Consider the following 112930-nt stretch of genomic DNA (forward strand, 5'->3'; position numbering starts at 1 on the left):
CCAGCGGATCGTCGGCCCACAGGTGGCCCCACGGTCCGCGCCGGATCAAGGCTGTACGAAGTCCTGCGGCCTTCGCGGGGACGATGTCGTTGTCTCGATGATCTCCGACGTACACGATCGAGGCCGCAGGCACTTGCGTCGCTCCGATGACGCGGTTGAAGAACTCCTTGGCGGGCTTGGCGACACCCCACTCTCCAGAGGTCGCCACGTAGTCAGCGGGCAATACGAGTCCTCGGAGAAGTTCAGCTGCCCGTGCAGTCTGGTTGCCGACGACTCCGACCCACAGTCCGAGATCGCGCAGCGCCTGAAGGCTCGACCGGACGTCTGGGTAGAGGTCGTTCTCTTCGATTCGCTCGCCGAGCCCAGCGTCCTCCCGTAGCTGCCGCTCGCGGGTCACGTCGAAGCCTGGACGGAAGTACTGAAAGGTCTCCGCGTTGTCCCGTCCGGCCGCGGTCACCGCGCCCAGCACGGTCGAGAATGTGTGACGCGAAATGCCGATCCAGTCGGCCCATGCACCCCACTCGCGCGAGTCGTCCAGCAGCGTCTCGCCGACATCGAACACGACAGCTTTGACCATGGTCCCACTCATACGCCATCGAGCTCGTCGGAGCGAGTGGATGCCAATGTGGCGTCGCCCAGCTCGGGTCGAGTTGTTCAACGCATCGATCAGTTGGCAAGTACCTTGAAGTCAGTCCGCCGTGTGCCCAAGGTGGCGACGTTCCTCGCTGCTCATGGGTGCTGGAGCGCGTGGAGCTGACGCAGAGGAAGGTCGAACTGCGACGTGGCCGGTCTGACTGACGGGAAAGATCAGTTCGCTTACTTCGCGGAAGGCAATGCCAAGCAGGCTCGGAAACGAGTCGCAGCCAAGGTGCTTCTCCGTGACGAGCAGGGCCGAGTTGTCCTGGTCAACCCGACGTACAAGGACTTCTGGGATCTGCCCGGTGGAATGGTGGAGGGCAACGAACCGCCGACGATCGCAGCCGTACGTGAGGTGCGGGAGGAACTCGGCGTCCAGGTGCAGATCGGCCGACTGCTGGTGCTCGACTGGGAGGCGCCGCACGGGCCTTGGGACGACCAGCTCGTGTTTGTGTTCGACGGCGGTGTGCTTGGGCCTGAACAGATTGAGGCGCTCGAGGTGAGTGACCCGGAGATCAGCGAGTTCGAGGTCGTCGAGATCGGTGATGCGCGGCGACGGTTGCGGCCGGACATGGCGAAGAAGCTCGAGCGAGCGGTGGCCGCGGCGGAGTCCGGAGCATTCGGCTACGCCGAGGGAGCGCGTTGAGCCCGTCAGATCGAGTGCATGTGACGTCTACACGACGGCACCGGTTCGGGCAGCAAAGGCGCGCAGGCCAGGAAGCTCGCGTGTGGTCGGGTTTCGCAGCAGGTTGATGGTGATCTGCTGGATCGGTTTGCGGTAGCGGACTTCGTCTGGCGACGCGTGTTCGGCGGCGAGCAGTGCTCGGTAACAGTGCTCGGGTTTGTTCCATTCGTGGAACGCGTGGGCGACGTCGGACCAGTAGCGGGCGCGGCGTTCGGCCAGCGGGATGGCGGCGGCGTTGATCTGCTTGGCCGCCTCGATGGCGGTGCCGTAGTCACCGAGGGCACGGGCGACGCTGACCCGGTAGAGGCCGACCCCGGTGGGACCGAAGGCGGTGAACCGGTGATTGCCATCGGTGCCGAGCCTGGCAGCAGCCTCGACCGCCTCAGCGGTCAAGGTCCGCGCGGTGTCCCGGTCCCCGTCCACGGCCGCGGTGTACGCGGAGGTGGAGAGCAGGGCTCCGTACACCGACAGGTGTTCCGGGCCGCGATGCAGTTCGGGCTGCAGGGTCGCGATGGTGCTGAAGATCAGACGCTGCGCGGCGTCGGCGTGCCCGGTGCGGCGCAGCACGATCGCCCATGCGCGGTGCGCGGAAGCCTGGGCGATAAGGTCGTCGGAGTCGTGCGCCGCCTGCATCGCCCGGTCTGCCGTGGTCCACGCGAGCTGTTCGCGGTCGAGTTTGACCATCAGCTCGGAGGCCAGCGTGTAGAGGTCGGCCAGCAGGCCGTTCGCGGCGGCGACGTCGTCGTTTTCCGCGCGGGTGGCCATCGTGGTGGACAACAGCGCGGGCAGCCGCGTGGCGGCCTCGGTGTAGCGGCCGAGCTGGAACACCGACCGCGCTGCCTCGACCTGGTGCCTCAACTGGGGGATCGTGACCGGATTAGCGCCGGTGACGGGTGGATCGAGCAGAGCGCGCTCGAGCGTGCTCACCGGATCGGCCACGGCAGGTGACCCCGCGCCGAGCACGGCGGTGCCGGCCAGACTGGTCAGTCCCGCGAGCAGCGTGCGACGACGCATGGGATCGGTCTCCTCGTCCGGCGCCAGGATGACGTTGACCCTAGCGACGGGACGCGGTGCGTGCACGGACCGTGATGTGGTGTCGGACAGACCAAGCAGGTGCGGTGGGATCTGCAGGGCTTTGGCCAGGCATCGGAGCACCTGCACGTCGCGCAACGGCTGCTTGCCGCGTTCCATCCGCGACAGCGTTGAGACGGAGTAGCCGCACCTCTCGGAGAGGTCGGCGAGGGTGAGAGGGATGGCACGGCGAACGGCGCGCACCACTGCGCCGAGGTCACCGGATTCGATAGCGACGCGAACCTCGTTGGTTTCCCAGATCGCGCGAGTCGGATCCATCGCCTGCGCTCCTCACTCAGAGCAGGACATGTCAGCGTATCCAAACGATCACTTTCCGTGCCAGCCGATTTGCAGACCCTGCAAACGGCCGGCCAACCTCGGCAACTCTGCTGTTCAGCGAGGTGGATGAGGTCGTGTTCTAGGTACTGCCGCGGCAGTAACCGTCCTGTCGCGGGAGGAGGGACACGATGACCGCCAACCCAGGAACTTCGCCGTCGATACCGAGCGTGTCGGCGGTTGGCCTCGAAATGACCGCCTCCGAGCTCGATCGGGCAGGCCTCCTGCAAGCCGACAGCAACGTGGTGATCAGCCGGTACGCGGTGTTCGTGCCGGCTGACGAACTCGGCACGCCTAGGCCGGTCGTGATCCGATCCGGCGCGGTGATCAGCCCGTTCGCTGTCGTGCATGGCGGCACCACGATCGGCGAGCAAGCCCGCGTCGAGGAGCACACCGTCCTCGGCAAGCCCGAACTCGGCTACGCGGTCGGAAAGATCCGCCCCGGTGTCGGTGGCCGCACGGTGATCGGCGCCGGTGCCACCGTCCGCTCCGGCGCGGTCGTGTACGCGGAGGCCAGCATCGGGGTGAATTCGCTGGTCGGGCACCACACGCTGCTGCGCACGGCCGTGCAGATCGGCGCCGACACCCAGCTCGGCCACCACCTGACCGTGGAACGTGACACCCGCATCGGCCGCGACGTGCGCTGCTCACCCGGCTCGCACATCACCAGCTCGACCGTGGTCGCCGACCGGGTGTTCCTCGGCGCCGGCGTCCGCACCATCAACGACAAGACGCTGACCTGGCGAGATCCGCACCGCGAACCCACCCTCGCGGCTCCGAGGTTCGAAACCGGAACCAAGATCGGTAGTGGCTGCGTCCTGCTGGCCGGCGTGACGATCGGCGAGCACGCCCTTGTCGGCGCTGGCTCCCTGGTCACCCACGACATTCCGCCGGGCGCGCTGGCTTACGGCCACCCGGCCCGTGTGCACGGGGAGGCCCGGTGAACCGCGGCGAGGCGATTACGACCTGGCTGAAGCCGCTTCGGCCTGTGCTCGACCCCGGTAGCCAGATCGATTGGACGCGGCTGACGACACTCGCCGAGGCGCTGGACCGAACCCTGGTGACGTACCCGGTCGGACCGGATCTGCCCGCTGGGGTCGAGCGCAGCGACCGCCTCCGGGCGATCCGGCAGGACTTGGCCGACCATGGCCATATCGACACCACAGATGCCCCCGCCCTGTTCCAGGTGTTGGCGCAGTTCGTGTGCGGCTACCGCGACATCGATCTTCGTGATGCGACCGGACTTGGCCACGGCTCGCTCATTGCTCGCCACGGCAGTCCACAGGCCCGGCAGCGGTGGATCGCGCGGTTGCTGGGAGGCGAGCTGGCGGGGATCGCCGTCACCGAACCTCACGGCGGTTCCCGTCTAGCGGAGACTCGCACTCGGGCGGTCGCCGGATCCGATGGAACGTGGCTGGTGACCGGGCGCAAGACCTGGATCAGCCGCCTGACCGAGGCAGCCGTCTTCGTGCTGTTCTTCCGAGCCCCGAACGGCCGCCTGACCGCCGCGGTGGTCGACGCCACCGAGCCGGGCCTTCACCGCCAGCCCATCCCGCCGACCGGGCTCGCCGGCTGGACCTGGGGCGTCCTCGATCTCGACGCCGTGCAGGTCCGGCAGGAGGACGTCCTGCATGGAGACGGGATGGTGTTGCTGCGCGAGCACTTCGCCCGCTATCGGCCGTTGGTCACGGCGACAGCACTCGGCGGCGCGGCCGCGGTCTTCGACACCGTGACCCGCAGGCTCTCCGGCCGACAGGCCGCCGGAGAGCTGTCCCGGCTCCGGGACTCCGCGCTGATCACCCTCGGCCGCACGCACACCCAGCTCGCGACGGCGCTGCTCGGCGCCGCACTGGCGTCCCACCTGGCTGAGGCTGGGGATGCCAACGCGGAGCTGTGGGGTGCGGCCACGAAAGCCCACGGAATCGACACCGCTAACGCCGCCGCCGCGGAACTAGCGCTACTGCTTGGCGCGTCCGGGTTTCGCGCCGACTGCCATACCGCCAAGACTCGCCGCGACCTGAGCGGCCTGCTCTACGCCGACGGCATCCACGACAGCCTGTACCGGGCGGCAGGCAAACATCACACCGCGCGCGAGGCCACCGCGCTTCCGGCGCCACGGAGTCGGCTGGAGTCGGTCCCGATGACCGCGTAGCCGTCGCGACAGGGACAACGCGGCCAGATCAGGCGATTCGCTGTCCCTGCTCGCACAGCGCGGTCACGCCCTGCTCAGCCGCCTGCAGCGCTGCAGCCAAGCGGTCGGCCAGCAGTGGCTTCACTTTCGTGCGGGCTTCGGTCAGAGTGTGGAACCCGGCGGAGAGGATCTCGCCGTCTGGGAACACCATGCCCACCAGGTCGGTCTCGTCCAGGACTCCACCGTCGAAGACGAACACCACGCCTTCTGGGCGGGAGTCCTGCGGGCGCACGTAGTCCACCACCAGTAGCCGGCCCAGCGGCCGTTCCCAGCCCAACTCTTCGGTTAGTTCGCGGGTCGCGGTCGCCCATGGGGACTCATCCGCGTCCACCGCGCCGCCGGGAATCTCCCAGTTCGGTTTGTACGACGGCTCGAGTAGCAGCACCCGGCCTGCCTTGTCGCGGAACAGCACCCCGGCGACCATGCGCTTGCGGGCCAACGTCGCCACGTACTGGTCCACCGGGAGCACCCCGGCAGTGGCAGGCACAGCAGAGTCCGATGTGGTCACCCGCCGCACCATAACCAGCCCCGCGACTGCGAGTTCCGCCGGGGACGGAGGTCGAGCGCAGCCACCCAATCGGGGTCACCGCGGACCTTCGGTGCATACCTGCAGCTCAAGCCGTGCGGGTGCGAGATTCCTGCTGGATTCCTGCGAGATTCGTGAGCTGGTGTAAGCCGGTGCGGGGGAGGTTGGCTCAGGTTCGTCCAGCACGAAGGATTTGCAGTCACCGCAAGGAAATGCTCAATGCCGAAACGATCTTCCACGGCGAGAGGCCGTGAGTTTGGCGATGGTCTCCGAAAGGCGATCGCTAAAGCAGGGTTCACGTCGCGCGCGCTCGCCGAGATCCTCGGCTGGGACGAGGCCAAGCTCTCGGACCTGATCAACGGCAAGGGCGGCACCAGCCTTGTCGAGCTGGGCGTGTTGCTGGGCATCTGCCGGGTGAGCCCCGCTGAGCGTGACCACCTGCTGTCGCTCTTCCCGGTCGCGCACATCAGGGACTGGTTGCAGCACCACGGACCTGACGGGTTCGATCCGCAGCGTACGTTCGTGGAGAACCTCACCACCGCCGAGACGCTGGTCAGCTGGGAGCTGCACAAACTGCCGATCCTCTTGCGGACTCAGGCCTACGTGCGTGCGGAGCTCGCGGCTTCGGGCAGGGTGCCCGCTGGCGAGTTGGAAGCAAGCGTGAAGGCGCGACTGGAGATGCAGCAGGAGCTTCGTCGGCGAAGCTTGAAGTGCGTGTTCTACATCCACGAGGTGGCATTGCGCTTGCCGGTCGGTGGACACGACGCTCATGTCGAGCAAGTGCATCACGTGCTGCGGATGGCGGTGCGGTTGAACATCGTCATCCGGGTAGTGCCCACGGCGCTCGGCGCGCACGTGGGCATGAGCGGGTCATTCACCCAACTGACTTCAGAGAAGTACGAGCCTCTGGTGTGCGTGAACCTCGAGAACTCCACCCTGTTCGTCGAGGACAAAGCTGCTGTCCAGGGCTACGAAACCGTTGTCCGTACGCTCGATCAGATCAGCTTGGGGGAGGAAGAGTCGAAGGCCCTGATCGTTGCGCTGGGTGAAGAGTTGTCAGGCGAAGGACCAGCACCGCAGATGGCCTCGTGACGTAGATGAAGGGCCATGCCGCCAGCGCGTAAGGGCAGACGGCATGGCGCCCTGACAGGAGAGGCGTGCGGACTAGGTCGTGCTGGTGCGCAGTGCGGCCCAGGCCTGCTTGCGGCTGGCCTCGGCGCCGATGGGGCTGTAGGGCCGGAAACGCACCCGGACTCCGTAGATCCAGACGGCGTTGAGGTCTCCGACCCGGCTGACGCCGGCGGCGAGTTCACCGGGCTCGATCGTTCCGCTCTCGGGGTCATCGCCGATGCGGACCAGCTTCTGCACGACCTCGTGTGCGTACGGGCCGCCGTGCCAGTCCATGTCGATGTGCCCGTCGATCGTGCGCCAGGTGTCGCGCGACGTGGCACCGGTGAGCACGTGGAAGTCCCGCAGCGCGAGCTCCACAGCGCCCAAGGCTGCTCGATGAGCGGCTACCGATGGAAGTGGAGACGCCCCAGATCGCGCGATGTCCCACATCACCGGCACCTTCGGGTGCGCCGACAACCACTCCAGTTGCTCTTGGATCTGCAGGCGAGCCCGCCTGTACGTGGTCCCCAGGACGTCGCTGCGGTTGTGCGCGGTCGCCTTGAAGTTCCTGTCGCTTGTCATGATCACGTCCGCAATCGCGGGAAGCCCACACCCTCCCGCTGGATAGTGATCCGACGAGACGGCGTACGCGATTCACTGAACCTTGACCTCATCGCACCGGTCGGTGTGGGCGACCACGTGCTCGGAGAGCGGCCTGCGTACCGGCCTGACCGGATGCTAGCGCAAGCACTGCCGTCCTCTGTCTTCCCCACGCCGAACCTGCTGGCGCACACTGGCTGTTGTGGACAAGCAGTCCGTTCACGACGACTTCGAGCGTGCGAGGGCGACATTTCGCACGCTGATCGACGGTGCTGGCGACGACGAGTTGCGACGTCGCTCGGACGGCACGCGGTGGACCAACCGGCAGCTGCTGTTCCACATGTTGCTCGGTTTCCTGATCATGCGAGCGCTGCTGGCACTGGCGAAGCTCGTTGCCCGGCTGCCGGCGTGGTTCGGTCGTTGCCTTGTCAACGGTTCCTGAATTCTGCCCACTGGAAGTCCGGGAAATGGACCCCCAGTGGGTTGATCAGCCGCGGCCCGCACGGTTCTCGTTGGCGACCAGGACCGGCAGGACCCGCTGCCGCCGGGTGCGACCTGGACCCTTGTCTCTGGAAACCACAGGTGGGACTGGGGGATCTGGCCGGGTTCGTAGGCCACCCGGTCGACGGGGTCGATGCCGACGTACTCCGGCCGGATCTCGGCCCGTTTCTTTGTCAGCGGAGACACCGAGTGTGGCTACCTGCCCCGTCACAGGTCGCCTGCTCGATGGGCGGCCACGGCTTCAGGATCGAACTGCCGCGGTCAGCTGCGGGAAGGTGACGCCGGTCAGCTCTTCGGAGATGGTCCACAGACGGCGGGCGGTGGCCGGGTCGCTGGCCGTTGCCGAACGGCCGGCCAGAGCGGGGGCGCCGCGCATCTCGAACATGCCGTCGGGGCCTACGTAACTCGCGCCGGGAAGGTCCTGGACGGCCGCGTACAAGGAGTTGAGTGCGCCGGCCTGGCCGTCCTGGGCGATGAGCTTGTTGCCGAGGCGGAAGAAGAGGCGTCGCAGGGTGCTGGCGTCGTTGCCCTGGAGGTTGGTGGCGGCCCAGCCGGGGTGGGCGGCCAGCGCGCGGACGGGTGAGCCGGCTGCGGTGAGCCGTCGCTGGAGTTCCAGGGTGAACAGCAGCATCGCCAGCTTGGACTGGCTGTAGGCGGTCATCGGGTCGTACTCGCCGGTCAGGTCGAGGTTGTCGAAGTGGATGCGGGGGCTGCCCGGGGACTTGTGCGCGGTGGACGACAGGGACACCACGCGGTCTGTGATGTGCGGCAGCAACAGGTTGGTCAGGGCGAAGTGGCCCAGGTAGTTGGTGCCGAACTGCGTCTCGAAACCGTCCTTGGTGCGGCCCTCGGGGACGTTCATGACGCCGGCGTTGTTAATGAGCACGTCCAGGTCACCGTGCCAGCCGGCGGCGAACTCGCGCACGGAGGCAAGGTCGGCCAGGTCGAGCCGACGGACCTCCACGCTGCCGTTCACCGTCGCGGCTGCGGCTTCACCGCGCTCGGTGTCCCGCACGGCGAGGACAACGTGGGCGCCCGCGGTGGCCAGTGCCGTGGCGGTGGCGAGTCCGAGGCCGCTGTTGGCGCCGGTCACGACGGCAGTGCGGCCGGTCTGGTCGGGGATGTCGGTGGTGTTCCAGGGCTGGGAATGCGTGTTCGTTGCCATGCCCCCAATGTAGACACTGATCACAATGTAGGCAACGTTAACAATGTAGGCGTCGCTCACACTCGGCTAGGCTGGGAGCATGACGGACCGCCCCTACCACCACGGAGATCTCCCCGCCGCACTGCTCGACCGGGCCGAGAAGACACTGCGCGAGAAGGGGGCGTCCGCGTTGTCCCTGCGTGAACTGGCCCGCGAGATCGGGGTGAGCCCCGCCGCGCCGAGTCGCCACTTCAAGTCCAAGCAGGCGCTGCTGGACGCCCTGGCGCTGACCGGGTTCGAACGGCTCGCCGAGGCCATCGCAGCCTCGCAGGAAGGCGCTGGTGTGGCGTTCGCCAACCGGCTGGATGCCGCGGCCCGCGCCTACGTGGGCTTCGCCGTGGACAACGCCGCACTGCTCGACCTGATGTTCTCGGTCAAGCACAGTCCGGAGGCGTCGCAGGCACTCGGGGCGACCGTCCACCGGTGGTCCGATCAACTCCTGGAGCTGATCGGCGACGGGCAGCGCCGGGGCGAAGTGCGCGAGGGGCCACTCGAACGAATTGCCTTGCCGGTCTTCGCGGCGCTGCACGGCTACACCGGCCTGACGGTGAGCGGCATGCTGCCGCCCGAGGCGGCCGAGTACGGCTTGGACGACCTGATCGCATCCATCCTGCGCGGCTGCGCGCCGCAGTAGACCCGCGCAGGATGATCGGATGAGTCAACTTTCAAGAGCTGGCTGAAGGCCACCTCTCAGAGATTGGCGACAAACCTGTGATTATGCCGACCGTGCCCAACGAAAACCGTTCTGCCACAACGGTTTAGCGACCGACCGGCATAACCGAAGAGTCTGCATAAGACGATTTATGCCGACTTCGACATAACTCGTCACCCTCCCAGACGGTGAATGGACTGCTAAGCACGCTGGTCGCCACCCGAAGTCGGTGCCGTTCGTGACTGGCGGAGGGCGAGTTCGAAGTAGAGCTCTTCGGACAGCTCGGCTCGATCGGGAGCGGGTGCCGTGGCCGACAACCGCCAGAAGTGATCAGCACCGTCGGTGGCGCATGCCAGGCAACTGATGCGAGCCTCTCCGTCGTGTACGACCGCATGGAACTGGGAGTGCCCAAGCGTGTGCCGGCCAAGCTTGCATCTCGCCGGCAAGAGAGCCACCTGTCGGCCGGCCGAGTCGTACCTGTACGTCAGCTTGCCGTCCATTTGGGACGGTTTGAGAGGCTGTCGATCCATGACGCGAGAACCTATCATCTAGATCGAACATATGTTCGAGTGAGCGCGTGCGGCGCTGACTGACCGAGCGGGTAGCTGATCTATTCGTCGCTCAATGGCTGTGCTTCATCGTCTGCGCCTCTTCGAAGGCGCCTGTGAAGGCCACCGCTGCGGAGAGCCGCGATGATCTTTGCACGCTCGCCGGGTCTTGTGCCGCGGAGGGCAATCATCAGGTCGAGCGTCGGCCGGACTGCCAGGCCGATCGCGACCACCGACGTGATCATCTCGATGCTCGGCACGATCACCTTCCTGGATGAGGGTGTTTGAGCAGCCCGGTGATGATCGCTGGACGTCGTCAAGGTGCTCCTCCTGGTTGATCGCCCTGAATCGCTGGACGAACAGGCCAAGTGCGCCACCGTCACAGTTCGGCGGTTCGTCGAAGTTCGGGGGGTTCCAAGTGGCTACGGTGATCTCATGCCACGGACCAAGGCGAGTTGCGCAGATGTGCAGCTGGCGACGTGGGCCGCGCAGGCCGGCGCTGACATCTCGACGAGGCAGATCGAGCGCTGGCGTGAACAAGGGTTGGTGCCGCGAAACCTCAAACGAAGTCTCGGGCGAGGGAAAGGGAGCACCTCCGAGCCCGCGCCAGGCGCTGCAGATCTGGTCATCTGGCTTGCCCGGCACGCAAGACCCGGTCGCAGGCCTACTGATCTCGCGTTGGCCGCATTCAGCGAAGGCTTGGCTGTGCCTGAGCTCACCGTCAGGAAGGCGTTCGCCGCGGTCATCGGCAACGTGAACGCCACTGTTGGAAGGTTCGCTACCGCTCATGAAGGGACGAACCCAAGGCGAGCTGTGGCCTCATCGACACTCGTCCCAGGGCGGATCCGGCGGATCGATAGAGCCATTGGTGCGATTGTCAACACCGCTGACCTAACCCTGGCGGCACTGGACTCGGGATTCGGTACAGGAGTTCTCACGTCTGCTGAAGTGGGCAGTATCGCTGCCCACGCCCTGCGGGAAGGCGCTGACTCGATCGACCTTGGAGCAATGGCTGCGATCGGTCGATCCCTGCTGCCGAAGGGAACGGCGGCACCGATGCTTGGACTGCTTGAGTTCAACACACCAACCCTGAGGCTGAGTGACGGATCCGTAGTGTCGAATGAGGAAGGCGGCCTGGGTTTTCTCCCGGAGGGAGACTTTCTTGATCACCTTCATGGCTTGGCAGCCGGGACTCCGCTCGACGAGCTGCTGAGTGCCTGGCATCTGGCCATGCAGCTGTCTGCCTGGGCAATCGACTTGTGCGAGCGCGTCGAACATGAGCTTGAGGTAGGAACGCCCGGTGCTGCGGTAGAGGAGTGGCTGTGGACATCGTGGGGGCTCGGTCGCTCTTGGTTGGTCTCGGCGATCCGCGACAAGAATCGGCCAGTCGACATTGCGACCACCACGCTCATGCTGATCTTTACGCGGGACATGGTGCGGTGGCTGAGGCAGAACGTTGCCGATGGTCGGTTTGATCTCTTGAGTCATCCCATCGGGCTGCCACGATTGCTCGCGCCTTTGCTCGCGCCACAGGCATAGCCGGGTGCGTGATCGTGCGCACGCAACACGCTCGATTCCTGAGGCTCGAAGTCTCGTGTGCCGGTGTCCGAGTAGCTCGGTGGACAGCGGCGAAGCGGCAGAGCAGCTGTCAGGCTGAGTGCAACTTGACCGTGGCGTGTGTGCACCTGAGCGAATCGCCGTTCGCGCACGTGTTCGACAGATGTGTGCGGTCCTGGCCTATGTGGGCCCCTAATGGGCGTAACGCAGCAGACACTGGGCCTGATCGTTAACACCCGACTGGTGGAGCACGATCTGATGGAAAGCGAGGTAGAACGGATGGACGTTGGCGCAGCTCGTTGGGGGTGGCTGGATGTCGGACACCGAGGTGCCGCCTGCGCCGTCCTCTCCGGACTGTGTCGCGCCTGCTGAAGATGCGGGGCCTGAGACACAGGTTCGTTACAGGTTCCAATATCAGGTTGCTGCCGCGCACTGTTTGTCCCTGGCCCAGGCGGGCGGCGTGCGGATCGTGTGTGAGTGGCACGCCGACTTCCTGATGGAGACAGACGGAGGAGCCTGGGAGATCGTCTCGGTCAAGCACCTGGACGAGGGGTCGTGGACGTTCGCCACATTGTTCGACGAAGGTGGTCTAGCTCGGCTGTTCGACACTTGGAATGGACTGGGGCGCACAGCGCGAGCGAGACTGTGTACGAACGCCGGCTTCTCGACCAGCAAGTCGCCGATCTCGGCGCGCTCTTTGGAAAAGCTCTGTGGCGACGCTATCCAGCTGGACTTACCCGTGTCGGACGACCGGATCTGCAGCGCTGTCGCCTGGGGAATCATCAAAGCTGCGACTAAGGGAAAGTATGCCAACATACCGGCTGCGGGCATACCGGCGACAAAGAAGTGGGTGAGTGGGGACGGCCTGCCTGCTGGGATGTTGGAGGCTGTGAAGGCGTTCCTCGCCGTACTGAGGATCCAGAACTTCCCACACAAGAGCTACATCCGTGATTACGTCATCCGGTCCTATGTGGAGCCTGTGCTGAAGAGCATGGAGCGCGACACGAGAACTGGGCCTGATTGCTACGAGAACCTATTGCACGCTGTTTACAACGCCAGCAGCGATAACGATCACCAACCTCTCGAACCACTCCGGCACCTTGTAGAACCTGATGCGCTGAGCCTGCCGAACAAGATCGACGAACGGGTTAGGCGACGGACGATCACACCCGCAGCAGTCCGGGAGTGTCTGCTCGCGGCCCGAGTTGAGACACCGTCGGTTCTGCCTGCCAGTCGTCGGCCGCCGCAAGCCCCAGGTGGCCAGAAGCTGGATGCGAAGCTGCTGGACGCGGGTGTGGGTGACGACGACCGCAAGTACGCCCAGCGCATGCGCAACCTATGGCACGACTCGTGGCAGCGGCTCAGCACCGGGTTCCCCCAAGACCTGGAGCTTGAATACGAGTTGGAGGAGGAGGTCCTCCACGTCGTCCGATCCTTGAGGCTGGAGCTCACCGGCACGCCTCACTTTGGCTCTCGGCTGATAGCAGCGCTTCATGAACGTCTGCAGGTCAAGGGTTTGCGTGACGAGCCGACTCTCGCCTTGCACGACGCACATCTGCGTGGGCTCGCCTACGAGTTGAGCGACCAATGTCTGTTTAACTTCAAGGACTTCGGGGCATCGTCGTGACGGCGGCCCAAGCGTCGGAACGCGGTCGCGCTGCTCGTCTGCAGCGGCGTCTGCTGACCGAATCTGACTATCACCAGGCAAGGATCTTGCTGTTGCTGGCGGGTTTTACCGACGGGGAGGAGCCGTTCATCGGCCTCACCAGGCTGGTGAAGCTGGACTTCCTGCTCCGTTATCCCGCTATGGCAACGCGTTTGTTCCCTGTCGATGCCGGATGGACAGAAGGCGCTGAGCCGGCTCGTGACGAGCTGCTCGCCGTCGAAAGTCGGATGATCCGATACCGATACGGGCCATGGGACGACCGCTACTACCCAATGCTCGGTGCCTTGGTCGGTCGCGGCATGCTGGTGTTCACCGGTGGGCGCAGCTTCGCGGTGCGGGTCACTGAACTCGGCAGGCGGGTTGCGTCGCAGATCGCTGAGCTTCCGGAATGGCAACGTACTGCTGCGAGGATTCCAGTCTTGCGAGAACACCTGAACCTCAGCGGTGAACAGTTGAAGAACATGATCTACGAGCACCTGGACGAAGTCGCCGCACTTCCGCACGGGGCGGAGATCTGACATGGCGACGAAACTTCGGTTGATTGCCCTGACGGTCACCACGGCCGACGACGAGCGGACGTATCGTTTCGCTCACGACCTCACGGTCATCAGCGGTCCTGTTGCCACCGGCAAGTCCACTCTGCTCATGCTGATCAAGTACGCACTCGGCGGCAATGCGGTGTTGACACCCGCGGTGCAGGAGCACGTTCGGTTCGTCACGCTGGAAGTTGACTTCGGGGACGAGCCACAGCATCTTCGACTACGCCGCAACGTCGCAGGGGACCGCAGCCGAGTCCAGCTCCTGGAGCACGGTTCGGACATTCCCGAACAGCACCTGACGGTGAAGCCGCGTCCTGGCGAGGAGACGGTTTCACGGCACCTGCTCGCCGCACTCGGCATCGATGCATACCGGGTTCCGAAGAGCCGGCGGAAAGGCGCCAAGGGCGAGTTCACCACCGTTGGCTTCGGAGATGTATTCGGCTACTGCTACCTGCAGGCAAAGACGATCGACAGCTCCGCCACCGGGCACCTGGACTCGGGAAGGGACTCCAAGCGCAAGACGGTGTTCGAACTTCTCTTCGGGATGATCGATCCCGAGGTGTTCGACTTGCGCGAACAGCGCGACAAGCTGACCTCGACGATCTCCGAACGAGAGACCCAGCTCAGGGCGATTCGGACCTTTGTCGAGGGCGAGAAGCAAAGCTCCTTCGACGAGCTCCGGGCTCTGCGATGGGACAAACAAGAAGTGCTCCGCCATGCCGAGCGAGCGCTGCAGGAGTTGCGTGCCGACGTGGATGCCCTGGTGCGCCAGGACCGAGACGCACGCGAAGAGCTACTGCAAACGCTGAACCTGGCTTCCTCCACGAGAGAAGCAGTGGTCTCGGCACACGAGGTTGTGCGGGCACGTGAAGCTGCGCTTGCTCAGAGCCGTCTAGATCTTGCCCGTCTCGACAAAGCAGCAGCGGCCACGAACTTGCTGGGGCCCTTCGAGTTCGTGACTTGTCCGCGCTGCCTTCAAGGGCTTGCGCATCGCGCTGTCCACAGTGGAGATTGCCTGCTCTGTTTGCAACCCGAACCACCAGCGGTCGCTGCAGTGGAAGACAGCTCGCGGATGCGCTTCGCCACACGCGTCGAAGAAATGGAACAGCTCCTGCGGGTTGAGCAGGATGCGGTGCGAACAGCTGAACTGCGTGCCGCGGAAGCTGACATGCTTGCCGCTGCGGCGCAACGTCGTTACGACGAACTCACCCGAGAAGCCGTATCTCCTCGGGTGCAGGCCGTCGCTGCAGCCAGCACCAATGTCGAGGGCTTGCGTCGAGAGCTGCTCGCCATCGATCAGCGAATCGCCACCTGGCGTCGCATGGAGGAGTTCGAGAAGGAGACCAACCGCTTCCGCGACACGAAGCGCGAACTGAACGCTGACATTAAACGATGGGAGCAAGAGCTCAAGGCGCGGCGCTCCGAGTTGGCTGAGATCTCGCGCCTCTTCGCTCTCGAGGTCGCCCACATTGGCGTACGGGTCAACGGCGAGCCAGCGATCGACGAGAAGACCTACCTGCCAATGATCGGCGGAACAAGCTTGGAGACACTCCAAGCAAGTGGTGGCGGCAGTACGACAGCGATCAACGTCGCCTTCTCGTTGGCGCTGCTGAACTACGCACTTCAGGTACCCGGCGTCCAGTTGCCGAATCTGCTGATCCTCGACTCGCCACGCAAAGGCATCGGCAGCGTCGAGCAGGAGGATGTCGAGCTCGGGCACAAGATCTACGAGCGGTTCAAGACGCTCGCCTACGCGCTGCAGGGACGCGGCCAGCTCATCATTGCTGACAACAACTCAGAACTTCGCGATGAACGTGGTGTTGCGCTGATCGCGCTTACACGCCAGGCGTCCGCAGTCCCGGGGGTCGAGAACACTGGCGTTGGCACCAGGGCGAGGGTCGAGGACTACGATGTCGAGGACGAGGACTACTAACTGCCTGACATAAATAATCAAATGCCTCGCTGTCGGCAACTCAGAACATCGTCGAGGCGCGCATCTCGGCGATCAGTCAGGGAGGCCGCGCCGAAGCCGTTCCGCTCTCTCGTCCACCTGGCGCGCGTAGTGCTCGTAGGACTCCGCAAGGCTGCGGAGAACTCCACGCGTTCGTGGCCAGTCCGCGGACTCAGCAGCAAGTCCTCGGTACCGCTGCGCCAGATCCCGTTCCTGTGTCCCGCCCTCGGTCGCTCCCCTGGAGGTGAAGCCGCGTTTGTTGAAGATGCCCATTTCGAGACCGCGATCGATCGCGTCGCTCTGAAGCTCTTCAAGCAGGTCGCGAACCGCGCGTGGAGGGAACAGGCCGTCCTGGTCCGGCGGCGCGTAGGCCAGTATCTGACCGATGTGGCTGTCTCCCGACTCCAATCGGGCCGCCTCGCTCAACCGGTCACGGGCTCCGTTCACCCAGGTTCGAAGCAGCTCAATCTCGACAGTCCCGGCAGAACCGATGCCTGGACAGCGGCGCCATGCGTAGAGAACTTCGTATGCGCGAGCTGCGATACGCCGCCTTTCCTCGGACAGTGCCTGTGAACCGTCCGGTTCCTCGTCCTCCCTCCGGTAGACGCGGCAGATGAGTTCTACGAAGAACGAAGGCTCCTCGCTGAGCGTTGCGTGCAGAGTGGGGGCACCGCCCCCGGCGTCGAGCAGAGGGAAGAGCTGCCACTCGAGGTTCGCCAGCTGCTGGGCTCCGATGAACTCTCGATGCCTGGCCAGGAACTCGAAGATCCGGTGGAAGTCATAGTTCGACAACTGTTGGAACTCGGGCGGAATCGCGGACTGTTCGAGCAGGCTGACCAGGACTCGCACGGTGAGTTCGGCGATCTCCGCGGCGTCGATTTCTTCGGCATGGTGAGACACCAGCTGTAGCGCGGCGACAAGCCGGCGGGCGGTGAGCAAGCCGTGGAGCGCGGTGATGATGTGTTCGGGAGAGTTGTCAACGTCGTAGTGGTTGAAGTTCGCCCAGTAGTGCTCAGCAGCTGCCGGCAGGTCCTCCAGTGCCTTCCATGCTGAGGGAGGGTCAGACGCGGCATTGAGGATGATCGCCTGTACCGATGGCTCGTTGGTCTCAGCAAGGAGTTCGTCGCGCAGCGAGACGCCACCGGCGAACAATCGAGTTTGCAGATACGCAACAGCGACCTGCCGATTGGGAGAGTCCGGTTCGGCGAGCCGGGTGAGCATCTCCGAGTCGAAGCCACTCGCCTGGTCGGCGAGAGCTCTGCCGATCAAGTACGGGTAGTCGGTAGTTCCGGCAAGAGCGTCGACGGCGGCCAGTCCACCGGACTCGAGGATCTCGCCCATCGCAGAGGCGCGCCGTCTCCGCGTTTCTTCTCCGAACGCGGCGAGGTCGGACGGTCGTTTCTGATCTGGCATCACGATGTGGGCGCTCTTGAACAGCCAAGCCAAGCGCAGAACTGGCGCCTGCGGCTCCAGGCTAGCCAGCACTTGGTCGAGCGTTTGCAGCTCTCCCTCTGGCAGAGCCCAGTCGGAGCCGCTGAACCCGCGGTGCTGCCCGATCTTGAACCGCAGGGCATCGGCCAGTTGAGCGCGAACCTCGTCGTCCGCGACATCGCTGACGGCGGTGAGCTTCGTTGCGACGGCGGCCCTGTGCGTCGGCGAGATGCGGTCGAGCTTGTCGATGAGCGGCAAAAGTCGCGCGGGGTCGTCACCGCAGTCGTCCAGCAGTAGATCGACAACTCCAGCGACGTTCTCCCGAAACTGCTGCCTGGTGATCAGCTGCTCTCGCTTCCAGTCGCGGTACTTAGGCGTGCTGTGCGGCGACTGGAAGCCGTGCGAGTTGGGAATCAGCGTGACCAGAAGCGCCCGGATGGGGTCAAGAGTGTTTCGTAGTAGTCGCTTGAGGGCCTTGAGCCGGTGCGCGGACTCGGCGCTGGTCTCAGGGTGCCAGCAGCTGAAGATCTCCTCGAGGCTGCGGGCCGGTCGGTTGGACCAGGAGCCGCCCGGATCGATAGCCGCGAGCTTGGCCAGGATGTCGACGGCGTCATCGAAGTGATCGGGCGACCAAGCGAGTACTTCCAGAGCGCGGATGAACCCCAGGTGTGGGGACTGAGAAGGGAAGCCGATTCTCGTAGGTGGCCGGTCGGCGAACATCGCGCTGTGCAGAGGCACCTCTCCCTGCAATCCGGGGCGCATCGCCTGAATGAACTCCGCAGGTGCAGCTTCTGCGAGGTTTGACAGCAGGTCGCTGAGCGATCCCCACAGGCCGTACGTGCTGTCCTCGTTGGCCAAGGCAAACAACCTGCTGAGCACTCGTCGTGCGACGTCGGATCCGGTCGCACCGCCAGCGAGCGTGACGAGCTCGCCGCTGGCACCGAGCATCGCGAGCGTTCGAGCGATGCCACGGCGGAGGGACGCTGAGTACCGGCTCGAGAGGTCGTTGGCGTTTACGAACCCGAACTGATCACGTTGTGGCTGGACCTCGCTGAGCACCTGCAGTGCGATGGTCTCGAACTGGTCGAGATCCGCGGCGGTGAGATGGGGAGCTATCAGATCCCAGGAGTCGTCCGGTGCGACTACATGCCACTGCTCGTGCAGGGCACCGAGAAATGGGTCATCGGTGCCGCTGGCAGCAGGGCGGCTCGCATCCTGGAACTCGGCGTAGGACAAGCCGATGAACTGCTCGACCGCACTGCGGTCCGCCGAGTGTTGGCCGTCCCAGCTGCCAAGAAGAAGCTGACGACGGAGGATCAATGAGGGTGATCGTGCCCAACTCGGCACCAACGTGTCGGGATATCTGGCTAGAGCGCGCCGCAAGGCGGGGACGCTACGGCGTGCAAGCGTACCGAGCGCATAGGCACGTTCGTGGTCGAAGTCGTTGTCGAGCAGCAGTTGAGCAACGATCTCGCCATCGATGCGGGGAACCTCGACCTTGGCCTTCGCACCAACCACAGCCGGTACGACCAGCCGGTGCTTGTGGGAGAGGGGGATGTTCGACACCAGCTCCGCGTCTCCGACGACGAGCACAAGAGGTTCAGGTCGGTCGAGCAGCTGGAGCAGAGCGTCTCGCGAAGAGACGAACAGAGTTCTGGCAGCGACCTGATCCGATGCCGGCACGGTCTGCAGCGCGGCGGCGACGAACGCTCGAAGTTCATCGCCTCGAACTCCACCTCCGACAGTGATGATCGTCTGCTCGGACTTGATGGCGCTCAGAAGGTCAGCCGCAGCGGTCTCCCGCCCAGCCAGAACAACTGGCGCATCGAGCGGCACCGTCGTCGACGGCAACCAGACGCTGTCCCACCAGAGTTGTGCGTCATGGACACCTGGAACGGACTTTCCGAGGCGTTCGGCCAGCCACGCAGTCGTTGCAGGCGCTGCTTCCAACCAGGTGTGAAGATCATCGACGTTGTAGGCCAGGATATCCCGCCAACGTCCTTCGGCACGGCGATCGTTAGCCCAACGCGAAGCCTTCGTCCAGGGCCTCAGCCCGACCTGGATGTAGGTGATGTCGCTGGGGTCTTCTCCGTCCGGTCCGGCGAGGCGCTTGCTGTAGTCGCTGTCTGCCTTCGTCTGAGCAGCTTGTTCAACCGACAGCTCCCAGACCGACATGCCTTCGGGCACGAAGGTGGTTCGGCTGCCAGCGACGACGATGCCGTCGAACCCGCCTGCAGACGTACCTGAACCGCCAGGCAGGTGGAGCCTGGTGATGTCGCGTCCGGTTTCCGCGATGAGACGGCGTACGAGGAGCGGTAGATCGGTGTCGAAGCCCGGCGCGCTTGCAGCGGCCAGGAGGTCTTCCCGACTGATGGACGGCCACGGTGCCATCCGAAAACGGTAACAATCACCACCGACAAAAACGGGTAGCGCCGGGCGCGCCGGACATCGTGCACAGCTGCTTCAACCTCTGGCATCCCGCAGCCGAGCGTTCACGAGTGGCCACCTACCGGCAGCTCGACAAAAAGTTCCTTCGAGGTTGTCCCCTCGAGCTCTGCAGGTCGGAGTTCAGGGGTGTCATCCGCGCCTTCGCCTCAGCAGGGCGTGCCCGGCTTGAAGGGGGCACCCGTGACTCGACACCGCCAACGCCGCCAAGCTGGCGATCAAGCGCTGGAACCGCCTCCAGTGGTCTTTTCGTCTGCCTGTGATTCAACCGCACGCGTTCGAGGCCAATCTTCAGAACCGCCACAGCCAGTGGATGAGTCGGTCTGCGATAGGTATGGTGCAGGCACCGGATCTCATCCGGTAGCGGGCCATGCAGCGGCCGATTCTGCGCAGATCTTGTATACCCCCGCCCAAGCTGCCGAGCTGTTGCAGATACGGGAGTCCTGGCTGCGGCGACGCGCTGCCCGAAGGTCAGTGCCGTGCACATTTCTTGGTAAGCACCTGCGCTTCTCACGGCAAGATCTTGAGGGAGTCGTTGCGGCCGCTGCACAGCCTGAAGGTGCCACGGCACGTTCTCGCCACAGCTCGTCCACCAGCGGCCGGGTGGCCGGAAGGCAGTCTGCTCGTCCTCGTCTTCCAAGCAAGTCAAGACGTCGCCCGCCTGATGAACACATTTAGGTTGCTCTTTTCCTTAAAACGAGCGTTCATCTGACCGTGCTGATTTGGCACATTCGGTCAGGCCTTCGAAAGGGAAAAGCAATGGCTTGGGTTGAAAAGCATGGTTGCGATTGGCGTGTCCGCTATCGACTCGATGACGGAACCGTCTTCTCGGAAAAGGGCTTCCAAACAGAAGCTGCAGCGAACGAACGTGCTGCGGACGTGGAGTCTGACCAGCGGCGGCAGCAGTTTGCCGACCCGCGGCTGGCGAAGACCACGATCGACGAGTGGATCCGGGCATGGTCGGACGCGCACGGCGTCACCGAGATGACGTGGTCAACCTACAGCTCGCACATCCGCAACCACATCCTGCCCCGCTGGTCCGGCACAGCGCTCGGCGACATTGCGCGGATCAAGGTGAAGGGCTGGGTGAACAATACACTCCGCAAGAACCTCGCGGACAAGAGCGCGAAGGACATCCTCGTGCTCTTCTCGCAGATCCTTGCTGAAGCTGTTGACGAGCAGCTGATCGGCTCGAACCCGTGCCGGAAGTTGCGGATCAACTTCGAGGACGCGCCCGAACGCCCACATGCCAGCACCGACGAGGTGGATGCGTTGGCGGGCAGGATGCGGCCCGACGACGGGCTGCTGACGATCACCGCTGCCTACACCGGCATGCGATGGGGGGAGCTGGCCGGGCTGCAGTGGATCAGGACCTACCTGGACGAGAACCCGAGGCTCGTGGTCGACCCGAAGTTCGGTGCGCTGCACGAGGTTCGTGGACAGAAGCTGGTGCTGGGCCCACCAAAGACTCCAGCCAGTGCCCGCGAAGTGCATCTGCCGCCGTTCCTCGTCGAGGAGCTGCTCGCGCACCGCAAGCGCAACCCGGACTCCAGGTTCGTGTTTCCCGGAGTCCGGGGTGCGTTGCGTCGGCGGTCCAACTTCAGGCAGCGCGTGTGGTTGCCCGCGCTGGCCGGCAGCGAGGCACTCGGGTGGGCTCCGCTCAATCAGGAGATGCACTTCCACGATCTACGGCACACCCACGAGACTTGGCTCGTCGAGGACGGCGTGCCGCGCGTGCTGCGGCTCGAACGGCTGGGGCACAAGCGCAAGGACGTCGACGACGACTACTCGCATGTGACTGACGTCATGATCAGCAGGATGTTGGAGCGGCTGCAGCGCCGCTGGGAGGAGGACGGCGGGTGGAGCTGGATCATGGAAGGACTGGACGAAGCGGTGTGAACGTTTAGGTATCGCAAATGTGTTCAGGAGCCCGTGCTCCCAATTTGCTCCCAACGCAACGCAAACGGCCCGCCGATGGAATCATCGACAGGCCGTCTGACTAGGTAAAACACACTGTGGGCGATACTGGGATCGAACCAGTGACCTCTTCGGTGTGAACGAAGCGCTCTCCCGCTGAGCTAAACGCCCGTGTTCTGTTGTCTTGCTGTCCCGCTCTCGCGGTGTGGCCATAGCTTACAACATCATCAACGAGAACCAAAAATCGGGCTCTGCAACCAGCTCCACTCGGCGCCGAACCAGCCGCCGACCAGCGCGAACACGTTGAGGAGGTAGCAGGTGGCCAGCACGATGGCGCAGACGCCGGCCATCACCAGGCCGCGGACCCAGGACGGTTGGCGCTTCAGCCACTCGACCCAGCGGTCGTAGTAGCGCTTGGCGAACTTGAGGACGCGGCCCGCCCACTCGAACTCCGTCGCGAGGATCGCCAGGCCCGCGAAGACCACCAGCCAGCCCGGGCCGGGGTACGGGATCATGATGATGCCCGCGATCAGCACCAGGCCGCCGATCACGCCCACGCCGATGCGGTAGGCCAGGTTCAGCGCCGGGTTGCGGTGGAACCAGTGGCGCCAGCCCTTGTGTTCGTCGGGCTTCACGTCGGGCTTCGTCATGTGTCGATCATCCTGTTGGGACTCAGGCTGGTGCAACCTGGCCGCCTGCCAGCACCTCCGAGGGCGTTGTCGGAGGCTGGCGGCCCGGTTCCAGCGATACTGCGAACGTCGTGTGTTTGTGCGCGTCGGGGGACCAGGTCAGCAGTTGCGGGTCGGTCGAGCCCGTGCGCACGTCGAACGTTGCCAACGGTACCGGCGGTTTCGTACTTGCACCCCAAACCACGTAAACGTGGCCCGAGTCGTTCGGCTTGAGGTTCAGCGGCATCACGGCGCCGGAGGTCGGGCTCGAGAGCACGATGGCCACCTTGTCGCCGGAGCCCGTGCGCAGGATCGCCCTGGCCGTGGTCGGGTCGGCGGCCAGGGTCAGGGCCTTGTTCAGCTCGTTCGTGCGGGCCTGGGACGCCGTCACCTCGTTCGACAGCTGGTTCACGCGGATGCCCAGGTAGCCGCCGCCGGCCAGGACGGCCAGGGCCGCTGCGGCGGCCAGCAGCGTGCGGCCGGTGCGGCGGCGGTGTTGCGGGCGCAGCGGGGTCGGGGCCGCGTGGCGCGGGCGGTGCGGGGTGGGCACTTCCTGCGGGATGTGCTCGATCTGTTCCATCAGCCTCGCGCGCAGGCGGGGTGGTGGCTGTTCCTGGCGGACCGAGCCGCCGATGCCCGCGAGGACCTCCTGCGTCGACCGCACGGTGCGCTGGCAGGCGGGGCAGTTCGGCAGGTGGTCGCGGACCACCGCTTCCTCGTCCGGCTCCAAGGAGTGCATCGCCCAGCCGACGGCGAGCTCCTCGTGAGGGCACAACTCGCCGTTCACCGGTTTGCTCCTGTCGTCTTTGCTCCTGTCGTCTCGCCGGTCTCGCCGGCCCACAAGTTCCCCAACGTGCCTCTCAGGCGTCTGATCGCCGCGAACGTGCGCGACTTCACAGTTCCCAGCGGCACGCCTGTCAGCTTCGCCACCTCGCACTGGGTGTAGCCGCCCAGGTAGGCCAGTGCGATGACTTGGCGCTGCTCTTCCGGCAACGTCCGCAGTGCCGCCCTGACCTCGGCGCTCACCACGCTCACCAGCGCCTGGTGGTCTGAGCCCTCCGCGGGTGGTGAGACGTCGTCGGTGAGGGGAACAGTCCGGCGGCGCTGTGTGTTTTCCTTGCGTACGGCGTCCACCGCGCGGTGGTGCACCAAAGTCATCAACCAGGTGCCGAAACTTCCGCGCGTGGGGTCGAACCTGGCAGGGTGCCGCCAGAGCGCGAGGAAAGCCTCCTGGACGACGTCCTCGGCCAGTTCCGGGTCTACGCAGATGCGTCTGGCCAGCGAATATGCTGGTGTGCCGTACCTGTCGTACAGCGCACCGAACGCTGGCCGATCGCCCTGTGCGAGCCTTTGCACGAGCTCGAAATCGGTCGGCCGGCCGTCGCATGGCGCAACGGGCGGGCCGGGCGAGTCAGCCACCAGAGATGTCCTCACGTACAACATTCGCGCACATTCGCGCAACAGTCGGTACCGGGTTCAGGTTAGACCCAGCAAGATGGGGGTCGCTGTACGCGGACTAAGAGCGAGGAGGACACGCAGCGCGTGCAGACGGTCGCCCTGCGCAGCGAAGCTGACCCGATGGGGTGATCTGCGTTCGAATCGCGAGCGTTCCTCGCCACATGCACGTCACAACTGAGGTGCTCGGTCGTTTCATGGACCGGGAAGGGAGAAGAGGGTAACGACGATGCGCAACGACCACGTGACGCTCCGCTCGACAGCGGTCTTCGACCTGCTGGCGCCGAGGACCCCTGCGGTTCCGGTCCAGGTGGAGCTGCGATACGACACGAAGGACCCGTACGCGGTCGTGGCCGCGTTCCGCACCGGCCGTGCCGGTTGGGTCGAGTGGGTGTTCGCCCGCGACCTGCTCGCCGACGGCCTCATCGCCGACGCCGGCGACGGCGACGTCCGGATCCGGCCCGCCGCCGACGACCCCGAGGTCGTCGTGATCGAGCTGAGCTCGCCGTCCGGGCACGCCATGTTCGAGGCGTCCGCGCAGGAACTCGCCGACTTCCTCGACCGGACCTACGACGTCGTCGTGCCGGGCAACGAGCACCTGTGGGTCAACGTCGACGAGGCGCTCACGCACCTCATCTCGAACGACCTGAGCTGAATCATCCGAGGTAGGGGGCCCGTGAACGCGGTGCGGGTACCCCCGGTGAAACCCGCTTGAACCCCTCGTATAAGGTTTGTTTCAACATCACGAAGTCAGTGATGTACGCGGATGTAGCGCAGTTGGTAGCGCATCACCTTGCCAAGGTGAGGGTCGCGAGTTCGAGTCTCGTCATCCGCTCTGTGAGTCTCCGGTGGGCAACCACTGTGGACTCATGCTCCTGGCGGAGTGGCCGAGTGGCTTAGGCAAGGGCCTGCAAAGCCCTGTACACGGGTTCGATTCCCGTCTCCGCCTCGGACGATTAGCTCAGCGGGAGAGCACTACCTTGACACGGTAGGGGTCACTGGTTCAATCCCAGTATCGTCCATGTGGATCATCAACGGGGCCAGGTGCACATCGCACCTGGCCCCGTTGCCGTTCCGCGGTCGCCTTCGTCTGCCGTGCCGCCGGCCTCGCCACGCCCAAGATCAGCCGATTTGGAAGTTCAGGGGACCGTCGGATAAAGTTCTCCTCGCACCACGGGAAACCCGCCAGGGAAACCCACGGCGCACGCGGATGTAGCGCAGTTGGTAGCGCATCACCTTGCCAAGGTGAGGGTCGCGAGTTCGAGTCTCGTCATCCGCTCGGACGATTAGCTCAGCGGGAGAGCACTACCTTGACACGGTAGGGGTCACTGGTTCAATCCCAGTATCGTCCACTCACCCGAGAAGCCCTCGATCGAACATGATCGAGGGCTTCTCGCTGTTCGCGGTCCGCCGCCGCAGCCGCCAGCTTTTGTCCAATTTTTGGACAGAACGCGCGAAAGCGTCCACTTTTTTGTCTTTTATCACCGGGTGACCGCATCTACCGTTGGTCGCTGTGTCCGGCTACCTGTTCGATTTCTTCATCAGCTACAGCCGCCAGGGCAGTGTGCAGAAATGGCTGCTGAACCACTTCTACAACAAACTCGTCGAGTGCCTCGCCGACGAGTGTGCGCCCGCGCCCAGGGTGTACATGGACCGCCACATGCCCCGAGCGGTGGACTGGTCGCACAACCTGCGGACCTCGCTGCGGCACAGCAAGATCATGATCCAGGTGATGACGCCGCACTACTTCAGGTCCGGCTGGTGCATGTCGGAGCTGCAGAGCATGCGCGCGAGGGAAGAGATGCTCGGGTTCGCCAGCGCCAAGATCCCGCAGGGGTTGATATATCCGATCGTCTACTCGGACTGCGAGGACTTGCGGGACGAGGAGCGGATGCGCAAATGGCACGACTTCAAGGAATACGCACATCCCGATCCGGTCTATCAGCAGACGGTCGAATACATCCACTTCCACAAAGAAGTGAAACAGCTGGCGCGTGATCTGGTCGAGCTCGCGAGCTGGGTTCCTGACTGGCAGGAGGACTGGCCGATCGTGGAACTCCCTGATCCGATCGTCACCCGCCGCACCCCCTTACCGAGGTTCGAGCCATGTCCGGAACCGTGATCACGTTCTACTCCTACAAAGGCGGCGTCGGACGCAGTTTCACCTTGGCCAACACGGCGGTGCTGCTCGCGCGCTGGGGTTACCGGGTGCTGGCAATCGATTGGGACCTGGAGGCGCCGGGGCTGCATCTCTACTTCCACCCGCATCTTTCCCGGATGCCCGAGAGCGGTGTGGTCGACCTCGCGCACGAGTTCGTCCAGAAAGCTGCGGCACCTGCCGCGCACACGGTTCGAGTCGACGTCGAAGGCGGCGTGCTCGACCTGATGGCCGCGGGCAAGGTCGTGGGCCACAAGCTGGACGCCTCGTACACGTACCGGCTGCAGGAGATTGACTGGGAGGACCTGTACGACGAGGGGTTCGCGGAGTTCCTGGAGGAACGCCGCGAAGAGTGGATCGCCCAGTACGACTTCGTGCTGATCGACAGCCGGACCGGTGTCTCGGACGTCGCCCGGATCTGCACCGCACAGCTGCCTGATCGGCTGGTGGTGGTGTTCACCGCGAACGATCAGAACCTCAACGACGTCGTCGACATCGCCCATCTCGCGGACCAGGCCAGGGACCGGTTGCCCTACGACCGGCCGCGGCACCAGGTGATGCCGGTGCTGTCCCGTCTCGACAACCGGATGGAGTACCAGCGCGCCGAGGAGTGGCAGCAGAAGTGCGCGGGCGTGGTCGCGCCCCTGTTCCGCAACTGGCTGGTCAAGGGCGTTACGTCCGAACAGATGTTGCGGCATCTGACTGTGCCGTACATCTCCTACTGGAGCTTCGGCGAGCTCCTGCCCGTGATGGTCGAGAATCCTCCGTCGTCCGACCAGATCTCATTCGCGTTGGAGACGGTCGCCGCGGTGATCGCGCAAGAGTTCGACCGGACCGATCTGCTGGCCGACAACCGCGATGCCTACGTGGCGGCTGCTCGCTCGCGGCGCCGCAAGTTCGACCTCGACCTGTTGGTGTCCTCTCCGAGGACGTTGTGGCGCACGAGTACCGAGCTGATCACCGAGCTGCGGCTGCTCGGGGTGAAGGTCGACAGGTCGGTCTCCGGCGATCCGGAGATCCTCGATCAGACGGGCGACCCCGCAGAGCACCTGTGTCTCGTCATCGACGGAGCGTTGAGCAGGTGGCAGCTCACCGAAGCCGAACGGTTCGCGCGCCGCGCACTCGGCCCGGACGGCGCACAGCGGCAAATGTTCTGTCTGGTCACACGTGGCACGAACCGAGAGCTGCTGCCGGGGTTCCTGCGCAATCTCCGGCACTTCGAGTTCGAGCCGGCCGTGCGGCCGGTGCCGGTGGCCAGGGAACTGCACGACCTCATCAGGGCAACCCCCGCGCCGCAGGCCGAGCCGGACCACGAGGCGTTGAGGGACGCCGAGGCGGCTCTGCGCGAGCTGCCGGAGCAGCTGCCGTATGCCGGGAGGTTCGCGCTCGTCGAGGAAACGGTGCGCGGCATGGCCAGCGCGTTCGACGACGGCGACATGGATCTGCTCCGGGATCGGTCAGCTGATCTCCTGCTCCTCAACAGGCCGCACCGCAACGGGACCGGGGTGACCGTGCCACCACAGCTGCGCACCGAGGTGAGTGCGCTGCTCGCCCGGATCGAGCGACGAATCAACGCGTTCACGGACTGAAAGGCGGCGTGATGCCGGAGAAGTACGCAACCAGCGCCAAGTCGGCACTGATGGTCGTGATGCTGGCCAATCGTGAAGTGCCGAACGTGGAGCTGAAGGACACCTACAAGATCTCGCTCCTGCCCAAGGACCGTGACGTGTTGAACCGCGACAAGCTCCTGGAGACGTTGAAGGAGGCCGGCGGTACGTCCACAGGATCACCGACAGGGGCATCGACTGGTGCATGACCCACCTGGTCGAGAGCGAGCTGCCGTCACGGGTGGGACCGCAGGCCCGAGTGAACCAGGAACTGTTGCGGCGCATCGTCCCGTTTCTGCGGGAACGCGGTCTGCTGGCCGAGGCGATCCGGTCGAGGGGCCTCGAGGAGCTGATCCGGCAGGTGTACCTGGAGCTGGGCGACGGCTACCAGGACTGGGTCCGGCTGGCGAAGATTCGCCCGCGGCTGGGTGGCGCTGACCGCGACGAGGTGGACGAGACCCTGCTGAGGATGGTGAAAGCCGGCACCGCACACCTGGTTCCCGACTCCAACCGCAAGGTGCTCACCGAGGACGACCACGCGGCCGCGATCCGCATCGGCGGCGAGGACAAGCACCTCATGGCGATCGAGGAATCATGACCGAGCAATTGCGCGAGGCGCTGGCGGTCGTGCGTTTCAACTCCGCCGAGACCCCCGACGACGTCTGGCACGCCTCGCCGTTCCACATCGAAGGTCTGCACACCAGGGCCGAGCATCGCCTCCGGGCGGGCATCGCCGACGCACGTGCCAGCGTCGGACCGAGCATCGGTGGTCTGGTGCTGCAGGGGGAGAAGGGCGTCGGCAAGACGCACCTGCTGGGTTCGGTCCGCCGCATGGTGCAGGAGCAGGGCGGCTACTTCTTCCTCGTCGAGGTCACGTCGGGCAAGGCGTTCTGGGACGACGTCGCCGACGCCATGCGCAGCGAGCTGCGCCGTGCCAACGACGAGGGCGACATCCAGCTCACAGTGCTGCTGCGTCAGCTGTGCAGGGGAGCTGACGTGCCCGCTGACGTCGGCCGCGCGGTGGTAGGTGAAGCATCGCTCACACCGGAGCACCTGCGGACCTTCCTCGGTGGTCTTCGCACTGTGGACAGCAGGATCGCCGTGGAGTGCGGTGACACGATTCGCGCACTCGTGCTGTACGCCTCGGAGCACTCGGACGTGGGCAGGTCCTACCTGAAGGGCGTGGACGAGTCGAGCGAGGAACGGCGCCGCTGGGGCCTTCCAGCCGAGGCCAACCCGTCACGGACGCTCGTTCGCGACATCTCCCGCGTGCTCGCGATGACCGGACCGTGCGTCATCGCAGTCGACCAGCTCGACACGTTGGTCAACAAGGGAACGGACGTGACCGGCGAGGCGGTGACGAACCCCGAGCTGGTGCAGGAGATCGCCGACATCTCGGACGGTCTCATGCAGCTCCGTGAAACGACGCGCCGCACGATCACGGTGGTGGCCTGCCTGCCCAACACGTGGAAAATGCTGAAGTCGATCGCGAGCGACACCGTCGAGGACCGCTTCACCACGACCCCGATCCTCGCCTCGATCGCGGATCCTGCTCTCGGCAGGAACCTCGTCGAGAAGTGGCTCGGCGTGATGTACCGGCGTCACGGGATCGTGCCGCCGCACCCGACCTGGCCGGTGGCGCCGAGTGCGTTCGATCCGGCGAACTGGTCGGCTCGCACGCCACGCCAGCTGCTCAAGCGGGTGCATCAGCACGCGGAAGCCTGTTTGTACGGCGAGATCAGGGAATTGGGCTCGTTCGACGAGGCACTGCCGACCGAGGTCGCGGCCGCGCCGGTCGTCTCGGGACCGGAACCGGACTACATGGCGGAGTTCGACGCCAGGTTCGCGCACCTGAAGCAGACGGCCACGGTCACCGCGGCGGAAGTCAAGCCGTCCAACGAGGACGAGGTGCTGCCCGCATTGCTCCTGGCCGGGCTCAAGTCCTGGATCACCGAGGTCGGCAACGACGACCTGAAGTGGCATCCGGAACCGCACTCGGACGACATGCGGCTGCACGCCGGTCTGCGTCTGACCGTCAACGAGGAACTGGACACTCAGGAGCGTTGGGGTCTTCGGTTCATCGCCAGCAGCCACGGCAACCGGGTGCTGCGCAAGCTGCGCGACGCTCGCGACGCGGCAGAAGGAACCCGCGGAGCCCGCGGCAGGCACCTGATCATCATCCGCAACGGGCCCAAGGGCTGGACCGGTGCGGTGACCCGGCGGCTGGTCGCGGAGCTGGAGAGCGCGGGCGGACGGTGCGTGGACATCACGGACGACGACCTGAGGACGTTCAGTGCGCTGAAGGAGATCTGCTCGGTGCAGACCCATCAGCTGCTGGCGTGGCTCGTTGCCAGGAAACCCGCCAGCAGCACCACGTTCCTGCGGTCGGTGTTGCCGGATCAGGAACGGACGGCGGCAAGCCACCAGGAGACCCGTCCTCCGCCGCGGTCGCAGCGACCGGAGAGTCCTGACGAGATCGTTCTCGGGATGGACTCCGAGATCCGCATCGAGCTCGAGTCGCTGCGCAAGCACGCCATCGTCTTCGCGGGGTCCGGCAGCGGGAAGACGGTGCTGTTGCGCCGGATCGTCGAGGAGTGTGCGTTGCGCGGGGTTTCGGCGATCGTGCTGGATCCCAACAACGACCTGGCACGGCTCGGGGACGCGTGGCCAGAGGCGCCGGGGGAGTGGCGGGCAGGGGATGAGGCGAAGGCAGCCGAGTACCTCGCCGGCACGGAGGTCGTGGTGTGGACGCCCGGTCGGGTCAGTGGCCGGCCGTTGAGTTTTCACCCGCTGCCCGACTTCGCCGAGGTGCGGGACGACGAGGACGAGTTCGCCGCGGCGGTGGAGGCCGCGGTGGCGCGGTTGGTGCCGCATGCGCGGATCGCCAACGAGACCAAGTTCGCCGTTCGAGGCAGGGCGGTGCTGCGGGAGGCGCTCAAGCGTTATGCGCGATCGGATCGGCGGGACTTGACCGGGTTCGTCGAGTTGCTGGCCGAGTTGCCGGACGGTGTCAGCAAGCTGCACTCCGCGGCGGCCACGGCGGCTGATCTCGCGGAGACGTTGCGGGCCGCGATGGTCAACGATCCGTTGCTCGGCGGCGCAGGGGAACCGACTGATCCCGGGGTGTTGCTCCAGCCCTCGGCCGGCAAACGTGCGCGTGTCTCGGTGATCAGCTTCGTCGGGTTGCCGTCCGAGGAGCAGCGGCAGGGGTTCATCAGTCAGCTGCAGCTCGAGGTGTTCGCCTGGATCAAGCGCAATCCGGCGGTGGATCGGCCGCTCGGCGGGCTGATGGTGATGGACGAGGCGCAGACGATCGCGCCTTCCGCAGGGGCCACCGCCAGTCTGCAGACCACGATCCTGCTGGCCTCGCAGGCGCGCAAGTACGGGCTCGGGCTGGTGCTCGCCACGCAGGCGCCCAAGGGCGTGCACAACCAGGTGACGGGTAACGCCACCACGCAGTTCTTCGGGCGGCTGAACAGTCCTGCGCAGATCGCCGCGGCCACGGACATGGCGCGGGCCAAGGGGAGTTCGATCACGGACATCTCGAGGTTGGAGCGCGGGCAGTTCTACGTCACCGGGGACACGTTCGGGTTCCGGCGGATGCGGGCACCGCTGTGCCTCAGCCATCACCCGCCCAGTCCGTTGCGGCTCGAGGAAGTGGTCGAGCGGGCCAGGAAGCAGTGAGAAAGGGCGGTGTCCCCTCGGGGGCACCGCCCTTTTCGCGTCACGCGGTCAGCATTTCCTCGATCCGTTGGTACAGCGTGGAGAGCGGCTCGGTCGAACCGCCGAGGACGACGAAGTTCACGGTCTCGTCGCGAACCTCCAGCGCGTAGACGGTGTCACCGGAACGTTCGACGCGCACGGCGATCGTGGTGTCGCCCAGGTGCATGGTGCCGGCGAGGTCGCGTCTGGGCGATGCGGCGAGCTGCTCGGCCAGGGTGCGCAGCGTGGACGTCGCGGGTGGCGGCTGCTTGAGCGCTGCCACGACGTCGGCGACGGACACCCGCTCCCTGCCCGCGGTTTCGGCCGCTTCCACCCGGCTCACCAGGCATCCACGAGGCCTTCGTCCGCGCGCAGGAACTGTGGCGGCGCGGGGCTGTCGCCGGTCAGCACCGGCAGCACGTGTTCGTTGCCGTCCACCGCCAGCTCGTCCACAGTGGACACGAACGGCACGAGGTAACGCACCTGTGCCTCGGGCAGATCGTTGCCCTCCAGCACGGTCAGGCCGCGCTGCCGGCACGCTTCAACCACCTCGTCGGCCACGGCGCGCTGTTCCTCGGCGAACGACACGGCGATGTCGTAGGTCGCGGGTTCGATCACTCCAACCTCCTCCTGAAGGACCGGCCGGCCGCCGGTCGCGCGCAGCATCCACGCCGGGTGTTGACCAGAAGTGGATGAGGAGTGGACGTGTTGACCACCTCGGTGGGCAACGGGAAACACCTGTTTTCACGGTTTGTGGAGATGAATCCTCGAAGTAGCCCGCAGAACGGCGGGCGAAATCCCGGAATCAATCGTGATTTCCTTCGGAGGATTCGTCATGTCCAAAATCGTGCCCACTTTCTTCGCCGGTGTCACCACGCTCGTGACCGCACTCGCCGTCGCCGCCGCTGTTTCCGGTGGCGCCACGGCCAACGCGGACGACAACCCGCCGCCGCCCGCCCCGACCACCACGACCACCACGGAAACCCAGGACGGTGGTGGCAACCCGTGGCACGGGTGAGGTAGTCGCCAATTCGCCCTGGCCATTTTTTGTCATGGCCAGGGCGATTGCGGCGAACAGATCCGGATGATGTACTCGGCTGACGGAGCGGGGAGGCAATCGTGGCCGGAACCTTTGGTGAGCTGCTGCGCGAACACCGCATCGCCGCAGGGCTGTCGATGGGGCAGCTGGCGAAGCTGATTCATTACAGCAAGGGCTATCTCAGCAAGATCGAGAACGACGTCAAACCGCCGACGCCCACGGTCGCCCGCCTGTGCGACGGTGTGCTCGACGTCGGTGGCCGGCTGATCGAGGCCGCGCTGCACGAAGCTCCGGGGCTCGGCCGCCGCCAGGTGCTCGTGGCCGGCACGATGCTCGGTGTCGGTGCGCTCGCGGGCAGCGGGCCGCGGCCGGTGCCGGACGAAGAGGTGGTCGCGGGGATGCGCACCTCGTTCGAGAACCTGCGCGGACTGGGCTTGCGGACCAGCCCGATGGTGCTGATGGAACCGCTGAAAGCCTTGCAGCACACGGTGCACGGGATGGCACGCGAGAACGTCGGGCCGGTCGGCACGGGGTTGTTGCGGCTCGCCGCGCGCATCGCCGAGTACACCGGCTGGATGAGCCAGGAGGCCGGCGACGAGCAGGGTGCGCTGTGGTGGACCAGGCACGCGTCGGAGCTGTCACGCGCAGCGGCGGATCCGGACATCGCGAGCTACGCGTTCGTGCGTGAGGCGGGGATCGCGTTCTACCGGCAGGACGCCCGGGGCACGATCAGCCTCGCCCAGCAGGCGCAGTGGATCGGCAGCGCCGGGTCACGCGTTCTCGCGCTCGCCGCACGACGTGAAGCGCAGGGACACGCGCTGGCCGGGGATCGTTACGCCACGGAGAGCGCGTTCGACCGCGCCGCGGGCCTGATGGAACCCGTGCCCGCGGACAGTTCGTACCCTGCGCTCGGCCCCAGTGCGCCCGATCCGCTGGAACTGGCCAGGGGATGGGCGTTGAGCGATCTCGGTCTCAACGCCGAAGCCGCGATCGTGCTGGACCGCCAGCTGGCGCTGGTGCCCGCGACTTCACGCCGAACCAGGGCGCGGTTCGGCACCAGACGGTCACTCGCCCACGCGTTGTCCGGTGACGTCGACCAGAGCTGCCGAGCGCTCGCTGACACGATCGATGACGTGGCACACGTCGACTCGGCCACCGTGCGAACGGATCTGAGGCAACTGGCCAGGACCTTGGGCAGATGGCACAACCACAGCGCGGTGAGGGAGATCTACCCCGACTTGAAACGACTCCTGACTCACCGCTGACCGCACGCACAGGTCAACGCGGCTCGCTCGCCCCGCACCTCATCGGCTTCCGGCTGGTCCAGCTCCGCGAAGACCGCCTCTGCCGCGTCCCAGTGCGCCACCGCCTCGGAGTGCCTGCCCAAAGCGTGCATCGTCCGTGCCACACCGATTTCACCGTGCGACTGGTGGGTGCGGTTGCCCGTGCCGATGGCCACGTCCAGCAGCGTGAGGTACAGGCGCAGCGCTGTCGCCAGGTCGCCGCCGTCGCGGGCCGTCAGCGCCCGGTCGCGCAACAGCCGGGCACGAAGATCCGCGTCGTCGACCTTCTCCGCGCACCTGGCGGCGAGTTCGTGGTGGTGCAACGCTTCACCGAGCCTTCCCGCGAGCCGGTGGGCGTCGGCGATGTTGGTCAGCGCGTAGGCGGCCACGCAGTCGTCGCCGAGCTCGACCGCGATCTCGTGCGCCTCCAGGTGATCCGGGATGGCCTCCTCCAGCATTCCGAGGTGCTGCCGGTTCGCGCCGCGGTTGTTCAACGCGTGCGCCAGTCCTTGCAGGTGGCCGGTCTCCCGCAGCATCTCCACGGCGTCGGAGTGCTGCCGCAGTGCGATTTCATACCTGCGGTGCTGCTCGTTGATGTAACCGAGCATGCTCAACGCGTGCGCCCGGCCACGGAGGTCCCCGCACTGCTCGTACTTCGCCAGGGCCGCCTCGAAGTGCCGCATCGCCTCGTCGTGTGCGCCGAGCTGCATGGCGGAGATGGCGAGCGCACACAACGTCGCGGCCTCACCCGCCACGTCGCCGAGACGGGACCACCTCCGCAGTGCCTGCTCGGCGAAGTCCAGCGCCTTGGCGTGATGACCGAGGCGGTCGTTCGCCGTGGAAAGGCGGAGCAGTACGTGCGCCTGACCGTAGTCGTCGTCCGCACGCACGGACTCGACGGCGTCGATCCAGTCCGCGAACCGGTTCGCCGTGTTGAAGTGCCGCCAGATCAGCGCCGCCAGCCGCCAGGCGTGGCCCTGGTCCGAGTGCCGGATGGCGGCCATCAGGTTGTCGCGCTCGGCGGTGATCCACGCCAACGCCTCGTCCTCGTGCGTGAACCGCAGACCCGGTGAGCTCTCGCGGTTCACCGGCGGCCCGATGGTGCGGTCGAACGGGTAGGCCGTGCTCACCGCGTTCGCCAGCGTGACGAGGTAGAAGTCGAGCAGTCGTGCCAACGCGTCCGCGGGCGGAGGGTCGAGAGCGGCGAACTCCTTGACGGAGTCGAGCATCTGATAGCGCTCCGGTGCCACTTCCTCCAGCAGGCAGACCTCGTGGAGATCGTTGAGCAGCTTGCGGGTGTCGGCGATGTCGCGGCCGATGAGCGCCGCTGCGCCGATGAGATCGACATCGGGTCCTGGGAGGTGCCCGAACAGTCGGAAGACTTGCTGCAACTGGTCGTTGAGCTGGTGATAGGAGGCGTGCACCGCGGCGGTGCCGTCTTCCTGCCACGGCCCGCTTTCGTTCATCAGACCGAGCAGGTGATCGAGTGACCACCGGTCGTGCCGGCGGAACAGCGCGGCCGCGACGTTGATCGGCATCGGCAGGTAGCCGCAGCGCTTGACCAGACCTGCCACGTCGGCTGAGCGGCCGCGGATCCGGAAGGGGTCGGTCAGCGCCTGGAACATGGCCATCGCGTCGTCGCGAGGCAGTGGGGACAGGCGCACGTGCGCGCTGATGTCGGGTTTCCCCATGTGCCTGCTCGTCACGATCGCGAAGCAGCCTTCCGCCTCGGGCAGCAGCCGCTCGACCTGGTCCGGGGATGCGGCGTTGTCCAGCACCACCAGCGTTTTGGTGCCGTAGAGCCGGGACTGGAAGAGCGTGGCCTTGCGGCCGACCGTGTCCGGGATCTGCTCCACCGGCACGCCCAGCTCGACGAGCAGCTGGGTGAGTGCGTCCGACACCGGCATCGCAGCCACGTTCGGCGTGAAACCGTTGAGCCGCAAGAGAATTTGCCCGTCGGGAAACCGGCTGCGGAGCCTGTGCGCGGCTTCGACGGCGAGTCCCGACTTGCCGATGCCGGGCGCACCGCTGATCCAGACCGCGCGGCGCTCACCGGGTGCCGCTGCCGCTGCCTCGATCTCACCGAGTTCCGCCGCCCGCCCGGTGAACGCACGGGGCCGGGAGGGCAGCGAGCTGACCGGCTCGCCGCGCCGGGCGCGTTCCGCGAGGTTGCGCAGCACCGTTCCCGGCTCGACACCGAGATCGGCGAGAGCGCCGGCCGCGGCGTCGAAAACGCGGATGGCGCCGACGCGGTCGCCGCACGCGATCAACGCGCGCATCAGGAGTTCGGAGTACTTCTGGTGGTCCGGTGCGGCGTGGACCGCGCGGCGCATGCGGTCTCTGGCCGATCGGTGATCGCCGACGATCAGCTCCAGCTCGGCGAGGTCGCCGAGCGCGTCGTGGTAGCTCTCGTCCGGCACGATCACCTCGGCTCCGCCGACCCGATCGATGTCGATGTCCTCCAGGAACCTGCCGCGCCACAAGGCGACCGCGGCACGCAGCAGCTCGACCGCCCTGCGGTGGTCGTTGTCCTGCGAGGCTCGCACGGCTTCCGCCCGCAGCCGGTCGAAGCGGACGGCGTCGATCTGGTTCTCGTTGACGCGCAGCACGTAGCCGGTCGGAGTCGTGTCGATCAACGTGTCCGTGGGCTCGAACGCCTTGCGCAGCTTGTTGATGTAGCCGCGCACCAAGGTCCTGCGCTCCGGGTTGTCGGGCCACACGGTCTCAGTGAGCCGTTCAGGTGACACGGGCTTGTTGGCGTGCAGGAGAAGCACGACGAGGATGAAGCGTTGCTGCTGGTCTCCCAAGGGCACGGAGGTGTGCCCGTGCCACGCCTCCAGCGGACCCAGCATCCGGAACTCCACGCCGTCCTCCTCGGTGTCCGAGCTTCTGTCTGGGAGGACTGTCGTGCAAGAGCCCTTTGATGTGTCAACGAATCATCTTTTTGTCCACCTTTGATCAACGCGATTGGGTAACGGTGCTCCCGTGTCACGCCTTGTGCTGAGGGGGAAGCGGATGGTGCCTGATGTGTTGCCGTGCTACGTGGTGTGCGACGTGTCGTTCTCGATGGCCGATCATCTCGACGAGGTGAACGCCGGAGTGCGCGAGTTCCGAGGTGTGGTGCACGCGGATCGTCGTGCGACCCCGCAGATCTGGCTCTGCGTGGTGGTTTTCGCGGAGAACCCGCTGGTGGTGCAGCCGCTGCGGGCAGCCCTCGATCCGGCGGAAGCTATTACACCGCGCCAGGAATCAGGCTCCGACTTCGGTTCGGCGTTCACTCTTCTGCGCGCCACCATCGAGCACGATGTGCGAGGTCTCAAAGCACGACGAATGCGCGTGCGTCGCCCGATGTTGTTCTTCATCTCCGACGGCAGGGCGACCGATCCGGCCTGGCCCGAGGCGTTGTCACAGCTGACCGCTGCGGCGTGGTGCCCAGAGGTGATCGCGTTCGGGATCGGAGCCGTCGATCCGCCGACCCTGCACCGCATCGGCACCTCGAGGGTCTTCCTCGGCCGTGACGGTGTCCGGATCGGCATCGCGCTCGCCTCATCGGTGGCAAGGGCGGTCCTGCGACCGGACCACGTCTGACCGATCCACGGCTTGTCCACTTCTCGTCCACACGCTCGCCGCAACCTGCCTCCGCCGCACGTGAGCGCACAAGGGGAGGAGAACGGAGATGCCGACGACGTACGCGAGACTGGTCCGTGAGCTGAAGACCCTGCGAAAGGGAAGAGGCGTGCACGGGCGGATATGGGACCGCGTCGGGACAGACCTGGCGGCCGCCTGCGGGATCACCAGGGCTGACGGCCCCTCCGCCGCCAGGCAGAAACTGGTCACCAGGCTGACCGAGCTGGTCGAGCAGCTCCCGGACGACCTGCAGTTCGCGGCGCGGGCGGCGTTCGGGCTCATCCCCGAGGTCCGGCACCCGCTCTACCAGGAGCGGGTCAACTGGGTCGCGGCCGAGATCGACCGCGACGCGCGGACCGTCCGGCGACGCGTCGACGAGGCCGTCGAGCAACTGGCCGAACTCGCCGCCACGACCACCCGCCGCGACACCGGCGGCTGGCACACCGCGGAGCTCGCCGTGGCGGTGGCACTCGACCAGGGACAGCCCGAGGTCATCGAGCGCTACCAGGTCGTCGTCGATCAGGACGCGGTGGACCGGCTCGAGTTCGCCGCCGTGTTCCCGGTGCGCCGGCGGGACGTCGACGTGCACCTGCTCTACGGCGGCACGTTGCGGGACCGCTCCGCGACGCATGATCGCCCCGGATTCACGCTTGCGCCGGCAGAACCGCTGGTGCGCGGCAACACCCACGACTTCGCGATCCGGTACCGGCTGCACAGCCGCGACGTGATGCACCCGTGTGTGCTGCACGTGCCCGAACGGCCGTGCGAAGTGTTCGACCTGCGTGTGCGGTTCGAGCACGACCGCAAACGGCTGGTGCGGACGTTCGACGGCGTGCTGCGGCGTTCCGATGCCGAGCCGAGCGGCGTCCAGCACGCGGTGGATCGCGCCGGAGAGATCCACCTGCGGTTCAGTCGTCTGCTGCCCGGCCTGCTGTACGGCGTTCGGTGGGGTGGTTCGGTGGTGTGCTCGGCCCGGCGCGCATCGTGATCCGGCGGGGCTCGTACCAGGTTTCACCCGCCGGTTCACCCGCCATGTTCCACGCCCACGCCGCGGTCGGCGTGATCCGGCTGTAGGTGCCTGGGCCGATCAGGCCCAGGCGTTCCACCGGGTCGTCCGCGATGCCGTAGACGCGGATCGCGCGGGCGATGAAGGGGTCGAACGAGACGAGGTCGTCGATCACCAGCGAGACCTTGCGGCGGCCCGCGGTGATGTTGCGGAACTTGCGGGTGTGCAGGACCTGCGAGCCCACGCCGCCGACCCAGAAGTGGGCGCCGTCGTAGTCGAACGACAGCGGGACCACGTCGGGCTGGCCGTCTTCACCCACCGTCGCCAGCCGGGCCAGCGGTTGTGAGCGCAGGTATGCGATCTCCTCGTCGGTGAACATGCCCCTTATACGAACAGAGGGCCGCGGTTTCGACTACTTGGCGTCGTTGTTGAAGGTGAAGAGGCACCAGCCGTCGGATTCCTTCTTCAGGAAGCCGCCCGCCTTGGTCTCCGCGCCGTTCAGCGTGTACCACATGCGGACCTGGCCGGAGTCCTCTGCTTTCGTGGTGGTCACCTTGTCGTGGAGGCGCAGCTTGCCGCCGTCGGCGATGGCCTTTTCCGCCCACGTGTTGACGGCGCGGGCCGTGGCGCACATGTAGCGGCGGGCAGCGGCGATGTCCTTGTCGTTGACGGCCTTTGCGAACGCCTGCATGCGGCCCGTCGCGCTGTTCGGGTCCGGGTCCGGCGGTGGTTCCTGGGATTCGGAGACCGGGACGAAGCCCATCTCGCAGACGACGTACTTGTTGTCCTCCTCGAACATGGCCAGCACGCCGCGCTGCTTGTCCAGGCCGCTGTCCTTCGGGTACTCGACGGACATGATCGCGACGGTCGCGTCCTTGTTCTCGTCGTTGTAGACGGCGTCGCTGGGCCTGATCTTGCGGACCTCGTCGACCTTGAAGACAGGCTTGACGTCCTCGACCTTGCTCTTCGGGTCGAACGGCTTGATGTCGCGGTAAAGGATCTCCTCGGCGAGCGAGATGTCCTTGTTCTTCGCCTTGGTGCGGCCGTCCTTGCACACCAGCACGTTCACGAACTGCTCGATGTCGCGGCGGTTGAGCGCGTCCTCGACGGCCTTGGCCGCGTTTTCCGGTGTGGACTGGTCCACCGGGGCGCTGGAGGTGGTCGAACGCGACTTCATCCAACCGGGCCAGAGCAGGCCGGTGCCGAGGACGCCGGCGGCGGCCGTCAGGACGACCAGGCCGATCACGATGAAGACCACCGGCGACTTCTTCTTCGGCGGGACCGGCGGCATGCCGGGATAGGGCTGACCCCACTGCGGCTGCTGCGGAGGTCCGTACTGGTAGGGCGGCTGTGTCACAACTGGCAGTTTGGCGGAGCGGGTGACGTGGCGTGGTCGGAACGGGCGGAAGTCCACCTGATGCGTGACCTGCGCGATGTCACAACGAGCGGATAAATCCGCACTCACTGGCAACGAAGGGAGTTGCCGGTGCTGGAGACATTGGTGGCTGGTGCCGTGGTGATACTGGCCGCGGTGACACGGGTGCTGTTGGCGCGTAATCGTAGGTTGGCTGTGGTCGCGCGACACGATGCGTGGGTGGACATGGTGCGCCACCTGCCACCGGGGAGCCGCTTGTCAGGGACCGACGGCCAAATCACGGTTGAGATCGGTCGGGAGAGCAGCGGTGGACGGTGAACCGATCAGACAGATCGAGGCCGCTGCCAACGACCCCGTGCTGGCGGACTTCTCGGCGTTCTATCGGTCTGAGGTCGGAAGAGTGGTCGGGTACGTGGTCAAGATGACCGGGGCGAGCGTGCACGAAGCGGCGGATGCCGCGCAGACCGCGTTGGCACTGGCGTGGGAGCACTGGGATCGCATCACGTATCCGCGTGCCTGGGTGCGTACCGTCGCTGTTCGCGAAGCCCGCCGGAGCCTGGCTGATCAACGCGCTGTTGACGACCGTGCACTGCTACCTCCGGAGGCCATCTTCCTGCCAGGCGCAAAGTGGCAGTTGGTGGTTGCAGCGCTCGCGGCGCTGCCTCTGGCGCAACGCCAGGTTCTCGCCTTGACCGCCGATGGGTTCTCCGATGAGGAGATCGCCAGGGAGCTCCAGACGACTCCGCAGGCAGTTCGGCAAAGCCGTAGCAGGGGCCGGCGACTGCTGAAAGCCGTGCTTGCGAGGAAGGGGTGGAGCTATGAATGATCACGAACTCGACGTACTCCTCTCGTCCGCCGATCGGCAGTTCCAGCTCGAGTTCCTCCGTCGGGCGGACTACCGGCGTGGCGGGCTGAACGCCGTCGTCGGGCAGTCTGCGCCACCCAACGCCGAGCCACTCGAATCGCTGGTCGGTCTGATCGGTCAGGTCTTGGACGATCTCGCGTACATGTCCGGACGTACGGAGTCCGCCATTACTCGCATGTCCTCGGAAGTGCTTGCCGAGCTCCAACAGGAGCTTGAGGAGCGAATGGTCAGTCGAGAGCATGCGTTGGGCCTGGTGGACGCAGCGGGGGACATCCTCGTGACGCTGGGTGTTCGCGATGCCGACACCATGTTGGTGCACGACGGCTTGCGGCGTATCAGAACCGTGGTGGAGCACCTGTTCAAGGAAGCGGAGGACCGCACTTCATGGGTTAGTTAGGCGGCGGGTGGCGGTCCGACGGGTGGCCAGCCCGGTGGTGGCGGCGGGTGGTACAGCGGCTGCTGGGCCTTGCGGCGGCGCGAGCGGCGCACCAGCACCACGATGAGGATGATCAGGCCGGCGACGAGCAGCAGAACCACCACCGCGCCGACGATCAACCACCTGATGAGGGACTTCATCACGTCGGTGTCGTCGTCGGGCTTCTCGGTGACCTGGCGTTCGCCGAACGCGGAGCGCAGGTCGGCCTCCGAGTAATCCTTCCGGGTGCCGTTGAGCGTGATCGTCACGTGGTCCACGTGCTCGGGGTAGGTGTCCCAGACGATCTCCGCCACCTGGTCGGGGCCGGAGCCGGACGCGGTGATCTCGAGCAGGTCCGTGCCGTTGTTGGAGCGGTGGTACAGCGAGACGTTCGTGTAGCCCGCGTCCTGGATGCGGGTCTGCAGCGTCGCCAGGTCGGCGATCGCGGCGCACCCCACCAGCGTGGCGCACAGCAGCACGAACAGGGCGAAACGTCTCATGCCTGGGAGGTTAGGGGCGTTGCGCGCCCCGTGCCCGGGAAACGGCACTCTTGACCTCGTGAAGCCACTCGTCGTGATCGACGTCGACGGTCCGCTCAACCCGTGGGCGGCGAAGCACAAGCCGCCGAACTACCGGCCGTTCGACATCAAGGTCGGCTGGTGGCGCAAGCTCCGCATCTGGCTCGACCCGGAGCACGGTGACCAATTGAGACGATTGGCCGAGGACACGGGCGCCGAGCTCGCCTGGGCCACGAGCTGGGGGCACCGGGCGAACACCGAGATCGGGCCGCGTCTCGGACTGCCGCCGCTCAAGGTGATCGAGTTCCACGACGAGCACGGCTGGAAGTACCCCGCCGTGGCCAGGTACGCCTACGAGCGGCCGCTCGTCTGGTTCGACGACGACTTCGGCCTCCACGCCGCGCGCAGAGTGGAATTCGTCCACAAGCGACGGCACCTGACGACCGCACTCGTCCACGTCGACCCTGGCACCGGGATCACGGCGCAACACCTGAGTGAAGCTCGGAAAGCATTCAGCGGCAACCCCGGCGGCACCGAGAATTCACCGTAGGAGTCGAGAAGGTCTCAACCGGCGCGGCTGGCTTGACAACGAAAGCAGTCCGCGCGAATCCTCCGCCTGTGCTGAAGCGAGGGAACGTCACCACGAAACTCATTGGTGTCGGCGCGTTGGTGCTGGCGGTGGCCGCCTGCGGTGCCCCGCCCGCCAAGGAGACGCAGACCGGTGCTGCCGGGACCGCCAAGTCGGCGAGCGAGCTCGGCGGCATGGACAAGCTGGTCGAGGCCGCCAAGAAGGAGGGCAAGCTCAACGTCATCGCGCTGCCCCCGGACTGGGCGAACTACGGCGAGATCATCAAGGCGTTCGAGGCCAAGTACGGCATCAAGGTCGACTCGGCGCAGCCGGACGCGTCCAGCCAGGAAGAGATCAACGCCGCCAAGCAGCTCAAGGGCAACGATCGCGCGCCGGACGTGTTCGACCTCGGGCTGAACGTGGCACTGGCCAACAAGGACCTCTTCGCGCCGTACAAGGTCAGCACCTGGGACGACATCCCCGCTGAGCTCAAGGACGCGGACGGCCTCTACTACGGCGACTACGGCGGCTTCATGTCGATCGGCTACGACGCCGCCAAGGTGCCGGCTCCGACGAGCGTGAAGGACCTGCTCAAGCCCGAGTACAAGGGCAAGGTCGCGCTCAACGGCGACCCGACGCAGGCCGGTGCCGCGTTCTCCGGCGTCATGATGGCGTCGCTGGGCAACGGCGGTTCCGCCGACGACATCGCGCCCGGTGTCGAGTTCTTCAAGCAGCTCAAGCAGGCGGGCAACTTCCAGCCGGTCGACCCGTCGCCCGCGACGATCGAGTCGGGCCAGACGCCCGTCGTGATCGACTGGGACTACACCAACGCCGCCCAGACCGAGAAGCTCAAGGGCAAGATGGACTGGAAGGTCGTCGTCCCGGCCGAGGCGCAGATCGGCGCCTACTACAACCAGGCCATCAGCAAGGACGCGCCGCACCCCGCGGCCGCGCGCCTGTGGCAGGAGTTCCTCTACTCCGACGAGGGCCAGAACCTCTACCTGAAGGGCATGTCCCGCCCGGTGCGCCTGGACAAGATGGGCGACAAGGCGGACAAGGCGGCGAAGGACAAGCTGCCCAAGACCGAGGGCAAGCAGGTGTTCCAGACGCAGGCGCAGGCCGACAAGGCCAAGGCCGTCCTGACCGCGACCTGGGCACAGGCCATCGGATGACGAGTGTCGCTCCCGTAGCGGCAGCCCCCGGCGGTTCCACCAGGAAAGGTGGGGCCGCCGGTCGGCCATCTGTGGCCGCGTGGCTCGTCGCGGTGCCGTTCCTCGCGTTCGTCGGCACCTTCCTCGTCTACCCCACGGTCCTCGTTCTCCTCGGCGCCTTCCAGGACTCCAACGGCGCGTTCACGCTCGAGAACCTCACGACCCTGTTCAAGGGCGTGTACTTCGACTCGTTCGTGCGCAGCATCGAGCTGTCCGCGCTCACCGCGCTGATCGGCGCGATCTTCGGCGCGCTGCTCACGTGGGCGATCTCGGTCGGCAACCCGGACGGGATGCTGCGCCGGATCGTCGTCGCCGGATCCGGTGTGCTCGCCCAGTTCGGTGGTGTGCCGCTCGCGTTCGCGTTCCTCGCGACGGTCGGCTTCGAGGGGCTCGTCACGAAGTTCCTGCGTGACAACGTTGGCATCGACCTGTTCGCGGGCAGCGCGTGGCTGTTCGAGCTGCCCGGCCTGACGCTGGTCTACACGTTCTTCCAGATCCCGTTGATGGTCATCGTGTTCCTGCCGGCGCTGGACGGACTGCGTCCACAGTGGCGTGAGGCGAACGCGAGCCTGGGCGGCACCAGCTGGACGTACTGGCGGCACGTCGGCGGCCCGATCCTCACGCCGCCGTTCCTCGGTGCGCTGCTCCTGTTGTTCGCCAACGCTTTCAGCGCCTACGCCACGGCCGCCGCGCTCGTGTCGCAGGGCAGCCCGATCGTGCCGCTGCAGATCCGCGGCTTCCTCACCGGCGAGGTCGTGCTCGGCCAGGAGAACCTGGGCAAGGCACTGGGCCTGGGCATGGTGATCGTCGTCAGCATCGCGATGGGCGTGAACGTGCTGCTGCAGCGGAGGGTGGCCAAGTGGGTTCGCTAGTGAAGCAGCGCGTTCTGCGCACGGTCGTCCTGCTGATCCTCGGCGTCTACTTCATCCTGCCGCTGATCGCGATGGCGGAGTTCTCCACGCGGGGCAAGAACAACACGCGCAGCTTCGAGTCGTGGACGGCGATCGTCGACGACGACGGGCTGATGGAAGCGCTCACCAACTCGTTGCTGCTGTCGGTCACGAGCGCGCTGTTGATGCTGGTGCTGCTCGTGCCGACGATGGCGTGGATCCGGCTGCGGCTCCCGCAGTTGCAGCGGCTCGTCGAGTTCCTGTGCCTGCTGCCGCTCGCGATTCCCGCGATCGTGCTTGTCGTCGGCATGGCGCCGCTCTACGCGTGGGTGAACTATTTCCTCGGTGACTCGCCGCTGACGCTCACGTTCGCGTACACGATCCTGGTGCTGCCGTTCGCGTACCGCGCGGTCGACGCCGGACTCGCCGCGATCGACCTGAAGACGCTCGCGGAAGCCGCGCGCAGCCTCGGCGCGTCGTGGTTCACGGTGCTGTGGAAGGTCGTCGTGCCGAACATTCGCGTCGCGCTCATCGGTGCGTCGCTGCTGAGCGTCGCGTTGGTGCTCGGCGAGTTCACCATCGCGTCGCTGCTCAACTTCGACACGCTGCAGGTGCAGGTCAACCTGCTCGGCAAGCGCAACGCGGGTGTGTCGATCGCGGTGTCGTTGCTGAGCCTGCTCTTCGCGTTCGTCCTTCTGTTCGCACTTTCCTACGTCGGCCAGCGGCGCCGTCAGACCGTGGTCGAGGAGTAACAACACATGGGTCACCTGGAACTCAAGGGGCTGCGCAAGTCCTTCGGCGGCAACGTCGCGCTGGACGGCCTCGACCTCGACCTGGCCGAGGGCGAGCTGGTCAGCTTGCTCGGTCCGTCGGGCTGCGGCAAGACGACGGCGCTGCGCATCGTCGCGGGCTTCGAGACAGCCGACTCCGGCACGGTCACCGTGGGCGGCAAGGACATCACGAAGGTCCCGGCCAACAAGCGGGACATGGGCATGGTCTTCCAGGCCTACAGCCTCTTCCCGAACATGACGGCGGCGCAGAACGTCGCGTTCGGGCTGAAGCTGCGCAAGGGCGACACCAAACGGACCGGCGAACTGCTGGAACTGGTCGGCCTCGCCCACCTCGGTGGTCGCTACCCGCACCAGATGTCGGGTGGTCAGCAGCAACGGGTCGCGCTCGCGCGCGCTCTCGCGATCCAGCCGCGCGTGCTGCTGCTGGACGAGCCGCTGTCCGCACTGGACGCCAAGGTCCGCGTGAACCTGCGCGACGAGATCCGCCGCATCCAGACGGAGCTCGGCATGACGACGCTGTTCGTCACGCACGACCAGGAAGAAGCGCTCGCCGTGTCCGACCGGGTCGGCGTCATGTCGCACGGCCGGTTGGAGCAGCTGGACACCCCGTCGGTGGTGTACCGCGAACCGAAGACGGCGTTCGTGGCGCAGTTCGTCGGCGTCACGAACTCGGTGGAGGGCAAGGCGGAGGGCCAGACCGTCGTCATCAACGGCGTCACGGTCCCGGCGGAGCACGACCAGCCGTCCGGCAGCGACGTGCGGATCATCGTGCGGCCCGAGGACATCGGCGTTTCCGCGCACGAGGGCGACGCGAATGGCAAGATCGTCGGAGACGTGCTGACCCAGTCGTTCCTCGGGCCGGTCACGCGGATCTCGGTCAGGGTCGGCGAGCAGGTGCTGCGCGTGGACCAGCCGTCCAACGCCGCGGCCGCCTACCAGCCGGGAACGCGGGTGGCGCTCGACCTCAGCGAGTCACGGATCATGGTGGTGCCCGGATGATCAGAAAGCTCCTCGCGCGCGACACGGCGGAGGCCCACCGGGTCGCGACGCCGTTGGAGCTGTTGTTCGACCTGAGCTTCGTGGTGGCGGTCGCCCAGGCCGCCGCCGGGCTCCACCACGCCGTCGTCGAGAACCACGCGGGGGCCGGTCTGCTGGCCTTCTGCATGGCGTTCTTCGCGTTGTGGTTGCCGTGGCTCAACTTCACGTGGTTCGCCAGCGCGTTCGACAACGACGACACGCTGTACCGGATCATCACGATGTTCCAGATCGCCGGAGTGCTCGTCATCGCGGCGGGCATCCCGGCGGTGTTCGAGCGTCAGGACTACCGGATCGTCGTCGGCGGTTACGTGGTCATCCGGCTCGCCATGGTCGCGCACTGGTTGCGGGCGTCGCTGGACAACCCCTCGCACCAGAGCTGCGCCCGCCGGTACGCCGCCGGTATCGCCGGCATGCAGGTGCTCTGGGTGCTGTGGGTGCTCCTCGTGCCGCCGAGCCTGCACCTGCCGCTGTGGGTCCTCGGCATGATCGGCGAGCTGCTGGTACCGGTGTGGGCCGAGCGTGCCGCGGCCACGAGCTGGCACCCGCACCACATCGCGGAACGGCACGGGCTCTTCACGCTGATCGTGCTCGGCGAGTCCATCCTGTCGACCACGACGGCGTTCCAGAAGGGCTTCGACAGCGGCGTCAACCTGATCTCGCTCGCCGCGGCGTCGCTGATCATCGTGTTCTCGATCTGGTGGATCTACTTCGAGGCGCCGACGCACCTGCACAACATGAGGAAGGCGTTCCTCTGGGGCTACGCGCACCTGCTGATCCTCGGTTCGATCGCCGCGCTCGGTGCCGGTCTCGCGGCCAGCGTCGACTACGACCTGCACCTCGCGCACGCGCCGGGCACGACGGTCGCCGCGTTCACGACGGTGCCGCTCGCGGTCTTCTTCCTGTGCGTCTGGTACGTGCAGGACTGCCCCGGCCAGGCCGGTCTGCGCAAGTACCTGTTGCCGCTGGGCTCGGCCGCCGCGGTCGCTGCGACGTTCGGACCAGCGCCGATCCACGTCACGGCGGGGATCGCGGCGGCTGTCGTGGTCCTCACACGGCTGGTGCGATGATCAGTGCATGACCGGTGTTCGTGAACTCCGCCTAGTCGTCACCGCCGCCGACTACGACGAGGCGCTGCGCTTCTACCGCGACGTGCTCGGCCTCGAGGAACGGGCGGCGTTCGCGTCCGACGGCGGGCGGGTCACGATCCTGGAAGCCGGCCGCGCCACGCTGGAGATCACCGACCCGCCGCACGCCGAGTTCATCGACTCCGTCGAGGTCGGCAAGCGGGTCGCCGGGCACATCCGGGTCGCGTTCGAGGTCGAGGACTCCGCCGCGACGACGAGGAAGCTGGAAGCCGCGGGGGCCGAGGTGATCGCGGAACCCACCCGCACACCGTGGAACTCGCTCAACGCCAGGCTGTCCGCCCCCGCCGGGCTGCAGCTGACCCTGTTCCAGGAGCTGGGCGAGTAGATGACGATCTCCGCTGCCGGCTATCGCGATCTCGCCAACCGGGACGTGCTGGCCTGCGCCGTCGTGACCGTGGCGGCGAAGTTACCGATGTCCATGACGCCGCTGATGATGGTGTTCCTGACCAGGAACCTGCCCGGCGGCTACGTGCTCGCGGCGTCGTTGACGGCCGTGTACGTGCTGGGGGAGATCCTCGGCGCGGCGTTGCTCGGCCTGCTGCTCGACCCGTCCCGGATGCGCGGCCAGCTCGCCGCCGGGCTCGTCGTCGGTGCCGGGGCCTTCACGACGCTCGCGTTGACGACCAACGTGACGGTGCTGGTGGTCGCGGCGTTCATCGCGGGTGCCGGGCCGTCGACGACACCGGGCGGGCTGCGGGCGATGCTGCTCGGGCTGGTGCCGGACGCGTTGGTGCCCAAGGCGATGGGCTTCGACGCCATGATCACGCAGGTGGTGTGGGCGGTGGCGCCCGCGCTGGTCACGGTGCTGGCGTTGAGCGTCGACCGCCGTGCGCCCGTGGTGGTCTCGGTGTCGTTGATCGTCGTGGCGGCCTGGCTGGTGTTCATCCTGCCGCGCGGGCACGTGACGTCCCGTTCCGGCACGGCGAAGGCTCGGGTGGTCGCGTCGGCGTGGCCGATCTACCTGGTGAGCGCGGCGGCGCTGGCGCAGCTCGCGGTCGCGGAACTGGTGCTGCCCGCGTTGCTGGAGCACCGGGGGATCGGCATCGGCTGGACGGGGCCGCTGCTCACGGGTTTCGCGGCGTGCAGTGCGCTGGGCGCGGTGCTGTACGGGCTGCGGCCGTGGCCGGGATCGTTGCGCGCCCAGGGACTCGTGCTCCTGGTGATCACCGCGACCTGCGTCGGCGCGGTGGCGTTGTTCCCGAACCTGCCGGGCATCGCGGGTGCGTTGCTCGCGGCCGGGTTGTTCCAGTCCGGTGTGCTGGTGACGCGGAGTCTGGCGTTGCGCGAACGGCTTCCGGTCGGCGCGCACGCGGCCGGGTTCTCGATGATGTACGCGGTGACCGGTGCAGGCTACGGCCTGACCGCCGTCGTCGCCGCGTGGGCGATGGATGTCGGCTCGCCGATCTGGGCGGTTTTCGGTGGTGTGGCGGTGACTCTGGTCCTGACAGCAGTCAGCGCGGCTGCCGAGCGTCGGCAGCCGCGCTGATCAAGGCCTCTGTCTACCCGCGGTAGAAGTTGCCCTGGGTCTGCACGTTCAGCTCGTCCGTGCGGAAGAACTTCGCCACGAACGTTCGCGGGTCGCGCATGTCGATGACGTCGAAGCCGCGGCCCATCTCCGAGGAGTAGATGTAGCCGTTGTACCAGTACGTCGACCACGTGCCGCCGCCAGCGCCGCCGGACATCGGGCCGTACTCGAAGAAGCCGATCTCACGCGGCTTGCTCGAGTTCGTGAAGTCCCACACCGAGACGCCGCCCTGGTACCAGGACTGGACCATGATGTCCTTGCCGGGAACCGGGATCAGCGAACCGTTGTGCGCGACGCAGTTCTCCGTGTCGGCCTGCATGCGCGGGATCTTGTAGTAGGACTTGAAGACCAGCTTGCGGTCCTTGCCCTTGCCCACGATGTCGTAGATGCCGTTGGCACCACGCGTCGGGCCGATCTTCTCGTTGCAGGTCGCGGCGCCACCGCCACCGAGCTCGTCGGTGAAGACGACCTTGGTGCCGTTGTTGTTGAACGTCGCCGAGTGCCAGAACGCGAAGTGCGCGTCGTCCTGGACCCGGTTGATCTCCACCAGGTTCTCCCGGTCGGAGATGTCCCACAGCACGCCGTCACCCATGCACGCGCCGGCCGCGAGGTCGAGCTGCGGGTAGACGGTGATGTCGTGGCAGCCGGACGTCGCCGTGGTGTAGCCGGTCTCGATGGTGCCGGTACGGCCCTTGTTGCCGCCGTCCGGGAAGAGCACCGGCGCCTTGAGCAGCGACGCCTGGGCCGGGTTCTTCACGGGAACCTTGACGATCGAGATCTTGTCGTGCGGCGGCTGGCAGTCCGGGAACGTGGCGTTCGGCGAGTAGGACGAGACGTAGAGGTAGACGCTCTTGCGGTCCTTGGCCGGCACCAGCGTGTGGGTGTGCGAACCGCAGTCGGTCTCGACGGCCGCGACGTACTTCGGCGCGCTCTTGTCGCTGATGTCGAAGACCTTGATGCCCTCCCACGACTCCTTGATCGAGGCGGGCTGCGAGACGCTGTTGCAGGAGTTGTCGCTGCGGGACGAGTCGGTCGACAGGAACAGCAGGTTCCCGTACACCGAGACGTCGTTCTGCGAGCCGGGGCAGAGGACCTGGCTCTTGACGGTCGGCTTCTTCGGGTTGCGGATGTCGTAGATCGTGAAGCCGTTGTAGTTGCCGACGAACGCGTAGTTGTCCTGGAACGCGATGTCGGTCTGGGTCGAGTCGAGCGGCGCCTGCTTGTCCAGGTGCCCGACCCGGACCATGTTGCGGCTGCGGCTGATCTCGTTCTCGCCGGGGATGCCGGTGACACCCTCGGCCTGCGCTTCGAGCTGAGCCTCCGTCAGACCCGCACCGTCGGCGGGAAGGTCGGGCTCGGCGAACGCGGGTGCCGTCAACGTTGACAGCGTCAGCGCGAGCGCCCCCAGAATCGCCAACGGCGCTCTGCGCCGCTGGGCCGTTGCGCGTGAAGTCACAGCGTGTACCCCCTCAGTACGGGTTGGTGAGGGGGAGTATGACCCTTTCGCCTTGCTAAGGGCCAGCGTCTTTCGGAGGGTATTGTGCGGGTCATGCGTTCTGGGGTCGCGGTGATTGCGCTGGTACTGGCGTTGGCAGGCTGCACGTCCGAACCTCCGGCCGCGCCGATCATCGCGCCGGACACGCCCGGCGGTTCGGCGTCGACCATCTCGCCGTCGGACGCCTCCAGGGCCGTCCCTGCGCCGCCGAACGACGCGGACCGCCAGTACGTGGCGATGATGATCGTCCACCACGAGCAGGCGCTCGCGATGACGCGTTTCGCGCCGGACCGCGCCGAGAACGCGACGGTGAAAGGCCTGGCAGACCGCATCCGGTACAGCCAGGAGCCCGAGATCGGCGCCATGAAGCAGTGGCAGCGCACCTTCAACGCCATCGGCACGCACGGCGATCACGGATCGATGCCGGGCATGGCGACGCAGGACCAGCTGAACGCGCTGGGCGCGGCGCGCGGCAAGGACTTCGACCGGATGTTCCTCGAGCTGATGATCAAGCACCACGAGGGTGCGATCACGATGGCCACGGACGTGAAGAGTGCCGGGGTCAACGTCCAGGTCGAGGAGATGGCGGACGACGTGATCGCCGTCCAGACCGACGAGATCAACCGGATGAAGGCCCTGCTGTCCACTCTGTGAGACGGCCGCGGGCCTTGGCGACGTCGGCGTGGCCCAGGCGTTCGTAGATGTCGAGCGCCTCCTGCCACACCTGCCGCGCCTCGGTGATCTGGCCGGTCGCCAGGTAGGTGTCGCCGAGGTTCACCAGGGTCGTGGCGACCTCGAACTGCTCACCGATCGCGGAGAAGACCCGCAGCGACTCCCGGTAGTGGGTGATCGCGCCGGCGAAGTCGCCGACGTGGTGCAGGTTGTAGGCGATGCTGTCGAGGGTGCTGGCCTCGCCGAGCCGGTCGCCGCCGGTGCGGTGCATCGCCAATGCGCGCCTGCAGTGGTCGAGTGCTTCCTCGTGTTGTCCGAGGATGCCGTGGAACCAGCCGACCTGGTTCATCGCTCCGGCGCGTTCGGTCTCGGTCGCGGCCAGCGCCATGGCGTGCCGGCCGTGATCCAACGCCCGGTCGAGTTCGCCCGCGTCTTCGTAGAACCCGGCAAGACTGCGATGAATACGGGCCTGACCGTCGGTGAGACCGCGCCGTTCGTACAACCTCAGCGCCGCGTGCAGATGTGCGATTCGCGTCTCGGAGTCGCTCAGCCGGTAGCAGGCGTGCGCGAGGATGTGGTGCACGCGTGCTGCGGCGTGCTCGTCGCCGAGACGTTGCGCGGCAGCGAGCGCGACACGCAACACACTGAGCCACTCGTGCCAGCGTCCGGACCGGTCCATGTGGACGGTCAGGCACCACGGAAGCTGCCATGCGTGGTGGTCGAAACGCGTGTCGGCGGCCACCGCGCTCAACGCGATCATCACGTCGATCTCGTCGGCGAACCACTTACTGCTCGCGTCGTCGCCGTGCAGGCGTTCCGCGGCGACACCGGCGACCGGCGGTGCGATCGCGAGAGGCTGGCGGTGGCTGTTCAGTTCGGCGTCCGCGGCGAACGCGCTGTGCAGGTAGTGGTCGAGCAACCTGTGCAGGCCCTCTCGTCCTTCCGCCTCACCGACCAGGCTGCGGGCGTACGCGCGGACGAGGTCGTGCAGTTCGAAGCGTCCGTTCGCCGTCTCCGTCACGAGGTTGGCGGCGACCAGCTCGGCCAACGGGGGGTCGCCTGCCGCGAGGCTCCGGGCGGCCGCCGCGGACACGTCCGGGCCGGGATGCACGCCCAGCAGTCGGAAGAGACGTTGTGCGGCACCGGAAAGCCGTTGGTAGGACCAGTCGAACACGGAGCGGACGCTGGTCGTCTCCTCGCCGGTGTCGAGGAAGCTGAGCACGTTGTCGCTCGCGAAGTCGTCGGCGAGCGCGGTGAGCGAGTGCTGCGGGTCGGCGCGGGCGGCCACGATCGCGAGTGCCAGCGGCAGGCCGCCGCACCGCGCGGCGAGCCGGGAGAGCGCCTGGGGTTCCGCCGTGGCGCGGGCACCGATCCGGTGGATCAGCACCTGTCGTGCCTCCGCCGGGCTGAGCACGTCGATCCCCAGCCGGGTGGTGCCGGCGAGGTCGTCCATCCGGTTGCGGCTGGTGATCACCACGCGGCAGGACGGGTCGTCGGGGAGCAGCGGCCGGACCTGGTCGGCGTCGCGGGCGTTGTCGAGCAGGAGCAGCATGTTCTTGCCGCGCAACAACGTCCGGTAGAGCTCCTCCTGCTCGTCGGTGCCGATGGGCATGCTGTCGGGCGGAACGCCGAGTGCGCTCAGGAAGCTCCGGATGGTGTCCTCGGGACGCGCCGGTGCGGTCGGTCCGAAGCCCCGCAGGTTCACGTGCAGCTGTCCGGCGGGGAAGTCGGCCTCGTTCGCCCACTGCACCGCGAGGGTCGTCTTGCCGGCGCCGCCCGCTCCGCTGAGCAGCGTGATCGGGCCGGACTCGCGCAGCGCGGCGAGTTCGCGGTCCCGGCCGGCGAACTGGGGCAGTGGCGCGGGGATCTGGCGCGGCACCGGCACGAGCGCCTCGGCCGCCCTGCGTTCCAGGTTCAGCTTTTCCGCTGCCGCGCTGACGGCGTGGATGCCTTCGAACGCGTCGCCACGCCACAACGTGAGTGCTTCGGCGTTCCTGCCCTGGTCGCGCAGGGCGCGGAAGTCCAGCAGGTCCGAGCTGGTGACGTGGGCGAGGTAGCCGGTCTCGTAGGTGTGGATGCAGTTGACGCCGCCGAGCGCCCGCCGCAGTCTGCTGATCGCGGTGCGCAGGGCCTGCGTGTCACCGAGTTCGTGCAGGGGGACGACCTCGTTCGCGTTGGCGACGAGGATCGCCAGCAGGTCGCGGCTCCGCCCGGCTGGCAGCGCGATCGGCTGTCCGTCGACCTCGACCACGAACGGGCCGAGCAGCAGGAAGCGGATGTCCCCCATGTGGGGGAGTATCGCCTACTCGGTGCGCTGCTGCGGCAGCACCATGTCCTCGGCGTGCTGGAACGTCTCGACGGCGTTGCCCGTGACGTGCCGGGCGATGCCGCGGTTGCGCTTGTGCGCCTCGCGGAACGAGTCGGAGGCGACCCAGGCGCGGAAGTGCTCCTCGGACTCGAACTCGTTGACCGACACGTACGGCTGGTCGTCGCGCGTCGGCTTGAGCAGCGTGCTGCGGAGCAGGCCGGGAACGCCGGGCAGGAACGTGCGCATGTTGCTGCGGAAGTGGGCCTCGAACTCCTCCGCCCGCTCGGCGGGGACGAAGAGGCGGTTCGTCGCGATGAACATGGACCCTCCTTGATTCCGACGCTCTGTCGGGAACTATTCCAACACACCGTCGGGAAATCAAGCGCGATACGATCCGGGTGTGCCGAGGATCAGCGCAGACACCGTGGCCGAGCACCGCGCCAACCGGTTGCGCGCCCTGCTGGACGCCGGGCGCGAGATCGTGGCGACCGAGGGGGCGGAGTCGCTGACGCTCGCGTCGCTCGCCAGGCGGGTGGGACTGTCCCGGCCGAGCCTCTACGAGTACTTCCGGTCGCGCGAGGAATTGGTCGCCGCGATCGTGTCGGACGCGCTGCCCGAGTGGGCGGACAAGCTCGAGGACGCCGTCAACAGCGCCTCGTCCGTGCCGGAGAAGATCGAGGCGTACCTGCGCACCGAGCTGGCGATCATCACCGATGGCAGCCACGGCGCCGTGGTCGCGCTCTCCGCGCACGCGTTGCCGGACACGTCGCGCGAGCAGATCAGGGCCGAGCACGAACGGTTGCTGGCGCCGCTGGTCGGCGTCTTCCAGACCGCCGGGGTGCAGCGCGCACAGCTGCGGGCGATGCTCGTGCACGCCATGGTCGAGGCGACGTCACGGATGATCACGCCGGGTCGCAACGAGCACAACGAGGCGGTCATCCAGACGTTGCTCGACCAGGTCGTGCACGGGCTGGATCAGCGCATCAGCTGAACGGGATCACCTCTCCGTCGCGGATCAGCTCGCCGTACTGCTCGGGTTTCACCGGATCGAGTGCGAGGTCCAGCACCGCTGTTGCGGCCTGTGCCGGTGTGGGCGCGGTGCTGACGTCCCACCACAGCGCGGACGTGGGTGTGTTGATCATCCCTGGGCACACGGAGGCGATCAGGATCCCGCGTCGTGCGTCCTCCTCACGGCGTTGGTGTGCGAGTACGCGCACGGCGGCTACCTGGCCGATCTTCGACGGGATGTTGACGAAGGCGGGCCACGCGCTGACGCGGCGGTCCTTCACGGCGTCGCGCCAACGGGCGATCTGTTCGTCGATCTCGTCCAGTGTGGACGGTGTGGTGAACCGTTCGTGCAGAACCGGTGCCAGGTGGTGGAGCGTGCCGAGCGAGCTGGCGACGACGAGGAGCTTGCCGTTGTCCCGCAACAGAGGTGCGAACGCTCGCAGCAGCCTCGTCGTGCCGAAGTTGTTCACCTGGGTGTAGTGGTCGATGATCTCGCGCGGCTCGTCGTCGGGGCCCACGCGCATGACGGCGTTGCCGATGACGATGTCGATGCCGCCGTGGCGTTCCTCGATCTGGTCGGCGAGTTGTTGCGCCGCACGGGGATCCGCGACGTCGAACAGTTCGCCGCGGACCCTCGCGCCGCCGCCGGGCATGGACCTGACGGCGGTCATGACGCGGTTCGCGTCGCGGCCGGTGAGGTAGACGGTGTCGGTGGGTTCGAGGCGTTGCGCGAGCCCTTCCACCAGGGCGAGGCCGAGGCCCTGCGTGGCGCCGGTGATGAGTGCGACTGTCACGCCTCGACGCTAGGCCCGTTCCAGGCATGCGAGTAGCGAAAGAATCTCAACCGGGGTATGCGTGGATGTCATGGCCTTCACCGATGCGTCGCTGGTCGCCCTGCGGGTGTTCCGCGAGGTGGCCGAGCGCGGGACGCTGACCGCGGCGGCCGCCGCGCTGGGCTACACGCAGTCCGCCGTGTCGCGGCAGATCGCGGCGCTGGAACGGGCGGCCGGTGCCGCGTTGCTGGAGCGGCGGCACGACGGGGTGCGGCTCACCGCGGCCGGGCGGCTCGTGCTGCGGCACGCGGCGGCCGTGGTCGATCAGGTCGACGCCGCGGCGCGGGAGCTGGCCGGGCTGCCTTCTGAGGACGAGAGCACGGTTCGGCTCGGGTGGTTCGCGACTGCTGGGGCGTGGCTGGTTCCGCAGGCGTTGGTGTCGTTGGGGCGTTCTCATCCGTCGATCACCGTTGTCACCCGCGAGAGCAGTACGCCGGCGTTGGTGCGTGCGTTGCGGGCGGGCACGTTGGACGTTGCGTTGATCGCGTCGTTGCCGCCGTTTCGTGCGCCTGATGATGAGACGCCCGCACTGGAGGCCGAGGCTCTCGTCGAACGCAGTTTGCAGGTCGCGCTTCCTGCTTCGCATCCGTTGGCGCGCAACGACTTCATCGACATCGCTGATCTGCGCGGGCATCGGTGGATCGCCGGACCCGGCGACCAGCTGGTGATGGGCGTGTGGCCGGGGCTGGACGAACGGCCGCGGGTCGCCCACACCGCCCGTGACTGGCTGGCGAAGCTGCAGCTGGTCGCCGCGGGGCTGGGCATCACGACCGTTCCCGCCGGGCTCGTGGCGGTGGTGCCTGCCGGGGTGCGGGTCCTGCCGGTGCGGGGCGGGCCTTCCGAGCAGCGGCGGATCCTGCTCGCGCGGCTGCCGGGGCCGATGCCGGAGCCGGTGGCGCGGTTGGCGGCGGCGTTGCGTGCCGCGGTTGTGGAGTCGTGGCATCAACCGATCGGTTGATGGGGGTGTCGCTGCTCGATCGATGATCTCCGGCTCGGACTCTCCGAGCCTTGAGGCATGGCAATCATCGAAGTGCGCGACCTCGGCAAGAGGTACGGGCCTCGGGTCGCGGTGGACTCGGTGTCGTTCGACGTCGCAGAGGGGGAGATCTTCGGCATCCTGGGGCCGAACGGGGCGGGCAAGACGACGACCGTCGAGTGCGTGGCAGGGCTGCGGACGCCGGACCGGGGGAGCGTGTCCGTGCTCGGGCGGCCTCCCGCGTCGGTGCGGTCGGCGATCGGCGTGCAGCTGCAGGCGTCCGAGCTGCCCGAACGGATGCGGGTGGGGGAGGCGCTGTCGCTGTTCTCGTCGTTCTACCCGGCGCCGGCCGACTGGTCCGAGCGGCTCGGACTCACTCCGCACCTGCGGGCGGAGTTCGGGCGGCTGTCCGGCGGGTTGAAGCAGCGGTTGTCGATCGCGCTGGCGTTGATCGGATCGCCGCGGGTGGCGATCCTCGACGAGCTGACGACCGGGCTGGATCCGCAGGCGCGGCGGGACACGTGGTCGGTCGTCGAGGAGGTGCGGTCGGCGGGGGTGACGATTCTGCTGGTCACGCACTTCATGGAGGAGGCAGAACGGCTCTGCGACCGGGTGGCGGTGTTCCGCGACGGGCGCATCGTCGCGCTGGACACGCCGTCCGGGCTGGTGTCGCGTGTGGACGGTTCGTGCCGGGTCCGGTTCGTGCCTTCCGCGCACCTGGACGTGGCGTTGTTGCAGGCGCTGCCGGAGGTCACCGAGGTGTCGGTGGTGGGGGAGCAGGTCGTCGTGAGCGGGTCGGAGAACCTGCTGCACGCGGTGACTTCCCTGTTGGCGCGCAAGCAGATCGTGGCGCGCGGGTTGCGCGTCGACCAGGCTTCGCTGGACGACGCCTACGTCGAGCTGACCGGGGGTCGTGATGTTGCGGATCATTGAGGTGGAAGCGCGGCTGTTCGTTCGCGATCGGCTGAACTCGTTGTTCGCGCTGGTGTTCCCCTGCCTGTTGCTGCTGGTGCTGGGAGCGATTCCGGGGTTGCGGACGCCGGCGCCGGAGTTCGGCGGGCTGCGGTTCATCGACAGCTACCTGTCGTCGTTGGTGGTGTTCACCTTGGCGTTCATCGGGTTGCAGCGCGTGCCGACGGTCGTGGCGACGTATCGGGAGAAGGGGGTGCTGCGCCGGCTGTCCACGACGCCCATGCACCCGGCGCGTCTGCTGGTGGGCCAGCTGGTGGTCAACTTCTGCGCGGCGATCTTGTCGGTGCTGCTCACTATCGTGGTGGCGTACGTCGTTTTCGGCGTCGACCTGCCTCACCATCCACTCGGCCTGGCGTGTGCCGTGGTGCTGGGAGGCGCTGGGACGTTCGCGCTGGGTCTGGTGATAGCCGCACTGGCCCCGACGGCGCGGGCGGCAGGTGGCTGGGCGACGGCGGTGTTCATGCTGCTGATGTTCTTCGGCGGCGTGTACCTGCCGCGGTTCATGCTGCCCTCGGTGGTTCAGAAGATCGGCTCGTACTCGCCTCCCGGTGTGGAGGCGGTGCAGCAGGCGTGGCTCGGCAGCGCGCCGGATTGGAGGCATCTTGCGATCATGGGGCTGGTGAGCCTCGTGGCGGGTACCGTCGCGGCCAGAACGTTCCGCTGGGAGTAGCTCGTGGACATGGCCGCGTTGGACAGGTGGGAGCGCAGGCTCGCTTTCATCGCACACGTGATCCCGTACTTCGTGCTGACCGTGACGACGGTGATGTACTCGATCTTCACGGCGCACTCCGGTTCGGAGCGTCTGATCACGTACGGCGTTGTGGCGTTCGGCTACGCGTGGATGCTGTGGTGGTTCACGTTGCATCCCGCGTGGCGCGGCCGCGTGGAGCTCATGGCCGTGTTCGTCGGTGGCATGGTCGTCTTCTACGGGGTGCTGGGTCTGCGTGAGCACTGGTTCGGCGCGGTGTCGTACGCGGTCTACATCTACGCGAGCGAACTCCTGCGCGGCCGCTGGATGTTCTTCGTGGTGGCGCTGACGGCCGTGCTGGCGACGCTGTCGTTGTTCGGCGGATACCCACCCGCGGGCGAGTCACCGGCCTTCTGGCTGCTGTTGATGGTGTTCGTCGTCGTGGCGTGCACCTTCACGTTCGTCGGCCACGTGACAACTGAACAATCCCGGCTGCGCAAGGAGCTGCTGGAGGAGAACGAGGGCCTCCACGCCCAGCTGCTGGTGCAGGCGCACGAGGCCGGTGTGCAGGACGAGCGCCACCGTCTGGCGGGCGAGATCCACGACACGCTGGCCCAGGGCCTGACGGGCATCATCACGCAACTGTCGGCGGCGTCGGCGTCCGACTGGGAACGCCGCGTGTCGGTGGCCGCCGACCTGGCGCGCTCGAACCTGGCCGAGGCCCGCCGCTCGGTGCACGCGTTGCGCCCGCCCGCGCTGGACTCCGCCGCCCTGCCCGAGGCACTCGACGAGGTGGCCTCCGGCTGGTCCACGGTGTACGGCGTGCCGGTGTCGGTCACGCTGACCGGCGCCGTGCGCGTGATGCACCCGGAGGTGGAGGTCGCCTTGCTGCGCACCGCGCAGGAGGCCCTGGCGAACGTGGCGAAGCACGCCTCGGCGTCCCGCGTCGGCCTGACCCTGTCGTACATGGAGGACGTGGTGACGCTGGACGTGCGCGACGACGGCGTGGGCTTCGACCTGACGCACCCGTCGTCCGGCTTCGGCCTGCCCGCGATGCGGCATCGGGTGCACCGGCTGTCCGGGGCGCTGTTCGTGGAGTCGGAACCCGGTGCGGGGACGGCGATCTCGGCGCGGGTGCCGGCGTGATCCGGCTGGTGATCGTCGACGACCACCCGGTCGTCCGCGACGGTCTGCGCGGCATGCTCGCCGCGCCGGACTTCGAGGTCGTGGGCGAAGCGGCGTCCGGCGACGAGGCGGTGGCCGTCGTCACGGCGTTGTCGCCCGACGTCGTGTTGATGGACCTGCGCATGCCGGGCTCCGACGGGCTGTCGGCGATCGAACGGCTGCGTGACCACCCGTGCCGCGTCCTGGTGCTCACGACCTACGACACCGATCGCGACGTGTTGCCCGCGATCAAGGCGGGCGCGACCGGCTACCTGCTGAAGGACACCCCGCGCGACGAGTTGCAGCGGGCGATCCGCGCTGCGCACGCGGGGGAGGCCGTGTTGTCGCCGGCGGTGGCCACGCGGCTGCTGGGTCAGGTGCGGGAGCCCGCGCTGGAACCGTTGTCGGCGCGGGAGCTGGACGTGCTGGCGCTGGTCGCCAAGGGGTCGACGAACCGGGCGGTGGCGGCGGCGCTGTTCATCAGCGAGGCGACGGTGAAGACCCACCTGTTGCACGTCTACGCGAAGCTCGGCGTCTCGGATCGGGCGGCCGCCGTGGCGGTGGCGTACGAGCGCGGGCTGCTGCGCAGCCGAGGACGGTGAATGCCGGGCCTGGTGGTGATCAGGCCCGGTGAGAGGCAGGTCCCCCGCGGCGGGGCCACTTCGGTTGGCCCCGCCGCCTGCGGCAACTCCCCCTTGCCACTCCCTCACCCCTCGTCAGATAGAGAGCCGGGTGCGGCCGCTGAGATACGAGATACCTGTCGGATCACACGTTCGGAGTAGTCCAGAGCTCGTCGACCAGGGTTTTCGCCGTGTCGGTGAGCTGCTGGCCGCCGAAGCGCCCGATGCGCGTCCAGGCGCCGAGGCTCACCTCGTAGACGGGCGTGTCCCACGCCTCGGGGTAGGTGAGGTAGCCGAGGAAGTTGTTGGCGTACCCGACGGGCAGCACCGTGCGTTCGTCGTCGGACATCGCCTTCAGCTGGAGGCCCAGTTCCACGAACGGTTCGCCGGGCAGGCCGGCGAGAGCCAGGTCGCCGATGCGCAGCACCTGCACCTCGGCGTCGATGGGATCCGTGCCGCGGTCGATGGCGACGAGGCTTTCCTCGACGTCCTGCACCGCCTGCATCAGCTGCACGATCTCGGCCTTCGGGGCACCGCGGTCGACGGCGTCGGCGAGTGCGCGCTGGCGCACGGCCAGCTCCGCCGCGAAGGGCTCTCGGTCGGGCAGGTCGCGTGACTCGACCTGGATGGTGCGCTGGGCGGCGGACACCGGGCCGGTGAGCTCGGTCTCTCCAGGGATCCCCAGCGCGGTCTGGCCGAGGTACATGCCCATGCGCTCGGTGTGCGCGAAGAGGTTGCGGATGAACTCGAAGTTCGGGTTGTTCTCCGCGTCGAACGTCTCGCCGTCCGTCAGCGGGTCAGGCGGCGGCGACTGGTTGCCCGCCGCGCCCTGCAGGAACAGCGCTGCCCGGCAGTCCGGTTCGTTGAGCTCGAGGAACGCGGACGTGACGCCGGGGTAGTCGGCCGACGCGAACGGCTGCACCTGCACGTAGACCGGGTGCGACGTGAAGTGGTAGAGCACGGTGCTCCACCCGTCGCCCCGGAACCGCACCACGGTGACCTCGGGATCGTCCGGCGGGACGCCGGGGTAGACGTGGCCGTTGCGGTTGATGGCCAGCGTGCCGGGCGTCACCGTGCCTTTGCCGATCGTCGCGGTGACCGGCCGCCTGCTCTCGAAGGCTTCGCGCGCGGCCTGGGCGATCCGGTCGCGGAACGACTCCAGGTAGGCCTGGTCGGGAAACGGCCGCGTGTCGGCCGTCTCCGCGCTCGAGTGCGTGTGGGAGCTGGCGATCATGACATGCGTGGGCGGCACGCCGGTCTGCTGCTGAACGAGCTCCCGGACCTCCGCGGTGAAGTCGCGGCCGGGCCCGAGGATGTCGTTGTTGATGCCGAGCGAGTCGACGGCGATCACGATCACGGTCTCCCCGTTGGTGATCGCCGTGGCGCGCGCGAAGAGCGGATCGTGCACCCCGAGGAACAACGAATGCCGCGGCAGACCACCGACATAGGGCGCCGTAGGCGGCGGCGTCACGTCGACTTTCGCCGAGCCGGCTTGGAATGGCATGGCCTCACCCCCGTGTGCGATTCACCCCTGCAAGTACAGGTTCCAGTCGCCCAGATGTGAGATGTCAGTGAGATCGCTCGAATGGAGGAACTCGTTCCTGAGCACGGTGGCGAGCGCGGCCCCGCCGTCCTCGAGCTCGATGACCCCGATCTCCAGCTCCGCGGGCTCGGCGGGAACCAGGTGATCGCGCAACACGGTGAGCGGCAGGTCGTACAACTCGCCGACGACCTGCGCCGTGCCGGACGCGTGCATGGCGGGAAACTCGTCGCGCACGGAGAAGTAGCGGTACTTCGGCGCGCTCTTCACCCGTCCGAGCATCGGCGTGCCCTGAAGCTGCCCGTGCAGCGGCCCGCCCCGCATGCCGCCGCCGTTGAGAAAAATCAGTGCCATTTTCGTCCTGACCTCTGCTTTTGGTAGGGGCCCTGCACTGCCGTCTGTGCTCTACCTGCGATTCCTCCGTGGGTGAACGGTCCGCTCACCCGCGCCGCGACAATTCACAGGAACCGATCGGGAGAGAATTTCGTTGCGCCAGGAGGAAGCGCGCGGGGGAGCGGTGGATCGGAGAGGAGAGGTCCCCGAGCGGCAGCCCGGTACCGCCGTGCCGCAGAGCCACGAGCTCAGCCGCGATCGACACCGCCGTCTCCGCAGGCGTGCGCCCGCCGAGATCGAGCCCGACCGGCGACCGCAGCCGCCCCAGCGCCGCCTCACCCACCCCCGCCTCACGCAGCCGCGCGAGACGTTCGGCGCACGTGCGCCGCGACCCGAGCGCCCCCACGAAGGCAAGAGGCCGACCCAGCGCTTCAACCAGAACCGGAATGTCGAACTTGGGATCGTGCGTCAGCACCACCACCGCCGTCTGAGCATCGGTGTACGTGGCCGCGAGATAACGGTGCGGCCAGTCGACGACAACCTCGTGCGCCGCAGGAAACCGCTCCGGCGTGGCAAACACCGCCCGCGCATCGCACACCGTGACGTGATACCCGAGGAACCGCCCGATCTCGGCCACCGCGGCCGCGTGATCGATGGCGCCGAACACCAACAACCGCGGCGCGGGCAACCAACTCTCCGTGAACACCCGCCCTTCGGCCTCGAAGCGCACCGACACCGGATGCCCGTCCACGGACGCCTGCAGCGCAGCGCGCAACGAGGGCGTGTCGCGCTGCACCAGCACATCCAGCGAGCCACCACAGGTCAGACCGACCGCAAAGGCCGTGTCGTCCGAGTAGCCGAACGTGGCGAGCCGCCGCTGAGACGTCGCAAGCACCTCACACGCGAGGTCGTACACCTCCGCCTCCACGCAACCCCCGGACACGCTGCCGATCACCGCGCCCGAGGGCCCGACCGCCATCGCGGCGCCCACGGGCCGTGGTGCGCTACCGCGCACGGCCACCACCGAGGCGACCGCGAAGCGGTCCCAGGCCAGCAACGTCTCAGCCAGGTCGCGCATGAGGAACCTCCGTTCGTGTGCAGGTGTGATCACTGGCCGCACGTCTTTGGGCATCGGCCGATGTGAGCGCCGGTCGCTCGTGTTCGGTATGGGGCGGTGCGATCACCGGCCGCTCCTGTTGCGGCGTGGGCCGGTGTGATCGCCGGCTGCCCGTGTTGGGGCGTGGGGCGTTGTGAGCGCCGGTCGCTCGTGGTGGGGCGTGGGGCGTTGTGAGCGCCGGTCGCTCGTGGTGGGGCGTGGGGCGGTGTGATCACCGGCTGCTCGTGGTGGGGCGTGGGGCGGTGTGATCACCGGCTGCTCGTGGTGGGGCGTGGGGCGGTGCGATCTGCGGCTGCAGGTGTTCGGGTGCGGGGCGATGGATGGGTCGCGGTGTTCCGATGCGGGCGTGACCAGCGGCCGTTGATCAGGTCCGGGTCGAGGCGGGTCGCGCGTCGGGCGTCCGCGGTCGGTCGCCGTCCGTCCCAGGCAACATCAAGATCGGTGGCGGTGTCGGGCTGGGGTCGGTGGTCGGGTTCCGGCTGGTGTCGGTGGGCGCCGGGTTGGATTCGTGATCGCTGGTTGGTTCGTGGTCGGTGGCCACTGGTCTCGCCCCCGCCGAAGTGCACGATGAGCACCAGGGCGAGGTTCGTGGCCAGGGGCCACCGACCGGGTCAACGGTGCGCGTCGCTTCCCACCATCCCGCCGGGCGAAGACTCCCGATCAGTGGCCGCTGATCGGGCCCGCGCCGAGGCAGGCGGTGGGCGCGAGCGATGGGTCAGTGGCCGCTGATCAGGTCCACGCCGAAGTACACGGCGAACATCAGGGCGAGCCCCGTCATCAGCCAGCCCGGCCACCGCCCCTTGCAGATGCGCAGCACCACGTAGGAGACCAGGCCGGCGCCGATCCCGTTGGTGATCGAGTAGGTGAACGGGATGATCGCCACGGTCAGGAACACCGGGATGGTGAAATCGGTGTCCTGCCACGGGATCCGGCGGATCTGGGTCATCATCAGGCCGCCGATCACCACCAGGGCCGGTGCCGCCGCCTGGGCGGGTACCACGGTGGCCAGCGGTGTGAAGAGCAGCGCCACCAGGAACAGGCCGCCGGTGACCACCGAGGCCAGGCCGGTTCGGGCGCCTTCGCCAACGCCCGCTGCCGACTCCAGGAACACGGTGTTCGGGGCTGAGCCCGTCACGCCGCCGGCGATGGCGCCTGCGCCGTCGACCATGAGGATTTTGCCCATGCCCTCCACTCGGCCGTCGTGGGAGAGGCCCGCCTCGTCGGCTACCGAGGTGATGGTGCCCATGGCGTCGAAGAAGCCGGACAGGACGAGGGTGAACAGGAAGATGGTTGCGGCGATGACGCCCGCTGAGACGAAGCCGCCGAACAGGTCTATGCGGCCGAACAGGCCGAAGTCGGGGGAGCCGACCACGGACGACGGCAGCGAAGGCGTGACGAGGCCCCAGCCCTTGACCGTGAAGAGCGAGTTCACCGCGATCGCGACGACGGTGGCCACGACGATGCTGATCAGCACGGCGCCGGGCACGCCGCGGGCCAGGAGGACGATCATCAGCAGCAGGCCCAGGCAGAAGACCACGATCGGCCAGCCGCTGAGGTGGCCGTCGACGCCCATGCGCACCGGCACGGTGGAGCCGGCGGCGTCGGGGGTGCGGGTCACGAAGCCTGCGGAAACCAGGCCCACCAAAGCGATGTAGAGGCCGATGCCCACGGTGATCGCGATTTTCAACGGGGCCGGGATCGCGTTGATGATGCGTTCGCGGACGCCCGAGACGGCCATGACCACGATGCACAGGCCTTCGAGCACCACCAGGCCGAAGGCCTGCGCCCACGTCATGGTCGGCGCCATCTGGAAGGCCACCACGCCGTTGACGCCCAGGCCGGCGGCCAGGGCCAGAGGGGCGTTGCCGACGAGTCCCATGAGGACGGTCATCACGCCTGCGGCCAGGGCCGTCGCGGTGGTGATCTCGGCGATGGTGAGCTTGGCGCCGGTGATGTCGGCGGACGCGCCGAGGATCAACGGGTTCAGCAGCACGATGTACGACATCGCGACGAAGGTCGTGATGCCGCCGCGCACTTCCCGGCCGAGGGTGCTGCCTCGTTCGGTGATGCGGAAGAACTGGTCGAGGGCAGACGACTGCCGGGTTCGCAACTGAGTCATGGACGGCCTTTCCCATGCCGGTGGGCGCGTTCCAACGCCGGAACGCGTTTAAGCAATGCAAGCTCCGGTCAGCAAAAAAGGCTTGTGGCCTAGTAGTCGATACGGGTCGCGAGGGACAACCACGCGGTGAACGGGGCGTTGTCCTCGCCGGTGGAGATCTGGTGCACGGGCAAGTCCCAGTCGGTGCGGGGCTTGCTGAACAGGTCGTAGAACTCGCGGTCGTCGAAGCCCGCCGCGGCCGCGTCGTGGCGGTCGGCGGCGTAGACGACCCTGTCCACCCGCGCCCAGAGCGCGGCCGACAGGCACAGGGGGCACGGCTCGCACGAGGAGATCAGGGTGCAGCCGGTCAGGCGGAAGTCGCCGAGTGCCTGGCAGGCCGCGCGGATCGCGACCACCTCGGCGTGCGCGGTGGGGTCCAGGGTGGGCGTCACCTGGTTGACGCCGGTGGCGATGACCGCGCCGTCGCGGACGATCATCGCGCCGAACGGGCCGCCGCCGGAGGCCACGTTGCGGGTGGCCAGGTCGATGGTGGCGAGCAGATGTGCGTTCACAGCGGGAAACTCCAGACGATCAGGTACCGGTGAGGTGTTCCGGGCGGACCGGGACGCGGGTGAGCGCCAGGCCGGTCGCCGCGCGGATCGCCGCCACGATCGCCGGGGTCGACGAGATGGTGGGCGGTTCGCCGACGCCGCGGATGCCGTACGGGGCGTGGGGGTCGGCCAGCTCGAGGACGTCGATGCTCATCGGCGGCATGTCGAGCACGGTGGGAATGAGGTAGTCGGTGAACGACGGGTTGCGCACCTTGCCGCCGGAGGTCTGGATCTCCTCCATCACCGCGAGGCCCAGGCCCTGGGCGGAGCCGCCCTGGATCTGGCCGACCACGGCCTGCGGGTTCAACGCGCGGCCCACGTCCTGTGCGCAGTCGAGGGCGACAACGCGCACCAGACCCAGTTCGACGTCCACGTCGACGACGGCGCGGTGGGCGGCGAAGCCGTACTGGACGTGCGCATTGCCTTGGCCGGTAACGGGATCCAGCGCTTCCGTCGCGCGGTGCCGCCATTCGACGGTCTCGTCGATCACTTCGGAACCGATGTCGACCCGGCCGTTCAAGCGGGCCCGGACAGCGGCGCACGCGGCCTTCACCGCGCCGCCGGTCACGTACGTCTGGCGCGACGCCGAGGTGGAGCCGCCGTTGCCGATCGTCGTGTCCATCGGCAGCACGGTCACGCGCTCGATGCCCAGCTCGGTCCGCACGATCTGCTGCATGATCGTCACCAGGCCCTGGCCGACCTCGCACGCGGCGGTGTGGACGGCGGCGGCCAGCGAGCCGTTGACCATCGACACCCGCACGCGGGCGGTCGAGTAGTCGTCGTAGCCCTCGGAGAAGCAGATGTTCTTGATGCCGACGGCATAACCGACGCCGCGCACCACGCCCTCTCCGTGCGTCGTGTTCGACACGCCACCCGGCAGCTCGCGGATGTCCGACGACGTTCCAGCGGGCAGAGGCTTGTCCTGCACCAGCTTCAGCAGCTGCGCGACGGGCGCGGCGGAGTCGACCACCTGACCGGTCGGCATCACGGAACCCTCGGTCATCGCGTTGCGGATCCGCACGTCGACCGGTGACATGCCCAGCGCCTCGGCCAGTTTGTCCATTTGGGACTCATAGGCGAAACCTGCCTGCACAGCACCGAATCCGCGCATCGCACCGCACGGCGGGTTGTTCGTGTAGACGCCGTAGCAGTCGACTGTCACGTTGTCGACCTCGTACGGGCCCACGCCCAGCGTCGCGGCGTTGGCCACGACAGCAGGCGTCGAGGAGGCGTACGCACCGCCGTCCAGGTAGATCCGGGCGCGGACGTAGACCAGCTTGCCGGTGTGGTCGGCGCCGTGCTCGTAGTACAGCACGGCCGGGTGCCGGTGAACGTGCCCGTAGAACGACTCTTCGCGGTTGTAGACCATCTTCACCGGCTTGCCGGTGTGCAGCGCCAGCAGGCACGCGTGCACCTGCATCGACAGGTCCTCACGACCGCCGAACGCACCACCGACGCCCGACAGCGTCAGCCGCACCTTCTCCTCCGGCAGGCCCAGCGCGGACGCCACCTGCGTGCGGTCGACGTGCAGCCACTGCGTCGCGATGTACAGGTCCACCGAACCGTCGGACGCCGGCACCGCGAGCCCGGATTCCGGACCGAGGAACGCCTGGTCCTGCATGCCGACCTCGTACCGGCCGGTGACCACGACGTCGGCCTGGACGTCCTGCGAGCCACGCCGGATCGGCACGTGCCGCACCAGGTTCCCGCCGGGGTGCAGCGGAACGGAGTCGACCGCGGTCTCCATGTCCACCACGGGGTCGAGCACGTCGTAGACCACGGCGATCTTCTTCATCGCCCGCAGCGCGGTCTCCGGGTGGTCGGCACCGACCAGCGCGACCGGTTCGCCCTGGTAGCGCACGACGTCGACGGCCAGCACCGGCTGGTCCTTGTGCTCCAGCCCGTACAGGTTCCGCCCCGGCACGTCCGAGTGCGTCAGCACCGCGTACACGCCCGGCACCTTCAGGGCCTCGGTCAGATCGATCGACACGATCCGCGCGTACGGGTGCGGCGAGCGCAGGGTCGCGCCCCAGATCATGTCCTCGTGCCACAGGTCGGACGCGTAGGCGAACTCGCCGCGCACCTTCAGGTTGCCGTCGGGGCGCTGGGGCGACGTCCCGATGCCACCGGACACCGCGGAGGTCAGTTCGGCGGGAGTGAGGGTCATCGCGCAGCCTCCTGAAGCTTCAGACTGGCGGCGGAGAGGTCACGCGCCAGCTCGTCGGTCGACGCCGTCTGCAGGACCCCGTCCCGCACCACGACCTCACCGCCCACGATCAACAGTTTCAACGGCGGTGCAGTGCCCAGCACCAGTGCCGCCACCGGGTCCGCGATCCCCGCGTAGTCCATTCCGGACAGATCCCAGACCGCGAGGTCCGCCACCTTGCCCGGCTCGATCGACCCCAGCGAGTCCGCGCGGCCCAGGCACTGCGCGCCGCCCATCGTCGCCATCCACAACGCCTGCCGGACGTCCAACGAACGCGGTCCGCCCCGCTGCCGCGCCTGGTGCAGGGCCGCACGCAGCTCGACGACCAGCCCACCGTCCTCATTGGACGCGGCACCGTCGACGCCGAGCCCGACCGGCGCACCGGCGTCCAGCAGGTCGCGCACCGGCGCGATCCCGGTGCCCAGCCGCCCGTTGGACGTCGGGCAGTGCGCGGAACCGGTCGAGGTCGCCCCGAGCCGCTTCACCGCGTCCGACGACAGGTGCACGGTGTGCGCGAGCCACACGTCCGAACCCAGCCAGCCGAGCTGCTCGGCGTACTCGGTCGGCGTGCAGCCGTTCTCCGCCAGGCACTGCTCCTCCTCGTCCAGCGTCTCGGCGAGGTGCGTGTGCAGCCGGACGCCGTGCCGACGTGCCAGGGAAGCAGCGCCGGTCATCAGCTCCCGCGACACCGAGAACGGCGAACAAGGCCCGACGGCCACGCGCACCAGAGCGTCGTCCGCCGTCGAGTGGTAGTCGCCGATCGCCTGCTCGGTCGCGATCAACGCGGCCTCGGTGTCCTCGACCAGGTTGTCCGGCGGCAACCCCCCATCGGACTGGCCCCGGTCCATCGACCCGCGGATCGCCTCCAGCCGGATCCCGATCCGCCGCCCCGCCGACACCAGCGCGTTGAACACGTCACCGCCGCCGGACGGGAAGACGTAGTGGTGGTCGGCGGCCAAGGTGCAGCCGGTCAACGCCAGCTTGGCCAGTCCGGCCGACGCCGCGGCGTGCGTGACCGTGTCGTCCAGCCCGCGCCACACCGGATACAGCGTGGTCAGCCACTCGAAGAGCGTCGCGTCCTGCGCGAGCCCCCGCGTCGCCCACTGGTAGAGGTGGTGGTGCGTGTTGATCAGTCCCGGCGTGACCAGGCACGACGACGCGTCGACGTAGGTGTGCGACTCGTAGGGCCGAGGCGCGGGACCCGAACCGACCGAGGCGATCCGGCCGTCAGCGGACACCACCACGTGCCCAGTGGCGTGCTCGGTCCCGGACGAATCCACAGTGGACACCGCACAGCGGTCGAGAACGATCATCGGCGCGACGCCGCCAATCGCACGGCGTCCAGGATCTTCTCGTATCCCGTGCAGCGGCACAGGTTCCCGGCGAGCGCCTCGCGGATCTCCGGGTCGGACGGCGAGGGAACGCGGTTCAGCAGATCGTGCGCCGCCACGACGAGACCGGGCGTGCAGAACCCGCACTGCACCGCACCCGCCTCGACGAACGCCTCCTGCACCGGGTCCAGCTGGTCCCCGGAAGCGAGCCCCTCGACCGTCCGCACCGAACGGTCCTGCGCCTGCCCCGCCGCGACCAGGCACGCGCACACCGGCACGTCGTCCAGGTACACCGTGCAGGAGCCGCACTCGCCCTGCTCGCAGGCGTTCTTCGAACCGGGCAGCCCGAGCCGCTCGCGCAGCACGAACAGCAGCGACTCGCCTTCCCACACGTCGTCGGCCTGGCGCTGCTCGCCGTTGACCGTCACGTTCACGCGCATGCCTGCTCCCCGTCCAAGAGTTCCTGCCAGGCCCAACCCAGGGTCCTGCGCGCCATCACTGCCAGTGCGTGCTTGCGATACGCCGCCGACCCGCGCACGTCGTCGATCGGCGACGCGGCCCGCGACACCAGCTCCCCGAACTCCCGCTTCACCGAGTCCAGCAGCGGCTGGGGCGACGAGAAGTCCAGCGCTGAGGCCAGGAACTCCTCCGCCTCGTACGCCCTGCGCGGCGTGGGAGCCGCGGACCCGACCGCCGCACCGACCCTGTTCTTCTCGGGGAACAGCGAGATCGCGAACGAGCACACCGCGATCACCATGGCGTTGCGCGTGCCGACCTTGGAGAACTGTTGTGGCCCCTTGGCAGGCGCGAGGTGCACGGCCACGATCAGTTCGTCCTGCTCCAAGGCGTTCCGCTTGACTCCCAGGTAGAAGTCGACAGCGGGGATCATCCGAGTCCCGCGCACGGAGGCCACTTCGATGACGGCGTCGGACGCGAGCAGCACCGGGTGCGTGTCCCCCGCGGGGGAGGCCGCGCCGAGGTTGCCGCCGACCGTGCCCCTGTTGCGGATCTGCGGCGACCCGACGGTGCGTGCGGCCATCGCGAGGCCGGGGAGTTGCGCGCCCAACTCGTCGATGATCCGCACGTACGGCACGCCGGACCCGATCCGCAGCCCGTCGGACCACTCGCGGAGCTCGGGGATCCGGGTGAGGTCGAGCAGCGCGGCAGGGCGGCGGTGGTCGAAGTTGAGCTCCACCATGACGTCCGTGCCACCGGCGATCGGCACGGCGTCCGGCCGGGCGGCCTTCAGCTCCAACGCCTCCGCAAGCGTTTCCGGTCGAAGGAAGTCCATCGTCAGCTACCTCGGTAGGTGGAGTAGGCGAACGGCGACAGCAGCAGCGGCACGTGGTAGTGCTGTGCCGGATCGGAGTAGTCGAACGTGAGCACGACCTCGGGGAAAAAGGGCGCGGCCTCGGAGGTGTCGAAGACCAGCCGGTAGACGCCTGCCGGCAGGCCATCACCCCATCCGGTGATCCTTCCGTCGGCGTTCGTCTCGGCGGAACTCACCTCGGTCCCGTCGCGGCGCTGCAGCGACACGGTGATGCCCGCGAACGGCCTGCCGCGTGCCGCGTCCAGCACGTGCGTGGAGATCGTCACTCGCCCTCCCATCTGGTTGTGAGCCAGTACACATAGCTACAGGTCCGCACCTCTACGGCCGGGACACATGAATCAGCAGGCTCCTACACGTAACGAATTTGTGCTTTCCTACAAACACGAATGGACGAAAGTGACCTCCCATGTTGTTGCTGCGGACGTTGCTGCAGATGCCGGAACTGCGCCTGAGCCTGCACACCGGTGAGGACCAGCTCGACCGGACGGTCACCCGCGTGTACGGAACGGAGCTGCCCGACCCCAGCCGGTACCTGTCCGGCGGCGAGCTCGTGCTGTCCGGCCTGCTCTGGCACCACGGCCCGCAGGACTCCGAGACGTTCGTCCGCTCACTGGCCTCCGCCCGCGTCGCCGGCCTGGCCGCGTCCGAGACCGAGAACCGAGCCCTGCCCGACGATCTGGTCGCCGCCTGCGAACGCCACCACGTGCCGCTGCTGGAGGTGCCGGTCGACCTGTCGTTCGCCACGATCACCGAGCGCGTGTCGATGGAGCTGGTCGGCCTGTCCCGCCACCGCCGCCTGCTGAACGTCGTGGCCGAGGGCTCGGGACTGCCCGCGTTGCTGCTGGCGGGCGGCCACGAGCTGAGTGCGCCGTGCTGGGTGCTCTCCACGACCGGCCGTGTCGTGGCCGGTGGGGAGCTGCCGGAGCGCGTGTCGCTCGTGAAGGAGTTCCTGCAGGCCGACCGGCTGCCGAAGACGGTCAGGGGCGTGACGCTCGTCCCCGTCTCCGAACGCGGCGGCACCCGGCTCACCAGCTGGATCCTCGTCGTGGGCGGCGAACCGCAGCAAGAGGCCGCTGCCGAGCTCGCCTCGCTGGTCGCGCTGGAACGTCTCCGGCAGGCGCAGGGCAGACAGATCGAGAACAGGACCGCCGGGCCGCTGGTGGCCGCGGTGCTGAGCGGTTCCGCCGACGTCGAGTCGCGGCTGGCGGCGGCCGGGCTGGAGAACGCCCGGCTGCGGGTGATCAGCGCCGTGACGTCCGATCAGCGGGCCGATCTCGCCGCGGCGGTGCTGGAGGAAGCGCTGCCCCAGGCTCTGGTCACGCCCGTCGGCGACACCGTGTACGCCGTCGCCCGCGCCGACGACTCGGTGCCGGACGACGTCCGCGAGGCGATGCGCGTGATGGAGCCGGGTCTCGGGCCGTCGCGGGTGCTGGTCGGGATCAGCTCGCCGGTCGAGTCGCGCGGGTTGCGCGGCGCCGCGGAGGAAGCGACGCACGCGCGCAGGCTCGGCGAACGGCGCAGCGGCCGCACGTGCGTGGTGGCGGGTGAGGAGATCGCTCTGCACCAGCTGCTGCTCGCGGGCGTGCCGGAGGAGCTGCGGTCGTCGTTGCGGCGCAGGCTCCTGGGACCGGTGCTGGACTACGACGCCGAGCACGGGTCGGATCTCACCGGGACGCTGAAGGTGTTCCTGGACTGCTCCGGCTCCTGGACCGCCGCCGCGGCCAAGCTGCACGTCCACGTGAACACGTTGCGCTATCGGGTGGGGCGCGTGGAGGAACTGCTCGGCGTCGACCTCGCCGAGTTCGAGGCGCGCGTGGACCTCTTCCTGGCGCTGCAGGCGGGGTAACGTGGACGCATGCCCCAATCCGTTGCGGGCAACGTCGTTTTGTTCGCCATCGCCGCGGTAGCGCCCAGTGCGTTGTTCTGGGCGGTGGTCAACGTGCCGCGCGCCCTGCGCAGGCTGCGCCGCCCCGCTCTCGTGTCCGAGCATCAGCCGATCGAATGCATCGCGGCCGACCTTCGTCGCGTCCGCCGCGTGCTGTCGTGCTTCCAGCCCGGCACGTCGGCGATCAAGCGGATCGGGGCTCGTCAGGCCTACGACGAGCTGCTGAAGCAGGCCTGTTCGGCGTTGGACGTCCCGCACCGGCTCGACACGCTGCCCGAAGGCGTGGACCGCGACATCGAACGGATGCGGCTGGAAGAGTGTTTGCGGAATCTCGGGTTGTCAGTCTGATGGCTGATAGCGCTTGAGCCTTCAGGCTGATGCACGCGCACCCCTCTGTTTCCTACCGTCTCGGCCATGAAGACCGCCGCCTTACTAACGGGCCTGTTGCTCGCCGGGAGCACCGGTTGCGCGACAGCGCCCAGCATCCGCGTGGTGGTCGAGGGAACGGGCACGACGGACCGGCTGACCTACTCGTTTCCCGGTGAGGAGGAACGAACCCTGCGCAATCCCGACCTGCCGTTCGAGCGCACGGGGGCGCGCAAGGGGCGGGTCGTGATCAGGCTCGAGGGCGTGCACGGCGAGCTCACCTGCAAGATCATCATCAACGGGCGTCAGGTGAAGACCGCCACGTCCACCACGGGTGCCGCACTCGCGTGCGATCACTCGATGGCCGTCTGACGCAAGAAGAGGAAAGCCCGTAACTTCAACGTGTTGGGGAGGTACGGGTATGAGTGACGTTTTGACCGGCACCACCACAGGGGCTGTTCGATTCCGGGGGCGCGGCGGGGTGCCGCCCCAGTTCCAGCTGCCGGAGCCGCCGCGGCACTTCGTCGGCAGGCAGGAGGAACTGGCGCGGATCAGGGCCGGCGGGGTGACGGTGCTGAGCGGGCCCGCCGGGGTGGGCAAGACCGCGCTGGCGCTGAAGTGGTTGCAGGACAGGGGATCGGGACTGTACGTCGACCTGGCCGTGCGCGAGCCGGTCGAGGACCTGCTGACGGCGTTCGGGTTGAGCGACGTGGCCGCCGACGATGCAGCCGCGGTGTTCCGCAGTCTCGTCACGCGCAGGCAGTTCACCCTGTTGCTGGACAACGCGGACTCGGCCGAGCAGGTGACGCCGCTGCTGCCCGCGTCCGGCACGGTCGTCGTGACCAGCCGCGAGAGGCTGAACCTCGCGCAGGCGCAGGAGATCGACGTCGAGCCGCTCACGGACGACGGGCGCATCCAGCAGCTGCTCGATCTGTCCTATGTGGAGCTACCGGAACGGCAGGCGCGGCTCTACCGGTTGTGCGCGTGGCAGCCCGGCCCGTTCGACGTGCAGGCGGTGGCCGCGATCGCGGGGGAGCACGAGTGCGACGTCGAGGACGCGCTGGACGACCTGGTCGAGAAGTCGTTGCTGACCGAGGTGGGCGACGCCTTCAGGTTCCATGACCTCGTGCGTGCCCATGCGCGCACGAAACGCTAACAATGCAATTAGCGTGTTTAAGGCCATAGGGGGCTGATAAACGCGGAAACCTGGCGTTAAAGGGTTGTCCACAGCGGGTGGTCCCATTCGGTAATCCGAATTGGTCATATCCTTCGCGTCATGCCGAAGGATTTCCGGGCCACGACGCTCGAACGCGCCATCGGGCGGCAGCTGGCCGGGTGGCGCCACGAGCGCGAGCTCAGCCTCACCGAGGCGGGCCAGCGCGTGGGTTTCAGCAGCGCCAAGCTGTCCATGATGGAGAACGCGGTGCAGCCGTCGGCGGCCGTGGACATCATGGCGCTCGGTTATGTCTACAAGGTGCCCATCGCGGAATGGCAGGCCGTGGTGCTGCAGGCGCAGCACGCGGAACAAGTGCGCATGCGCGCGCTCACCAACACGATTAACTTCGACCCGGCCGCGGACTTCGCGAATCTGGTGTTCGAGTCGACGTTGCTACGCGTGTTCACGACGGATCTGGTGCCGACCGTCTTTCAGCTGCCCGGCTACACGCAGGCCGCGTCGCAGTCCGACGACCCGGTCCGCACGGCGCGGCTCACGATGGTGCGGGAGGCGTGGTCCACGCGGCTGGGTGACAAGGATCCGCTCGCGGTGCAGGCGGTGTTCCCCGAAGCCGTGCTGCGGCAGGTGGTCGGCGGGCCGCGCGTGATGAAGGCCCAGTTGCTGCACCTGATGGAGGTCAGCGAGCATCCGGCGGTCAGCATCCAGGTGGTGCCGCGCGGTGCCGGGGCGTATCCGGCGATGGGGTCGCCGTTCACGTTGCTGAGCTTTCCGCACCGGCAGCACAACGACGTGGTCTACCTGGAGACGTTCATCAAGGGGGAGTACGTCGAGGATCCGGGGCTGACCGAGCAGTGCGCGCAGCGGTTCGCGGAGCTGCGGCGGATCGCGCTGGGCACCGGGGAGTCGCTGGAACTGATCGCGGAGGCCGCCGCCGAGCTGTAGGACGTAGGAGGTGGCTCTGCGCGGCCGGATGATGCGAAACCCGTAACCGAGGGCGGCCCTTAGTCGATGATGAAAAGAACGGATCGACGAGCAGGGGGAGCCTCGAGTTGCAGAAGCGCCGGATCGTGGCCGGTGTCGCGCTCGCCGCGGCCGCGGTGTCATTGGTCGTCTTCCTCGTCGTGCAGGGACTCGACCGCGCGGACAAGCTGGGCAGTGTCATCAGCGCGCTCGTCGCCGTGACCAGCCTGTGGTTCCTGTTGCCGAGGCCCGGCATCGACCCGATGAGGCTGCTCGACGAGCTGAACATCGAACCGCTGCATCGCGACGATCCGCGAAAGATCGGCGAGTACACCCTGCTCGGGCGGCTGGGGCCGGGTGCGACGGGCATCGTCTACCTCGGCGTCGACCGGCGGCGGAGTCGTTTCGCGGCCGTCAAGGTGATGGGGGCCGGGCTCGCCGGCAATTCGGTCAGCCGCACGCGGTTCCAGCGGGAGATCCGGTCCGTCGACGACGTCGGCAAGGCGGCCGGCGGTGAGTTCCCGACGCTGCTCGACGCCAACGCCGACGCGGAACAGCCGTGGTTCGCCACCGAGTACCTGCCCAGCGTGACCCTGCAGGACCTGGTCTCCGCGGACAACCCGTGGCGTCCGGCGGCGGTGGCGTGGCTGGCGCGCGTGATCGCGGGGAAGCTGCGGCTCGTCCACGACAAGGGGCTGGTGCACCGCGACCTGAAGCCCGCCAACGTGCTGCTGGGTGTCGACGATCTGTGGATCATCGACCTCGGCATCGCGAAGAACTCCGAAGATCCCGGCCTCACCCGGCACGACGCCATCGGAACGGTCGCGTTCATGTCGCCGGAGCAGGCCCGCGGCATCGAGGAGGTCACCGCGGCGAGCGACGTGTTCTCGTTGGGTGCTCTGCTGGTGTACGCGGCGACGGGCGCACCGCCGTTCGGCAACGACGACGACACCCGGCGCCGGATCCTCGTCGACGAACCGGACCTGAGCGGGCTCGCGGGCTGGGACAGCGCGCTGACCGGCCTGATCCGCCGGTGTCTCGACAAGGACCCGGCACAGCGCCCGTCGCTGACCGAGATCATCGACGTGTGCAAGCGGTTTCCCGGCGCCGCGCCGGAGTGGGTTCGCGAGCAGGCGGCGCGGCGCAGGGCGGCGCTGGAGGCGGCACAGCAGCAGGAGGTTTCCTCCGCGGTTCCGTTGTGGCGTCAGGCCAGGACGCGGTGGACCGCGCTCGCGGCGGTCATCGCGTTGCTCGCGTTCGTCGTCGTGCCGATCTTCTCCTGGCCGTCGGGTGGCGGCGCCGCGGCGACGCTGCCCACGTGCACGGCGACTCCGGACACGACGCTGAACGTCGGTGTGTCCGCGGACAAGAGCGAACTGTTCAAGGAGATGGCCGCCGGTTACGGCGCCCGCTCCGCCGACGGGCACTGCGTCGGGGTCCAGATCATCGAGCTGAACTCGGGCGCCGGCGCGAACACGCTGGCGCGCGGGTGGACGGAGTCGGACGGTTTGCGTCCCGACGTGTGGTCGCCGGCTTCCAGCGAGTGGCTGGACATCGCCCGTGACCGCGCGGCGGGCAACACGAGCGCCATCGCGGCGTTGCCGACGGAGGCTCGCGGGGCGGTCGTCACGACTCCGGTGGTGATCGCCATGCCGAAGCCCATGGCGGAGGTGCTCGGCTGGCCGAGCACGAAGGAGGTCAGCTGGCGGACGCTCGCGGACCTCGCCACCGACGCGCAGGGCTGGGGCCGGTACCAGAAGGACTGGGGACCTTTCCGGCTCGGCAAGACGAACCCGAACTACTCGACCTCGGGCCTCAACGCGACCATCGGCGCCTTCCACGCGTTCCGCGCCAACACCGACGCGAGCGGACCGCTCGAGGACAGCGACGTCGACGACCCGGCCGCGCGCAGGTTCGTCCAGGACATCGAGCAGTCGATCGTGCACTACGGCGAGACGAGCCTGCACTTCATGCGCAACCTGCGCACCGCCGAACGCAGGGGGCAGGTGCTCTCCTACATCTCGGCGCTCACCATCGACGAGAGCTCCATGCTGGCCTACAACGCCGGGTACCCCAGCGGCGCACTGTCCACTGAGGACCCGAAGGAGGCCGAGCCCGCCACCAAGCTGGTCGCGATGTACCCGAAGGAAGGGACGATCTTCCACGACCACCCGTACATCGAGCTCACGTGGCCGGACATGACGAAGGCGAAGCGGGAGGTGAGCGCGGACTTCCTCCGGCACCTGCGTTCCCCGCAGGCGCAGAAGCGGTTCGGGGAGCTCGGCTTCCGCGATCCCTCGCACGCGTCGGGCGTGCTCGCCACCGAGGGCAACGGCGTGTCGCCCGGTTTCGCGGTCAAGGAGCTGCCGAAGCCGTCCGCGCACACGCTGGACAAGGTGCTGACCGCGTGGAGCGCCGTGCGCAAACCGGCGAACGTCCTGTTCGTCGTCGACACGTCCGGCTCGATGAAGTTCGGTGTGACCGCCACCGACGTCCAGAAGCAGAACTGCGAGCCCGACCTGAAACAGCGGGATCCGGCCACCCAGCACTGCCCGTCCAAGATCGAGCTGATCAAGAAGTACCGCGGCGAGATCGTCAGCGGCTTCACCGACTCCGACCGCCTGGGCCTGTGGAACTTCTCCACCACGGGCGCCGCCGGAACAGGTCCTGGTTGCCGCGGCGACCACTGCGAGCTGTCGGCGATCAGCCCGCTGAACGAGGTCAAGCGCCAGGAGATCGCGGACAAGATCAGGGCCCTGCCGGCCGAAGGCGGGACCGGCTTGTTCGACACGGTCGACCAGGCGGTCACCGTCATGCGGCAGCAGCTCGACCGGAAGGCCATCAACGCCGTCGTCCTGCTCACCGACGGCCGCAACGACAAGAGCACCGGGCTGACCCTCGACCAGCTGCTCGACCGCATCAAGGTCACGGCGGGTGCGGAGCCGGTCAGGGTCTTCACGATCGCCTACGGTTTCGCCTCCGACGAGGACGCCAGGGGACGCGACGAGCTGAAGAAGATCGCCGAGGCGACCGCGGCCGGTGCGTACGAGGCCAAGGACCCCAGCACGATCGCCGAGGACCTCGTGGCGGCGATCACGTCGAACTTCTGAGCTGCGCAGATGTCGGCTTCCTGAGAAAACTCCTGTTCGCCCGTCTGGGGCGCAAGGATCGAGGGCGCACCCTGATCCGATTGGAGGCGGCATGTACCGCAGATTCGGTGTCCTGCTCGCGGCGGTCCTGGGCGTCACGCTCACGGCCGCGGCGCCGGCCACCGCAGACGCGTCCCTGCTCGGTCCGACACAGCACTTCCCGACGGAGTTCTCCCTGCCCAACGGGTGGCAACCGGAAGGCATCGCGATCAGCGGCACCACGGCCTACTTCGGGTCGCGGGCCGACGGGTCGATCTACGCGGCGGACCTGCGCACCGGCAAGGGCGCGGTGCTGGCCAAGGGGCCGGGCACGCCGTCGCTGGGCATGAAGGTCGACGGCAAGCGCAGGTTGTGGGTCGCCGGCGGCACCGGTGGCGACGCACGGGTCTATGACACCCGCACTGGTGCGTTGCTGGCCAAGTTCCAGTTCGCGACCACGGACACGTTCGTCAACGACGTGGTGCTGACGAACAAGTCGGCGTGGTTCACCGACTCGCGCAAGGCGGTGCTTTACGAGGTGCCGCTCAGCCTCAAGCCGCACCGGACTCTGGAACTGACCGGCGATCTCGTGATCACGCCCGGCGCGGTCAACCTCAACGGCATCGTCACCGGGCTCGACGGCGGGTTGATCGCCGTGCAGAGCAACACCGGCAAGCTGTTCCGGATCGATCCCAGGAGCGGCAAATCCATCGCCATCAATTTGAGCGGTCAAACACTCACGAATGGCGACGGCCTGTTGCGTGAGGGACGGCAGTTGTACGTGGTGCAAAACAGGCTGAACAAAGTCGCGCGCTACACGCTCAGTCGTGAGGGAGCCTCGCTCGCTGCGGAACGCACGGACGCGCGGTTCGACGTGCCCACGACGGTGGCGGCGTTCGGCAAGCGCCTCTACCTGCCGAATGCCCGCTTCACCACCCCGCCGACGCCGGACACGGCCTACACCGTCGTCGCGGTGGAGCGTCCCTAGAACAGGCACGAGAACTAGCCCGTACGGGGGTTCTTGCGTTGTGAGAACCCCCGGACCGGGTGTTGCGCCGCTCACTCGACTGGGTAGCCTGCCACCGCGTAGTGCGTGTGATCGCTGTCATTGGGTAACGATGATCTCTACTTGTTACCTTATTGCAGCCGAAGGAGTGACTCGGGTTACCCGCAGCGCTAGCCGTGGGACACAGGAGACCGTGAGAGCGCTGTGAACGAGAAGAGCGGTTACACACCGACCAACTACCGGACCATTCGGTCGCGGTTGGCCGGCGTAGTCGTTGTACCAAGCGTTGTCTTGCTCGTCATGTGGGCGGTTTTCTCCTCTTACACCGTTTTCGACGGTTTCTACATGCGGTCGATCGCGTCGAACGTGCGCGAAGCCGCGATTCCGTCAGCGGACGCCTTCGCGGGGCTGCAGAAGGAACGGCAGCTGAGCCTCGTTCTGCTGAGCAGGGCACCCGGTGTCGACGCCGCGACGCTCACCCGGCAGCAGGCGCAGACCGACGAGTCGCTGCGCCGGATGAAGGAGGTCTTCGCCGACCTTTCCGGCAACTCGCCCCAGGACGTCGTCGACCGGATCAACGCGCTCAACTCGGTGCTGAACGAGCTGCCGCAGCAACGCGCGCAGGTCAAGGCAGGCACCGCGAACCCGCAGGCGGTCTACGACTACTACAACGGCCTCATGGACGCCGGTGTGTCGCTCTTCGGCCACCAGGCGCGGCTCGTGCCGGACGCGGAGGCCGGGCAGGCCGACATCCAGGCCGTGACGATCTTCCAGGCGGCCGACTGGATGTCCCGCGCCGCCACCGTTGGTTCGCGTGGGCTGCTCAACGGCAAGTTCACCCCGGCCGAACGGACCGAGTTCGTCCGGCTCATCGGCGCCTACCACTCGAGCGTCGACGCCACGATCCCGTTCGCGCTGCCGCAGCCGCGCAGTCAGTACGACGCGCTGCGGACCAGTTCCGAGTACCGGACGCTGCTCGACCTCGAGAGCCGGATCATCAACGGCGACACCGGCGTCACGGACCAGCAGTGGCGCGCGGCGGCCGGTCCCGTGCACGAGAAGCTCGTGCAGATCGCGGCCCGGCAGGCCGAGGACGGCGCCGAACTGGGCCTCGACAAGGCCAACAGCAGGCTCACCGCCGTGCTGGTCGGCAGCCTCATCGCGTTGCTCGCGGTCGTCGTCGGCATCGTGCTCGCGTTGCGCATCTCGAACCGCCTGGTCAGCAGGGCGCTGGTGACGCGGCTCGCGTCGCTGCGGGAGGACACGCTGCGGCTCGCGCAGGAACGGCTGCCGCACATCGTGGCGCGGCTGCGCGGCGGCGAGCAGGTCGACGTCCACCGCGACATGCCGCCGCTCGACTACGGCAACGACGAGATCGGCCAGGTGGCCGACGCGTTCAACACCGCCCAGTACACGGCCGTCGCGGCCGCGGTGAAGGAGACGCAGGCCCGCGAGGGCGTGAACCGGGTCTTCCTCGACATCGCGCACCGCAACCAGGGTCTCGTGCACCGGCAGCTCAAGATCCTCGACAAGCTGGAGCGCGAAGAGGAGAACCCCGAGCAGCTGGACTCGCTCTTCCAGCTCGACCACCTGGCGACGCGGGCCCGCCGCAACGCCGAGAACCTGATCATCCTCGCCGGTGAGCAGCCCGGCAGGCAGTGGCGCAAGCCGGTGCGGCTGAGCGACGTCATCCGCGCCGCCGTCGCCGAGACCGAGCAGTACGTCCGGGTCAGGGTCAACCCGGTGCCGGACCGCGCGCTGGTCGGTGTCGCGGTCGCCGACACCATCCACCTGCTCGCGGAGCTCGTCGACAACGCCACGGCCTTCTCGTCGCCGCGGTCCGAGGTCATCGTCCACTCGAGCGCCGTGCCGCACGGCATCGTGATCGAGATCGAGGACCACGGGCTCGGCATGACGCAGGAGGAACGCCTCCAGGCCAACGCGAAGCTCTCCAACCCGCCGGACTTCGAGACGATGGCGTTCCGCGGCGAGTCCCGGCTGGGACTGTTCGTCGTCGCCCGGCTCGCCGCGCGGCGGGGCATCAAGGTGGAGCTGCGCGACTCGCCCTACGGCGGCACGGTCGCGCTGTGCGTGCTGCCGCCGAACATCGTCGCCCCGCACAGCGCCGCCGGCGACATCACCGAGACCACGCAGATGCCGGTGCGGTCGTTCCACGACCAGCGCCACGGCCACCTCGAGGAACACCCGAGCTTCCCCGTGACGCTCGCGCCAGAGGTGCAGGCGGCACTGAACGCCGGAGCGCTCCCAGCCGTTTCCGCAACTGATGCATCCGTGGACGAAGAGAACCCCGTGGTGACGCCGCCGGACGGGAAGCCGGCGCTTCCCCGCCGCAAGAAGCGGCAGAACCTCGCGCCGCAGCTCATGCAGCCGGGGGAGTTGCCACACGCCGAACCGGTGACCGGCGAAAGGTCGGCAGAACGGACCCGTGACGGGCTCGCCGCGTTCCAGCGCGGCACCCGTGACGCCCGCCTGACCGACGACTGGAGATCAGAAGGAGCCCCCTCGTCATGAAGGACAACACCAGCCAGCACGGCGAACTGAACTGGTTGCTGGAGGACCTCATCCAGCGCGTGGTCGGCGCCCGTCACGCGGTCGTGCTGTCGGCGGACGGACTCCTGCTCGGCCGCTCGGCCGGGCTGTCCCGCGACGACTCCGAGCACCTGTCCGCGATGGCGTCGGCCTTCCAGTCGCTCGCCCGCGGCACCGGCCGGCACTTCGGCGGTGGTGCGGTGCGGCAGACCATCGTCGAGATGGAGCACGCGTACCTGTTCGTGACGGCGGCCGGCCACGGCGCGTGCCTCGCCGTTCTGGGCGAGGAGGACGCCGACATGGGCATGATCGCGTACGAGATGAACATGCTGGTCAAGCGAGTGGGCACGTACCTCTCGTCGGCGCCGCGCGCGGAGACCGCGACAGTCCCGTCGGCGCGTGAGTCGCGCTGATGAGCGCGCGGGAGGACTGGTGGTACGACGAGGCCGCGGGGCCGCTGGTGCGGCCCTACGCCATGGTGCGCGGCCGCACCCGGCCGAACGCGCCTGATCTGCACCTGGTGACGCAGGTCCGTGCTTCCTCGTTTGCGTCCGACCAGACGTCGCTGACGGTCGAACATCGCGAGATCATGGCCCTGTGCGCACGCCCCCTCTCGGTCGCCGAGGTCGCTGCCTACCTCGACGTGCCGCTCATCGTGGTGAAGGTCCTGCTGTCGGACCTCATCGAGCGCGGTGACGTGATCGTGCAGAACTCCTCCCCCCAGATTCCCGACAGGGATCTCCTGCAGGCCGTACTGGATGGTGTTCGTGGGATCTGATGGCCAGCTGACCGTTCCGACAGCGGTCAAGATCGTCATCGCGGGCGGGTTCGGCACCGGCAAGACCACCATGGTCGGGTCGGTGTCCGAGATCCCGCCGTTGAAGACCGAGGAGCTGCTCACCGAGGCCGGTGTGCACGTCGACGACCTGGCGGGCATCGAGGGCAAGGACACCACCACGGTGGCGCTGGACTTCGGGCGCATCACCATCAACACCAAGGTGGTGCTGTACCTGTTCGGCACGCCCGGCCAGAACCGGTTCTGGTTCATGTGGGACGAGCTGGCCACCGGTGCGATCGGCGCGGTCGTGCTGGTCGACACGCGGCGGCTCGACTCGTCGTTCCCCTCGATCGACTTCTTCGAGCACCGCGGGATCCCGTTCGTGGTGGCGGTGAACTGCTTCGACGGGGCGCAGCTGTACACGGTGGACGAGGTGCGGCACGCGCTGGATCTCGACGACGGGATCCCCGTGGTGCTCTGCGACGCGCGCGACCGGGAGTCGTCGAAGGCGGTGCTGGTCGGGCTGATCCAGCACTCGATGAACCGGCTCGAGGCAGCCGTCTAGGTGTTCGTGCTGGTAGGAGGGTGGCCGGGGGCGGGCAAGACGACCCTGGCCACCGCGCTCGGCCAGTCGCTGGGGTTGCCGGTGCTCGCCAAGGACGACGTCAAGGAAGCCCTGGCCGACGGACTCGGCCGGCCCGCCACGGTGAGCGAGTCGCGGCGGCTCGGGCGGGCGGCGGTCCTCGCGGTGCTGCGGATCGCGCGGCGCTGTCCTGGCGCCGTGGTGGACAGCACGTGGTTCGACTACACCCGGCCTCTCGTGGCGGCGTTGCCCGGTCCTGTGGTGGAGGTGCGCTGCGTCGTGCCCGTGGAGGTGGCGCGGTCGCGGTACCACGCCAGGGCCGCCGGCCGGCACGCGGGGCATCTCGACTTCGAGCGCGACGAGGCCGAGCTGTGGGGCTCGCCGGTGCTGCCGCTGGGGGTCGGGCCGGTGGTGGAGGTCGACACCTCCGGGCCGGTGGACGTTCCGGCGATCGCTGACGAGATCCGGCGAGCCGCTGGGTGTTAGATCTTCTTTCGCATGGACATCGACTCCACGTCGTAGCCACTGCGGCGGTACAGGGCGATCGCGGCGTCGTTGTCCCCGACGACGCTCAAGCCGAGCGCTGTCTTACCCTCGCGAGCGATGAGCGCCTCGACCGCCGCGAGAATGGCGGATCCGTAGCCGGACCGCCGGTACGCGGGGAAGACGTTGATGTCGTACAACCACGCGGTGGTTGCCGACGCCTGGCTCGGGTCCGGGCCGACCCACGCGTTGCCCACCGCCTCGCCGGACTCGTTCTCGGCGGTCAGCAGGTGATGGCCCGCGGTGTCGAGGCCGCCGGGGAGGAACCTCGCGGTGCCGCTCCGAACGCGCTCGCGCGCGACTTCCTCCGGCATCACCCTGCTGAGCGCGCGCACCGACTCGGCCTCGCGGTGGTCAGTCGCGGCCCGGTACTCCGCCGCCGTCATCTTCCGCAGCGTCACCTGCTGCATTGCCATACCCCCGTCGACCTGAAGCGCGTCCGCACCGAGCGGACGCGCTCCGGGTCAGCTCACTTCGCGTAGTTGTGGAAACCGCGCCCTGACTTCTTGCCCAGCAGGCCCGCGTCCACCATGCGCAGCAGCAGCGGCGGCGGCGAGTACAGCGGCTCCTTGAACTCGTCGTACATCGACTCGGCGATGGCCTTGGTGGTGTCGAGGCCGATCAGGTCGGTGAGGCGCAGCGGGCCCATCGGGTGGGCGCAGCCGAGCACCATGCCGTTGTCGATGTCGTCGGCGGAGGCGAAACCGGACTCCAGCATGCGGATCGCGGAGAGCAGGTACGGGATCAGCAGCGCGTTGACCACGAAGCCCGCGCGGTCCTGGGAGCGGATGACCTCCTTGCCCAGCACACCGCGCACGAACGCCTCGGCGCGGACCTGGGTGGTAGCGCCGGTCAGCAGGGACGGCACGATCTCGACGAGCTTCAGCACGGGCACCGGGTTGAAGAAGTGCACGCCGATGACCTGTTCGGGGCGGCCGGTGGCCATGCCCAGCTTCATGATCGGGATGGACGACGTGTTGGACGCGAAGATGGCGTCCTCGTCCTTCACGACCTTGTCGAGCGCGGTGAAGACCTCGGTCTTGATCTGCTCGTTCTCGGCGACCGCCTCGACCACGAACTGCCGGTCGGCGAACTCGCCGATGTCGGTGGTGAACCGGATGCGGCCCAGAGCGGCCTCTCGGTCGTCCTCACTGAGCTTGCCGGCCTTGACGCCCCTGGCCAGCGACGAGGCGATCCGCCCCTGCGCCGCCTCGGCCGCACCCGCGTTGACCTCGGCGACGATGACGTCGAGGCCGGCGCGGGCGCTCACCTCGGCGATTCCGGAGCCCATGAGGCCGGAACCGACGACTCCCACACGTTGAATGTCACTCACGCGCCCGATCCTGCCACGAACCGCTCGAACCTCGATGAACGGCGCATTCGTCCACCTCAGGTGAACGAATGCGCCGTTCATCACGAACGTGACGCGGGAGGTCAGATCGAGTCGAGCTCCCGCTCGATCGCCGCCAGTTCCTCCGGCGATCCCTGGACCTTGGGTCCCTTGAACCACTTCCGCGCGGAGACCAGCCACCAGACTCCGGCGAACCCGAGGACCACGAGCACCGCGATCGGCGTGTAGTTGAACGTCTTGGCCGTCACGGGACTTGCCTGGGGGAGCATGAACAGCACGCTGATGAACACGACCCAGGCCACCGCCACGACGCCGATGGGCTTGCTCCACCTGCCCAGGTGCCACGGTCCGCGTTCGAACCGCTCGCCCTGCAGCAGCCGCAGCAGTGTGGGCAGAACGTAGGCGATGTAGAGGCCGATCACCGCGATGGACGTGACCGCCGCGTACGCCGTCGCGTTCCACAGGTAGGGCAGGCCGAGCACGAACGCGCCACCCGCCGCCAGCCAGATCGCGTTCGTGGGTGTGCGGGTGCGCTTGTTGATCTTGTGCCAGAACGCCGACGCCGGCAGCGCGCCGTCGCGGGAGAAGGCGTAGATCATGCGCGAGTTCGCGGTCACCGACGACATGCCGCAGAACAGCTGGGCGCCGATCGCGATCAGCAGCAGGAGCTTGCCGCCGGTGACGCCCAGGGCGTCGATGAAGATCTGGGCCGGTGGCACGCCGGTCGTGCTGGCCAGCGCGCCGTCGTAGTCGCGGATGGCGAACGTGATGCCCACCAGCAGCACCCAGCCGGCGATCAGGGACACGACGATCGACATGACGATGCCGCGCGGGCCGCTGCGGGCCGCGTCGTGCGTCTCCTCGGTCATGTGCGCCGAGGCGTCGTAGCCGGTGAAGGTGTACTGGGCCAGCAGCAGACCGAGCAGTCCGACGTAGAACGCCGACGACCAGCCGGTGTTGTTCACGAAGTGCGTGAAGACGAACGAGGCGGACTGGTGTTCCGAGGGCAGGAACACCAACGCGCCGACGATCACCAGCACGCCGATGATGTGCCACCACACGCTGACGTCGTTGAGCAGCGCGACCAGCTTGACGCCGAACGTGTTCAGCAGGCCGTGCAGCAGCAGCACGCAGCCGAAGATCAGGATCGTGTGCGGGGGTGTGGCGGCGTAGCCGAACTGGAGGTCCAGGAAGGCGTTGATGAAGAACGCGGCACCGAAGTCGATGCCCGCCGTCACCGCGACCTGGCCGAGGAAGTTGAACCAGCCGGTGAACCACGACCAGGCGGCGCCGTTGCTCGGCGCGAGCTTCGCCGCCCAGTAGTACAGCCCGCCCGCGGTCGGGTAGCTGGAGCAGACCTCCGCCATCGCGAGGCCGACGATCAGGGTCATCAGGCCGACGAACGGCCAGCCCCACACGATGAGCGCGGGACCACCGGTGTTCATGCCGAACCCGTACAGGGTCAGGCAACCGGACAGGATCGAGATGATCGTGAAGGACACGGCGAAGTTGGAGAACCCGGACATGGTCCGGGACAGCTCCTGGGCGTAACCGAGCTCGTGCAGCCGCTGCTCGTCGGCGGACCGCCCCGCGGTGGGCGGACTGTCTGCTTCGTGACTCATCGGGGTCCTCCTCATTGGACTCCGTCCAGTCCTTTAGACGGTGGTTGAGGGTGGCGCCTGTCACTCGTTGGTGTCAAGATGGTGCCGCCAATGGCTCGCAGACATACCTTTGGAGGAACGCGGGATGCTGACCGTCGAGGAGTTGCGCGAGGCCGTGGACACCGGTGAGATCGACACCGTCCTCGTCGCGATCGTGGACATGCAGGGACGGCTGCAGGGCAAGCGGTGCGCGGCGCGGTACTTCCTCGACGAGGTGCTCGGGCACGCCGCGGAGGGCTGCAACTACCTGTTGGCCGTCGACGTCGAGATGAACCCGGTCAGCGGCTACGAGATGTCGTCGTGGGAGCGCGGCTACGGCGACTTCGTGATGAAGCCCGACCTCTCCACGCTGCGCCGCATCCCGTGGCACGAGGGCACCGCGCTCGTCATGTGCGACGTCGTCTGGGAGAACGGCGACCCCGTCGTCGCGTCGCCCCGGCAGGTCCTGCGCAGGCAGCTCGACCGGCTGGCCGCTCTCGGGCTGGACGCGTACGTCGGCACCGAACTGGAGTTCATCGTCTTCGACGACACCTACGAGCAGGCGTTCAACGCCGGCTACCGCAACCTGACGCCGTCGAACCAGTACAACGTCGACTACTCGTTGCTCGGCACCGCGCGCGTCGAGCCGTTGCTGCGCGCGATCCGCAACGGCATGGCCGGCGCGGGCATGACGGTCGAGTCGGCCAAGGGGGAGTGCAACCCCGGCCAGCACGAGATCGCGTTCCGCTACACCACCGCCCTGCAGACCTGCGACAACCACGCGATCTACAAGACAGGGGCGAAGGAGATCGCGGCGCAGCAGGGCAAGTCGCTCACGTTCATGGCGAAGTACAACGAACGCGAGGGCAACTCCTGCCACATCCACCTGTCGGTGCGTTCCACCGACGGCGAACCCGTGTTCGCCGAGGGGCACGGCATGTCGAAGTTGATGAAGCACTTCCTCGCCGGTCAGCTGGCCGCGCTGCGGGAGTTCACCTACTTCTTCGCGCCGAACATCAACTCCTACAAGCGTTTCGTGAAGGGCTCGTTCGCCCCGACCGCGGTGGCGTGGGGCCGGGACAACCGCACGTGCGCGCTGCGGGTCGTCGGCCACGGGCAGTCGCTGCGGTTCGAGAACCGGGTACCCGGTGGCGACGTGAACCCGTACCTGGCCGTCGCGGCGCTGATCGCGGCCGGTCTGCACGGGGTAGAGAAGGAGCTGGAGCTCGAGGACGAGTTCGTCGGCAACGCCTACGCGTCGGACCGGCCGACCGTGCCGACGACGTTGCGACAGGCCGCGGAGCTGCTGGCGGCCAGCGACATCGCGCGGGAGGCGTTCGGCAAGGATGTCGTCGACCACTACCTGAACGCGGCCAAGGTCGAGCTGGACGCGTTCGAGGCGGCCATCACGGACTGGGAGAAGGTGCGCGGGTTTGAGCGCCTCTGAACCGCTGATCGGCATCAGCACGTACCTGGAGCGCACGCGCTTCGGGCTCTGGGACGTGGAAGCCGCGGTGCTCCACCGCGGCTACCTCGACTGCGTGGTGAAGTCGGGCGGCAACCCCGTCATGCTGCCGCCGGTGGGCACGTGGACCGCCGAGACCATCGGGTTCCTCGACGGACTGGTGATCGCGGGCGGCGCGGACATCGACCCCGCCGCCTACGGTGCCGAGCCGCATCCGATGACCGGTGAGCCGCGCCGCGACCGCGACGACGCGGAGTTCGCCCTGGTGGAAGCCGCGCTGAAGCTCGACCTGCCGGTGCTCGGCGTGTGCCGCGGCATGCAGGTGCTCAACGTGGCGCTGGGCGGCACGCTGCACCAGCACATCGAGGGCCACAACGAGGCGCCCGGCGTCTTCGGGCACACCGGCATCACGGTCACGCCCGGCACGCGGCTGCACGCGATCCTGGGCGACCACACCACCGTGCAGTGCCACCACCACCAGTCGCTGGACCGGATCGCCGACGGGCTCCGCGTCACCGCGAAGGCGCCCGACGGCACCGTCGAGGCGGTCGAGATGGAGGGTGCGCGGTTCGTCGTCGGCGTGCAGTCGCATCCCGAACAGGACATCGAAGACCTGAGGCTGTTCAAGGCCCTCGTGGACGTGTCAAGGAGAAGAGCGTGACCTTCGACGTCATCAACCCGGCCACGGAGAAGGTCGTGCGGTCGGTGCCGCACACCTCTCTGGAGGAGACCGACGCCGCGATCGTCAAGGCGCACAAGGCGTTCGAGACGTGGCGGGCCGTCGCGCCCGGTGACCGCGCCCGGCTGCTGCGCCGGTTCGCGGAGCTCGTCGACGCGCACAACGAGGAACTGGCGCGGCTGGAGGTCGAGAACTCCGGGCACACCATCGGCAACGCGCGGTGGGAGGCGGGCAACGTCCGCGACGTGCTGCAGTACTACGCGGGTGCGCCGGAACGGTTGTTCGGCAAGCAGATCCCGGTCCCCGGCGGTCTGGACGTCACGTTCCACGAGCCGCTCGGCGTCGTCGGCGTGATCGTGCCGTGGAACTTCCCGATGCCGATCGCGGGCTGGGGCTTCGCACCCGCGCTCGCGGCGGGCAACACCGTCGTGCTCAAGCCCGCCGAGCTCACGCCGCTGACCGCGATCCGGCTCGGCGAGCTGGCCCGCGAGGCCGGCATCCCCGAGGACGTCTTCCAGGTGCTGCCGGGCAAGGGCAGCGTCGTCGGCAACCGGTTCGTCACGCATCCGTTGGTGCGCAAGGTCGTCTTCACCGGCTCCACGGGCGTGGGCAAGCAGATCATGGCGGGCTGCGCGGACCAGGTGAAGCGGGTGACGCTGGAGCTGGGCGGCAAGTCGGCGAACATCGTCTTCGCGGACTCCGACCTGGAGAAGGCCGCCGCGACCGCGCCGTACGGGGTGTTCGACAACGCCGGGCAGGACTGCTGCGCGCGTTCGCGGATCCTCGTCCAGGCCAGCGTCTACGACCGGTTCATGGAGCTGCTGGAGCCCGCGGTCAAGGGCGTGAAGGTCGGTGAGCCCGGCGACGAGGCGACCGAGATGGGGCCGCTCATCTCCGCGGCGCACCTCGGCAAGGTGGCGTCTTACGTCCCAGACGACGCGCCCGTCGCGTTCCGCGGTTCGGCGCCGGACGGACCGGGCTTCTGGTTCCCGCCGACGGTTCTCACTCCCGAACCCGGCGACAGGACCGTCACCGAGGAGATCTTCGGACCGGTCGTCGTCGTGCTGCCGTTCACCGACGAGGCCGACGCGATCAGGATCGCGAACGACTCCGAGTACGGCCTGTCCGGTTCGATCTGGACTCAGGACGTGGGCAGGGCGATCCGGGTGTCGCGTGCCGTCGAGGCCGGGAACCTGTCGGTGAACTCGCATTCTTCCGTCCGCTACTGGACACCGTTCGGCGGCGTGAAGCAGTCCGGGCTCGGTCGCGAGCTCGGCCCGGACGCGCTGGACGCCTTCACCGAGGTCAAGAACGTCTTCATCGCAACCTGACAGGAGAAGAAATGGTGCAGCGACTCGAGGGCCGCGTGGCCGTCGTGACGGGTGGCGGCAGCGGCATCGGACTCGCGACCGTGCGCAGGTTCGCGAGCGAGGGTGCGAAGGTCGTCGTGGCCGATCTCGACCCGGCGACGGGCAAGGCGGCCGCCGACGAGGTCGGCGGGCTGTTCGTCCAGGTCGACGTGACCGATGAGGAACAGGTCAAGGCGCTCTTCCAGACCACTGTGGACACTTACGGCAAGCTGGACATCGCGTTCAACAACGCCGGTATTTCGCCGCCCGACGACGACTCGATCCTGACGACGGGCATCGAGGCGTGGGAGCGCGTCCAGAAGGTGAACCTGACGTCGGTTTATTTGTGTTGCAAGTACGCCATCCCGCACATGCAGGCCAACGGCAAGGGTTCCATCATCAACACGGCGTCGTTCGTGGCGACGATGGGCGCGGCGACGTCGCAGATCTCCTACACGGCGTCGAAGGGCGGTGTGCTGGCGATGTCGCGTGAGCTCGGTGTGCAGTTCGCGCGCGAAGGCATCCGGGTGAATGCGCTTTCCCCTGGCCCGGTCAACACTCCGTTGCTGCGTGAACTGTTCGCGAAGGACCCGGAGCGGGCCGCCCGGCGTCTCGTCCACGTGCCGCTCGGCCGGTTCGCGGAACCTGAGGAAATCGCCGCCGCTGTCGCGTTCCTGGCGTCGGACGACTCCTCGTTCATGACGGCGTCGAACTTCCTCGTGGACGGCGGCATCGCCGGCGCGTACGTGACACCGCTCTAGCGATGATGGAGCACGCGCAGGAGGCGTTGTTCCGCCCGGTGCGGGCGGGCAACGCCTTCGAGGAGACCGTCGAACGGCTCATGCAGGCCATCCGGCTCGGCGTCGTCGCGCCGGGTGAGCGGCTGCCGTCCGAACGGGAACTCGCCACCCGGCTCGGAGTGAGCCGGGTGACCGTGCGTGAAGCCATCAGATCGTTGCAGGAGAACAACTACGTCGAGTCCCGCAGGGGCCGCTACGGCGGCACGTTCGTCAACGACGTGATCCCGAAGTCCGCGCCCGGCAAGGAGTTCGGCGACATCCACGACGCGCTGACGTTGCGGAAAGTCCTGGAAACAGGCGCTGCGGAATCCGCAGCGGGTCGTTCACTGGGGTCGGCAGAACGTCGCGGGCTGCGCGTGCGGCTGGAAGAGGCGTCGACCGCGTCGCTCGCGGAATACCGGCGCAAGGACTCGCGGCTGCACCTCGCGATCGCCGAGGCGACCGGGTCGGCGTCACTCACCGCCGCCGTGGCGGAGTCCAGGATGCGCGTGAACGAGCTGCTGGACACGATTCCGCTGCTGGAGCCGAACCTCGCGCACTCCAACGCGCAGCACGAACGCATCATCACCTCCATTTTGGACGGAGACCCGGTCGCGGCGCGCCAGGCGATGGCGGAACACCTCGACGGCACGGCGTCGTTGTTGCGCGGCTTTTTGGTCTGACCGGTCAGACTCCCGCTACGGGAGCAGTGAGAGTGGGTACGCGGCGGGAAACGGGTAATGTGAAAACGTTTACAGGTTCGGTTGTCCCGTTGTCATGCGAATTCCGCATGGAACAAGGCTTGGCGTGGGGCAAGCGGGCCGTTACCGTCCGAATACCTCGGGGACTTGCAGCGCGAGGAGCTGTTGATGCCAGGGTTGCGCAAGGTGTTTCGCGACGCCATGGGCCGGGTGCACTCACTCCGTGTCTTGTCCGAAGCGGGCTTGGTGAGTCTCACGAACTTCAAGATGTCCGTGCAGGCGTTGAAAGAGGTCAAGATCTGGGGGCCGAACGTCTCGGCACTGCGCCGTTCGGTGCGGCTGAACCCGGACGGTGTCGCGATCGTCGACGAACGCGGTTCGGTCACCTACCGGCAGCTCGACCGGCGGTCCACCGCGATCGCGCAGGGCCTGCGCGCGCTGGGGGTGCAGCACACCCACATCGTGGCGCTGATGTGCCGCAACCACCGCGGAATGGTCGAGTCGTTGCTGGCGTGCGCGAAGCTCGGCGTGCGCGTGCTGCTGGTGAACACGGGTTTCGGCGCCCCCGTCGTGCTCGATCTCCTGCAACGCGAACGCGCGTCGCTCGTGATCCACGACGAGGAGTTCACCCCGCTGTTCCACCAGCTGCCGCCGTCGATCCCGCGCTGGCTCGCGTGGTCGCGCGACGGCCTCGACCGTCGCACCCCGACACTCGACCAGCTGGTGGCGAAGGCGCCGCGCGGAGAGCTGGAACCGCCGCGCGAGCCCGGTGTCGTCATCCAGCTGACGTCGGGAACCACCGGCGTGCCGAAGGGAACGGCCCGCGAGATCAAATCGGTGCTGACGGCGTCGGACTTCCTCGACCGCATTCCCATGCGGTCGGGTGAATCGACTTTCATCGCCGCGCCGATCTTCCACTCGGTCGGCTACTCGCACCTGACGCTCGCCATGTCACTCGGTTCGCGCGCGGTGCTGCAACGCCGGTTCGACCCGCGCAAGACGCTGTGGTCGGTGCAGGGCCAGCGCTGCACGACGATCGTGCTGGTGCCGACGATGCTGCAGCGCATCATGGAGCTCGACCGGTCGGTGATCGACTCGTACGACCTCTCGCACCTGCGCGTGGTGTTCTGCTCCGGTTCGACGCTGCCGACCGACCTCGTGCACCGCACGCAGGCCGTGCTGGGACCGGTGCTCTACAACCTCTACGGCTCAACGGAGGTCGCGGTCGCCACCGTCGCCACGCCGGAGGATCTCGCGGTCGCGCCGTCGAGCGTCGGCATGCCACCGCACAACTGCATCGTGCGGCTCTACGACAAGGACGGCAACCGGATCACCCGCTCGTTCGTGACGGGCCGGATCTTCGTGCGCGGTTCGCTCACCGTCGACCTCTACACGGACGGTTCGGCGAAGGAGAGCATCGACGGCCTCGTCGCGACCGGCGACCTAGGCCACTTCGACCCGAGCGGGCGGCTGTACTTCGACGGCCGCGAGGACGACATGATCGTGTCCGGCGGCGAGAACGTGTACCCCGTCGAGGTGGAGAACCTGCTGATGACGCACTACCGGGTGCGTGACGCGGCGGTGCTCGGCGTGCCGGATCCCGAGTACGGGCAACGGTTGCGCGCGTTCGTGGTGCCGGTGGCGGGCGCGCGGATCGACGTGAAGGAACTGCGCGAGTTCGTGCGGACCCGGCTGGCGCGGCACAAGGTTCCGCGCGAGGTCGTGGTCGTGCCGCAGCTGCCGCGCAACGCGACGGGGAAGGTGCTGCGGCGTCAGCTGCTGGCGATCAGGCTGGGGCCGCAACAGGCCTCGCAGTGAGGTTGTGGGCGGAACGCACGCCGCGGCAGAACGAGGGGGACTAATCCGGCCGTGGCGCGCGTTCCTGGTTTTGGGGAGCGCACGACCCGCGTCGTCGGGGACTCGGGCAGAACGCGGGTCGTGCGCTCGGTCGGGTCACCGCTCGAAGCGGTCGCCGCGGTCGCCGTGGTCGCTGAACGGGCCGCGCTGCTCGAAGCGGTCGGGTCCGCGGTCGCCGCGGTCGTGGACGCGGACGTGGCCGGGTCCCCGGTGGTCGACGCGGTTGGCCGCGATCGCGCCCACGATGCCGCCGCCGAGGACGAGTCCCAGCAGGCCGGCGGCGACGAGCTGGGTGGCTCGGTGGCCGGCGAAACGGCGGAACCTGCCGGGGGCTGCCGGGGGCGCGGGTGGAGGGATCGGGGCCGCTGCGTGGGGTGCGGCGGGTGCTTCCGCGGCGGTGGCGGCGGGTTGTTCGGTGGTGGCCTGCGGTCCGGTGGCTGCGGCCTGCGCGCCCGTGGGCTGTGATGCGGCGGCTGCGGACTGCTCGGCCGTGGCCTGTGGTCCGGGCTGGACCGGCTGCTCGGCGGTCGGCTGCGGCCCCGGCGCGGCCGGCTGCTGCGGACCAGGCGTGGCCGATGCGTCGGCGGGCAGCGGGGTCGTTGTCTGCTCGGGTGCAGGCCGGGCTGCCTGCGGGTGGTCTTTCGGCGGCTCCGGCGGTCCCGGCGCCTGTCCCTGCTCGCTCATGTCCTCAACGATGCGCCGTTCGGCTGAGCTGAGCCTGACAGCCACCTGTTCGTTTCCTGAAGCCCGCCGGCGTCGCGCGCGGAGTTCAGGATCGGGCGGGAGGCGGCGAAGACGTGCCGCTGGTCGGCGTAGGTCGCGCCGAAGAGCTCGGGGTCGAGCACGCCCGACCACACGAAGTGCAACGTCGTGCGCGTGCCGTCACGGGCGTCGCGGCGCGCGTAGTGGTCGCGCAGGTCGGCGTACAGCAGGCGCAGCTCGTCCCGGTTGGACTCGGTGAGGCGAACCGGGCATTCGACCACCAGGTCTGGCATGGGGTGCTCCTTACGGCGGCGGGCCGGGCACACAGACTGCTCGCCCCGCCCGCCGGGGCGCATCCGAAAAACCACTCAGAACCGGTTGCGTATGAACCGTGGGCGACAAATCACCAGGTCGAGTTAACCGCTTGCCCCCACCCGGTTCGATGGAGCCATGGAACTCGTACCGCTCCGCAAGGAGTTCGCCGCGCAGATGCACGCGGGCGGACCCGACGACGCCGAGGTCAGGAAGCTGACCGGCACGCACGCCACGTTCACGTTGGAGGACTACGAGGCGTACATCGAGCGGACGCTGAACGACCCCAACCGCTACACCCGCGCCATCACCGAGGACGGGAAGTTCCTCGGCGAGGTCGTGCTCACGATCAATCCGCACAACCGGTCGGCCGGCATGCGGATCTTCCTGCAGGACGGCTTCGGCAAGGGCTACGGCACCGCCGCGATCAAGCACGTCCTCGATCACGCGTTCAACGAGCGCGACCTCCATCGGGTGGACCTGGAGGTGTACGAGTTCAACGAGCGGGCGATCCACGTCTACCAGAAGTGCGGCTTCCGGGAGGAGGGGCGGCTGAGGGACGCCCTGCTCTGGGAAGGCGAGTTCTACGACGCGATCGTCATGTCCATCTTGAGCACCGATAGCATCTGATCCGAAAACCCGAACTTCGAGCTAGGAGTCATCGTGTCCGAGTCGCGCCCAGCAGTCGCCCAGAACCCGCCTCGCGTGGTGGTTCCGGCTGGGACGACGGCGGGCACGGCCGTGCGCGAGGCCGGGCTCCCCGGCAAGGGCTCGGACGCGATCGTCGTCGTGCGCGACGCCGAGGGCCACCTGCGCGACCTGTCGTGGACCCCGCAGGTCGACGTCGAGGTCGAGGCCGTCGCCGCGGACACCGAGGACGGCCGCAGCGTCATCCGCCACTCCGCCGCGCACGTGCTGGCGCAGGCGGTGCAGCAGCAGTTCCCCGAGGCCAAGCTCGGCATCGGCCCGCCCGTGAAGGACGGCTTCTACTACGACTTCCAGGTCGACAAGCCGTTCACCCCGGAAGACCTGCAGGCGCTCGAGAAGCGCATGAAGCAGATCATCAAGGGCTCGCAGCGGTTCTCCCGCCGGGTGGTCGAGTCGGTCGACGCGGCGAAGGCGGAGCTCGCGAAGGAGCCGTTCAAGCTGGAGCTCGTCGACATCAAGAGCGACGTCGACACCAGCGAGGTCATGGAGGTCGGCGGCGGCGAGCTGACGATCTACGACAACCTCGACCCGCGCACCGGCGAGCAGGTGTGGGGCGACCTGTGCCGCGGCCCGCACGTGCCGACCACCAGGCACATCCCGGCGTTCAAGCTGACCCGCGTGGCCGCCGCCTACTGGCGCGGCAACGAGAACAACCCGCAGCTGCAGCGCATCTACGGCACCGCCTGGGAGTCGCAGGAGGCGCAGGACGCGTACCTGGAGCGGCTGGCCGAGGCCGAGCGGCGTGACCACCGCAAGCTGGGTGTGGAGCTCGACCTGTTCTCGTTCCCGGACGAGATCGGCTCCGGTCTCGCGGTGTTCCACCCCAAGGGCGGCATCATCCGCAAGGCCATGGAGGACTACTCCCGGCAGCGGCACACCGAGGCTGGCTACGAGTTCGTCTACTCGCCGCACATCACCAAGGGCAACCTGTTCGAGGTCTCCGGCCACCTCGACTGGTACCGCGACGGCATGTACCCGGCGATGCACCTCGACGCCGAGCTCAACGAGGACGGAACGGTCCGCAAGCCCGGCCAGGACTACTACCTCAAGCCGATGAACTGCCCGTTCCACGACCTGATCTTCAAGTCGAGGGGCCGTTCGTACCGCGAGCTGCCGCTGCGCATGTTCGAGTTCGGCTCGGTGTACCGCTACGAGAAGTCCGGCGTGGTGCACGGCCTCACCCGAGTGCGCGGCATGACGCAGGACGACGCGCACATCTTCTGCACCCGCGACCAGATCCGCGACGAGCTGAAGTCGCTGCTGACGTTCGTGCTGGACCTGCTGCGCGACTACGGCCTGGACGACTTCTACCTGGAGCTCTCGACCAAGAACCCGGAGAAGTACGTGGGTGCGGACGAGATCTGGGACGAGGCGACCGAGACGCTCGCCTCCGTCGCGCAGGAGTCCGGCCTGGAGCTCGTGCCGGATCCGGGTGGCGCCGCGTTCTACGGCCCGAAGATCTCGGTGCAGTGCCGTGACGCGCTGGGCCGCACCTGGCAGATGTCGACCATCCAGCTCGACTTCAACCTGCCGGAGCGGTTCGAGCTCGAGTACACCGGCCCGGACGGCTCCCGCCAGCGCCCGGTCATGATCCACCGCGCGCTGTTCGGTTCGGTGGAGCGGTTCTTCGGCGTGCTGACCGAGCACTACGCGGGCGCGTTCCCGGCGTGGCTCGCGCCGGTGCAGGTCGTGGGCATTCCGGTGACCTCGGAGAACGCCGACCACCTGTTCGCGGTGCGCGACCTGCTCAAGCGCCAGGGCATCCGGGTCGAGGTCGACGCGTCCGACGACCGCATGCAGAAGAAGATCCGCAACCACACCATGCAGAAGGTGCCGTTCATGCTCCTGGCCGGTGCCAAGGACGTGGAAGCCAATGCGGTGTCGTTCCGGTTCCGCGACGGCACGCAGATCAACGGCGTTCCGGTGGAACGGGCCGTCGAACAGATCGTCGAGTGGGTTCAGCGCCGGGAGAACGCCTCGCCCACGGCGGAACTTCTCTCGTGACGCCTGAGTTTTCCGAACAGGACGGGGTCGGGGTCCACGACGCATTGCAGCGTTTGTGGACCCCTCACCGCTTGTCTTATGTGAAGGGTGAGGGGAAGGCTCTCGGCGACCAGCCGGAAGGCTGCCCGTTCTGCCGCGTTGTCGAGTTGGACGACTCGGCGGGCCTGATCATCGCGCGCGGCGCCGAAGTCTTCGCTGTTTTGAACCTCTACCCGTACAACCCCGGTCATCTGATGGTGTTGCCGTATCGCCATGTGCCGGACTACACGGATCTGACGCTGTCGGAGACCACGGAGTTCGCCGCGTTCACGCAGAAGGCGATGCGGGTCGTGCGGCACGTCGCGGCGCCGCACGGGTTCAACATCGGCATGAACCAGGGCGTGGTGGCGGGGGCCGGAATCGCCGCTCACCTGCACCAGCACGTCGTGCCGCGGTGGGGCGGGGACGCGAACTTCATGCCGGTCATCGGGCACACCAAGGTGTTGCCGCAGCTCCTGGGGGAAACCCGTCAGCTGCTGGCGGAGGGCTGGAAGGCCGTCGACTGAGAACATCCCGCTAAACATCGCGTTTAGCGGGGCGCCCGCATGCTTGAAACCCGGACCAATTCCTGGACAAAAGAGTGACAAAAACCACCCACGTTGTCCGCACCGGACAATCGACGCGGTTTCCAGGTCGCACGGAATAGCGTCGTTGCAACTTTTGGGTGCTTTTGGTCAACCGATCGAGACGAAATGCCAGCACAAAGCGATTCCAGGTAGGTGAGATCACCCACCTGGAGGTGTCAAGGGTGAGTCAAGTCCCCGCCGATGGCCGATCGTCTGACCGTGCACAGATGGTTACGGTGCGAACATGACCGCACCTGAGCGTTCGCGATTAGCGAGAGAACGGCTTTCGCGTGAACTACGCCGGTTGCGCACCGAGGCGAAGATGACCGGCACGGCCACCGCCCGTGCCACCGGGATGAGCCAGTCCAAGCTGTCGAAGATCGAGAACGGCATGCTGCTCCCGTCCGTCACGGATGTGGAGCGTCTCGTCGCCGAACTGGCCGCGACGAGAGAGACGCGCATCGAACTGGTCGAACTCGCCAGGTCGCTGCACGCGGAGGCGGAAACCCGCCGCGTCGTGCTGCACCGAGGGGCGCACCGCCACCAGCAGACGATCAGCCGCGTGGAGGCCCGTGCTGCGACGTCGAGGTTCTTCCAGGTCAACCTGGTCCCCTCGCTGCTGCAGTCCGAGTCCTACCTGAGGATCGTGCTGGGGACGATGCCGCAGTCCGAACAGGAGGCCGCCGTCGCAGCGCTGCGGATCCGGCGTTCGCGCATGGACGACCTGGCGAAGCAGTTCGTGTTCGTGCTGACCGAGAGCGCGCTGCGCTGGCGGATGGGCTCGGCGGACCTGATGGCGGAACAGGTCGAGCACCTGGCCGCGATCCAGCGCCGCCCGAACGTCCGTCTCGGCGTGGTGCCGTGGTCGGCCGACGCGAACATGGTCGCGCTGCACGGTTTCCACATCTACGACGAACGTGTTGTCACGGTCAGCGTGCTGACCGGCAACGCCACCATCACCGATCCGCTGGACGTGCGCGAGTACCTCGCGTTGTTCGGCCGGCTGGAGCGGCTGGCGGTGCGGGGGGAGGAGCTGCAGGCCTTGCTGAAACGGATCGCCGAGGACCACCGCAGGCTCGGCTAGAGGGGTACAGGGGATCTCTCGTGGGTGCCGCCTCACCCGCGAGCAGCGAGTTTCAGCAGTCCAGCTAGGCTGCGACACGCCATGCTGAACATCTTCGCTCGCGCGTCCGTCTCGCGCGTCACCGATCCGATCGGGGCGTGGTTGCTGGCGCGTGGCCTCACGCCCAACGTCGTCACCGTGATCGGCACGGCCGGCGCCGTCGCGAGCGCGCTCTGGTTCATCCCCCGCGGGCAGCTGTTCGTCGGCTGCGCGCTGGTGACGTTCTTCGTGCTGCTCGACCTGATCGACGGTGCGATGGCTCGCGCCCAGGGGCCCACGAGGTTCGGTGCCGTGCTCGACGCGACCTGTGACCGCATCGCGGACGGGGCCCTGTTCGCCGCGCTCACCTGGTACGCGTTCGCGAGCGGCAACCGGTGGACGGCTGCGGCGGGCTTCATCTGCCTGGTGGCCTCGCAGGTCATCTCCTACGTGAAGGCGCGCGCCGAGGCGTCCGGGCTCAGCGCCGACGGCGGGCTGGCCGAGCGGGCCGAGCGGTTCATCGTCGCCCTCGTCGGTGCCGGTGTGCAGGGGCTCGGCGTGCCGCATCTCATGGACATCTCGTTGTGGCTGCTCGCGGTCATGACGGTGGCGACGGTGATCCAGCGCGTCCTGGCCGTGGCCAAGTCGGCGCGGGAGGCCGCGTGAACCTCGCGACGCTCGGATACACCGCCGGGTGGCGGCTCATCCGCCTGTTGCCGCAGTCGTGGGCTCGCGCTTTGTTCCGGCTCGGCGCGGACTGGGCGGCCAGGCGCGGCGGCGAGAGCGTCGAGCAGTTGCGCACGAACCTGCGCCGGGTCGTGCCGCAGGCGGGTGAGGACGAGCTGGACGAGCTCGTGCGCGACTCGTTGCGGTCGTACGCGCGCTACTGGTGCGAGGCGTTCCGGCTGCCGTCGATGGACCTGCGCGCCGTCTACGAGAAGTGCGACTCGCAGGTGTCGGGCCAGGAGAACCTCGACGCGGCGCTGAGGGAGGGCACCGGCGCGGTCGTCGCGCTGCCGCACAGCGGCAACTGGGACATGGCGGGCGTCTGGCTCGTCGGCCACTCCGGCACGTTCACGACGGTGGCGGAGCGGTTGAAGCCCGAGTCGCTGTACCGCAAGTTCGTGGAGTTCCGCGAGACGCTCGGCTTCGAGGTGCTGCCGCTCAACGGGGGCGACCGTCCACCTGCGACGGTGCTCGCCGAGCGCCTGCGGGCGGGCAAGGTCGTGTGCCTGCTCGCCGACCGCGACCTGACGTCGTCGGGCGTTCCCGTGACGTTCTTCGGCGAACAGACCCTGATGCCCGCCGGCCCCGCGCACCTGGCCATGACCACGGGCGCCGCGCTCCTGCCGGTCGGGTGCTGGTTCACCGAGGACGGCTGGCACTTCCGCATCCACCCGCCGATCAAGGTCAGCACGGTCCAGGCGGCCACGCAGGCGATCGCGGACGTGTTCGCCGCCGACATCGCCGCCCACCCGGCCGACTGGCACATGCTGCAGAAGCTCTGGCTCGCCGACCTGCCGGAGAGCCGCCGCGCCGCCCTCGCCAGGAGGCTCTCGCGGTGAAGGTGGGGATCGTCTGCCCGTACTCCTTCGACGTGCCAGGGGGAGTGCAGGCCCACGTCGTCGACCTCGCGCGAGCCCTGATCTCGCTCGGGCACGAGGTGAACGTCCTGGCGCCCGCCGACGACGACCAGTCGCTGCCCCCTTTCGTGACGTCCGCCGGCCGCGCGGTGGGCATCCCGTACAACGGGTCCGTGGCGAGGTTGTCCTTCGGTCCCGTCTCGTACGCGCGGGTCCGTCGCTGGATCGACGAGCACTCCTTCGACGTCCTGCACCTGCACGAGCCCACCGCGCCGTCGCTGTCGATGCTGGCGCTGATGGTCGCCGACGGCCCGATCGTCGCCACCTTCCACACCTCGACGCCGCGCTCCAAGATGCTCTCGGCGTTCCAGGGCGTGCTGCAGCCGTTCCTGGAGAAGGTCACCGCCCGCATCGCCGTGTCCGCGCTGGCCCGCCGGGTGCAGGTCGAGCACCTCGGCGGCGACGCGGTGGAGATCCCCAACGGCGTCGACGTCGACTTCTTCGCCTCGGCGTCCACTTTGGACGGCTATCCGCGGCCCGGCGGCACGATCGGCTTCGTGGGCCGCTACGACGAGCCGCGCAAGGGGATGCCGATCCTGTGGGAGGCCTTCGGTCTCATCGCCGAGGAGTTCCCCGACCTGCGGCTGCTGGTCGTGGGCCGCGGCGAGTCGTCGTTCGACGGACCGTTCAGCGATCGCGTCGACCTGCTCGGCCAGGTCGACGACGCCGAGAAGGCCCGCATGCTGCGTTCGGTGGACGTCTACGTGGCGCCCAACACCGGCGGCGAGTCCTTCGGCATCATCCTCACCGAGGCCATGTCGGCCGGCACCGCCGTGGTGGCTTCGGACCTCGACGCGTTCCGCCGCGTGCTGGACGACGGCAAGGCCGGTGTCCTCTTCCCGGTCGGCGACGCGCGGGCCCTGGCCGACGCGCTGCGGTCGGTGCTGCGGGATTCCGCTCTGCGCGCCGAGTACGTCGCCGCGGCGTCGCAACGGGTGCAGGCCTTCGACTGGTCCGTGGTCGCGAGCCAGGTGCTGCGCGTCTACGAGACGGCCATCGCCGCCGACCCGCGCCGGGTGAGCGAGGCATGACCGCTGTGCTGTTCGCCGCCGATCGTTTTCGCGGTGGTCACGATCGATGCACCGTTGATCCGTGCGGGGTGAGCCGGTCGTGACCACCGCGCTCGTCGTCGTGCTCGTAGCGTTGCTGCTGGCCGCCTGGATCCTGGCCATCGCCAACCGCCTCGACCGCCTGCACGTCCGCACCGACGCGGCCTGGGCGGCCCTGGACGCCGCCCTGGCCCGCCGCGCCGTCGTGACCCGCGCCCTGCTGGACCCGGCGCTGTCGGCTGCCGCGTCCCGCGCCGAGTCGGCGTCCCGCGCCGAACGCGAACTGGCCGAGAACGAACTCTCGGGCCTCCTGGCAGCCGTGGACAGGTCTTCCCTGGCACCCGCGCTGGCGTTCGAGCTCGCCGACGCCGAGGAACGCGTGGTGCTGGCCCGCCGCGTGCACAACGACGCCGTCCGCGACACGTTGTTGCAACGCCGCCGCCGCATCGTCCGCTGGCTGCGCCTGTCCGGCACCGCACCGCAACCGTCGTACTTCGAGATCGCCGAGCCCACCGCCCCCTCGGACGCCGTGATGCTCACACCCCGCCCATCCGCCCGTGTGGTGCTGACGGACTCCGCGGGCCGCGTGCTGCTGTTCCAGGGCTTCGACCCGGCGCGCCCCCAGGAACTCTTCTGGTTCACCGTCGGCGGCGGCGTGGAGGACGGCGAGGAGCTGCGCGACGCGGCCGTCCGCGAGACCTTCGAGGAGACCGGCGTGAAGCTCGCGCCGGACGCGTTGGTCGGCCCGATCTGGCGCCGCCGCGCGGTGTTCAGCTTCGACGGGCACACGTTCGACGCGGAGGAGTGGTTCTTCTACGCGCGCCTCGACGGTGATCTCGCCATCGACACCTCCGGGTTCAACGACGTCGAGGAGACCACCATCTCCGCGCACCGGTGGTGGAGCGCGGAGGAGCTGGAGTCCACTGAGGACACCGTGTACCCGGTGCAGCTGGCCGAGCTGCTGCGCGACCTCACCGGGGAGTGGGACGGGCAGACCCGCACCGTCCGTTGACCGGTCGCGTCATTCGGACGCCTTCTGCGCGTCGCCGTTCGAATTGCAGCTGGCCGGCGAGCAGTTCCTCGAACCCTGCCGCGGCTTCGGCACGACGTTCGCGAGACATCGCCGGGCCGGTGGCGTCTGGCGCCCAGGATCGCGGCGGTGGCCGGTGGAAGTGCACGCCGCCGGCGATCGTGCCGGTCTGCACGACCTGACCGGCGACGTGCGGCACCGGAGCATCAGCTCAGGTCAGCACCTCCTCCGCCACCTCCTCGGCATAGCGCAGGAGCAGCATGTCCGCGACGAAGCAGGCGACCTCGCCGCTCGCGGAGCGGCCGACCCACACCGGATACGCGCCGTCGCCCATGCCGGACGAGAACGCGACCAGCGTGCCGCCGGACTCCGGCTCGGTCAGCACCGCCGTCCTCGGCCCGTCCGTCGTGCAGAGCTGGTCGATCATCTCGTCGGACTCGGCGATGAGCTCGTCCAGCGCGGGGCACGCGACGGCGTCGACGAAGCAGCCCTGCCCGCCGTCCACGCCGAAGCCGTAGTACTCGCCGTCGCCGAGCAGCAGGGTGTCCTGCTCCGCCGTGACCGCGTGCTCCCACGACACCACCGGTTCCGGGGTGACCACCAGCTTCGCCGCCGCGACCCTGACGTGCTCCGGCTCGTCCTCGAATCGCAGGATCGACAGCTCGAGCCGGTGGTCGCCGGGCGCGATCGTGGCGGTGAACGGCTTGGCGTCGTAGAGCAACGCGGGATCGGCCACGACGACCTGGCCCGTCGGGAACCGCACCGTGCCGCCGTCCGCCAGTTCGGTCACCACCGTCCTGTTCCAGTGCGGCACGGTCCACCGCCTGCCGGGCTGGAACGCGGCTTCGAGGCCTTCCGGCCGCAACGGCGCCGACGGGTGCCACGGCGGCTCGGCGAACTCCTGCTCCGAGTCGGCCTCGACCAGGTCCGCGTCGACGGCGCAGAGCCCGGCCCAGTCGGAGAACCGCGGCACGTCCTGGAAGAACTCGGCGGGATCGCCCTCGTGCTGCCACTCCGAGCCGCCACCACCGGCCCCGCCCTCCCACTGCCACTGACGGCGCTGCTGCCCGTCCGGTTCGTTGGAGATCTTGACGGTGTCGCAGTCCTCGGCGAACTCGGCGCTCTCGGGGCCCCGGTAGGTCCATTCGCGGGTCAGCAGGTGGAACAACCTCCCGCCCAGCACGCGGTACTCGGCGGATCTCGCGCGTCTGCCCAGCTCGTCGAGGGTCCAGACCCTGGCGAAGCGCGCGCCCCACGCGATCTCGCCGACCCGCACGACGCGGCCGGTCTCCTGCTCCACGAGACAGAACGCGTACTGCTCGCCGGCGCGGTCACGCTCCCGCGCGACCGCGACCGGCAGGCGGCCGGTGATCATCCGCCGTGCGGGATCCCAGCCCTCGCAGTACACAACCCCCAGTGTTGTCGTCATGCCGGTCACGGTAGCGACCGGCACCGACAATTTTCGGAGGCTGCTACACGGCCGGGATGATCGCGGAGCCGTAGGCGTCGCGCGTCTTGTCCTTCTCGTCGTGCATCAGGTACAGCGCGAAGTTGTCGACGCCGATCTCCTTGAGCTCCTGCAACCGTTCGACGTGCGCGGACTCCGGACCGACCAGGCAGAAGCGGTCCACGATCGCGTCCGGCACGAAGTCAGTCGAGCGGTTGCCCGCCTTGCCGTGGTGGGAGTAGTCGTAGCCCTCCCGGTCCTTGATGTAGTCGGTCAACGCCTTGGGCACGACGCCGGAGTCGCCGTACCGCGCGACCAGGTCCGCCACGTGGTTGCCGACCATGCCGCCGAACCAGCGCAACTGATCCCGCTGATGGGGGAGATCAGTTCCGACGTACGCGGGTGCGGCCACGCACATCGTGATGGACGACGGGTCCCGGCCTGCGGCGGTGGCAGCGTCGCGGACGGAGCCGATGGTCCAGCGGGCGATGTCCGGGTCCGCGGTCTGCAGGATGAAGCCGTCGGCCTGTTCGCCGACCATCTTCAGCGCCTTGGGACCGTAGGCGGCCATCCAGATCTCGAGCTTTCCGTTGCGCACCCACGGGATTCGCACCGGCGTGCCGTGGTGCTCCACCTCGCGGCCCTCGGCCAGCTCCTTGATCACGTGCATCGCGGTGCCCAGCGTCGCGAGCGACGCGGGTTTCTGGCCGATCACGCGGCGGGCCGAGTCGCCCCGGCCGATGCCGCAGACCGTGCGGTTGCCGAACATGTCGTTCAGCGTGGCGAAGAGCGACGCCGTCACCGACCAGTCCCTTGTGGACGGATTGGTGACCATGGGCCCGATGATCAGGTCCTTGGTCGCGGCGAGGACCTGGGAGTAGATGACGAACGGTTCCTGCCACAGCACGCAGGAGTCGAACGTCCAGCCGTAGCGGAAGCCGCAGTCCTCGGCGGCGCGGAGGCCTTCCACCACGTCCCGCGCTGGCGGGTCGGTCTGCAGCACAATGCCGAAGTCCACGATGTTCCTTCCTAGACCAGGTACTGGTTGAGGTCGCGGGACACGAAGCGGCCGTGGCCCGTGGAGCCGTGGTAGGCGCCGTCGGCGATCACCTTGCGGCCGCGGGAGAACACCGTGTCGACCTTGCCCGTCACCTCGAAGCCCTCGTAGGCCGAGTAGTCCACGGCCATGTGGTGGGTCTCGGCGGAGATGGTCTGGGTCGCCGCCGGGTCGTAGATCACGACGTCGGCGTCGGCGCCCGGTGCGATCACGCCCTTGCGCGGGTACATGCCGAACATGCGGGCCGGCGTGGTCGAGGCGATCTCCACCCAGCGTTCGCGGGTGATCTCGCCCTTCACGACGCCCTGGTGCAGCAGGTCGACGCGGTGCTCGACGCCCGGCATGCCGTTGGGGATCTTGGAGAAGTCGCCGAGGCCCAGCTGCTTCTGGTCCTTGAAGCAGAACGGGCAGTGGTCGGTGCTCACGACGGACAGGTCGTTCGTCCTGAGCCCGCGCCACAACGACGACTGGTGCTCCTTGGGGCGCAACGGAGGCGACGCCACGTACTTCGCGCCCTCGAAGCCCGGCCTGGCCAGGTCCTCCAGCGACAGGTACAGGTACTGCGGGCAGGTCTCGGCGAACACGTTCTGGCCCGTGTCCCGCGCGGCCGTCACCGCGTCGAGTGCCTGTGCGGCGGACAGGTGCACGATGTACAACGGAGAACCGGTGACGCGAGCCAGCTGGATGGCGCGGGACGTGGCCTCGCCCTCCAGCTCCGGCGGGCGGGTCAGGCCGTGCTGGACCGGGTCGCCCAGGCCGTTGGCCAGCGCCTGCGCCACGAGCTGGTCGATCGCGATGCCGTTCTCGGCGTGCATCATGATCGTGGCGCCGGTCTCGCGGGCCTTCTGCATGGCGCGCAGGATCTCGCCGTCGGTGGCGTAGAAGACACCGGGATAGGCCATGAACATCTTGAAGCTGTTCACCCCGGCCGCGATGCACGACTCCATCTCCTTGAGCGACTCGTCGGTCACGTCGGAGATGATCATGTGGAAGCCGTAGTCGACGGCGCAGTTGCCGTCGGCCTTGGTGTGCCACTTGTCCAGAGTGGACAGCAGCGAGCTGCCCTTGGGCTGCACCGCGAAGTCGACGATCGTGGTGGTGCCGCCCCACGCCGCCGCGGTCGTGCCGGTCTCGAACGTGTCGGCGGACTGGGTGCCGCCGAACGGCATCTCCATGTGCGTGTGCACGTCGATGCCGCCGGGGATGACGTACTTCCCGGCCGCGTCGATCACGTCGTCGGCCTGGACGTCGAAACCGGGCGTGACGAGTGCGGCGATGTGCTCGCCCTCGATCAGCACGTCGGCGGCGTGCGCGCCGGTCGCGTTGATGACCAGGCCGTTGCGGATGAGAGTGCTCACGGCGTCACCAGGCCCTCGTAGGTGTCGGGCCGGCGGTCGCGGTAGAACGCCCACGTGTCGCGGACCTGGCTCAGCAGGTCCATGTCGAGGTCGCGCACCACGAGCTCTTCCTCGGTGTCCGACGCCGCGTCACCGACCAGCTGGCCGCGCGGCGAGACGAAGTACGTCTGGCCGTAGAACTCGTTGTCGCCCAACGGTTCCACGCCCACGCGGTTGATCGCGCCGACGAAGTACTCGTTCGCGACGGCCGCGGCGGGCTGCTCGAGCCGCCACAGGTACTCCGACAACGACCGCGACGTCGCCGACGGGTTGAACACGATCTTCGCCCCGGCCAGGCCGAGGGCGCGCCAGCCCTCGGGGAAGTGGCGCTCGTAGCAGATGTAGACGCCGATGCGCCCGACCGCCGTGTCGAACACCGGGTAACCGAGGTTGCCCGGCTTGAAGTAGAACTTCTCCCAGAAGCCCTTGACCTGCGGGATGTGGTTCTTGCGGTACTTGCCGAGGTACGTGCCGTCCGCGTCGATCACCGCTGCGGTGTTGTAGTAGACGCCCGGCTGTTCCACCTCGTACATCGGCACGATCAGCACGATGTTGTTCTGCGCGGCGACTTCCTTCATCAGCTCCGTCGTGGGGCCGTCCGGAATCCCCTCGGTGTAGGAGTAGAAGTCGGCGTCCTGAACCTGGCAGAAGTACGGTCCGTAGAAGAGCTCCTGGAGACACAGCACCTGCGCGCCCTGGGAAGCGGCGCTGCGGATGTGCTCGACCGCGTTCGCGATCATCGACTCCTTGTCGCCCGTCCACTTCTGCTGGACGAGCGCCGCCCGGATGATGTTGCTCACCTGGTCGTCTCCTTCACCGTGTTGTCCTTAAGAGCGAGGAAAACCAGGAAGCCGGCGACGAAGCCGACCACCCAGTTGTAGTCGTAGAGCGGCTTGAGGAACGGAATCAGGCCGCCTGCGGGGAACGGGCCTCCGTAGGCGCCGCCGACCGCGAGCACCCCGCCCACGAGCGTCGCCAGCACGGCACGCCAGTTCCAGCCGCCGTTGAACCAGTACGCACCCCGGCCGTCGAGGTAGAGGTCCTGGAGTTCGAGCCTGGTCTTGGAGATCACCCAGTACCCGGCGACGAACACACCGGCCACGCTCGCGAGCAGACCGCCGTAGAACCCGAGCCACGCGAAGATGTAGATGCTCGGGTCGGAGATCAGCCGCCACGGCTGGATCAGGATGCCGACGACACCGGTGATCAGGCCGCCCAGCGCGAACGTGATCCGCTTCGGGAACGCGTTGGAGAAGTCGTAGGACGGGCTGACGACGTTCGCCGCGAGGTTCGCCGAGATCGTGGCCAGCACCAGCGAGATCAACGCGATGAGCACCACCAGCGTGCTGTCGAACCGGGACGCGAGGTCCGCCGGGTCCCAGATCGCCTCGCCGTACAGCGCCTGCGCGCCGGACGTCGTCAGGATCGCGACGATCGCGATGAACGACATCGTGGTCGGCAGACCCAGGATCTGCCCGGTCGCCTGCTTGCGCTGGCTGCCGCCGAACCTCGTGAAGTCCGGCATGTTGAGCGACAGGGTCGACCAGAACGCGATCATGCCCATCAACGCGGGGAAGAAGACCTTCCAGAAGTCCGGCCCCCACCCGAGCTTGCTGCCGGTGTGCAGGATGGGCCCGAACCCGCCCGCCTTGACCAGCACGTAGCCCAGCAGGATCAGGAAACCGACGCTGACGAGCGGCGCCGTCCAGTTCTCGAACCGCCGGATCGCGTCCATGCCGCGCCAGATGATCAGCATCTGCACGACCCAGAAACCGAAGAAGCACAACCACAACGTCCACGGCTGACCGCCCACTTCGGACGCCTTGACCCACCCGTCGCCGGCCAGCCTGCCGATGATCACGTGCAGCGCCTTGCCGCCCACCCACGTCTGGATGCCGAACCAGGCGCACGCGATGAAGGCGCGCAGCAGGGCGACGAGATTGGCCCCTCGCACGCCGTAGAACGCGCGGGCGAACACGGGGAACGGGATGCCGTACTTCGTGCCGGCGTGACTGTTGAGCAGCATGGGGATCAGCACGATCAGGTTGCCCAGCGTGATCGTGACGAACGCCTGCACCCAGTCCATGCCCAGCGCGATCAGCGATGCCGCGAGCGTGTAACTGGGGATGTTGTGCGCCATGCCCATCCACAGCGCGAAGAAGTTGTACGTCGTCCAGGTCCGCTGCTCGATCGGCACCGGGGCGAGCTCGGGGTTGAAGAACCTGCTGTCCTCGATGGGACCTGTGTCGCTCAGCTCGACGCGGCCGTCAGGTGTGACCTGGGGCGGTGAGGACTCGACTGCCATCGTTCAACCCCCTGTTACGCTGCTGAAACAACGCCAACGCGGTCGGTTTCCATCCCGGAATCCTGGGTGCGCTGCCGCAGGTCTGGCAGTGTCAGAGTGTCCACGCTTGTCATGATCGGCGCACATTCTGTTTCGATCCACAGATGGGAGAGGTGTGCTGACGGAAAGCGTCAGCCGTGTCTCTTCCTCAGTGTCTTCTGGGGGCCAAGCCCCCAGACCCCAGCCGGGGGCTGCGCCCCCGGACCCCCAGCAGGTTGCCGCGCCCGAATTGGTGACACCGTCCTGAGGTGCGCGAATGGGAATCCGCTCGTGCTGGCCTGCCGTTGTCACACGCTCCTGGCAGCCTCGGTCTGCCCCGGTTCCTGCACGGATGCGGGTTCGGGTGCGGTGGTCAACGGCGGCGAGGACTACTGGGTGAACCTCACCCCGCCCGTGCCGTTCGACGCCGCTCTGGGCGTGTCGATGGGCGGGTTCGGTGTGCTGGACATCGCCTCGCAGCGTTCGCTGAAGGCCGTCGCGGCGATCAGCCCGGCGCTGTTCCCCACGTGGGAGGACGCCGAGCAGATCAACGGGTTCGCGTCCCGGGAGGTCTGGGAGGCGCACGAGCCGTTGCGGCACCTGGCGACCATCAGGTCACCCGTCGGCGTCTGGTGCGGGCAGGAGGACCCGTTCCACGACCCGGCGCGGGAGCTGGCCCGGGCGGTGGGGGCGCAGGGGTCGTTCGACCACGGCGCGCACGACGGCGGCTACTGGCGGCGCGTGCTGCCGGAGGCGTTGCGGTTCATCGGGTCCCGGCTTTGACGCGCACCACGGCCGTGCCCGCCTTCCGGTCGTGCCACGTCCGCGTCCCCCGCAGATCCAGCGCCTCCACCACCGTCAGCACGAGCAGCACCAGCCCGCCCACCAGCAACAGCGAGGCGAGCCACCCCGCGGACCCCGCGCCGACGTGTTCGCCGATGACGACCCACGGTTGTTGCCAGCCGAGGCCCGCCATCAGCGCCGGCTCCCGCCAGCCCAGACCGGTCAGCACGAGCACCACGCCCGCGCCGGGGAGGGCGGTCGTGATGAGCGTGCGGACCAGCACCCGTCTGAGGTGCAGGCCGGACGCGGGGCCCACCACCCTCAGGCCGGTCAGGGCCTTGCCGACGGTGTTCCAGCGCAGCAGCAGAGCGTCGTACGCGGCTGCGCAGAGCACCACCAGCACGGGCTCGTGGACCAACGGCCACGCCACGACCAGCACCAGCAGCCAGTCGAGCAAACGGGCGATCAGCCGACGAACGAGCATGATTCACGCTATGCGGCAGAAGTCGGTCATAAGTGGTCAGTTCATGGCCAGTTGACGTCCGAACTCGGCCAGCCAGCGGGACTCGTCGCGGTGGACGCGGCGGGTGGAGAGGCCGTCGGTCGCGAACGCCTTGATCTCCGAAGGCGTCAGCGGCCACGGCGGACCGTCCGGCTCGGGGCCCTCGTCCCGCGCGACGGCGAGCACCAGCAGTGTCGAGCCGACCAGGGACGCGACCTTCTCGATGGCCTCCGCGTGCAGGGACACCGGGAGGGCCTGCACCGTCATGTTTTCGACGACGAGGTCGAACGCGCGGTGCCACTCGGCGGGCGGGTTGAGCAGGTCGGCGACGACGTACCGCACCTTCGACTGCGGGTGGCGCCTGCGGACGGCGGCGACCGCGGTGGGGGAGATGTCGAACGCCGTCACGTCGTAGCCGAGGGAGGCGAGGAACTCCGAGTCGCGGCCGTAGCCGCAGCCCACGACCAGCGCACTGCGGCCCTGTCCGTCCGGAGCCTCGTGGGCCCATTCGACGAGGTGCTGCTGCGGATGGGGAACGTCCCAGGGGACGGAGGCCGTGCCGGCTTCGGCCTCCGCGTAGAGATCTTCGAACCATCCGGTCGGGTTGGCGGCCTGCAGGCGGCGGTCATCAGAGGGCATGACCCACTTCTACCGAGCCCGAGCCGGCCTCACCCGCCGATTTTGCCGATTCGGCAACGTCAGCGAGCTGCGCGCGCCTGACTGACGTAGTCGACCAGGCCGTCCTCGGCCGGCCACCCGATCTGCGTGCTGATCGCGGCCTTGTTCTCCTCCCACGACCGCTGCGCCGCCGCCTGGATCGCCGGGTCACCGCCGGTGAACTCGGCGCCGAGCTCGTCCCACTGCCGGGCCAGCTCGACGACGCGCGGGTCGGAGGGCGGGGTGCCGTCGGCCATGTGCTGACGCAGCTGCTTGACCAGCTCCAGCCAAGAGGCCTTCAGCGCCTCCACGGCCTCCGGCCCCATCGCCGCGGCGCGGGAACGCAGATCTTCCAGCTGGTCGGCGGTGAAGTAGCTCTCGTACACGGACATCATCTCCAAAGTGGACAGAAGGGACTCGGTGGTGTGCCCTTCGAGCAGGGCGGTGAGCCGTGACCGCAGCGCCTCCAGCCGCTGGGCCTGTGCGGTCAGCGCGGCGAGCTGGGCGGAGAAGATCGGGCGCAGCGAGTCCGATCGGGACAGTGCCGTGCGGACCTCGTCGAGCGAGAGGCCCAGCTGACGCAGCGATCTCACCTGATAGAGGCGACGAACGTCCTCCGGGGTGTACCGACGGTGACCGGATGTCGTGCGCTCGGACGCGACGACAAGTCCGATCTCGTCGTAGTGGTGGAGCGTGCGGACGGTCAGTCCGCTCGCTTTGGCCAGGTCACCGATGCTCCAGCGGGTCACACGACGACCGTAGGACCTCCCGTCGCGTGAGGTTCAAGTCCTCAACACCCGATCGAGCGGATTAATCGGCGAACCGAATCAGCCGATGAAAACGAAGATCGGTCCCCAAACCAGATTGAGGAAAACTGTGTCTCGTTCCGGACTGTTCCGTGCCGCCGCCCTGCTCGCCGCCGGCGCCGCCCCGCTGCTCGCGGGCTCGGCCAACGCCGTCGAGGTGCCGCAGCTCAACGGCGGCGTTCCCGAGGTCGGCGCGGACAAGGTGCTCGACGCCACGCAGCACGCCAACCCGCTCGACTCGGCGGGCGCGCTCAAGCTCGGCCACGTGCAGACGCCGGTCACCGGTGACGTGCAGGCTCCCGAGGCCCCGGCGGCTGCCCAGGAGCGCTCCCTGCCGGCACCCCTCGCGTCCGACCTGGGCGGCCTCCCGGCGCTGCCGAACGCCGACGACCTGGCGGGCAACGCGCACGTCGGCGGCCTCAAGGCCCCGAGCCTGTCCGACCTGCCGACCAACGGTGTCGTGCCGAACCCGAACGTCATCTCCGGCACCCTGCCGACGATCAACGGCTGACAGCTTCTGGATGAACGGCGCATTCGTTCACCTCAGGTGGACGAATGCGCCGTTCATCGCTCACGGGCCCAGTTCGTGCACCAGCAGGGCCACGTAGAGGGAGAGCACGGATTCCGGGTCCTCCAGGGAGACGCCCAGGACCTGCTCGATGCGGGCCAGCTGCTGGTAGTAGGCGGTGCGGGAGAGGTGCGCGGCCGCGGCGGCCGCCGACTTGTTGCCGCCGTTCTCGCACAGGCAGCGCAGCAGCTCGACCAGGCGTGAGCCCTGGGCGGAGTCGCGGGCCAGCAACGGGCCGAGCTCGCGGTCCGCGAACGCGCGCACCCGCTCGTCCTCACGCAGCAGGTGCAGCAGCCCGCGCAGTCGCACGTCGTCCAGCCGGTGGTAGAGCTGGGATCCCGGCGCCCGCAACGCCGCTCCTGCCACGTGCGCGGCCTCGCCCAGCGACCTGCGCACGTCCGATGTGGACGTCACGGTCGTGCCCACGGCGATCACCACGGCCGACGCCGCCGTCCGGTGGATCTCGCGCGCGACCTTGCGCAGAACTCCTTCCACCCCAACGGTCATCGGCACCGACAGCAGCGCGCGCACCGACGTGTCGTCCACGACGCCGACCAGCGCCGCGACCGTCACCCGCCGTCCCGCCAGCGCCGTCGCCTCGGCGAGATCGCGCAGAACCTCCTGCGTGGCAAGCGTTTGCCCCTGCAGCACGGACACCGGCCGGATCGCCATCCCGATCAGCTGACGGCGTTCCAGCGGCACGCCCAGCGCCGCCGCGCGGGCGCCCAGGTCGGGTGCCTGCGGCGACTGCCCCAGCAGCTGGGCCAGCAGGGTCCGGTGGGTCTGCCGTTCCAGCGACTCCCGGTCGCGCGCCACCAGCCGGTGCACGGCCAACGCGGACGCGGCCCGCTCGGCCACCACCACGTGCCGGTGCGGCGGCGGCTCCGGCGACACGAGCACGAGCCGGCCCCAGTCGGCCCCGCGCGCCCCGACGATCGTGATCAGCCAGCCGGACCCGGCGTGGTACGCGGTCCGCTCGGTCACCGTGACCGCCCGCGAGCGCGCCGCCCAGTCGTCGAGCAACGTCACCGGGTCGTGGCCCGCCGCGTCGTAGGCCAGCACGTCGTGGCCCAGCGTCTCCAGCACGACGGGCAGCCCGGACGTCCGCGCCACCTCGCGCAGCACCTCGGCGGGCTCGGCCCCGGCCACCGTCAGCGCGGTGAACGTCTCGTGCACCTGCTCCGCGGCCCGCAGCTCGGCCAGCTGGGCGTCCACGATCAGCCCCACGACCGCCTCCGTGACGGCCACGTACTTCGTCTCCTCGGACAGCGTGACCAGCGGTAACCCGTGCCGCTCCGCTGCGGTGACCAGCGCGGCCGGCACGTCGTCGCGCCACCGCCGCCCCAGCTCGACGATCAACCCGGCGCAGCCGACGGCGGCCAGTTCCTCGACGTAGCGGGCGAGTCCGGAGTCGGGCAGCATCACGCCCGTGGTGAGCACGAGCTCGCCGCCGCGCAGCAGCGGCGCGATGTCTGCGATCTCCGCCACATGCACCCAGCGGACCCGGCGCGACAGCCCGGCCGACCCGGCCACCAAACGCGGCTTTCCCTGCCTGATCACTGGCAGAGCGACGACATCGGCGACGGTCGGGTACATGGACACAACGTAATGCCAACCAGCCGATCCGGGTACATGTTGTGCATGGCGGCGACTCGGGCATCGCAGCAGACTCCGAGGACAGGAG

Annotated in this window: 111 protein-coding genes, 6 tRNA genes and 1 pseudogene (1 of these 118 only partly in view); 72 read left to right on the top strand and 46 right to left on the bottom strand. The window is 67.9% G+C overall.

The annotated features are described in order from the left end of the window. A protein-coding gene (locus IEZ09_RS17445; RefSeq protein ID WP_189254766.1) for an HAD family hydrolase crosses the window boundary here: on the bottom strand, positions 1–577 show its 5' portion. 65 nt of this gene lie to the left of the window's left edge; 577 of the gene's 642 nt are visible here — the first part of the coding sequence; the start codon lies at positions 575–577; its stop codon lies off the left edge, out of view. 204 nt (positions 578–781) lie between these two features. Here IEZ09_RS17445 and IEZ09_RS17450 point away from each other — a divergent pair, with 204 nt between their 5' ends. Continuing rightward, positions 782–1282: an NUDIX domain-containing protein gene (locus IEZ09_RS17450; RefSeq protein WP_189254767.1), complete on the top strand. Its 501-nt coding sequence runs from the start codon at positions 782–784 to the stop codon at positions 1280–1282. A gap of 27 nt (positions 1283–1309) precedes the next feature. Here IEZ09_RS17450 and IEZ09_RS17455 read toward each other — a convergent pair whose 3' ends face one another. Beyond that, positions 1310–2671, bottom strand: coding sequence for a helix-turn-helix domain-containing protein (locus tag IEZ09_RS17455; RefSeq protein WP_189254768.1), 1362 nt, complete (start codon positions 2669–2671; stop codon positions 1310–1312). 248 nt (positions 2672–2919) lie between these two features. Here IEZ09_RS17455 and IEZ09_RS47720 point away from each other — a divergent pair, with 248 nt between their 5' ends. Both IEZ09_RS47720 and IEZ09_RS17465 read left to right on the top strand, forming a co-directional pair. Then, positions 2920–3672 carry an acyltransferase gene (locus IEZ09_RS47720; RefSeq protein WP_189254769.1) on the top strand — a complete coding sequence of 251 codons (753 nt, stop codon included), beginning with the start codon at positions 2920–2922 and terminating at the stop codon, positions 3670–3672. Beyond that, on the top strand, positions 3669–4880 hold the full coding sequence (locus IEZ09_RS17465; protein ID WP_189254770.1) for an acyl-CoA dehydrogenase family protein: 1212 nt from the start codon (positions 3669–3671) through the stop codon (positions 4878–4880). The genes IEZ09_RS47720 and IEZ09_RS17465 overlap by 4 nt, the downstream gene beginning before the upstream one ends. 28 nt (positions 4881–4908) lie before the next feature. Here IEZ09_RS17465 and IEZ09_RS17470 read toward each other — a convergent pair whose 3' ends face one another. Beyond that, positions 4909–5379, bottom strand: a complete 471-nt coding sequence (locus tag IEZ09_RS17470; protein WP_229812654.1) for an NUDIX domain-containing protein — start codon at positions 5377–5379, stop codon at positions 4909–4911. A gap of 285 nt (positions 5380–5664) precedes the next feature. Between IEZ09_RS17470 and IEZ09_RS17475 the strand changes: the two genes are divergently transcribed. Beyond that, on the top strand, positions 5665–6537 hold the full coding sequence (locus tag IEZ09_RS17475) for a Scr1 family TA system antitoxin-like transcriptional regulator (RefSeq protein WP_189254771.1): 873 nt from the start codon (positions 5665–5667) through the stop codon (positions 6535–6537). Between the two features lie 72 nt (positions 6538–6609). On the opposite strand, the gene IEZ09_RS17480 is transcribed toward IEZ09_RS17475, so the two are convergent. Next, positions 6610–7137, bottom strand: coding sequence for a hypothetical protein (locus IEZ09_RS17480; RefSeq protein WP_189254772.1), 528 nt, complete (start codon positions 7135–7137; stop codon positions 6610–6612). A gap of 220 nt (positions 7138–7357) precedes the next feature. On the opposite strand from IEZ09_RS17480, the gene IEZ09_RS17485 reads away from it, so the two are divergent. Then, the gene (locus IEZ09_RS17485; protein ID WP_189254773.1) at positions 7358–7597 is read left to right on the top strand and encodes a DinB family protein; all 240 of its coding nucleotides are present in this window, start codon (positions 7358–7360) and stop codon (positions 7595–7597) included. Positions 7598–7672: 75 nt separating this feature from the next. Here IEZ09_RS17485 and IEZ09_RS46485 read toward each other — a convergent pair. After that, positions 7673–7851: pseudogene (locus IEZ09_RS46485) on the bottom strand (IS21 family transposase); the annotation flags it as partial. Positions 7852–7897: 46 nt separating this feature from the next. Beyond that, the gene (locus tag IEZ09_RS17490; RefSeq protein ID WP_189254774.1) at positions 7898–8821 is read right to left on the bottom strand and encodes an oxidoreductase; all 924 of its coding nucleotides are present in this window, start codon (positions 8819–8821) and stop codon (positions 7898–7900) included. 79 nt (positions 8822–8900) lie between these two features. Between IEZ09_RS17490 and IEZ09_RS17495 the strand changes: the two genes are divergently transcribed. Continuing rightward, entirely contained in the window at positions 8901–9494 is a 594-nt protein-coding gene (locus IEZ09_RS17495) for a TetR/AcrR family transcriptional regulator (RefSeq protein ID WP_189254775.1), read from the top strand. 628 nt (positions 9495–10122) lie between these two features. Here IEZ09_RS17495 and IEZ09_RS17500 read toward each other — a convergent pair. Continuing rightward, positions 10123–10380: a hypothetical protein gene (locus IEZ09_RS17500; RefSeq protein WP_189254776.1), complete on the bottom strand. Its 258-nt coding sequence runs from the start codon at positions 10378–10380 to the stop codon at positions 10123–10125. A gap of 115 nt (positions 10381–10495) precedes the next feature. On the opposite strand from IEZ09_RS17500, the gene IEZ09_RS17505 reads away from it, so the two are divergent. From IEZ09_RS17505 to IEZ09_RS17520, 4 genes are all read left to right on the top strand, one after another. Continuing rightward, positions 10496–11599 (top strand): hypothetical protein, encoded by a 1104-nt coding sequence (locus tag IEZ09_RS17505; RefSeq protein ID WP_189254777.1) that lies wholly within the window; start codon positions 10496–10498, stop codon positions 11597–11599. Between the two features lie 331 nt (positions 11600–11930). Beyond that, on the top strand, positions 11931–13244 hold the full coding sequence (locus tag IEZ09_RS17510) for a dsDNA nuclease domain-containing protein (RefSeq protein ID WP_189254778.1): 1314 nt from the start codon (positions 11931–11933) through the stop codon (positions 13242–13244). Continuing rightward, on the top strand, positions 13241–13801 hold the full coding sequence (locus tag IEZ09_RS46490; RefSeq protein WP_229812655.1) for a hypothetical protein: 561 nt from the start codon (positions 13241–13243) through the stop codon (positions 13799–13801). The genes IEZ09_RS17510 and IEZ09_RS46490 overlap by 4 nt, the downstream gene beginning before the upstream one ends. Before the next feature lies 1 nt (position 13802). Continuing rightward, positions 13803–15755, top strand: a complete 1953-nt coding sequence (locus IEZ09_RS17520) for an AAA family ATPase (RefSeq protein WP_189254779.1) — start codon at positions 13803–13805, stop codon at positions 15753–15755. A gap of 72 nt (positions 15756–15827) precedes the next feature. Here IEZ09_RS17520 and IEZ09_RS17525 read toward each other — a convergent pair whose 3' ends face one another. Then, positions 15828–19595 (bottom strand): hypothetical protein, encoded by a 3768-nt coding sequence (locus IEZ09_RS17525; RefSeq protein WP_189254780.1) that lies wholly within the window; start codon positions 19593–19595, stop codon positions 15828–15830. Positions 19596–19958: 363 nt separating this feature from the next. Here IEZ09_RS17525 and IEZ09_RS47885 point away from each other — a divergent pair, with 363 nt between their 5' ends. Next, a complete protein-coding gene (locus IEZ09_RS47885; RefSeq protein ID WP_189254781.1) occupies positions 19959–20327 on the top strand; it encodes a helix-turn-helix domain-containing protein in 369 nt (122 codons plus the stop codon). 36 nt (positions 20328–20363) lie between these two features. Further along, entirely contained in the window at positions 20364–21548 is a 1185-nt protein-coding gene (locus tag IEZ09_RS17535; protein ID WP_189254782.1) for a tyrosine-type recombinase/integrase, read from the top strand. A gap of 117 nt (positions 21549–21665) precedes the next feature. Here IEZ09_RS17535 and IEZ09_RS17540 read toward each other — a convergent pair. The 4 genes from IEZ09_RS17540 to IEZ09_RS17555 all read right to left on the bottom strand — a co-directional run bounded on the left by IEZ09_RS17540 (position 21666) and on the right by IEZ09_RS17555 (position 23653). Next, a tRNA-Val gene (locus IEZ09_RS17540) sits at positions 21666–21737 on the bottom strand. Positions 21738–21793: 56 nt separating this feature from the next. Next, entirely contained in the window at positions 21794–22216 is a 423-nt protein-coding gene (locus IEZ09_RS17545; protein WP_189254783.1) for a TIGR02611 family protein, read from the bottom strand. 22 nt (positions 22217–22238) lie between these two features. Further along, positions 22239–23021 carry an anti-sigma factor gene (locus IEZ09_RS17550; protein ID WP_189254784.1) on the bottom strand — a complete coding sequence of 261 codons (783 nt, stop codon included), beginning with the start codon at positions 23019–23021 and terminating at the stop codon, positions 22239–22241. Beyond that, positions 23018–23653 (bottom strand): RNA polymerase sigma factor, encoded by a 636-nt coding sequence (locus IEZ09_RS17555; protein ID WP_229812656.1) that lies wholly within the window; start codon positions 23651–23653, stop codon positions 23018–23020. The genes IEZ09_RS17550 and IEZ09_RS17555 overlap by 4 nt, the downstream gene beginning before the upstream one ends. A gap of 265 nt (positions 23654–23918) precedes the next feature. Between IEZ09_RS17555 and IEZ09_RS17560 the strand changes: the two genes are divergently transcribed. From IEZ09_RS17560 to IEZ09_RS17605, 11 genes are all read left to right on the top strand, one after another. Continuing rightward, positions 23919–24344 carry an SsgA family sporulation/cell division regulator gene (locus IEZ09_RS17560; RefSeq protein WP_030466274.1) on the top strand — a complete coding sequence of 142 codons (426 nt, stop codon included), beginning with the start codon at positions 23919–23921 and terminating at the stop codon, positions 24342–24344. Positions 24345–24451: 107 nt separating this feature from the next. Then, a tRNA-Gly gene (locus IEZ09_RS17565) sits at positions 24452–24524 on the top strand. Between the two features lie 42 nt (positions 24525–24566). Then, a tRNA-Cys gene (locus tag IEZ09_RS17570) sits at positions 24567–24638 on the top strand. A gap of 1 nt (position 24639) precedes the next feature. After that, positions 24640–24711: transfer RNA gene (locus IEZ09_RS17575), tRNA-Val, on the top strand. Between the two features lie 184 nt (positions 24712–24895). After that, positions 24896–24968 (top strand) — tRNA-Gly (locus tag IEZ09_RS17580). A gap of 1 nt (position 24969) precedes the next feature. Continuing rightward, positions 24970–25041: transfer RNA gene (locus IEZ09_RS17585), tRNA-Val, on the top strand. A gap of 161 nt (positions 25042–25202) precedes the next feature. Then, positions 25203–25811, top strand: coding sequence for a TIR domain-containing protein (locus tag IEZ09_RS17590; protein WP_189254786.1), 609 nt, complete (start codon positions 25203–25205; stop codon positions 25809–25811). Next, complete coding sequence (locus IEZ09_RS17595; RefSeq protein WP_189254787.1) at positions 25796–27436, top strand: KGGVGR-motif variant AAA ATPase; 1641 nt, start codon at positions 25796–25798, stop codon at positions 27434–27436. The genes IEZ09_RS17590 and IEZ09_RS17595 overlap by 16 nt, the downstream gene beginning before the upstream one ends. Positions 27437–27447: 11 nt before the next feature. Continuing rightward, entirely contained in the window at positions 27448–27663 is a 216-nt protein-coding gene (locus IEZ09_RS46495) for a hypothetical protein (RefSeq protein WP_229812657.1), read from the top strand. Continuing rightward, on the top strand, positions 27660–28052 hold the full coding sequence (locus tag IEZ09_RS46500) for a hypothetical protein (RefSeq protein ID WP_229812658.1): 393 nt from the start codon (positions 27660–27662) through the stop codon (positions 28050–28052). Before IEZ09_RS46495 ends, IEZ09_RS46500 begins: the two co-directional genes overlap by 4 nt. Beyond that, the gene (locus IEZ09_RS17605) at positions 28049–31138 is read left to right on the top strand and encodes a helicase HerA domain-containing protein (RefSeq protein ID WP_189254788.1); all 3090 of its coding nucleotides are present in this window, start codon (positions 28049–28051) and stop codon (positions 31136–31138) included. Before IEZ09_RS46500 ends, IEZ09_RS17605 begins: the two co-directional genes overlap by 4 nt. Positions 31139–31178: 40 nt before the next feature. On the opposite strand, the gene IEZ09_RS17610 is transcribed toward IEZ09_RS17605, so the two are convergent. Both IEZ09_RS17610 and IEZ09_RS17615 read right to left on the bottom strand, forming a co-directional pair. Further along, a complete protein-coding gene (locus IEZ09_RS17610; RefSeq protein ID WP_189254789.1) occupies positions 31179–31499 on the bottom strand; it encodes a hypothetical protein in 321 nt (106 codons plus the stop codon). After that, entirely contained in the window at positions 31496–31774 is a 279-nt protein-coding gene (locus IEZ09_RS17615) for a hypothetical protein (protein WP_189254790.1), read from the bottom strand. Before IEZ09_RS17615 ends, IEZ09_RS17610 begins: the two co-directional genes overlap by 4 nt. Positions 31775–31991: 217 nt before the next feature. Between IEZ09_RS17615 and IEZ09_RS17620 the strand changes: the two genes are divergently transcribed. Beyond that, positions 31992–32174 carry a hypothetical protein gene (locus IEZ09_RS17620; protein ID WP_189254791.1) on the top strand — a complete coding sequence of 61 codons (183 nt, stop codon included), beginning with the start codon at positions 31992–31994 and terminating at the stop codon, positions 32172–32174. 101 nt (positions 32175–32275) lie between these two features. Continuing rightward, complete coding sequence (locus tag IEZ09_RS17625) at positions 32276–33460, top strand: helix-turn-helix domain-containing protein (protein WP_189254792.1); 1185 nt, start codon at positions 32276–32278, stop codon at positions 33458–33460. Here the strand turns inward: IEZ09_RS17625 and IEZ09_RS17630 are convergent. Further along, entirely contained in the window at positions 33451–36342 is a 2892-nt protein-coding gene (locus tag IEZ09_RS17630) for an AfsR/SARP family transcriptional regulator (protein WP_229812659.1), read from the bottom strand. The two genes, IEZ09_RS17625 and IEZ09_RS17630, sit on opposite strands and share 10 nt — an antisense overlap. A 121-nt stretch (positions 36343–36463) precedes the next feature. Here IEZ09_RS17630 and IEZ09_RS17635 point away from each other — a divergent pair, with 121 nt between their 5' ends. After that, positions 36464–37066, top strand: coding sequence for a vWA domain-containing protein (locus tag IEZ09_RS17635; RefSeq protein WP_229812660.1), 603 nt, complete (start codon positions 36464–36466; stop codon positions 37064–37066). Between the two features lie 88 nt (positions 37067–37154). Next, complete coding sequence (locus tag IEZ09_RS17640; RefSeq protein WP_189254794.1) at positions 37155–38093, top strand: hypothetical protein; 939 nt, start codon at positions 37155–37157, stop codon at positions 38091–38093. Here IEZ09_RS17640 and IEZ09_RS17645 read toward each other — a convergent pair. Both IEZ09_RS17645 and IEZ09_RS17650 read right to left on the bottom strand, forming a co-directional pair. Further along, positions 38014–38490: a PPOX class F420-dependent oxidoreductase gene (locus tag IEZ09_RS17645; RefSeq protein WP_189254795.1), complete on the bottom strand. Its 477-nt coding sequence runs from the start codon at positions 38488–38490 to the stop codon at positions 38014–38016. The two genes, IEZ09_RS17640 and IEZ09_RS17645, sit on opposite strands and share 80 nt — an antisense overlap. Before the next feature lie 33 nt (positions 38491–38523). Next, positions 38524–39468, bottom strand: coding sequence for a hypothetical protein (locus tag IEZ09_RS17650; RefSeq protein ID WP_189254796.1), 945 nt, complete (start codon positions 39466–39468; stop codon positions 38524–38526). A 325-nt stretch (positions 39469–39793) separates the two neighbouring features. Here IEZ09_RS17650 and IEZ09_RS17655 point away from each other — a divergent pair, with 325 nt between their 5' ends. Next, a complete protein-coding gene (locus tag IEZ09_RS17655; protein WP_189254797.1) occupies positions 39794–40312 on the top strand; it encodes an RNA polymerase sigma factor in 519 nt (172 codons plus the stop codon). After that, complete coding sequence (locus tag IEZ09_RS17660; RefSeq protein ID WP_189254798.1) at positions 40305–40748, top strand: hypothetical protein; 444 nt, start codon at positions 40305–40307, stop codon at positions 40746–40748. Before IEZ09_RS17655 ends, IEZ09_RS17660 begins: the two co-directional genes overlap by 8 nt. Here IEZ09_RS17660 and IEZ09_RS17665 read toward each other — a convergent pair. Next, complete coding sequence (locus IEZ09_RS17665) at positions 40745–41266, bottom strand: hypothetical protein (protein WP_189254799.1); 522 nt, start codon at positions 41264–41266, stop codon at positions 40745–40747. The genes IEZ09_RS17660 and IEZ09_RS17665 overlap by 4 nt on opposite strands. A 58-nt stretch (positions 41267–41324) precedes the next feature. Between IEZ09_RS17665 and IEZ09_RS17670 the strand changes: the two genes are divergently transcribed. The 8 genes from IEZ09_RS17670 (at position 41325) to IEZ09_RS17705 (ending at position 48413) form a co-directional block, all read left to right on the top strand. Next, positions 41325–41834, top strand: a complete 510-nt coding sequence (locus IEZ09_RS17670; protein ID WP_189254800.1) for an HAD domain-containing protein — start codon at positions 41325–41327, stop codon at positions 41832–41834. A 68-nt stretch (positions 41835–41902) separates the two neighbouring features. Continuing rightward, entirely contained in the window at positions 41903–43024 is a 1122-nt protein-coding gene (locus tag IEZ09_RS17675; RefSeq protein ID WP_229812661.1) for an ABC transporter substrate-binding protein, read from the top strand. 71 nt (positions 43025–43095) lie between these two features. Continuing rightward, on the top strand, positions 43096–43935 hold the full coding sequence (locus IEZ09_RS17680; protein WP_229812662.1) for an ABC transporter permease: 840 nt from the start codon (positions 43096–43098) through the stop codon (positions 43933–43935). Continuing rightward, entirely contained in the window at positions 43923–44705 is a 783-nt protein-coding gene (locus tag IEZ09_RS17685; RefSeq protein WP_229812663.1) for an ABC transporter permease, read from the top strand. Before IEZ09_RS17680 ends, IEZ09_RS17685 begins: the two co-directional genes overlap by 13 nt. Positions 44706–44711: 6 nt before the next feature. Further along, on the top strand, positions 44712–45743 hold the full coding sequence (locus IEZ09_RS17690) for an ABC transporter ATP-binding protein (RefSeq protein WP_189254802.1): 1032 nt from the start codon (positions 44712–44714) through the stop codon (positions 45741–45743). Continuing rightward, positions 45740–46849: a low temperature requirement protein A gene (locus IEZ09_RS17695; RefSeq protein ID WP_189254803.1), complete on the top strand. Its 1110-nt coding sequence runs from the start codon at positions 45740–45742 to the stop codon at positions 46847–46849. The genes IEZ09_RS17690 and IEZ09_RS17695 overlap by 4 nt, the downstream gene beginning before the upstream one ends. A gap of 7 nt (positions 46850–46856) precedes the next feature. Beyond that, positions 46857–47252, top strand: coding sequence for a VOC family protein (locus IEZ09_RS17700; protein WP_189254804.1), 396 nt, complete (start codon positions 46857–46859; stop codon positions 47250–47252). Further along, on the top strand, positions 47253–48413 hold the full coding sequence (locus IEZ09_RS17705; RefSeq protein ID WP_189254805.1) for an MFS transporter: 1161 nt from the start codon (positions 47253–47255) through the stop codon (positions 48411–48413). 13 nt (positions 48414–48426) lie between these two features. Here IEZ09_RS17705 and IEZ09_RS17710 read toward each other — a convergent pair whose 3' ends face one another. After that, positions 48427–49908: an LVIVD repeat-containing protein gene (locus IEZ09_RS17710; protein ID WP_229812664.1), complete on the bottom strand. Its 1482-nt coding sequence runs from the start codon at positions 49906–49908 to the stop codon at positions 48427–48429. Between the two features lie 93 nt (positions 49909–50001). Here IEZ09_RS17710 and IEZ09_RS17715 point away from each other — a divergent pair, with 93 nt between their 5' ends. Then, positions 50002–50601, top strand: coding sequence for a DUF305 domain-containing protein (locus IEZ09_RS17715; protein ID WP_189254806.1), 600 nt, complete (start codon positions 50002–50004; stop codon positions 50599–50601). Here the strand turns inward: IEZ09_RS17715 and IEZ09_RS17720 are convergent. Beyond that, a complete protein-coding gene (locus tag IEZ09_RS17720; RefSeq protein ID WP_189254807.1) occupies positions 50567–52906 on the bottom strand; it encodes an ATP-binding protein in 2340 nt (779 codons plus the stop codon). The two genes, IEZ09_RS17715 and IEZ09_RS17720, sit on opposite strands and share 35 nt — an antisense overlap. Before the next feature lie 15 nt (positions 52907–52921). Then, positions 52922–53248, bottom strand: a complete 327-nt coding sequence (locus IEZ09_RS17725) for an antibiotic biosynthesis monooxygenase family protein (RefSeq protein ID WP_189254808.1) — start codon at positions 53246–53248, stop codon at positions 52922–52924. Positions 53249–53327: 79 nt separating this feature from the next. On the opposite strand from IEZ09_RS17725, the gene IEZ09_RS17730 reads away from it, so the two are divergent. After that, entirely contained in the window at positions 53328–53918 is a 591-nt protein-coding gene (locus IEZ09_RS17730) for a TetR/AcrR family transcriptional regulator (protein ID WP_189254809.1), read from the top strand. On the opposite strand, the gene IEZ09_RS17735 is transcribed toward IEZ09_RS17730, so the two are convergent. Then, the gene (locus tag IEZ09_RS17735; protein ID WP_189254810.1) at positions 53911–54729 is read right to left on the bottom strand and encodes an SDR family NAD(P)-dependent oxidoreductase; all 819 of its coding nucleotides are present in this window, start codon (positions 54727–54729) and stop codon (positions 53911–53913) included. The genes IEZ09_RS17730 and IEZ09_RS17735 overlap by 8 nt on opposite strands. A gap of 70 nt (positions 54730–54799) precedes the next feature. On the opposite strand from IEZ09_RS17735, the gene IEZ09_RS17740 reads away from it, so the two are divergent. The 5 genes from IEZ09_RS17740 to IEZ09_RS17760 are packed head-to-tail and all read left to right on the top strand — an operon-like array spanning position 54800 to position 59170. Continuing rightward, positions 54800–55726, top strand: coding sequence for a LysR substrate-binding domain-containing protein (locus tag IEZ09_RS17740; RefSeq protein WP_189254811.1), 927 nt, complete (start codon positions 54800–54802; stop codon positions 55724–55726). Positions 55727–55783: 57 nt separating this feature from the next. Beyond that, complete coding sequence (locus IEZ09_RS17745; RefSeq protein WP_189254812.1) at positions 55784–56677, top strand: ABC transporter ATP-binding protein; 894 nt, start codon at positions 55784–55786, stop codon at positions 56675–56677. Then, entirely contained in the window at positions 56661–57386 is a 726-nt protein-coding gene (locus IEZ09_RS17750) for an ABC transporter permease (RefSeq protein ID WP_189254813.1), read from the top strand. Before IEZ09_RS17745 ends, IEZ09_RS17750 begins: the two co-directional genes overlap by 17 nt. Before the next feature lie 9 nt (positions 57387–57395). Continuing rightward, entirely contained in the window at positions 57396–58550 is a 1155-nt protein-coding gene (locus tag IEZ09_RS17755; protein ID WP_189254884.1) for a sensor histidine kinase, read from the top strand. Further along, entirely contained in the window at positions 58547–59170 is a 624-nt protein-coding gene (locus tag IEZ09_RS17760) for a response regulator (RefSeq protein ID WP_189254814.1), read from the top strand. Before IEZ09_RS17755 ends, IEZ09_RS17760 begins: the two co-directional genes overlap by 4 nt. Positions 59171–59333: 163 nt before the next feature. On the opposite strand, the gene IEZ09_RS17765 is transcribed toward IEZ09_RS17760, so the two are convergent. The 10 genes from IEZ09_RS17765 to uraH all read right to left on the bottom strand — a co-directional run bounded on the left by IEZ09_RS17765 (position 59334) and on the right by uraH (position 70032). Next, the gene (locus IEZ09_RS17765; protein ID WP_189254815.1) at positions 59334–60692 is read right to left on the bottom strand and encodes a hypothetical protein; all 1359 of its coding nucleotides are present in this window, start codon (positions 60690–60692) and stop codon (positions 59334–59336) included. A 21-nt stretch (positions 60693–60713) separates the two neighbouring features. Beyond that, entirely contained in the window at positions 60714–61082 is a 369-nt protein-coding gene (locus IEZ09_RS17770) for an allophanate hydrolase-related protein (RefSeq protein ID WP_189254816.1), read from the bottom strand. 85 nt (positions 61083–61167) lie between these two features. After that, positions 61168–62139, bottom strand: a complete 972-nt coding sequence (locus tag IEZ09_RS17775; RefSeq protein WP_189254817.1) for an XdhC family protein — start codon at positions 62137–62139, stop codon at positions 61168–61170. 754 nt (positions 62140–62893) lie between these two features. Further along, on the bottom strand, positions 62894–64297 hold the full coding sequence (locus IEZ09_RS17780) for an NCS2 family permease (protein ID WP_189254818.1): 1404 nt from the start codon (positions 64295–64297) through the stop codon (positions 62894–62896). A gap of 89 nt (positions 64298–64386) precedes the next feature. Continuing rightward, positions 64387–64848 (bottom strand): nucleoside deaminase, encoded by a 462-nt coding sequence (locus tag IEZ09_RS17785; protein WP_189254819.1) that lies wholly within the window; start codon positions 64846–64848, stop codon positions 64387–64389. Between the two features lie 19 nt (positions 64849–64867). Then, on the bottom strand, positions 64868–67054 hold the full coding sequence (locus tag IEZ09_RS17790) for a molybdopterin cofactor-binding domain-containing protein (RefSeq protein WP_189254820.1): 2187 nt from the start codon (positions 67052–67054) through the stop codon (positions 64868–64870). After that, the gene (locus IEZ09_RS17795) at positions 67051–68406 is read right to left on the bottom strand and encodes an 8-oxoguanine deaminase (protein ID WP_189254821.1); all 1356 of its coding nucleotides are present in this window, start codon (positions 68404–68406) and stop codon (positions 67051–67053) included. Before IEZ09_RS17795 ends, IEZ09_RS17790 begins: the two co-directional genes overlap by 4 nt. Further along, positions 68403–68864 (bottom strand): (2Fe-2S)-binding protein, encoded by a 462-nt coding sequence (locus tag IEZ09_RS17800; RefSeq protein ID WP_189254822.1) that lies wholly within the window; start codon positions 68862–68864, stop codon positions 68403–68405. The genes IEZ09_RS17795 and IEZ09_RS17800 overlap by 4 nt, the downstream gene beginning before the upstream one ends. After that, complete coding sequence (locus IEZ09_RS17805) at positions 68855–69715, bottom strand: FAD binding domain-containing protein (protein WP_189254823.1); 861 nt, start codon at positions 69713–69715, stop codon at positions 68855–68857. Before IEZ09_RS17805 ends, IEZ09_RS17800 begins: the two co-directional genes overlap by 10 nt. Before the next feature lie 2 nt (positions 69716–69717). After that, complete coding sequence (uraH, locus tag IEZ09_RS17810) at positions 69718–70032, bottom strand: hydroxyisourate hydrolase (RefSeq protein ID WP_229812665.1); 315 nt, start codon at positions 70030–70032, stop codon at positions 69718–69720. Positions 70033–70160: 128 nt separating this feature from the next. On the opposite strand from uraH, the gene IEZ09_RS17815 reads away from it, so the two are divergent. The 12 genes from IEZ09_RS17815 to IEZ09_RS17870 all read left to right on the top strand — a co-directional run bounded on the left by IEZ09_RS17815 (position 70161) and on the right by IEZ09_RS17870 (position 82673). Beyond that, positions 70161–71600: a PucR family transcriptional regulator gene (locus tag IEZ09_RS17815; protein ID WP_189254825.1), complete on the top strand. Its 1440-nt coding sequence runs from the start codon at positions 70161–70163 to the stop codon at positions 71598–71600. Between the two features lie 9 nt (positions 71601–71609). Beyond that, positions 71610–71987: a hypothetical protein gene (locus tag IEZ09_RS17820; RefSeq protein ID WP_189254826.1), complete on the top strand. Its 378-nt coding sequence runs from the start codon at positions 71610–71612 to the stop codon at positions 71985–71987. 66 nt (positions 71988–72053) lie between these two features. Then, positions 72054–72377 (top strand): hypothetical protein, encoded by a 324-nt coding sequence (locus tag IEZ09_RS17825; protein WP_189254827.1) that lies wholly within the window; start codon positions 72054–72056, stop codon positions 72375–72377. A gap of 49 nt (positions 72378–72426) precedes the next feature. Continuing rightward, positions 72427–73161: a winged helix-turn-helix domain-containing protein gene (locus IEZ09_RS17830; protein WP_189254828.1), complete on the top strand. Its 735-nt coding sequence runs from the start codon at positions 72427–72429 to the stop codon at positions 73159–73161. 120 nt (positions 73162–73281) lie between these two features. Beyond that, positions 73282–74124 (top strand): helix-turn-helix domain-containing protein, encoded by an 843-nt coding sequence (locus IEZ09_RS17835; RefSeq protein ID WP_189254829.1) that lies wholly within the window; start codon positions 73282–73284, stop codon positions 74122–74124. Between the two features lie 107 nt (positions 74125–74231). Further along, the gene (locus tag IEZ09_RS17840; RefSeq protein WP_189254830.1) at positions 74232–77252 is read left to right on the top strand and encodes a protein kinase domain-containing protein; all 3021 of its coding nucleotides are present in this window, start codon (positions 74232–74234) and stop codon (positions 77250–77252) included. Positions 77253–77343: 91 nt separating this feature from the next. Next, the gene (locus tag IEZ09_RS17845; RefSeq protein WP_189254831.1) at positions 77344–78258 is read left to right on the top strand and encodes an NHL repeat-containing protein; all 915 of its coding nucleotides are present in this window, start codon (positions 77344–77346) and stop codon (positions 78256–78258) included. A gap of 318 nt (positions 78259–78576) precedes the next feature. Next, positions 78577–80808 (top strand): sensor histidine kinase, encoded by a 2232-nt coding sequence (locus tag IEZ09_RS17850; RefSeq protein ID WP_189254832.1) that lies wholly within the window; start codon positions 78577–78579, stop codon positions 80806–80808. After that, on the top strand, positions 80805–81239 hold the full coding sequence (locus IEZ09_RS17855; protein WP_089913172.1) for a roadblock/LC7 domain-containing protein: 435 nt from the start codon (positions 80805–80807) through the stop codon (positions 81237–81239). Before IEZ09_RS17850 ends, IEZ09_RS17855 begins: the two co-directional genes overlap by 4 nt. Next, a complete protein-coding gene (locus IEZ09_RS17860) occupies positions 81239–81604 on the top strand; it encodes a DUF742 domain-containing protein (RefSeq protein WP_189254833.1) in 366 nt (121 codons plus the stop codon). Before IEZ09_RS17855 ends, IEZ09_RS17860 begins: the two co-directional genes overlap by 1 nt. Continuing rightward, positions 81585–82169, top strand: coding sequence for a GTP-binding protein (locus IEZ09_RS17865; protein ID WP_189254834.1), 585 nt, complete (start codon positions 81585–81587; stop codon positions 82167–82169). Before IEZ09_RS17860 ends, IEZ09_RS17865 begins: the two co-directional genes overlap by 20 nt. A 6-nt stretch (positions 82170–82175) precedes the next feature. Beyond that, a complete protein-coding gene (locus IEZ09_RS17870) occupies positions 82176–82673 on the top strand; it encodes an AAA family ATPase (RefSeq protein WP_229812666.1) in 498 nt (165 codons plus the stop codon). On the opposite strand, the gene IEZ09_RS17875 is transcribed toward IEZ09_RS17870, so the two are convergent. The 3 genes from IEZ09_RS17875 to IEZ09_RS17885 all read right to left on the bottom strand — a co-directional run bounded on the left by IEZ09_RS17875 (position 82670) and on the right by IEZ09_RS17885 (position 85703). Next, the gene (locus tag IEZ09_RS17875) at positions 82670–83146 is read right to left on the bottom strand and encodes a GNAT family N-acetyltransferase (protein ID WP_229812667.1); all 477 of its coding nucleotides are present in this window, start codon (positions 83144–83146) and stop codon (positions 82670–82672) included. The two genes, IEZ09_RS17870 and IEZ09_RS17875, sit on opposite strands and share 4 nt — an antisense overlap. 53 nt (positions 83147–83199) lie before the next feature. Next, entirely contained in the window at positions 83200–84063 is an 864-nt protein-coding gene (locus IEZ09_RS17880; RefSeq protein WP_189254836.1) for a 3-hydroxybutyryl-CoA dehydrogenase, read from the bottom strand. 101 nt (positions 84064–84164) lie between these two features. Then, positions 84165–85703 (bottom strand): amino acid permease, encoded by a 1539-nt coding sequence (locus IEZ09_RS17885; RefSeq protein WP_189254837.1) that lies wholly within the window; start codon positions 85701–85703, stop codon positions 84165–84167. A gap of 124 nt (positions 85704–85827) precedes the next feature. Between IEZ09_RS17885 and IEZ09_RS17890 the strand changes: the two genes are divergently transcribed. The 6 genes from IEZ09_RS17890 (at position 85828) to IEZ09_RS17915 (ending at position 92512) form a co-directional block, all read left to right on the top strand. After that, positions 85828–87168: a glutamine synthetase family protein gene (locus IEZ09_RS17890; RefSeq protein ID WP_189254838.1), complete on the top strand. Its 1341-nt coding sequence runs from the start codon at positions 85828–85830 to the stop codon at positions 87166–87168. Then, on the top strand, positions 87155–87847 hold the full coding sequence (locus IEZ09_RS17895; protein WP_229812668.1) for a gamma-glutamyl-gamma-aminobutyrate hydrolase family protein: 693 nt from the start codon (positions 87155–87157) through the stop codon (positions 87845–87847). The genes IEZ09_RS17890 and IEZ09_RS17895 overlap by 14 nt, the downstream gene beginning before the upstream one ends. Beyond that, positions 87844–89196, top strand: a complete 1353-nt coding sequence (locus IEZ09_RS17900) for an aldehyde dehydrogenase family protein (protein ID WP_189254839.1) — start codon at positions 87844–87846, stop codon at positions 89194–89196. The genes IEZ09_RS17895 and IEZ09_RS17900 overlap by 4 nt, the downstream gene beginning before the upstream one ends. A gap of 11 nt (positions 89197–89207) precedes the next feature. Beyond that, entirely contained in the window at positions 89208–89975 is a 768-nt protein-coding gene (locus tag IEZ09_RS17905; protein WP_189254840.1) for a 3-oxoacyl-ACP reductase, read from the top strand. Between the two features lie 2 nt (positions 89976–89977). Beyond that, positions 89978–90676 carry a FadR/GntR family transcriptional regulator gene (locus IEZ09_RS17910; RefSeq protein WP_370467722.1) on the top strand — a complete coding sequence of 233 codons (699 nt, stop codon included), beginning with the start codon at positions 89978–89980 and terminating at the stop codon, positions 90674–90676. 264 nt (positions 90677–90940) lie between these two features. Next, entirely contained in the window at positions 90941–92512 is a 1572-nt protein-coding gene (locus tag IEZ09_RS17915; RefSeq protein WP_308202403.1) for an AMP-binding protein, read from the top strand. A 135-nt stretch (positions 92513–92647) separates the two neighbouring features. Here IEZ09_RS17915 and IEZ09_RS17920 read toward each other — a convergent pair whose 3' ends face one another. Then, positions 92648–93235, bottom strand: coding sequence for a hypothetical protein (locus IEZ09_RS17920; protein ID WP_189254842.1), 588 nt, complete (start codon positions 93233–93235; stop codon positions 92648–92650). Continuing rightward, the gene (locus tag IEZ09_RS17925; protein ID WP_189254843.1) at positions 93232–93546 is read right to left on the bottom strand and encodes a hypothetical protein; all 315 of its coding nucleotides are present in this window, start codon (positions 93544–93546) and stop codon (positions 93232–93234) included. Before IEZ09_RS17925 ends, IEZ09_RS17920 begins: the two co-directional genes overlap by 4 nt. A 157-nt stretch (positions 93547–93703) precedes the next feature. On the opposite strand from IEZ09_RS17925, the gene IEZ09_RS17930 reads away from it, so the two are divergent. The 8 genes from IEZ09_RS17930 to IEZ09_RS17965 all read left to right on the top strand — a co-directional run bounded on the left by IEZ09_RS17930 (position 93704) and on the right by IEZ09_RS17965 (position 101688). Next, positions 93704–94195 (top strand): GNAT family N-acetyltransferase, encoded by a 492-nt coding sequence (locus tag IEZ09_RS17930; protein WP_189254844.1) that lies wholly within the window; start codon positions 93704–93706, stop codon positions 94193–94195. Positions 94196–94270: 75 nt separating this feature from the next. After that, positions 94271–96277, top strand: a complete 2007-nt coding sequence (gene thrS, locus IEZ09_RS17935) for a threonine--tRNA ligase (RefSeq protein WP_189254888.1) — start codon at positions 94271–94273, stop codon at positions 96275–96277. Then, complete coding sequence (locus IEZ09_RS17940; RefSeq protein ID WP_189254845.1) at positions 96274–96822, top strand: HIT family protein; 549 nt, start codon at positions 96274–96276, stop codon at positions 96820–96822. Before thrS ends, IEZ09_RS17940 begins: the two co-directional genes overlap by 4 nt. Before the next feature lie 304 nt (positions 96823–97126). Then, a complete protein-coding gene (locus IEZ09_RS17945; protein ID WP_189254846.1) occupies positions 97127–97966 on the top strand; it encodes a helix-turn-helix domain-containing protein in 840 nt (279 codons plus the stop codon). An 81-nt stretch (positions 97967–98047) separates the two neighbouring features. Continuing rightward, positions 98048–98650 (top strand): phosphatidylinositol phosphate synthase, encoded by a 603-nt coding sequence (pgsA, locus tag IEZ09_RS17950; protein WP_189254847.1) that lies wholly within the window; start codon positions 98048–98050, stop codon positions 98648–98650. Then, the gene (locus IEZ09_RS17955) at positions 98647–99549 is read left to right on the top strand and encodes a phosphatidylinositol mannoside acyltransferase (protein ID WP_189254848.1); all 903 of its coding nucleotides are present in this window, start codon (positions 98647–98649) and stop codon (positions 99547–99549) included. The genes pgsA and IEZ09_RS17955 overlap by 4 nt, the downstream gene beginning before the upstream one ends. Continuing rightward, positions 99546–100658 carry a glycosyltransferase family 4 protein gene (locus tag IEZ09_RS17960; protein ID WP_189254849.1) on the top strand — a complete coding sequence of 371 codons (1113 nt, stop codon included), beginning with the start codon at positions 99546–99548 and terminating at the stop codon, positions 100656–100658. Before IEZ09_RS17955 ends, IEZ09_RS17960 begins: the two co-directional genes overlap by 4 nt. A 79-nt stretch (positions 100659–100737) precedes the next feature. After that, positions 100738–101688 (top strand): NUDIX hydrolase, encoded by a 951-nt coding sequence (locus IEZ09_RS17965; RefSeq protein ID WP_189254850.1) that lies wholly within the window; start codon positions 100738–100740, stop codon positions 101686–101688. Positions 101689–101917: 229 nt separating this feature from the next. On the opposite strand, the gene IEZ09_RS17970 is transcribed toward IEZ09_RS17965, so the two are convergent. Genes IEZ09_RS17970 through IEZ09_RS17990 form a run of 5 tightly spaced genes read right to left on the bottom strand, consistent with a single transcriptional unit; the run spans position 101918 to position 107912 of the window. After that, on the bottom strand, positions 101918–103135 hold the full coding sequence (locus IEZ09_RS17970) for a DUF4241 domain-containing protein (protein ID WP_189254851.1): 1218 nt from the start codon (positions 103133–103135) through the stop codon (positions 101918–101920). A 43-nt stretch (positions 103136–103178) separates the two neighbouring features. After that, the gene (locus IEZ09_RS17975) at positions 103179–104171 is read right to left on the bottom strand and encodes a TIGR03842 family LLM class F420-dependent oxidoreductase (protein ID WP_189254852.1); all 993 of its coding nucleotides are present in this window, start codon (positions 104169–104171) and stop codon (positions 103179–103181) included. An 11-nt stretch (positions 104172–104182) separates the two neighbouring features. Next, on the bottom strand, positions 104183–105568 hold the full coding sequence (hydA, locus tag IEZ09_RS17980) for a dihydropyrimidinase (RefSeq protein WP_189254853.1): 1386 nt from the start codon (positions 105566–105568) through the stop codon (positions 104183–104185). Beyond that, entirely contained in the window at positions 105565–106407 is an 843-nt protein-coding gene (locus IEZ09_RS17985) for a nitrilase-related carbon-nitrogen hydrolase (protein WP_189254854.1), read from the bottom strand. The genes hydA and IEZ09_RS17985 overlap by 4 nt, the downstream gene beginning before the upstream one ends. After that, positions 106404–107912 (bottom strand): NCS1 family nucleobase:cation symporter-1, encoded by a 1509-nt coding sequence (locus IEZ09_RS17990; RefSeq protein ID WP_189254855.1) that lies wholly within the window; start codon positions 107910–107912, stop codon positions 106404–106406. The genes IEZ09_RS17985 and IEZ09_RS17990 overlap by 4 nt, the downstream gene beginning before the upstream one ends. 387 nt (positions 107913–108299) lie before the next feature. Between IEZ09_RS17990 and IEZ09_RS17995 the strand changes: the two genes are divergently transcribed. Further along, entirely contained in the window at positions 108300–108713 is a 414-nt protein-coding gene (locus IEZ09_RS17995; protein ID WP_189254856.1) for an alpha/beta hydrolase, read from the top strand. On the opposite strand, the gene IEZ09_RS18000 is transcribed toward IEZ09_RS17995, so the two are convergent. From IEZ09_RS18000 to IEZ09_RS18010, 3 genes are read right to left on the bottom strand one after another with little or no spacing between them, the layout of a single operon-like run. After that, complete coding sequence (locus IEZ09_RS18000; protein ID WP_189254857.1) at positions 108694–109197, bottom strand: RDD family protein; 504 nt, start codon at positions 109195–109197, stop codon at positions 108694–108696. The two genes, IEZ09_RS17995 and IEZ09_RS18000, sit on opposite strands and share 20 nt — an antisense overlap. Before the next feature lie 36 nt (positions 109198–109233). Further along, entirely contained in the window at positions 109234–109854 is a 621-nt protein-coding gene (locus tag IEZ09_RS18005) for a class I SAM-dependent methyltransferase (protein ID WP_189254858.1), read from the bottom strand. A 59-nt stretch (positions 109855–109913) separates the two neighbouring features. Further along, entirely contained in the window at positions 109914–110621 is a 708-nt protein-coding gene (locus IEZ09_RS18010) for a MerR family transcriptional regulator (protein ID WP_189254859.1), read from the bottom strand. Positions 110622–110748: 127 nt separating this feature from the next. Here IEZ09_RS18010 and IEZ09_RS18015 point away from each other — a divergent pair, with 127 nt between their 5' ends. Then, the gene (locus IEZ09_RS18015; RefSeq protein ID WP_189254860.1) at positions 110749–111189 is read left to right on the top strand and encodes a hypothetical protein; all 441 of its coding nucleotides are present in this window, start codon (positions 110749–110751) and stop codon (positions 111187–111189) included. Positions 111190–111249: 60 nt separating this feature from the next. Here IEZ09_RS18015 and IEZ09_RS18020 read toward each other — a convergent pair whose 3' ends face one another. Further along, positions 111250–112842 (bottom strand): PucR family transcriptional regulator, encoded by a 1593-nt coding sequence (locus IEZ09_RS18020; RefSeq protein WP_189254861.1) that lies wholly within the window; start codon positions 112840–112842, stop codon positions 111250–111252. Positions 112843–112930: the final 88 nt, after the last annotated feature.

Source organism: Lentzea flava (assembly GCF_014648475.1).
In the GTDB taxonomy this organism is placed as follows: Bacteria; Actinomycetota; Actinomycetes; order Mycobacteriales; family Pseudonocardiaceae; genus Lentzea; species Lentzea flava.

Excerpts from the sequence above, each read along its gene's own strand:
- IEZ09_RS17875 (WP_229812667.1), bottom strand. The coding sequence starts at position 83,146 with ATGGCAATGCAGCAGGTGACGCTGCGGAAGATGACGGCGGCGGAGTAC.
- IEZ09_RS17755 (WP_189254884.1), top strand. The coding sequence starts at position 57,396 with ATGGCCGCGTTGGACAGGTGGGAGCGCAGGCTCGCTTTCATCGCACAC.
- IEZ09_RS17645 (WP_189254795.1), bottom strand. The coding sequence starts at position 38,490 with ATGTTCACCGACGAGGAGATCGCATACCTGCGCTCACAACCGCTGGCC.
- IEZ09_RS17795 (WP_189254821.1), bottom strand. The coding sequence starts at position 68,406 with ATGATCGTTCTCGACCGCTGTGCGGTGTCCACTGTGGATTCGTCCGGG.
- IEZ09_RS17595 (WP_189254787.1), top strand. The coding sequence starts at position 25,796 with ATGTCCGGAACCGTGATCACGTTCTACTCCTACAAAGGCGGCGTCGGA.
- IEZ09_RS17945 (WP_189254846.1), top strand. The coding sequence starts at position 97,127 with ATGACCGCACCTGAGCGTTCGCGATTAGCGAGAGAACGGCTTTCGCGT.
- IEZ09_RS18000 (WP_189254857.1), bottom strand. The coding sequence starts at position 109,197 with ATGCTCGTTCGTCGGCTGATCGCCCGTTTGCTCGACTGGCTGCTGGTG.
- IEZ09_RS17510 (WP_189254778.1), top strand. The coding sequence starts at position 11,931 with ATGTCGGACACCGAGGTGCCGCCTGCGCCGTCCTCTCCGGACTGTGTC.
- IEZ09_RS17745 (WP_189254812.1), top strand. The coding sequence starts at position 55,784 with ATGGCAATCATCGAAGTGCGCGACCTCGGCAAGAGGTACGGGCCTCGG.
- pgsA (WP_189254847.1), top strand. The coding sequence starts at position 98,048 with ATGCTGAACATCTTCGCTCGCGCGTCCGTCTCGCGCGTCACCGATCCG.
- IEZ09_RS17800 (WP_189254822.1), bottom strand. The coding sequence starts at position 68,864 with ATGCGCGTGAACGTGACGGTCAACGGCGAGCAGCGCCAGGCCGACGAC.
- uraH (WP_229812665.1), bottom strand. The coding sequence starts at position 70,032 with ATGGGAGGGCGAGTGACGATCTCCACGCACGTGCTGGACGCGGCACGC.
- IEZ09_RS17780 (WP_189254818.1), bottom strand. The coding sequence starts at position 64,297 with ATGACTCAGTTGCGAACCCGGCAGTCGTCTGCCCTCGACCAGTTCTTC.
- IEZ09_RS17790 (WP_189254820.1), bottom strand. The coding sequence starts at position 67,054 with ATGACCCTCACTCCCGCCGAACTGACCTCCGCGGTGTCCGGTGGCATC.
- IEZ09_RS17560 (WP_030466274.1), top strand. The coding sequence starts at position 23,919 with ATGCGCAACGACCACGTGACGCTCCGCTCGACAGCGGTCTTCGACCTG.
- IEZ09_RS17820 (WP_189254826.1), top strand. The coding sequence starts at position 71,610 with ATGCCCCAATCCGTTGCGGGCAACGTCGTTTTGTTCGCCATCGCCGCG.
- IEZ09_RS17970 (WP_189254851.1), bottom strand. The coding sequence starts at position 103,135 with ATGACGACAACACTGGGGGTTGTGTACTGCGAGGGCTGGGATCCCGCA.
- IEZ09_RS17525 (WP_189254780.1), bottom strand. The coding sequence starts at position 19,595 with ATGGCACCGTGGCCGTCCATCAGTCGGGAAGACCTCCTGGCCGCTGCA.
- IEZ09_RS17725 (WP_189254808.1), bottom strand. The coding sequence starts at position 53,248 with ATGTTCATCGCGACGAACCGCCTCTTCGTCCCCGCCGAGCGGGCGGAG.
- IEZ09_RS17520 (WP_189254779.1), top strand. The coding sequence starts at position 13,803 with ATGGCGACGAAACTTCGGTTGATTGCCCTGACGGTCACCACGGCCGAC.
- IEZ09_RS17545 (WP_189254783.1), bottom strand. The coding sequence starts at position 22,216 with ATGACGAAGCCCGACGTGAAGCCCGACGAACACAAGGGCTGGCGCCAC.
- IEZ09_RS17925 (WP_189254843.1), bottom strand. The coding sequence starts at position 93,546 with ATGCCAGACCTGGTGGTCGAATGCCCGGTTCGCCTCACCGAGTCCAAC.
- IEZ09_RS17850 (WP_189254832.1), top strand. The coding sequence starts at position 78,577 with ATGTGGGCGGTTTTCTCCTCTTACACCGTTTTCGACGGTTTCTACATG.
- IEZ09_RS17920 (WP_189254842.1), bottom strand. The coding sequence starts at position 93,235 with ATGAGCGAGCAGGGACAGGCGCCGGGACCGCCGGAGCCGCCGAAAGAC.
- IEZ09_RS17860 (WP_189254833.1), top strand. The coding sequence starts at position 81,239 with ATGAGCGCGCGGGAGGACTGGTGGTACGACGAGGCCGCGGGGCCGCTG.
- IEZ09_RS17775 (WP_189254817.1), bottom strand. The coding sequence starts at position 62,139 with ATGCGCGACCTGGCTGAGACGTTGCTGGCCTGGGACCGCTTCGCGGTC.
- IEZ09_RS17770 (WP_189254816.1), bottom strand. The coding sequence starts at position 61,082 with ATGGCACTGATTTTTCTCAACGGCGGCGGCATGCGGGGCGGGCCGCTG.
- IEZ09_RS17885 (WP_189254837.1), bottom strand. The coding sequence starts at position 85,703 with ATGAGTCACGAAGCAGACAGTCCGCCCACCGCGGGGCGGTCCGCCGAC.
- IEZ09_RS17845 (WP_189254831.1), top strand. The coding sequence starts at position 77,344 with ATGTACCGCAGATTCGGTGTCCTGCTCGCGGCGGTCCTGGGCGTCACG.
- IEZ09_RS47720 (WP_189254769.1), top strand. The coding sequence starts at position 2,920 with ATGACCGCCTCCGAGCTCGATCGGGCAGGCCTCCTGCAAGCCGACAGC.
- IEZ09_RS17815 (WP_189254825.1), top strand. The coding sequence starts at position 70,161 with ATGTTGTTGCTGCGGACGTTGCTGCAGATGCCGGAACTGCGCCTGAGC.
- IEZ09_RS17490 (WP_189254774.1), bottom strand. The coding sequence starts at position 8,821 with ATGGCAACGAACACGCATTCCCAGCCCTGGAACACCACCGACATCCCC.
- IEZ09_RS17990 (WP_189254855.1), bottom strand. The coding sequence starts at position 107,912 with ATGGCAGTCGAGTCCTCACCGCCCCAGGTCACACCTGACGGCCGCGTC.
- IEZ09_RS18020 (WP_189254861.1), bottom strand. The coding sequence starts at position 112,842 with ATGTACCCGACCGTCGCCGATGTCGTCGCTCTGCCAGTGATCAGGCAG.
- IEZ09_RS17640 (WP_189254794.1), top strand. The coding sequence starts at position 37,155 with ATGCCGACGACGTACGCGAGACTGGTCCGTGAGCTGAAGACCCTGCGA.
- IEZ09_RS17910 (WP_370467722.1), top strand. The coding sequence starts at position 89,978 with ATGATGGAGCACGCGCAGGAGGCGTTGTTCCGCCCGGTGCGGGCGGGC.
- IEZ09_RS17865 (WP_189254834.1), top strand. The coding sequence starts at position 81,585 with ATGGTGTTCGTGGGATCTGATGGCCAGCTGACCGTTCCGACAGCGGTC.
- IEZ09_RS17830 (WP_189254828.1), top strand. The coding sequence starts at position 72,427 with ATGAGTGACGTTTTGACCGGCACCACCACAGGGGCTGTTCGATTCCGG.
- IEZ09_RS17805 (WP_189254823.1), bottom strand. The coding sequence starts at position 69,715 with ATGGACTTCCTTCGACCGGAAACGCTTGCGGAGGCGTTGGAGCTGAAG.
- IEZ09_RS46500 (WP_229812658.1), top strand. The coding sequence starts at position 27,660 with ATGACCCACCTGGTCGAGAGCGAGCTGCCGTCACGGGTGGGACCGCAG.
- IEZ09_RS17700 (WP_189254804.1), top strand. The coding sequence starts at position 46,857 with ATGACCGGTGTTCGTGAACTCCGCCTAGTCGTCACCGCCGCCGACTAC.
- IEZ09_RS17620 (WP_189254791.1), top strand. The coding sequence starts at position 31,992 with ATGTCCAAAATCGTGCCCACTTTCTTCGCCGGTGTCACCACGCTCGTG.
- IEZ09_RS17605 (WP_189254788.1), top strand. The coding sequence starts at position 28,049 with ATGACCGAGCAATTGCGCGAGGCGCTGGCGGTCGTGCGTTTCAACTCC.
- IEZ09_RS17835 (WP_189254829.1), top strand. The coding sequence starts at position 73,282 with ATGCCGAAGGATTTCCGGGCCACGACGCTCGAACGCGCCATCGGGCGG.
- IEZ09_RS18005 (WP_189254858.1), bottom strand. The coding sequence starts at position 109,854 with ATGCCCTCTGATGACCGCCGCCTGCAGGCCGCCAACCCGACCGGATGG.
- IEZ09_RS17695 (WP_189254803.1), top strand. The coding sequence starts at position 45,740 with ATGATCAGAAAGCTCCTCGCGCGCGACACGGCGGAGGCCCACCGGGTC.
- IEZ09_RS17455 (WP_189254768.1), bottom strand. The coding sequence starts at position 2,671 with ATGGATCCGACTCGCGCGATCTGGGAAACCAACGAGGTTCGCGTCGCT.
- IEZ09_RS17930 (WP_189254844.1), top strand. The coding sequence starts at position 93,704 with ATGGAACTCGTACCGCTCCGCAAGGAGTTCGCCGCGCAGATGCACGCG.
- IEZ09_RS17665 (WP_189254799.1), bottom strand. The coding sequence starts at position 41,266 with ATGAGACGTTTCGCCCTGTTCGTGCTGCTGTGCGCCACGCTGGTGGGG.
- IEZ09_RS17715 (WP_189254806.1), top strand. The coding sequence starts at position 50,002 with ATGCGTTCTGGGGTCGCGGTGATTGCGCTGGTACTGGCGTTGGCAGGC.
- IEZ09_RS17475 (WP_189254771.1), top strand. The coding sequence starts at position 5,665 with ATGCCGAAACGATCTTCCACGGCGAGAGGCCGTGAGTTTGGCGATGGT.
- IEZ09_RS17890 (WP_189254838.1), top strand. The coding sequence starts at position 85,828 with ATGCTGACCGTCGAGGAGTTGCGCGAGGCCGTGGACACCGGTGAGATC.
- IEZ09_RS17505 (WP_189254777.1), top strand. The coding sequence starts at position 10,496 with ATGCCACGGACCAAGGCGAGTTGCGCAGATGTGCAGCTGGCGACGTGG.
- IEZ09_RS17740 (WP_189254811.1), top strand. The coding sequence starts at position 54,800 with ATGGCCTTCACCGATGCGTCGCTGGTCGCCCTGCGGGTGTTCCGCGAG.
- IEZ09_RS17825 (WP_189254827.1), top strand. The coding sequence starts at position 72,054 with ATGAAGACCGCCGCCTTACTAACGGGCCTGTTGCTCGCCGGGAGCACC.
- IEZ09_RS17660 (WP_189254798.1), top strand. The coding sequence starts at position 40,305 with ATGAATGATCACGAACTCGACGTACTCCTCTCGTCCGCCGATCGGCAG.
- IEZ09_RS17855 (WP_089913172.1), top strand. The coding sequence starts at position 80,805 with ATGAAGGACAACACCAGCCAGCACGGCGAACTGAACTGGTTGCTGGAG.
- IEZ09_RS17495 (WP_189254775.1), top strand. The coding sequence starts at position 8,901 with ATGACGGACCGCCCCTACCACCACGGAGATCTCCCCGCCGCACTGCTC.
- IEZ09_RS17905 (WP_189254840.1), top strand. The coding sequence starts at position 89,208 with ATGGTGCAGCGACTCGAGGGCCGCGTGGCCGTCGTGACGGGTGGCGGC.
- IEZ09_RS17765 (WP_189254815.1), bottom strand. The coding sequence starts at position 60,692 with ATGCCATTCCAAGCCGGCTCGGCGAAAGTCGACGTGACGCCGCCGCCT.
- IEZ09_RS17690 (WP_189254802.1), top strand. The coding sequence starts at position 44,712 with ATGGGTCACCTGGAACTCAAGGGGCTGCGCAAGTCCTTCGGCGGCAAC.
- IEZ09_RS17720 (WP_189254807.1), bottom strand. The coding sequence starts at position 52,906 with ATGGGGGACATCCGCTTCCTGCTGCTCGGCCCGTTCGTGGTCGAGGTC.
- IEZ09_RS17705 (WP_189254805.1), top strand. The coding sequence starts at position 47,253 with ATGACGATCTCCGCTGCCGGCTATCGCGATCTCGCCAACCGGGACGTG.
- IEZ09_RS17480 (WP_189254772.1), bottom strand. The coding sequence starts at position 7,137 with ATGACAAGCGACAGGAACTTCAAGGCGACCGCGCACAACCGCAGCGAC.
- IEZ09_RS46495 (WP_229812657.1), top strand. The coding sequence starts at position 27,448 with ATGCCGGAGAAGTACGCAACCAGCGCCAAGTCGGCACTGATGGTCGTG.
- IEZ09_RS17750 (WP_189254813.1), top strand. The coding sequence starts at position 56,661 with ATGTTGCGGATCATTGAGGTGGAAGCGCGGCTGTTCGTTCGCGATCGG.